This is a genomic window from Streptantibioticus rubrisoli, assembly GCF_024436055.1.
Classification (GTDB): Bacteria; Actinomycetota; Actinomycetes; order Streptomycetales; family Streptomycetaceae; genus Streptantibioticus_A; species Streptantibioticus_A rubrisoli.
In genome coordinates, this window is sequence record NZ_JANFNH010000026.1 from 1 (window position 1) to 86,317 (window position 86,317).

The window sequence follows — 86,317 nt, forward strand, 5'->3', positions numbered from 1 at the left end:
GAGGGCGAGCAGGCGCTGGCGTTCGTCCGTACCCGGCACTCGGTGGGCTTCGGCGGCGACCTCGACCGCATCAAACTCCAGCAGCAGTTCCTGAGTTCGCTGATCCGGAAGATGAAGTCCAGCGGCAATACCGAGCACCGCCGCAGGCGGCGCGAGATACCGTAGGTTGATGGACCCGGAGTGGTACCGCGCGACCACATGCCGCCAACGCCCGTAGTTCCGGTACTGCTTGGCCAGCTCCCGCACGTTGGGTCGAGGCCGGTAGGACACCTTCAGCTCCGGCGAGAACCAGATCAGCCCACCCGCCTCGCGGATGCGGAAGTTCAGCTCCCAGTCCTGCGCGCGGATGAACTCCTCGTTGTAACCGCCCTGCCGCTCCAGCACCTCACGCCGGAAGACGCCCAGGTAGACGGTCTCGGCCGGACCGGCCTGCCCACCGGTGTGGAACGCGGCGTTCCCGACGCCGATCTTGGAGGTCATCGCCGCGGCGACCGCCCGCTCCCAGGCGTTCTCGCCCTCCGCGTGCATGATCCCGCCGACGTTGTCGGCCCCGGTTTCCTCCAGCAGCCGCACGGCGGTGGCGATGTAGTTCGCCGAGAGCATTCCGTGCCCGTCCACCCGGACCACGATCGGATGCCGCGACGCCTTGATCGCCGCGTTGAGCGCGGCGGGCGTACGTCCGGTCGGGTTCGGCACCGTGTGCACCCGCGGGTCCTCCGCGACCAGCTCGGCCGCGATCTCGTCGGTGCGGTCGGTGGACGGCCCGAGCGCGATCACCACCTCAAGCTCGCCCGCGTAGTCCTGGGCCAGGATGTGCCGAACGGACTCGCGCAGATGGCGCTCCTCGTTGAGCACCGGCATGATCACGGAGACGGCGGGTGGAGTGGTGTTCACGGCGTTCATCGGCCGACACGTTACCGCGAACGGCCGAGCCCGGCGCGCGCCGCCCGGGTGGCCCCCGGCTGCGCGGCGGCGTGGACGCCACGGTCACGGCCGCACCACACCTAGCGTGAACGGTTCCGCAGGCCGTACCCGGGGAGGTCCCGCCGCCCATGCCCGCCTCAGTCCCCTGGCGCCCGCCGCGCCCGAACCCGTACCGCCCCTGGCTCCGCGACCGCCGCCTGCTGCGCATCGCCTCGGCGGTATCACTGGCGGTACTGGCCACCAGCGGCCTGGGCTACGGCGTCCACGCCTTCGGCGGCTTCGGCGATCAGAAGCCGAAGGCAGGCCCGGGCGTGAACACCCTGCTCGTCGGCACGGACCGGGCGTGCCAGTGCGCGGAAACGATCATGTTGGTGCACCTGTCCCAGGACCGCTCCCGGATCTCGGTGGTCAGCATCCCGCGCGACTCCTATGTCCCGTTCTCCGAACTCCCGCCGCGCAGGGACCGGTTCAGCGAAACGATTCGACCAGGAAGGATCACCGCGGCCTACACGCTCGGCGGACTCCCGCTGACCATCCGCACGGTGGAGCGGATGACCCGCGTCCACATCGATCACTACGCGGAACTGGACCATACCGCGCTGGTCAGGACCGTGGACGCGCTCGGCGGCGTCCCCGTCCACATCCGGCACCCACTGCACGACCCCGCATCCGGCCTCGACCTTCCTGCGGGGACGGCCCTGCTGAACGGCGAGCGTGCGCTGCGGTACGTGCGCTACGCCGATCCCAGCGCCGACATCGGCCGCATGCGCCGCCAACGCGACTTCGCCGCGGGCGTACTGGACCGCGTGCGCTCCAGCGATCCCAAGGTCCTCAAGCACACCGTGAACATCATCCGCCACACGATCCGCAGTGACACCGTCCTGGCGCCCGTCGACGCGGTGCGCGACCTTCACCCGGCCACGACCGAGTTCGCCCCCGTCCCAACGGCCGACGTCAACTACCAGGTCCCCGGCGTGGGTTCGACGGTGAAGTGGGACGACGCGAAGGCGTCCGTACTCTTCCGCGCGCTCCGCCGGGACCGCCCGATCCCAGCGGGCGCGCCTTAAAAGGACGCGGGGCTGTGTTCATGTGCGGCTCCGCCGCGTGGGCGCGACCAGCCACGACGTTGCCGCAGCCGATCGACGGCATCCCGCCGCACTCCCAGCGGACCGCTTAGTCGTCGATCCCGTCGGCCGCCCGGCGGGCGCGCAGTTCCTTGATCGCGCGGCGGCGGGCCAGGCGGTGGGTACGGCGGATCTGGGCCTCTTCGAAGCGGCGGCGGTCCTTGTCCGTCTCCGGCAGCACGGGCGGCACCGTGCGCGGCTTGCCGTCCGCGTCGACCGCGGCGAACACCAGGTACGCGCTGCCCACGTGTGTCCTGGGCGTGGACTCGTTCCACCGCTCCGCCAGCACCCGCACCCCGATCTCCATCGAGCTACGGCCGGTCCAGTTGCACTGGGCCTGTACGTGGACCAGGTCGCCCACGTGCACCGGCTCCAGGAACGCCATCTCGTCCATCGACGCCGTCACCGCCGGGCCGCCGGAGTGCCGACCGGCCACCGCCCCCGCCGCGTCGTCGACGAGTTTCATGATCACGCCGCCGTGCACGGTGCCCAACAGGTTGGTGTCGGCCGCCGTCATGATGTGCGACAGCGTGGTACGGGACGCGGAGGTCGGCTTACCCGGAAGGTCACCCTCCGGGCTGTTGGTGACGAGATTGACCATGCGGCCACCATACGGCGCCCCCGGTGGGGGCGCCGTGGTGGGTGGGCTACGGCTTCCCCACCTCGGCGGCCAGCCGAAGGAAGGCGGACCACTCCGCGGGGGCGAAGGTGAGGGCGGGACCCTCGGGGTCCTTGGAGTCCCGGACGTGGATGGCGGTGGGGCATGCGGCGACCTCGACGCACTGGCCGGCGTTGCTGCCGCTGTAACTCGACTTGCGCCAGTCGAGGGCGACCTCGATGCACGCGCCGCCTTGGCTGCCGCTGTAACTGCTCTTGAACCACACGAGGTTGGCGGTACTCATAGCTCTCCTGCCAGGCGTTCGATGAGGCTCGCGGACTCCCCCGTGCTGAGGGCTTGCGCCCGCAGCGTGCCATATCGCTGTTCGAGCACACTGAGTTCGTTCGACTTCGTGACGAAGGTACTCCCGGCCTGCCCTTCGACGTACCCAACGTTGCGCCCCTCCGGCGTTTCCAGGAGCGTCAGCGGCCCGTCAAACGCAGCGTGCGACTCGATTTCCAGTGGAAGAACCTGAATGGACACGTTGCGCATCTCACCGATTTCCAGCAACCGTTGAAGCTGCGCCTTCATCGCAACGCGGCCACCGACAGGGCGCCGCAGCAGCCACTCCTCGATCACGAACCCCAAAGTGGGCGCAGGCTTGCGGATGTAGAGGGCCTGGCGTTCAAGTCGCGCCTGTACACGCCGCTCCACCTCATCCTCGTCAAGCGTCGGGATGTGAGCGCTGAGGACAGCGCGTGCGTAAGCCTCCGTCTGATGCAAGCCGTTTAACACGACCGAGTCGTAGGCGTAGAGCTTGACGACCTCTGCCTCTGTCTCCACATACCGGAGGAACCAAGCCGGATGCTTCAGCTCCACAATCGGCTCAGCCGCAGCCTTCAACACCCCCTGCGCGCCCAGCGCTTCATCAACGCACCGCACGTACTCGGGCTTTGGGCGCCGCCGCCCGCTCTCAACCGACCGCACCTGCGATTCCGAGTAGTTGACCCTGCGGGCCAACTCCGCCTGCGTGAAACCCGCCCGCTCCCGCAGCGCCCGCTGCTGGCAGCCATAGATCAGCAACCCCACCGGCGTGCCGTCGTGTTCGTCCACCCCGCACCACCCCTGCTCCGTCCCGCGACGGCGGGTAACCGCACTAACTGGCCGTACCGTCTGTCGGACTGGTCACGCTAGCCCCAGGCGAGAATCGTTGAGGTCATGAAGCCGGAAGTTCCCCCGATCGCGGCACCCTCCCAAGTAAGCGGTGCCGAGTGCCAGTTGATGCTGTGTGCGGAGCCGCACGTGTTGGCCGCTGTGCGGCGCTTCGTCGGTGCGCGGCTGCGCGAGTGGGGCCTGGAGGAGTTGCGGCCCGCGGCGGCGATGTGTGTGACGGAGCTGCTGAGCAACGTGCACAAGCACGCGGCGACGCCGGAGTGCGTGCTGGAGCTGCGCCGTATTGCGCAGGGCATTCGGGTTTCGGTGCGGGACACCGAGCCGTCGCCGCCGGTGATGCGGGAACCGGATCACATGTCGGAGCGGGGGCGTGGACTGTTCCTTTTGAGCGAGACGGCGGATGCGTGGGGGTTTGAACCGAAGGCGACCGGTAAGGAGGTGTGGTTCGTGCTGAACGCGTTCAGCGAAGGCGTTCACGGTACGTAGCCGCACGATTCCATGATCACGGAAAGTCCGCGATCATGGCAGTCCTGTGACCAATCCATCAGTCCGGCTACAGAATGGTTCCGGCCACAGTTTCTCGAAGGTCCAGCAGGCACACTGCAAGGCATGAACGGATGGCCCGAGGGTTGGACCGAGGACGGCGAGCCGGAAGGCGCTCGCGTGATGCCGCACGTACAGCGGCGGCAGGGCGGCTACGGGCCGCCGTCGTACTCTGCCCCGCCCCCGCCGCAGGGGTCGGCCGCCGAGCCGCCGCTGCCGCCCGAGCTGTCGCCGCGCAGGGCCGCGGCGCGCGGTGGCGTGCCGCAGCAGGCGGGCGGTGACGGGAGCGGCACGTACCGTGCGGGGCGCCGGGCCCAGCCGGGCCGCCCGAAGAACTGGCGCAAGCGGATCACGTACGGCGTGCTGACGCTGGTGCTCGTGCTGCTCGCCACAACGGTGGGCACGTACTTCTGGGCGGACGGCAAGCTGAACCGGAAGATCGACCTCAGCGCGCTGCAGAACCGTCCGCCGCAGGACAAGGGCACGAACTACCTGATCGCGGGTTCCGACAACCGCAGCAACCTCTCCTCCGACCAGCAGCAGGCGCTGCACGTCGGCAGCGACAACGAGGGTCAGTTCGGCAACAGCGACACGATGATGATCCTGCACGTGGGCTCCAACGGGGACACGCTGATCAGCCTGCCGCGGGACAGCTATGTGACGATCCCGGCGTTCACCGGGACGTCGGGCAAGCAGTACCCGGCGTCCAAGCACAAGCTGAACGTGGCGTTCTCCTGGGGCGGCGGGCAGTTGCTGGCGCAGACGGTGGAGTACAACACGGGCCTGCACATCGACCACTACGCGGAGATCGGCTTCGGCGGCTTCGTGAACCTGGTCGACGCGCTGGGTGGCGTGAACATGTGCCTGGACAAGCCGCTCAAGGACAAGGACTCGGGCGCGGACTTCAAGGCGGGCTGCCAGACGTTCAATGGCCCGCAGGCGCTGTCGTTCGTCCGGGAGCGGCACCAGGAGGCCAACCAGGACCTGGGCCGTGAGAAGCACCAGCAGCAGTTCCTGCACGCGGTCGCCCAGCAGACGGCAACCCCGGGCACGTTGCTGAACCCGTTCAAGCTGTACCCGGTGCTGGGCGCGGGCCTTGAGACGCTGACCGTGGACAAGGGCATGAGCCTGTACGACCTGACGAAGATGGCACTGGCCATGAAGGACGTCTCCGGCGGCCAGGGCACGTCGACGGTGGTCCCCGTCGCCAACCCCAACTACCCGACGGCGGACGGCGACGCGCTGCTGTGGAACAAGTCCGAGGCCAAGATCCTCTTCGACAAGCTCCAGAACGACGAACGCGTGGGCGGCTGACGCCACTTGACGCGCCCGCCTAACGCGGCGGCCCCCGGCATGACGCCGGGGGCCGTCGCTCTTGGGTGCCGCCTTACGGCAGGTTGCGCGCCATCACTATGCGCTGGACCTGGTTGGTGCCCTCGTAGATCTGGGTGATCTTGGCGTCGCGCATCATGCGCTCGACCGGGTAGTCGCGGGTGTAGCCATAGCCGCCGAGGAGTTGGACGGCGTCGGTGGTGACCTCCATGGCCACGTCGGAGGCGTAGCACTTGGCGGCGGCGCCGAAGAACGTCAGGTCGGCCTCGACCCGCTCGGACTTGGCGGCGGCCGCGTAGGTGAGCTGGCGCGCGGCCTCCAGCTTCATCGCCATGTCGGCGAGCATGAACTGGATGCCCTGGAAGTCGGCGATCGCCTTGCCGAACTGCTTGCGCTCCTTGACGTAGCCCTTGGCGTAGTCCAGGGCGCCCTGGGCGATGCCGAGGGCCTGGGCGGCGATGGTGATGCGGGTGTGGTCGAGGGTCTTCATCGCGGTGGCGAAGCCGGTGCCCTCGGCGCCGATCATGCGGTCGGCGGGGATGCGCACGTTGTCGAGGTAGACCTCGCGGGTCGGCGAGCCCTTGATGCCGAGCTTCTTCTCGGGAGCGCCGAAGGAGACGCCCTCGTCGGACTTCTCCACCACGAAGGCGCTTATGCCCTTGGAGCGCTTCTCCGGGTCGGTGACGGCCATCACCGTGTAGTACTCGCTGACGCCCGCGTTGGTGATCCAGCGCTTGACGCCGTTGAGCACGTAGTGGTCGCCGTCGCGCACCGCCTTGGTCTTCATGCCCGCGGCGTCGGAACCGGCGTCCGGCTCGGACAGGCAGTACGAGAACATCGCGTCGCCCTTGGCGAGCGGGCCCAGGTACTTCTTCTTCAGGTCCTCGGAGCCGGAGAGGATGACCGGCAGCGAGCCGAGCTTGTTGACCGCGGGGATCAGCGAGGAGGAGGCGCAGACCCGGGCGACCTCCTCGATCACCAGGACGGTGGCCAGCGCGTCGGCGCCGGCGCCGCCGTACTCCTCGGGTACGTGGACCGCGTGCAGGTCGGCGCCGACCAGCGCGTCCAGCGCCTCCTGCGGGAAGCGCGCCTGCTCGTCCACCTCGGCCGCGAACGGGGCGATCTTCGCCTCGGCGAGCGAGCGCACCGTGTCCCGGAGCATCTGGTGCTCTTCGGACAGCTGGTAGAGATCGAAATCGGTCGAACCCGCCAAGGTGTCTCACTCCCAAGATCTGCTGTGCGCCTGCTAACTACCGTTAAGTAACCTAATTCTAGAGCGGCGGCCCGTACCACGGATACGTGAGGTTGCCGACAGCGGCGGATATTCCCAGCGCTATGCCCGACTATGCTCGGCTGACGCACCTAGCGGCGCCCCGGGCGCGGCACCCAGGCGAACCCCGAAAGGCAGACCCCGTGACGCTGAAGCTCACCGTGATCGGCACCGGCTACCTGGGCGCCACCCACGCCGCCGCCATGGCGGAACTGGGCTTCGAGGTGCTGGGTCTGGACGTCGATCCGGCGAAGATCGAGGCGCTGTCGGCAGGCCGGGTGCCGATGTACGAGCCGGGGCTCGACGAGCTGCTGGCCCGGCACGTCGCGGGAATCGAGGGCGCCACCGGGCGGCTGCGGTTCACCACCTCCTGGCAGGAGGCGGCCGAGTTCGGTGATGTGCACTTCGTGTGCGTCAACACCCCGCAGAAGCACGGCGAGTACGCCTGCGACATGTCCCATGTGGACGCCGCCGTCGAGTCCCTCGCCCCGCATCTGACCCGCCCCGCCCTGGTGGTCGGCAAGTCCACCGTGCCGGTGGGCAGCGCGGCCCGGCTGGCGGACCGGATCGCCGAGCTGGCCCCGGCCGGGGAAGCCGCGGAGCTGGCCTGGAACCCGGAGTTCCTGCGCGAGGGGTTCGCGGTGCAGGACACCCTGCACCCGGACCGGATCGTGGTCGGCGTACGGTCCGAGCGGGCGGAAAAGCTGCTGCGCGAGGTTTACGCGACGCCCGTCGCAGAAGGCACGCCCTTCGTCGTGGCCGACTACGCGACCGCCGAGCTGGTGAAGAACGCGGCGAACTCGTTCCTCTCCACCAAGATCTCGTTCATCAACGCGATGGCCGAGGTCTGCGAGGCGGCGGGCGGCGACGTGGTCAAGCTGGCCGAGGCGATCGGCCATGACGAGCGGATCGGCCACAAGTTCCTGCGCGCCGGGATCGGCTTCGGCGGCGGTTGCCTGCCCAAGGACATCCGCGCCTTCATGGCCCGGGCCGGAGAGCTCGGCGCCGACCAGGCGCTGACCTTCCTGCGCGAGGTCGACTCGATCAACATGCGGCGCCGCGGCCACATGGTGGAGCTGGCCCGCGAGGCGTGCGGCGGAGGCTTCCTGGGCAAGCGGATCGCGGTACTGGGCGCCTCGTTCAAGCCCGACTCCGACGACGTGCGCGACTCGCCCGCGCTCAACGTGGCGGGCCAGATACACCTTCAGGGCGGCCAGGTCACCGTCTACGACCCGAAGGGCATGGACAACGCCGCCAAGCTCTTCCCGACCCTCGGCTACGCCCCCACCGCCCTGGAGGCAGTCCGCGGCGCCCACGTCGTGCTGCACCTGACCGAGTGGCGCGAGTTCCGCGACCTGGACCCGACCGCCCTCGGCGAGGTCGCCGCGGAACGGCGGATCCTGGACGGCCGCAACGCCCTGGACCCGATGGCCTGGCGCTCCGCCGGGTGGACGTTCCGCGCGATGGGGCGGCCGACGGCGTAGCGGTTGCCTGACCGGACGCTACGCTGCGGATAGGCGAGGTCGCCGTACGTCTCAGTGCGGGGAGGTGAGGCGGGGCGCCGCAGCGTGCGTCGCACCGGCTCAGCGGCAGTCCTGGGCTCCCTACCCGATCCCCGGTACGAACCGCACCACCATGTCGATGGCCTTGATGCCGAGGAACGGCAGGACCAGGCCGCCCAGGCCGTAGAGGGCCAGGTTGCGGCGGAGCAGGTCGTGGGCCGAGGCAGGGGTGTAGCGCACGCCGCGCAGCGCGAGTGGGATCAGCGCGACGATGATCAGGGCGTTGAAGATGATCGCCGAGGTGATCGCGGACTGCGGGCTGTGCAGGCCCATGATGTTGAGCTTGTCCAGGCCCGGATAGACGCCCGCGAACATCGCGGGGATGATCGCGAAGTACTTCGCCACGTCGTTGGTGATCGAGAAGGTCGTCAACGCCCCCCGGGTGATGAGCAGTTGCTTGCCCACCTGGACGATGTCGATCAGCTTGGTGGGGTTGGAGTCCAGGTCCACCATGTTCCCGGCCTCCTTGGCGGCCGAGGTGCCGGTGTTCATCGCCACGCCCACGTCCGCCTGGGCGAGGGCGGGCGCGTCGTTGGTGCCGTCGCCGGTCATCGCGACCAGGTTGCCACCCGCCTGTTCCCGTTTGATCAGCGCCAGCTTCTGTTCAGGTGTGGCCTCGGCCAGGAACTCGTCCACCCCGGCCTCCTGTGCGATGGCACGGGCGGTCAGCGGGTTGTCGCCGGTGACCATGACGGTCTTGATGCCCATCCGGCGCAGTTGCACGAAGCGTTCCCTGATGCCGTCCTTGACCACGTCCTTGAGGTGGATGACGCCCAACGCCCTTGCGCCGTAGGCGTCTTCGACCGCTACCAGCAGCGGCGTGCCGCCGGAGGAGGAGACCGCCTGGACCATCTGGCCCAGGCCGTCCGGGACGGAACCGCCGCGCCGCACGACCCAGTCGGCGACGGCCGCCGCCGCGCCCTTGCGGATCATCCGGCCGTCGGCGAGGTCCACGCCGCTCATCCGCGTCTGCGCGGTGAACGGCACGAACCGCGCCCCCGGCAACTCCCCCTGATGCCGCTCCCGCAGCCCGTAGCGCTGCTTGGCGAGCACCACCACCGAGCGGCCCTCGGGCGTCTCGTCGGTCAGTGAGGACAGTTGGGCGATGTCGGCGAGCTGCCAGTCCGCCACGCCGTCCAGCGGCAGGAACTCGGCCGCCTGCCGGTTGCCGAGCGTGATGGTGCCGGTCTTGTCCAGCAGCAGCGTGGAGACGTCTCCCGCCGCCTCAACCGCCCTGCCGGACATGGCCAGTACGTTGCGCTGCACCAGGCGGTCCATGCCCGCGATGCCGATCGCCGACAGCAACGCGCCGATGGTCGTCGGGATCAACGTCACCAGCAGCGCCACCAGCACGATCGTGGACTGCTCGGAACCGGCGTACCGGCCCATCGGCTGCAGGGTGACCACGACCAGGATGAAGACGATGGTCAGCGAGGCCAGCAGGATGTTCAGCGCGATCTCGTTGGGCGTCTTCTGCCGCTGCGCTCCCTCGACCAGCGCGATCATCCGGTCGATGAAGGTACCGCCCGGCTTTGAGGTGATGCGCATGATGATGCGGTCGGAGAGCACCTTGGTGCCGCCGGTGACCGACGAACGGTCCCCGCCCGCCTCCCGGATGACCGGGGCGGACTCGCCGGTGATGGCGGACTCGTCGACCGAGGCGATGCCGTGGATCACCTCGCCGTCACCGGGGATGATCTCCCCGGCCTCCACCACCACGAAGTCCTGCGGCTTCAACTCCGTTGACGGGACGATCTCTTCGGGACAGTCCTCAAGACCCACCCGCCAGCGGTGCAGCCGCCGCGCCGTGGTCCGCGTCCGCGTTCTGCGCAGCGACTCGGCCTGCGCCTTGCCGCGGCCCTCCGCCACTGCCTCGGCAAGGTTGGCGAACACCACCGTCAGCCACAGCCAGACGGTGATCACGCAGGCGAACACGGTGGGCGCCAGCAGCGCGGACAGCGCGGTGAGCGTGGCCCCCACCTCGACCACGAACAGAACCGGCGTCCTGATCATGCGCCGTGGATGCAGCTTGCGCAGCGCCTCGGGCAGCGCCTCGACCAGTTGCCGGTAATCGATCAGCCCCGCGGAGACCCGCGGCGAGCCGGACGCGGAGTGCCGGGCGGGCTGATGTTCAGGGACAACGACTTTCTCGGGCGCCGACAAGGGCATGGCGGATCCATCGCTACGTGACGAGGGGAGACTCCGCCCCGCGGCTGACCGCCCCGGCGCGGCACCGGCGGGTACCGGTGCCGTCCAGCCAATCGGCTCCGGGCAGCGCGCCCGGACGCTCTTTATGCGGCCTTGGCGGTGCGGCCGCGCGGTTTGACACGCCCCTTACGCGGCCGCACCCGGCGACTCAGCGGGTCGTCGGAAGTCCGCTGCGGCTCGGTAGGGCCGTGAAGGAGCGCGGGGAACTACGCGACCAGCCACAACGGTGCCGCAGAGGATCGACGGCGCATCACCGCACTCCAGCCGGGAGCGCTCAGCGCGTTCCGTCCAGCTGTTCGATGGTCGCGTTGGACGGGCCGCGCCTGGCCCGCTCCTCGCGGGCGACCGCCTCCGCGTCGCGCAGCACCCGTACCGCGTTGTGCCAGGTCAGCTTGGCCAGGTCAGCGTCCGACCAGCCGCGGCGCAGCAGTTCGGCGATCAGGTTGGGGTAGCCCGCGACATCGTCCAGGCCCTCCGGCACGAACGCGGTGCCGTCGAAGTCACCGCCGATGCCGATGTGGTCGACGCCCGCGACCTCGCGCATGTGGTCGAGGTGGTCCGCGACGGTGGCCGCGGTGGCGAGCGGGCGCGGGTTGCGCTCCTCGTAGGCCTGCTGCACCGCCATGCCCTTGGGCGTGGTGTCCAGCGGGTGCAGACCGTGGGCGCGCATGTTCTCGTCCGCGGCCAGGGTCCACTCGATGGCCTCGGGGAGGATGAACTTCGGTACGAACGTCGCCATCGCCACACCGCCGTTGCCGGGCAGCGACTCCAGCACGTCATCGGGGACGTTGCGCGGGTGGTCGCAGACCGCGCGCGCCGAGGAGTGCGAGAAGACCACCGGTGCCGAGGTGACCCGCAGCGCGTCGCGCATGGTGTCGGCCGAGACGTGGCTGAGATCGACCAGCATGCCGCAGCGGTTCATCTCCCGCACCACCTCCTCGCCGAAGGAGGTGAGTCCGTTCGCCCGCGGCTCGTCGGTGGCGGAGTCAGCCCACGCCACGTTGCTGTTGTGGGTGAGCGTCATGTACCGCACGCCGAGCGCGTGGAACGCCCGTAGCGTGGCCAGGGAGTTGTTGACGGAGTGGCCGCCCTCGGCGCCCATCAGCGAGGCGATCCGCCCCTCGGCCCGCGCGGCCTCCATGTCGTCCGCGGTGGTGGCCAGCCGCAGGTCCGCGGAGTAGCGCTCGGTCAACTGCCGTACGGCATCGATCTGTTCCAGGGTCGCGCTGACCGCGTCGTCACCGGTGAGGTCGGCGCGTACGTACACCGACCAGAACTGGGCGCCGACGCCGCCCGCGCGCAGCCGGGGTATGTCGGTGTGCAGCGAGGCGCGTTGGTCGCCCGCGAGGTCGAGCCGGTCGAGGTCGTAGCGAACCTGTTCGCGCAACGCCCACGGCAGGTCGTTGTGGCCGTCGACCACCGGGTGGGCGGCGAGCAGTTCACGGGCGCGGGCGAGGTGGTCCGGCGCCGCACTCACTTCGCGAACCCGAACGAGGCTTGGCCCGCGACCTTGTTGCGCAGCCGCTTGCCCTTCTCGGTGGCCTGCTGGTTGAGGTCCTCCTGGAAGTGCCGCATCCGCTCGAAGAGTTCCTCGTCGTGCGCGGCCAGCATCCGCACCGCGAGCAGTCCCGCGTTGCGCGCCCCGCCGATGGAGACGGTGGCCACCGGCACCCCGGCGGGCATCTGCACGATGGACAGCAACGAGTCCATGCCGTCCAGGTACTTCAGCGGTACGGGCACACCGATCACCGGGAGCGGGGTGACCGAGGCGAGCATGCCGGGCAGATGGGCGGCGCCGCCCGCGCCCGCGATGATCGCCTTCAGGCCGCGCCCGGCCGCCCGCTCCCCGTACCCGACCATCTCGCGCGGCATGCGGTGCGCCGAGACGACGTCGACCTCGTAGGCGACCTCGAACTCTTCGAGCGCCTTGGCGGCGGCTTCCATTACCGGCCAGTCGGAGTCGGATCCCATGACGATGCCGACGAGGGGGGAGTTCATTCGGTGATCGTTCCTCGCAGGTAGTCGGCGGCGTGCCGGGCGCGCTCGCGCACGTCGGCCAGGTCGTCGCCGTAGGTGTTGACGTGGCCGACCTTACGGCCCGGCTTCACGTCCTTGCCATACATGTGGATCTTCAGGGCGGGGTCACGGGCCATGCAGTGCAGGTACGCGTGGTACATGTCGGGATAGTCGCCGCCGAGCACGTTGGTCATCACGGTCCACCGGGCGCGCGGGCGCGGGTCGCCCAGCGGCAGGTCCAGCACCGCTCGCAGGTGGTTGGCGAACTGCGAGGTGACGGCGCCGTCCTGGGTCCAGTGGCCGCTGTTGTGCGGACGCATCGCCAGCTCGTTGACCAGGATCCGGCCGTCGCGGGTCTCGAACAGCTCGACCGCGAGATGGCCGATGACGCCCAGTTCACTGGCGATGCTCAGCGCGAGCCGCTGGGCCTGGGCGGACAGTTCCTCGGAGAGGTTCGGCGCGGGCGCGATCACGGTGTCGCAGACGCCGTCGACCTGGATCGACTCGACCACCGGGTAGGCGACGGCCTGGCCGTGAGGGGAGCGCACCACGTTGGCGGCGAGCTCCCGTACGAAGTCGACCTTCTCCTCGGCCAGCACCGGGACACCGGCCTTGAAGGGTTCAGCCGCCTCTTCCGTGTCGTGGACGACCCAAACCCCCTTGCCGTCGTATCCGCCGCGCACGGTCTTCAACACAATGGGGAAGCCCTCGCCCTCCCGTCGCCCGCCACCACCCTCAACCGAGGCGCTGCGCGCCGCAGCATCGCCTTCGGCGGCGAAGGCCGCCACGTCCTCGGGGTCGGCGACGATCCGGTGCCGCGGGCACGGCACGTCGATCGAGGTCAGCGCGTCCCGCATCGCCCCCTTGTCCTGGGCGCGCAGCAGCGCGTCGGCGCCCGGTCGAATGACGACGCCCTCGGCCTCCAGCGCCCGCAGATGCTCGGTCGGAACGTGTTCGTGGTCGAAGGTGACCACATCGCATCCCTTGGCGAACGCCCGCAGCGTCTCCAGATCGCGGTAGTCACCGACCACCACATCCGAGACGACCTGTGCCGCGGAGTCCTGCGGTCCGTCACTGAGCAGCTTGAAACGAATGCCGAGCGGGATGCCCGCCTCGTGCGTCATACGGGCGAGTTGTCCGCCCCCCACCATGCCGACTACCGGGAATGTCACCAGGCCAGGGTATAGGCGAGGACGTTCGGGACGAATCTACGCGCGTTGCGCCGAGCCGTGCGGGGACACCGCTCAGGTCCGCTACATTGACTCCCGCAGTTTGACGTGCACCTGCCACGCATGCGGGCAGCCCGAGGGGGACATGACCGACTTCTCACGTCTGCACACCGGCTACACGCCGCCGGGCCAGCACGAACGGCCCACCTACTTGGCCGTCTACCACGTGACCGTCGACTAGACATCCCCGCGTCGCCGGGCTAGACGCGCCCGGGCATGCGATCATCCCAAGAATGTAAGACGAATTTAAGACGCCCGCACCGAACCCGGTGACCAGCGGTCCGTCCTACTGATAGGAGGCCCGCCTTTACCGACACATGGGCACAAGTTGGCGGCTACCTACCCTTGGGCACGGCCCGTTACACCTCGACGGGAGGCGGGCGTTCACCCTTGGTGGTTAGCATGAAGCCTCGGGGGAGCAGCCGAACAGCCCAATGAACCGGCACCGGCACAACAGCACCGGCAACCGACGATCACCGACAGACAGGGTCTAGCGACATCATGAGTCGACTGAGCGCGCTGAACACTCGATTGAGGCTCCTCTACCGCGAGATCGCCAAGTTCGGCGTCGTCGGCATCGCCGGCATCGTCGTGAACCTCGTGGTGTTCAACCTGCTACGCAGCGCGACCCACCTGCAGACCGTGCGGGCCAGTGTGGTGGCGACCATCGTCGCGATCGCCTTCAACTACGTCGGCTTCCGCTACTTCACCTACCGCGACGCGGACAAGAGCGGGCGCGGCAAGGAGATGGGCCTGTTCGTGTTCTTCAGCGCGATCGGCCTGGTGATCGAGAACGGCGTGCTGTACGGCGCCACCTACGGCATGGGCTGGGACGGCCCGCTGGCCAACAACTTCTGGAAGTTCACCGGCATCGGTGTCGCCACCTTGTTCCGTTTCTGGTCCTACCGCACCTGGGTGTTCCGCTCGCTGCCCGCGCAGGCGGTCGAGCAGGCCGAGGCCATCCTCAGCGACGCGGAGCGCTCCCGGGTCAACGCGGCGCGCAAGTAGTCACCCCGCGCACACTTCAGCGAACCGGAGGGTCGTCCTGTTCAGGGCGGCCCTTCGGCGTTTCCGCGCGGCCCGCGGCGGACTCGCCGCTCTCCCTGGCGAGGAACAGCGCGAACACCGGCGGACGCTGCTGCAGCAGCTCCAGACGGCCGCCGTCGGCCTCCGCCAGGTCGCGGGCGACGGCGAGGCCCAGGCCGGTGGAGTTGCGGCCGCTGACGGTGCGCTCGAAGACCCGGGAGCCGAGGTCGGGCGGTACGCCCTGGCCCTCGTCGGTGACCTCGGCGACGGCCTGGTTGCCGGTGACCCGGGTGTGGATGACCACCGAGCCCGAGCCGTGCATCAGCGCGTTCTCGATCAGCGTGGCGAGCACCTGGGCGACCGCGCCGGGCGTGCCGACCGCGCGCAGCCCTCGGGTGCCGGTGCTGGAGATGCTGCGGCCCTCACCGCGGTAGGCCGGTCGCCACTCCTCCAACTGCTGCTTGATCACCTCGTCCAGGTCGAAGGCGACCGCGGATCCGGTGCGCGGGTCACGGGAGTTGGTCAGCAGCCGCTGGACCACGTCGGTGAGCCGTTCGACCTGGCTGAGCGCGATGGTCGCCTCCTCCTTGACCGTGTCGTGGTCGTCGGTGGCGATGATCTCCTCAAGGCGCATCGACAGCGCGGTCAGCGGGGTGCGCAGTTGGTGCGAGGCGTCGGCGGCCAGCCGCCGCTCGGCGGTGAGCATCTTGGCGATCCGCTCCGCGCTGGCGTCCAGCACGTCGGCCACCCGGTCCAGCTCCGGCACTCCGTAGCGGCGGTGCCGGGGGCGCGGATCACCGGAGCCCAGCCGCTCGGCGGTCTCGGCCAGGTCGATCAGCGGGGAGGTCAGCCGTCTTGCCTGCTGCACGGCGAGCACCACGGCCGCGGCGATGGCCAGCAGCGCCACCGCCAGGATCACCAGCAGGGTCCGGCCGATCTCCTGGCTGATCACCGAGCGGGACTCCTGGACCAGCACCGACTCGCCGTGCACCCCGGTCTGCAGCGACTGGACGACATTGCCCTGCGGGGGCGTGCCCAGGGTGATCGGCGCCTGGCCGGGGATCCTGATCACGGCATACCGCTGCGAGGTGATCTGCCGGGTCAGGGCGGGCGGTGAGACCTTCTCCCCCGCGGCGATGCGGTTCTCCACGACGCCGATCAGCTGGACGGCGTCGGACTGCACGCTCTCCTTGGCGCTGCTCTCGATCGTCCGGCTCTCCACGATCACCAGCGAGATCCCGAAGACGGCGATCACGACGAGGACCACGGCGAGCGTGGAGTTGATCAGACGGCGGCGCATGGGAGCTCAGTCGTTCTGCTAGTTCTTCTCGAAACGGAAGCCGACGCCCCGGACGGTGGAGATGTAGCGGGGATTGGCGGCATCGTCGCCGAGCTTCTTGCGCAGCCAGGAGATGTGCATGTCGAGGGTCTTGGTCGAGGACCACCACGTGGTGTCCCACACCTCGCGCATCAGCTGGTCACGGGTGACGACCCGGCCCGCGTCCCGTACCAGTACGCGCAGCAGGTCGAACTCCTTGGCGGTGAGGGAGAGTTCCTCCTCACCGATCCAGGCGCGGTGCGACTCGACGTCGATCCGCACGCCCTGGGTGGTCGGCTGGGCCTCGGCGCTACCGCGCCGCAGCAGCGCCCGTACCCGGGCGAGCAGTTCGGCCAGCCGGAACGGCTTGGTCACGTAGTCGTCGGCACCGGCGTCCAGGCCGACCACCGTGTCGACCTCGTCGGCGCGGGCGGTGAGCACCAGCACCGGGAAACCATGGCCCTCGGTGCGCAGCCGTCGGCACACCTCGAGGCCGTCCATGCCGGGCAGGCCCAGGTCCAGAACGAGCAGGTCCACGGCACCCTGTAGTCCGGCGTCGAGTGCCGTGGGTCCGTCTTCGCGCACCTCGACCTCGTAGCCTTCGCGGCGAAGTGCGCGAGCGAGCGGTTCCGAGATTGAAGCATCGTCCTCGGCGAGCAGTACGCGGGTCATGGGCTGATGGTAGTCCGCGTAGCTGGCCAGGGGGGCGCGCGGGCGGACGCCACCGGATCATCGATGGGGCTCGGCGCGCCGCGTAGTGGATCAGGTGACCTTTCACGCCCCCCTGTGACGTATGTCTCAAGACGGTGCAATAGCCGACACTCTTGACCTACCTTGGGGCGAACGTCCGTTAGCACGACCAAGAGACTCTGGGCCGAACGACGCGCCAAGGGTCTCTTTCTGTGCGGGGGCGGCTGACCGCCACCCCCACCAGTGAACGACCTGTCGGCCGGGCCCATACCGCGAAGGATGGGCGTGGATCCCGGCGTGCGGCCGCTCTGCCGCTCTCGATCAACGGGAGCGAACCCCCTGGGCGTTGGGGGCGGGCGGTGCACACGGCGGTGCCGGCCAACCCCCACCGGGTGTGCGTTCCCCCCGACGCACTCTCTGAGCACCCAAGGAACGACCATGGCGTCCAGCCTGACGAAGGATGCCGCAGCGCAGGCGACCCCTGCGAACGGCGGCAAGACCTTCTTCGGCCACCCCCGCGGCCTGGCCACCCTCTTCATGACCGAGATGTGGGAGCGGTTCAGCTTCTACGGCATGCGCGCACTGCTCGTGCTGTATCTGGTCGCCCCGGCTTCCAAGGGCGGTCTCGCTTTCGCCGCCGCCACCGGCGCCGCCATCTACTCCGTCTACAACGCGACGGTGTACCTGCTCGCGATGCCGGGCGGTTGGATCGCGGACCGCTTGTGGGGCCCGCGCAAGACCGTCGCCGTCGCGGGCACCATCATCATGATCGGCCACTTCCTGCTGGCCGTGCCGTTCGAGGCCTCGTTCTTCGTGGGCCTGGTCTTCATCGCGGTCGGCTCCGGTCTGCTGAAGGCCAACATCTCCACGATGGTGGGCCACCTGTACCCGGACCGGAACGACCCGCGTCGCGACGGTGCGTTCACGATCTTCTACATGGGCATCAACCTCGGTGCCTTCGCCGCGCCGCTGGTCATCGGAACGGTGGGCCAGAGCGTCAACTGGCACCTGGGCTTCGCGCTCGCCGGTGTCGGCATGGCGCTGGGCCTCGGCCAGTTCCTGCTCGGCACCCGTCACCTCGCTGAGGAGAGCCACCGGGTCCCGGCTCCGCTGCGCGCCGAGGAGCGCTCGGCGCTGCTGAAGAAGTCCGGCATGTGGGCCGGTGCCGCGGTGGTCTTCTACGCCATCGTGGTCGCCACCGGTTCGTTCACCATCAACTGGGCCCTGTGGCCGCTGTCGCTGGCCGGTCTGGCGCTGCCCGCGCTGTACTTCGTGAAGATCCGCCGCGACAAGGAGATCACGACCGACGAGCGGTCCAAGGTCACTGGGTACATCTGGTTCTTCATCGCGGCCGCGGTGTTCTGGATGATCTACGACCAGTCCGGTTCCACCCTGACGGTCTTCGCCAGCGACAACACCGCGTCGAAGCTGTTCGGCTTCGACTTCCCGAGCAGCTGGTTCCAGTCGCTCAACCCGCTCTACATCATGGCGCTGGCGCCGTTCGTCGCGATGCTGTGGGTGAGGCTGAAGGACCGCAACCCCAGCACCACGGTGAAGTTCGCCTACGGTCTGATCGGCATCGGCCTCTCCTTCGGCGTGATGATGCTGGCGCAGGCCGCCGCCGCGGGCGGCGCCAAGGTCACCCCGCTGTGGCTGGCCATGGTCTACCTGGTGCAGACGGTCGCGGAGCTGTGCCTGTCGCCGGTCGGTCTGTCGGTCACCACCAAGCTGGCTCCGGCCAAGTACGCGGGCCAGATGATGGGTCTGTGGTTCCTGGCCGTGACGGCGGGTGACTGCACCGCCGCGATCATCCAGCTGGTGGCGGGCAACGCGTTCCTGTCGGAGGCGTCGTTCGCGATCCAGGGCGCGGTCGCCGCGCTCGCCGGTGTGGCGGTCATCGTCTACCGCAAGCGGATCATCGCGCTCATGGGCGACGTGCACTGACGCCGCGCTGAGCATCTGCGCCGAAGACCCCCGGGACCAAGTCCCGGGGGTCTTCGGGGTTTTCACCGGCGCAGCCAGCGCCGGGGGGTGAAGGCGAAGACCGCGCAACCCAGCAGGATGACGGTGCCCGCCACCAGCGCCAAGGCGTGCAGCGCGCCGATGTCACCGGCACCGGTCGCCGCCAGGCTTCCGGAGGAACCCGAACCGGAGGCGTTCCCGGCACCGCTGGTGTCACCGGTGCCGCCGGTACCGGCCGAGGTGCCGCCGGAACCGCTCGTGCCGCCGCCGCTGGTGCCGCCCGGCTGGCCGGAGGTGTCCAGTGTCAGCGAGGCGCCCGGGTCCTTGGCCGGGGTGCAGGTGGTCGTGGTGCCCAGCGCGTTGACGGTGAGCACGCCCGGGGTGAGCGTGGACTTCCCCGTGGCGCCGGGCTTGTAGGTGCCGGTCAGGTCGGGGATGGCGATGGGGTCACCGGCCTTGATGGGCTTGGGGTTGGTCGGCCCCGAGACCGGGACCGTGCCGTGGTCCGCGCCACCGACCGCCACCTTCATCGACGGCTTGACGGAGTTGGCCGGGATGTCGGCCGGGCTGTTCATCACGCTCTTGCCGAAGTGCACGGTCAGGCCGTAGTCGCCGCCGTTCTTGGTGGCGTTGATCTGCACCGGGGAGACCGCGCTCTTGTTGCCGATGGGGGTCACGCACTGGTAGTCGACGTCAACCGGCTTGCCGGTGAAGGAGGTTCCGCCGCCGGAGCCGCCGGTGGTGCCACCACCGCTGCTGGTGCCGCCGCTTGTGGTACCACCGCTTGTGGTGCCACTCGTGGTGCCACCGCTGCTGGTGCCGCTCGTGGTGCCTCCGGAACCGCTCGTTCCGCCACCGGTGGTGCCCCCGGAGCCGGTGGTGCCGCCGCTGCTGGTGCCGCCCGAAGTGCCGCCGCCCGTCGTCACCTTGATGGTGACGGCGGGCGGAACGGCGGCCGTCGCCTTGCACTTGGTGTCGGTCGAGATCGGCTGGCTGACGTTGATGTCGTAGTCGGCGGGGGCCAGCGTCACGTCCCCCGGCGCGGTGAGCTTGAGCTTGCCGCTCATGTCGGACAGCACCATGGGGCTGTTCTTGGGGATCGGCGGGTTGGAGCGCGGCCCCTGGACCGCCAGGGTGCCGGTCTGCGCGCCGCCGACCGTCAGGTCGCCGCTCGGCTGCACGGTGTCCTTGCCGAGGTCGATGATGCCGGGGTTGTTGGACGCCGCCTGGAGCGTCTTCCAGACAACCGTGACCTCGTCGCCGACCTTCGCGGTGGCCGGTGCGGTGATGTCGGCCTTGGTGGTGCCGTTCACCGGCGGCAGACCGGAGATCGGCGGCGGCACGCACTGGGTGGCGAAGTCCGACTCGGCGGCGTGCGCCGGTCCCGCGGCCCAGACCAGTGACGCCCCGCCGAGCAGCAGCGCGGCGCAGACCGCGCCGGCGGCCCGGCTCGCGGGTGGTCGTGTTCGGGTACGTATCACGTGCTTCCCTTCGCGGTGGGGTGGTCATCCGTCGACGGTGCGGAGGGTGCGCCGAGGTCCCCCGGACGGTTGTCGGGGGCGAACCACGGCAGGCTTGCCGGGCGGTGCGTCGTGGCGGGCGCCGGAGCGGCGGTGGTGCCACGTCGAGCGGGAGTGCCGCGTCGAGCGGGAGTGCCACGTCGAGCGGGAGTGCCGCGCCGAGCAGGAGTGCCGCGCCGAGCGGGGGTGGCCGTCGCGGGGCGCAGGTGGTCGACGATCGCCATGCCGATCCGGAACACCCCGGTCGGCACCACGGCGAACAGCAGGATCCAAAACAGCGTCACGCCCCACGGCCGCGAGACGCTCCACGGCTGCTCGACCAGCACCTTGCCGCCGTACTCCAGCGTCACCCGGTAGTCGCCGTGCGCCCCGGCGGCCAGCTCGACCGGCAGGCTGACCCGCGCCTTCGCGCCGGGGTTCACGGTGCCCCGCCAGCGCTGGTCCTGCCATTGCGGGGCGTAGACGCCGTGTGAGACGCCGATCTTGAAGACCGGGTCCTTGGCCGGGTCGGAGCCCACATTGCCCACGGTGACCACGAGTCGGCGCTGCGCGGGGGCACCGAACCAGGTGAGCAGTCCGCTGCTGCCGTCCAGCCGGGCGGCCAGCGCGGCCAGCCGCCCGCCACCGGTGTCCGGCGGCAGCGGCGCCACCGGATGCCCGGCCACGCTGAACCCGGCGTCCACGATGACCGGATCGCCCATCACCGTGGCGACGTGCACCACGCACGGGCACGGTTTGGGCGGGTCGGCGACCGGGAGGCGCTCACTGAACGCGCCGGAGCTGGTCGTCGTAACCGCCCTACCGGTGGCGTTCGCACAGGAGTTGGTGCCGCCGATCGCGTTCTGGCCGCAGATGAGCACCGTCAGCAGGGAGTTCGGCCGCCAGCCGGTCCCGGTCACCGTGATCGTGCCGCCCGCGCCCGCTTGTTGGGCGGAGAGCTTCACGGCCGGGCCGTCGGCGCTCGCCTGAACAGGTGCGGCCAGCACAAGCAGGGGCAGCAGCAGGGCGAGTACGGCCGCCGGGCACCGGCTCCGCCGCGTCATGTCGCCGCTCCGGCCAACTGCCCTGAACCGGCCCCCTGTTGTCCGTCCTCTGCGGCCCCGTCGGGCACCCGTCGGCGGCGTACCAGGAGCGCCGCGCCAGCGCAGCCGACGCCCGCGCACACCGCGCCGAGCGGTGCCCAGGGCACGGCCGCGTAACCCGCGGTGCCCACCGCCGTCACGCCGCCCGCGGTGGCGGTCACCCGGATCCTGGTGCGGTCCAGCGCGGGCGGACGCGGCCACGGCTCGGCGAGTCGGATCCGCTGGCCGGGCGGGAGTACGGTCGGCGGTCGCCCCTGGCGGTGCAGTGACGTGCCCAGCAGTCCGTCGGCGGTCACGGTGACGCTCGGCGTCAACGGGGTGTTGCCGCGGTTGGCCAGGACGTAGCGGATCTCGGTGCCGTGCGCGGTGCGGGCCACGGCCACGTCCTCCACGCCGAGCGCGGCCAGCGGGTGGCCGGTGACCCGTAGCCGGACCGGCACGATGGTGCGCCTGCCGGTGCCGTCCTCGACCACGATGGCGGCCGGATGGTCACCGGGCGGTGCGGTGCCGGGCACCGTGACGGTGAACGGGATGTCGGCGCGGGTCCTGGCCGGTACCCGGATCGAGGACGCGGCGAAGCGCGTCCAGGTGCCGGAGTCGGAGCTGTCGGCTGCGTCACGCACCGCGATGGCGCCGTGCGCGGTGAGGTGCGCGTCGACACCTTGGAGGGTGAACCGCTCCGGTTCCTCGGAGGAGTTGGCCACCGAGACGGTGTCCCGGGCGACCGTTCCCGGCCCGGTCTCCAGGTAGAAGTACGGCCGGTCACCCGCGGGCGCCGCGGTCCAGCCGCCGAGGGCGACGCACGCCGCGAGCACGGCGATGACGGCACCGACCATCCGCCGTGCCGTGGCCGGGGGCTCGGGGGCCGGGCTGGGGGACGCCATGAGCCGCACTCCTTCCGCCGTACCGGGCCTGGGGCGTGTCCTGAGCAGGTGCGGGCGAAGTCCGCTGCGGTTCGGCAGCGCCTGGAGGGGGTGGGGGAACCGGGCAACCAGCCGCGATCGACGGCATATCGCCGCACCCCCAGCGCAGCGCCTAGCGCGGCTGCTTCCTCCGGTTCAGCCACAGCACGCCGCCCGCGCCCAGCAGCAGCACCGTCCCGCCGAGCGTGCCCAGCGCGACCGTGGAGTCGTCGGGACCGGTCTGCGGCAACTGCCCGCCGGATCCCGAACCGGAGGCGGAACCGGAACCAGGGGCGGAACCCGAGCCGGAACCCGAGCTGGAGGAACCGCCTGATCCGCTGGCCGCGGTGACGTCGAGGGTGAGCGAGGGCCCGGGGTTGTTGCTGGCGTTGCACGTCGTGGTGGTGCCGAGCGCCTTGATGGTGAGGGTGCCCGCGGTGAAGGTGACCTTGCCGGTGGCGCGCGGGGTGTACGTACCCGTCAGGTCGTTGATCTTTATCGGGGTGTTGGCGGGGATCGGCGCGTCGTTGGGTGGTCCGGAGACGTTGACGGTGCCCGAGTCGGCGCCGCCGACCTTGATGACGGCGCTGGGGTTCATCGCGCCCTTGCCGAGTTCGATGGGGCTGGACGAGACGCCCTTCTCGAAGGACATGGTGAGCTTGTAGTCGGAGCCGCTGCGCGCGGCCTTGATGTCGATGGGCGAGACGGCGCCCTTGCTGCCGATCGGGGTCTGGCACTGGTAGTCGACGGGCACCGTGGTGGCGTAGGCGGCCGGGGCGGCGCCCAGCGCCACTCCCACCACCACCGCCGCGGCCAGGGCGAGCGCTCCGCCCCGGACCGTGGTCCCGCTCCCGGCGTACGACATCGCCAACTCCCTTCGGCCGAAAAGTTACTGACGGAACATCAGATTCGGGGATCCGACGGTACGCCGGGGCCCTTGCCAAGGGAAGAGGGTTCACTCACGCCACCGTGCCGGTTTTTCACCTGCCCCCGGACTCAGCCGCCCGCCACCGGCGCCGGGCGCCCCGGCTCGACGTCCTCGGTGGCGCCCAGCGCGTCCCCCAGCACGCACACCAACAGCGCGCGCGGTTCTCCCGGCGCGCTTCCTGGTGGTCCAGCCAGTCGAGGGTCACGTCCTCCGCCGCCGACATCCAGCCGATCAGCGCCACATCCAGCCGACATCCAGCCGATCAGCGCGAGCCAGGCCACCAACGGAATCTCGCCAACGCCCCCACGCCTCCGCACCCGTGCTCGATTACGGCGCACGGGCAATTCCTGATCAAAAGGCGGCGACCGGCGCGGGCACGGCCGTACCGGTCCTCGCTGGGCGTCAGCCCGGCCAGGCGACCTCTGCCCAAACGGTTTTCCCGGGACCAACCGGATCCCGCACCACGCCCCAGTCCAGGCAGAGCCGCTCCACGATGAACATCCCGTGCCCGCCGGGGCGGCCCGCCCGGTGCGGGGTACGGGGCGCGGGGTCGCCGGGGCTGCTGTCGGACACCTCCAGCCGCAGCAGTCTGTGGGCGCCGTGCAGCCGCAGTTCCTGGGGTCCGCCGCCGTGCAGGCAGGCGTTGGTGACCAGCTCGGAGACGACCAGCAGGATGTCCTCCGCGCTCGCCCGCCGGTCGGCGGTGGTGGCGGGCAGCCAGCCCCAGTCGTACAGCGCCTGGCGGGTGAAGTCGCGGGCGAGCGGAACGACGCCGCTGGCGTCGGCGAGGGTGAGGTTGCGCACCTGGTACCCCGACATACCCGTCATGGGCATGGCTGATTCGCCGACGTCGCCGTGATTACGATCACGGTCGTCCGGCGCAAAGGGCCGGGTGGTGCTCATCAGCGCTTCACCTCACCGATGTCCGACAGTTCGAGGACTCTCCTGCCCGACGGAACCCGGGCAACACCCCCGGATTCTCGCGAGCCGGTGTGGCGCTGGTCGCCCTCGCAGAAGGGCGCCCGCCACGGTTCACGTCACTCGTTCAACGCGTCGGCGAGAGTGTCATGGACGGTGAAGACGGCTTCCGCGCCGGTGATCTCAAACACCCGCGCCACCACCGGAAGCAGTCCGGCGAGGTGCACCCCGCCACCGACGGCCTCGGCCTTCAGCCGGGCGCCGAGCAACACGTTCAGGCCGGTGGAGTCGCAGAACTCAAGCTGCGAGCAGTCCACGACGAGCTTGCTGCACCCCTCGTCGACACTGCTCTCCATCGGTTCCCGCAGGAGTTCGGCTGTGTGGTGATCCAGCTCACCTGCGGGGGTGAAGATCGCACAGGGGCCGCGCCGCTGCACGGCGACACTGAGACGGTCCCGGCCGGCGGTCCCGACCAACCCGCGGTCCATGCCGTTCCTCCTGGTTACCTTGACTGCGCCCTCGAACCTTACGCCGTCCGAGAACCCGACGGTAGTCGGTACAACGGCCACGGAGGGTGATCGTCACCGCTCGTAAGAGCTGTGTGAGGACTTCCACGCAAACTTGCAACTCGGATACGAAAGCGGGTAGGGCTGGATAGGAGATGTCCGCACACGGCCGGTGGGAGGCGCCGCAACAGCAGTACGCCAAGCATTGGCAGCGGCAGCCTTCGGCCCGCCCGAGGGAGGAGATCATGGCATCCCAGCTCGACGCACAGACGCTTCAGGAGACGGACGACGGATCCGCTGTGGAGCCGGAGACCGGAACCTTGGAGACGCCAGACGCGTCGACGCCGCTCCCCGACCCGGAGGGACTGGCCGATCTACCGGTGATCCCGCCGTTCGACGAGGTGGCGCCGCTGGACGCGCGGGCCCTGTCGAAGACGCTCTTCCAGCGCCTGGAGACGTTGGAGGAGGGCACCCACGAGTACGCGTACGTCCGCAACACCCTGGTCGAGCTGAACCTCGCACTCGTGAAGTTCGCGGCCTCCCGCTTCCGCTCGCGCAGCGAGCCGATGGAGGACATCGTCCAGGTCGGCACGATCGGGTTGATCAAGGCGATCGACCGGTTCGAACTGAGCCGCGGTGTGGAGTTCCCCACCTTCGCCATGCCGACGATCATCGGCGAGATCAAGCGATTCTTCCGGGACACCAGCTGGTCGGTACGGGTGCCGCGACGGCTCCAGGAACTGCGGCTCGACCTGGCCAAGGCGGGCGACGAGCTCGCCCAGCGCCTGGACCGCTCCCCCACCGTGGCGGAGCTGGCCGAACGGCTCGGCCTCAGTGAGGACGAGGTCGTCGAGGGCATGGCGGCGAGCAACGCCTACACCGCCAGCTCGCTGGACGCCCAGCCGGAGGAGGACGACTCCGAGGCCGCGCTGTCCGACCGCATCGGCTACGAGGACCACGGCCTGGAGGGCATCGAGTACGTCGAGTCGCTCAAGCCGCTGATCGCGGAGCTCTCCGCGCGGGACCGCAAGATCCTCTCACTGCGGTTCGTCGGCAACCTCACCCAGTCGGAGATCGGCGAGGAGCTCGGCATCTCCCAGATGCACGTCTCGCGACTGCTGTCCCGCACCCTGTCCCGCCTGCGACGGGGGCTGCTGGTCGAGGAGTAACGGGGCCGCTGAGGAGTCACGGGCTGCGGGTCGAGGAACACGGCGCGGCGCGGCCGCGCGGAGCGTCTCCGCCGCGACAGCGGGCAGCCGCGACGGCGGAGACCGGAGGTCCCGAACTCACAGAAAGCGGGCGCACGTCACGGAACCGGCACGCACGTCACAGAGCCCGGACGCAACTGCGACTCACGGAACCCGCGCACAACTCACACAGCCCAGGCGCGACTCACAGGACCCGGGCGCCCGCGCGCCACACGGCCGCGGTCAGCGGCACACCCGGCCGGTAGGCCAGGTGCACGTGCGAGGGGGCGTCCAGCAGCACCAGGTCTGCCCGCGCGCCGACGGCGACGCGGCCGACGTCCGTGCGCCGCAACGCCCGCGCCCCGCCGAAGGTGGCGGCGCGGACCGCCTCATCCGGCGTCATGCCCATCTCCCGTACCGCCAGCGCGACGCAGAACGCCATGGAGCTGGTGAAGGACGAACCGGGGTTGCAGTCGGTGGACAGCGCGACCGTGGCTCCAGCGTCCAACAGCCGCCGCGCGTCGGGGTATTGGGAGCGGGTGGAGAACTCCGCGCCGGGCAACAGGGTTGCCACGGTTTCCCCGCTGGCCAGCGCGTCCACGTCCGCGTCGGTGAGGTGCGTGCAGTGGTCGGCGGACGCCGCACCGAGTTCCACGGCGAGTTGGACACCGGGGCCGTGTCCGAGCTGGTTGGCGTGGACGCGCGGCGTCAGCCCGCGCGCGGCCCCCGCGGTGAGGATCGCCCGGGCCTGGTCGCCGTCGAACGCGCCACGTTCGCAGAAGACGTCGATCCAGCGGGCGTGCGGGGCACACGCCTCCAGCATCGGCCCGGTCACCAACTCGACGTATCCGGCCGGGTCTTCGGCGTACTCGGGGGCGACGATGTGCGCACCCAGAAACGTCACTTCGTCGGTGTGCCGGGCCGCGACGCGTAGCGCCCGCTCCTCGTCCTCAACGGTGAGCCCGTAGCCGGACTTGGTCTCGAAGGTCGTCGTGCCCTGGCGCAGCGCCTCGGCCACGTAGCGGGCCACGTTGGCGTCGAGTTCGGCGTCGGAGGCGGCGCGGGTGGCGGCGACGGTGGTGCGGATGCCGCCCGCGGAGTAGGGGCGGCCCTCCATACGGGCGTTGAACTCGGCGGTGCGGTCACCCGCGAAGACCAGGTGGGAGTGGGAGTCGACGAAGCCCGGGAGCACCGCCCGGCCCTCGGCGTCGAGGTGACTGTCAGTGGCGGGTGCTTTGCTGTTGGTGCCGACCCAGGCGATGCGGTCGCCGTCGATGACGACGGCCGCGCTGTCGATGATGCCCAGTGGGCCATGACCGAGGGAGGGATCGTTGGTGACGAGGCTGCTGATGTTGGTGATCGCGGTCGCCATCGGTGTGGTGGTGTCCTTCGGCTGCGGGGTCATGGGGTGCGTACGGCGGCGATGGCGTCGGCGAGCGCTCCGGAGACGTTCTGGACCAGTTGGTGGTGCCCGTTGCGCACGATATGCCGCCCCGCGACCACGGTGTGCCGCACGTCCGCGTTGGAGGCGGCGAATACGGCCGTCTCGGCGCCCAGTCGCGCCGGGGTGCCCGCGGTACGGACCGAGTCCAGCGCGATCGTGGTGAGGTCGGCGAGGTAGCCGGGCTCGATGCGGCCCGCGTCGGACCAGCCGAGGCAGGCGTGTCCGTCCTCGGTGGCGGCGCTCAGCAGTTCGGCCGCCGTCCAGTGGCCGCGCGCGCCCGTGCGCAGCCGCTCGTCCAGTTCCATCGCGCGGGCCTCTTCCAGCAGGTCGATGACCGCGTGGCTGTCGCTGCCCAGGCTCAACGGGCTGCCCGCGCGCTGCAGTTGGACGGCCGGGCCGATGCCGTCCGCCAGGTCCCGCTCGGTGGTGGGGCACATGCACACGGTCGCCGAGGCGCCGCCGATCAGCCGGATGTCCTCGTCGGTCAGATGCGTCGCGTGGACGGCGGTGGTGCGCGGCCCCAACGCGCCGTGGTCGGCGACCAGTTGGGTGGGGGTGCGGCCGTGCGCGCGCAGGCACGCCTCGTTCTCCGCGGGCTGCTCGGACAGGTGGACGTGCAGCGGTGCGTGCCGCTCGTCGGCCCAGCGCACCACGGTGGCGAGCTGCTCGGCGGGCACCGCCCGCACCGAGTGGATGGCCGCGCCGATCCTGGCGTGCTCGCCGTCGGTCTTGATCGCGGCGGCGCGGGCCGCCCAGGCGTCCGCGTCGCCGTCGCTGAAGCGCAGTTGGCGCGGCTGGGGGGCGGCGCCGAAACCGGAGGAGAGGTAGCAGGTGTCGAGCAGGGTGATGCGGATACCGGCGTCCGCCGCGGCGGCGATCAGCGCGTCGCCCATCGCGTTGGGCTCGTCGTAGGGAGTGCCGTCGGGCTGGTGGTGCACATAGTGGAACTCGCCGACGCAGGTGATTCCGGCCAGCGCCATCTCCGCGTAGACGGCGCGGGCGAGGTCGAGGTACCGCTCGGGGGTGAGGTTCTGGGCGACGGCGTACATCACCTCGCGCCAGGTCCAGAACGAGTCCGGCGCCCGCTCGCCGTCCGCGGCGGCCGCCCCCTGGCCCGGCGGCTGCGGCACGGCGGCGCCGTACTGGGCCTGGACGGTGCCGCGCAGGGCGCGGTGGAAGGCGTGCGAGTGGGCGTTGGCCAGGCCGGGCAGGGTGAGCCCGGCCAGCCGTACCGCGCCCGCGGGCGGGGTGTGGACCGAGGAGCGCACGGCGGCGATCCGTCCGTCAGGCGCGGACTCGATCACCACCTCGTCCTCGACCCGCCCGTCGATCCAGGCGAACTCCGCCCAGTAGGTCTGCGGCGTCAGCGACACGCCAGGCCCTCCAGTACGTCGGCGAGCGCGAGCACTCCGGCGAGGCAGTCGTCCTCGGCGGCACGCTCGGCCGGGGAGTGCGAAACCCCGGTCGGGTTCCGTACGAACAGCATGGCGGTGGGAACGGAGGCGGACAAAATACCCGCGTCGTGTCCGGCGCCGGTCGGCAGCACCGGAACCGGACGGTCCGCGGCGGACAGCAGGCTGGCGACCTCGTCGCGCAGCGCGTGCTCGAACTCCACCACCGGGGTGAAGGACTCCCGGGTGACCCGGACCTGGACGCCGTCCCGCTCGCCGCGTTCGGTGGCCGCCCGCTCGATCTCCTCGACCACGGCGGCCAGCGTCGGCTCGTCGGCGGCGCGGGAGTCCAGCCAGCCACGGACCAGGGAGGGGATGGCGTTGACGCCGTTGGGTTCCACCGCGACCTTGCCGAAGGTGGCCAGGGCACCGGCCAGCCGCGCCTTCTTGCGGGCGGCCAGCACGGTGTTGGCGTACGTCAGCATCGGGTCGCGGCGGTCCTCCAGCCGGGTGGTCCCGGCGTGGTTGGCCTCGCCGTGGAAGTCGAACCGCCAGCGGCCGTGCGGCCAGATCGCGGACGCCACGCCGACCGGGTCACCGCTCAGGTCGAGCGCCCGGCCCTGTTCGACGTGGAGTTCGACGAACGCGCCGATCCGGGCGAGCCGTTCCGGGTCCGGGCCGATGGCCTCGGGATCGTGTCCGGCGCGCTCCATGGCCTGCGGCAGGCTGATGCCGTCCGCATCCCGCAGTTCGGCGGCCTGGGCGGGGGTGAGCTGGCCCGCGGTCAGCCGGGAGCCGACGCAGGCCAGGCCGAACCGGGCGCCCTCCTCGTCGCCGAAGTTGACGATCGCCAGCGGGCGGGTGGGGACGGCGCCGCGGGTCCGCAGTTCGTCGAGGGCGGCGAAGGACGAGACCACGCCGAGCGGGCCGTCGAACGCGCCGCCATCGGGCACGGAGTCCAGGTGCGAGCCGGTGACGACGGCGTCCCCGGCGGCCGGATCGCCGAGCCAGGCCCACTGGTTGCCGTTCCGGTCGACCTCGTACGTCAGGCCCCGTGACGCGGCCTGCGCGCGGAACCACTCCCGGCACTCGGCGTCAGCCCCGGTCCAGGCGAACCGGCGGTACCCGCCCGATCGTGCGTCCCGCCCGATCGGGAGCAGTTCCCGCCACATCTCGTGGAATCCGGCCCCCGACTGCGGGCAGTCCTCCTGCCCCGGCTGTGGGCAGTCGTCCCGCTGGGCGGAGGGGACACCTGACCGCGGTAGCTGGGGGACGGTGGGCGCAGCCGGACCCGCAGACGGCGAGGGTTCGTCTGTCCCTACCCGCCGTCTCCCGGGTGCGGGGCGCGTTGCGCCCGCCCTCTCCCAGCTACCGCTGGGAGGTGCCCCCTCCGCTCCGGCGGAACGACCGCCCGCAGCGTTGCTCACGCCTCCTCCCGCATGGGAACCCGGACCCCGCGCTCCGCCGCGACCGCGTCAGCGATGTCGTACCCGGCGTCCACGTGCCGGATGACGCCCATCCCAGGGTCGTTGGTCAGCACACGCCGGATCTTCTCGCCCGCGAGCGCGGTGCCGTCCGCGACGGTGACCTGGCCCGCGTGGATCGAGCGCCCCATGCCGACTCCACCGCCGTGGTGGATGGAGACCCACGAGGCGCCGGAGGCCACGTTGACCATGGCGTTGAGCAGCGGCCAGTCGGCGATCGCGTCGGAGCCGTCCAGCATCGCCTCGGTCTCCCGGTACGGGGAGGCCACCGAACCGCAGTCGAGGTGGTCGCGGCCGATGACGACGGGCGCGGTCAACTCACCGCTGGCCACCATGTCGTTGAAGCGCTCACCGGCCTTGTCCCGCTCACCGTAGCCGAGCCAGCAGATGCGGGCGGGCAGGCCCTGGAAGTGGACGCGTTCCCCGGCCATCCGGATCCAGCGGGCGAGGGACTCGTTCTCCGGGAACAGGTCGAGGATCGCCCGGTCGGTGGCCGCGATGTCCTTCGGGTCACCGGACAGCGCCGCCCACCGGAACGGCCCCTTGCCCTCGCAGAACAGCGGCCGGATGTACGCGGGCACGAAGCCGGGGAAGGCGAACGCCCGCTCGTAACCGGCGAGTTGGGCCTCACCGCGGATGGAGTTGCCGTAGTCGAAGACCTCGGCGCCCGCGTCCAGGAAGCCGACCATCGCCTCGACGTGCCTGGCCATGGACTCCCGGGCCCGCTGGGTGAAGTCGGCGGGCTTCTCCCGCGCGAACTCCGCCATGTCCTCGAAGGCCACGCCCAGCGGCAGATAGCTCAGCGGGTCGTGGGCGCTGGTCTGGTCGGTGACGATGTCGATGGGCGCGCCCATCTCCAGCATGCGCGGCAGGAGTTCGGCCGCGTTGCCGAGCAGGCCGATGGACAGGGCCTTGCGCTGGTCGCGGGCCTCGGTGGCCAACTGGAGCGCGTGGTCGAGGGAGTCGGCCTTCACGTCCAGGTAGCGGTGGCCGATGCGCCGTTCGATGGCGCGCGGGTCGCAGTCGATACAGATCGCCACGCCGCCGTTCATGGTGACGGCGAGCGGCTGGGCGCCGCCCATGCCGCCGAGTCCGGCGGTCAGCGTGATGGTTCCGGCCAGCGAGCCGCCGAACCGCTTGGCCGCCACCGCCGCGAAGGTCTCGTAGGTGCCCTGGAGGATGCCCTGGGTACCGATGTAGATCCACGACCCGGCGGTCATCTGCCCGTACATCGTCAGGCCGAGCGCCTCCAGGCGGCGGAACTCCTCCCAGTTCGCCCAGTCCCCGACCAGGTTGGAGTTGGCGATCAGCACCCGCGGCGCCCACTCGTGGGTGGTCATCACGCCTACCGGGCGGCCGGACTGGACGAGCATCGTCTCGTCCTGCTTCAGCCCCTTGAGGGTGCGCACCATGGCGTCGAACGAGCGCCAGTCGCGGGCCGCCTTGCCGGTGCCGCCGTAGACGACCAGCTTGTCGGGGTGCTCCGCGACCTCGGGGTCGAGGTTGTTCTGGAGCATCCGCAGCGCGGCCTCCTGCTGCCAGCCGAGGGCACTGAGCTGGGTGCCTCGCGGGGCGCGGACCGGTCGGGGGCCGGGTTCACCTACGGCCGTCGCGGACATGCGGGTCGCCTCCTCACGCATCGTCTCCCGACCAGGACTGGATCGGGTCATTCACATACTTGCCGCGTGAATAGTTCCAGTCAACAGGTGGCGCGGCCGGTGTTCGCGGCTACTGGCGGGCGGACGCCGCCGGTGGTGGAGTGGGGCCATGGCATCCGCGGAGTTCCAGCCTGACCCGGCGACCCGCCGGGCGCACGCCCTGCGCGCCGCGGTGGAGCAGGGGGTGTTGGGCGCGGAGCTGCCGGTCGTCGGACTGCTGGACGTCCAGGGCATCAGGCAGTCGGCCCGCGAACTGCGCGCCGCGTTCGCCACTCCTAGGGTGAGCGTCAGCCACGCCTTCGCGGTGAAGGCGGCGTCCCTGGTCCCGGTGCTGCGGCTGCTGTATGCCGAGGGCATCGGGTGTGAGGTGGCCAGCCCCGGCGAGCTGGCGCTGGCCCGGGCGGCCGGGGTGGCCGCGCACCACATCGTGCTGGACTCCCCCGCCAAGACCGGCACCGAACTGCGCGCGGCCCTGGCGCTCGGGGTCGCCGTCAACGCCGACAACCCGCAGGAGCTGGACCGCCTGGACGCGCTGCTCGCCGGCCGCGACACCGCGTCCCCGGTGGGCCTGCGGGTCAACCCGCAGATCGGCGGCGGCAGCATCGCCGCCACCAGCACCGCCACCGACCGGTCCAAGTTCGGCCTGCCGCTACGCGATCCGGGCGTGGTGGACTGGCTGGTGGACGCCTGCGCGCGGCGCCCCTGGCTCACCCGGTTGCACGCGCACACCGGCTCCCAGGGCTGCCCGCTGGAGCTGATGGCCGAAGGCGTGCGGGTCACATACGAACTCGCCGAGCGGATCAACGCGACCGTCGGACGGCGGCAGATCGACACCCTGGACATCGGCGGCGGCCTGCCGGTGAACTTCGCCTCCGACGACACGAAGCCGACGCACCACGAGTACGCCCGGCTGCTGAGGGCCACCGTGCCAGGCCTGTTCGACGGCCGCTACGGCATCGTCACCGAGTTCGGGCGCTCGCTGCTGGCCAAGCACGGCACGATCCTGGCCCGCGTGGAGTACGCCAAGACCGCGGGCGGCCGTCGGATCGCGGTCACCCACGCGGGCGCCCAGCTCGCCACCCGTACCGTCTACGCGCCCGGCGCCTGGCCGATCCGGGTCACCGCGCTGGACGCCAGGGGCCACCCCAAGGGCGGCGCGCCGGTCGCCCAGGACGTCGCCGGGCCGTGCTGCTTCGCGGGCGACATCGTGGCCGAGGCCCGCGAGCTGCCGCCGCTGCGGGAGGGCGACCTGGTGGCGCTGCTGGACACCGGCGCGTACTACTTCTCCAACCACTACCAGTACAACTCGCTGCCCAGGCCCGGGATTTACGGGTACGTGTGCGACGGCGACAGGGTGCGGTTCGCGACCGTACGGGCGCCGCAGACGCTCGACGAGATCGTCGCGGAGAGCGGCGGCGCCCAGCCGGAGGCGCTCAGCGCACTGAGCTGACCACCCGTCGGGCGCCGCCCGGCCGGGCGTCTCCGGCGGCCGGACCGGTGGTCAGGTACGCGCGTACGTCCCGGCCCGCGGGTCCGCGGCGCATCGCCTGCTCAGGGCGCACCCACAGCAACGCCTCGTGCGACCGCTCCCAGCGGCCCAGCCAGAGCGCCTTCGCCCACAGTCCGGCCCCCACCCCGGCCAGCAGCATGCCGCCCGCCGCGGAAGCCGCCGCCGAACTGCCGACCGCCAGCGCGAACGCCAGCAGCAGCCACCAGCCGCGCGGCCGCAGCCACTGGCGGGCGGTGACCGAACGGTCCTGCAGGAACGCCGACTTGGCGGCGTGCGTCGCGGCACCCGCCAGCGCGGTGTACCGCCCGCGCCGGGTGAGGAACGCGGCCACCGCGGCGACAAGGAACACCACGGCGCCGCCCAGCGCCCCGATCCGGCGCCCGGTGAAGCCCGGCACGAAGGCTCCGGCGACCGCCGCCAGCACCCCCAGCCACCAGCACCACCGAGCCGCCATCCGTACCATCACCGCCACCCGAGCCAGCGCATACGCCCCGCGCCCCACGACCGTCCTCCTCCGATCCGTAATCGACACTTTCCGGTCGGGAGATTACTCAGCGAACCTCAAAACAGCGTGAGGAACAGGGCGAGGAGCAGCGTGCGGACGTAAACCGGACACCATCAGTCGACGAACAGCCCACGGGTCGCGGCCCGCGCGTCGAACTCCTCAAGCCGGGCCTGTGCGTCCGGCAGGTTGTCGCACATCGCCTCGAGCAGCACCCGGCCCAGCATCATAGGCGCGCACGGCGTGTCGAAGACCAGCCCGGTGCCGACCGCGGCGGGCAGCAGCAGGTCGGAGTCCTTGGCGACCGGCGCGAACGAGCTGTCGGCGACGGTGACGACGGTCAGCCCGGCCTGCTTGGCGTACCCCAGGGCGTCCACCACCTCGCGCGGGTGGCGCGGCAGCGCGAAGCACAGCAGCGCGCTGGCGCCCGCCCGCCGGGCGGCGTCAATGCGGTCGGCCAGCGCGCTGCCGCCCTCGTCCAGCACTCGTACGTCAGGGTGCACCTTGGCCGCGAAGTACCCGAAGCCGCGCGCCTGTGCCCCGGCCGCCCGCAGTCCCAGGACCAGCAGCGGCCGGGAGGCGGCCAGCAGCCGTCCGGCCCGGGCCACCGGTTCCGGATCGGCCAGCAGCGCGCGCAGCTGCCGCAGGTTCTCCATCTCGTCGTCCACGGCCTGCTGGTACTCGTTGTGGCGCTCGCTCCGCTCGGCCTGCGGCGCGGGAGCGACCTCGCGCAGATGGCGGCGCAGCGCTGGATACCCGTCGAAGCCCAGCGCCACCGCGAACCGGGTCACCGACGGCTGGCTCACCCCGGCCAGTTCGGCGACCTCAACGGAGGACAGGAACGGTGCGTCGGCGGCCCTGCGCACCAGGCAGTGCGCGATCCGCCGCTGGGTGGGCGTCAGCCGATGCCCGTCGAACAGCCGCATCAGCCGCGCCGCTCCCCCGTCCTGCGTCGCCATCGCCCCTCCTGGCCTGGTCCCGTCCACCGCCCGAGCAGACTAGCGCCCGCGCATGGCCCCCCATTCAGCCTGCCATGACCTGCATGGATCCATGCAGGGCGCGGGTCCGCGGACGGGGCGGGGCTACTCGGCTTCGGGGGGCGCGGGGGCTTCCGCCGCCTCCTCGGCGGCCACCTCCTCCTCGGGGACCTCCTCCGCCTGGGCCGCGACCACCTGCAGCAGGGCCGTGTCGCCGTCGACGGCCAGCGCGGTGCCCTTGGGCAGTGGGACGTCCTTGGCGTAGATGGCGTGCCCGGCGTCCAGGCCCGCGATGGAGACGGTGAGCGTCTCCGGGATCGCGGTGGCCTCGGCCTCCACCGGCAGGGCGTCCAGCAGGTGCTCGATCAGGTTGCCGCCCGGGGCCAGGTCGCCCTCGGTCTGGATCGGCACCTCGACGGTGACCTTCTCACCGCGCTTCACCTCCAGCAGGTCCACGTGGACCAGGAAGCGCCGGACTGCCTCCCGCTGCACGGACTTGGGGATGACCAGCTGCTTCTTGCCCTCGATGTCCAGGTTGATCAGCACGTTGGGGGTCTTCAGCGCCATCATCAGCTCATGGCTGTCGATCAGCACATGTCTGGGCTCGGCACCGTGCCCGTAGACGACGGCCGGGACCTTGTTCTCCCGGCGGGCCCGGCGGGCCGCGCCCTTGCCGTACTCATTGCGCAGCTCAGCGCTCAGCCGCACCTCAGCCATGACTGCACTCCTCGTGTTCCGACGATCCGGTGGCCCGACGATCCGCTGGCGAGGGTATCCACCCAAACCACCCGAAAACCCGCCTTACCTACAGGTGTCGCCCGAACCACCCGGTTACGTCAGGAACGCCAGCACGCCATGAACGACGGTCGTGCCTCCGCAGTCGCCGTTCCCCGACGGGTCGGCGTCGCTCGGATCCCAGGCCAGGAACAACTCCAGCATGACGGGCAGAACGCCGAGCCCGGCCGCGACAAGACCGAGCGACCCCTGCCACACCGAACTGGCCGTCCACCCCCGGCGGCGCGATCCCAGCCACAGCGCCCAACCCAGCACAACGCCACCCAACCCGCAAGCCAGGCCCAGGTAATCGGTGACGTACATCGTCCATGGCGCGGCGTGCTCGCTACACCAGTTCCGGCGGTATGCGTTGTCTGCGGAGATGTATGCGGAAGCAAACAGCACACCCGCAACGACGAGGCTCGGCACCAGCATCGCCCAGCGGCGCCACGCCCGTGAGGGCGGTCGTACACCTACTACGTCAACAGCGACAGCACGCTGTGGATGATCCCCCATCCCTCGCAATTCACCCCACCAGAAGGATCCGGCCGATAAAGGAAATAGATGTTCAGCGCTTCCGTCGCCAACGGCACCCATCCCACAAGCGCCGTCAGAGAGCTGACTCTCCCCTGCCAGGCCGAAGCGAGCACCCATCCTCGCCGCCGGACACCGCGCGACAACACGAAATGCAGCCCGAACCCCGCCAGGCCACACATAAGTGCCGCGTAAGCACTGGCGTATACCGTCCACGGAGTGCCGATCACCACACAAGCCGCCGCCTGCTCAGCCGCATGCGCGTCGGAAGCGATCCAGTAGACGGCGAACAAGCCGATACTCAAGGCCACTAGCCCGGGCACCAGCAACAGCGCCCGCCGCCACACCACTGGCATGGGACCCGCCTCGCCGGGAGCGGCCGAATCCATGATGTCCGCGATCTTCAAGGTTCAGTACCAGTTCGGCATCGGACGCACTATCCGGATTCGCTGAGCACCCTTCGATTCGACGAAGGAAGGCAGGTGCCCGTCCAGACTGACGTTCTTGTAGTCGGCATTGTGTTGTGTGTATTTGATATCGCCATCGGGGGTCACCGAGGTGATGACCGCCGCATGGTGAGCCTCGCCGTGCTGGACACCGTCTCTCGGACCGTCCTGGTCGTAGAAGATGATGTCCCCGGGCTGCGCCTGCGATGGCGGGACTTCCTTACCGCCGTTGTTCAAGAGAAAGCCCTGAAGGCCGTCGGCGTAGGCCCATGTCCTGGAGTAGGACAACGACGCTGCCCACGAGTCGGGAAGAAGCGAGGGGTCGTCCGACCGGCCCCAGGCGTTGTCACCATGGATCCCCAGCAGCCAGTCGCTCTTGGGCCGCATACCGCTTCGCCAGAGCGCCTCGGACACGAAGTTGGTGCAGTTGTCCTCGAAGTGCGTGAGTCCGGTGAGTTCCAGTTGTCCAGTGCCCACTGCACCAGCTTGACGCGGTTGTACTTCCCGTCCCCGTACAGCTCCTGTTTCACGGAGTCGGGAATCCCGTCGAGGTTCGCCAGAGCCACCGGCTCGGCGCGCATGAGGTCATACCGCTGCTTGTCTGTTAGGCCGTTCCACCACTCCTTGACCAGCGCTGGATTCCTTCCATCGGGGATGTCGCTGGCCAGCAAGTCTGCCTCGGTCTGCGACGCATCGTTCTGCAACTGCAGAGCCTTGTACGGCTCGGTGATGTTCACCGCCGCGGTGAGCCGGTCCAACTCCGGCCACGCCTTGTTGTCCGCGTCCGTGGCCTGGCGGAGGGCCTCGGTGATCAGGCCGGATATTTCGGAGCGGAGGCGCTGCTCGTCCGGGGAGTAGATGTGGTCCGGGTTCGGCAGCAAGTTGCCGTTGTCGTCCAGTCCGATGCCGTTGTCGCGGGCGATGTCATAAGCGGTCTTCAGGGTTTGCTGGGCGAGTTGCATCGACTCGGTGAGGCCGTCCAGCACCATCGTCACGCCGCGCATGATGTCGGCACCGGCCTCCAACTCGTCGGCCAGCGCGGCGAGTTTCCTCCCGGCGTCCTGGCCGACCTTGTTGGTCCAGTTCTTGGCGAGCGGAGCCGTGCCCTGGTCCCGAATGTCGTGGGCGGCCTGCAGCGCCCACTTCGACAGGTTGAGCCATTCGTCGGCGGCGTCCTGCCAGGGCTTGATCCTGAGGTTGTTCAGGCTCGCGTAGTCGACCCACGTTCAGCCCTTCCCCAGGTCGCCCAGCGCCAGCCGCATGCGGCGCGCAGCCTCCGCGTCCGTGACGTCGTACGCCTTGGCGGCGTCGCTGAGGTCCTTCGCGGTCTGCCCGACCCGGTTGACGAGGTCGACCATGTGGTCCTCCCACGTCCGGGCGCAGACGTTCAGATACGTACCGGACTGCCAGCCCCACTGGCTGTCGCCCACGTCGTAGCTGGCGTCCACTGCATGGGACACGTGCTTGTTCGCGGCGTCCGCGAGGGCGCCGACATCGCCGCCCGCCTTGGCGACGCCCGCCGTGTTTATCCCGATGTCGGGCGTGTCAGTCAATCCCGTTCGCCCCAAAGGCAATTGACCACCGGTCGGCACAGCTTAAGCGAAAAGGCCGGGTGCGCGGTGTGCGCACCCGGCCTCCTGACGTACTGTCAGACCAGCTCGCGGGCCTCCTCGCGGCCCGGAGCGGGCTGCTTGGCCGCCGCTCGGTCGCCGTGGCCCGGCCACCAGGCCGCGTGGCCGATCAGTGCGGTGAGGCTCGGCGTGAAGAACATCGCCATGACGAACGCGGCGACGATGATGCCGAAGGAGACGGCGAAGCCCATCTCGGACAGCATCGCGTTGCCCGCGAGCATCATCGTGGCGAAGGTCGCCGCCAGGATGAAGCCCGCCGCGGCCACCGTCGGGCCCGCGTGCCGCAGGGCCTGGCCCGCCGCCTCGCGCGGCTCGCGGCCCTCGCGGGCCTCCTCGCGCAGCCGGGCGATCATCAGGATGTTGTAGTCGGTGCCGATGGCGACCACGAAGAGGTACATGATCACCGGCAGCATGAACATCAGGCCAGAGTGCCCCTCGCCCTTCTGGAAGATCAGCACCGTGGCGCCGAGGGTGGCGCCGAAGCCGAGGCCGACCGAGGCCATCAGGTACCAGGGGGCGACCACGCTGCGCAGCAGCAGGCCCAGGATCACCATGATCAGCACCGCGGCGACCGGGAAGACCGTCTTGTAGTCGTGGTCGACGGCGGTGTTGATGTCCTTGTAGATCGACGACATGCCGCCGACCAGGGCCTTCGTGCCCGAAGGCGCGTCCGCGTGCGCGGTGTCGCGGACGGTGCCGACGGTGCTGATCGCCTTGTCGCTGGCCGCGTCGTACTTGAGGGTGACGGTGATGTTGGCCGTCATCCCGTCCTTGCTGAGCGCGGTCAGCCGGGAGTCGGCGACACCGTCGACGCCCTGGAGCTGCTTGGCGAACCCGGGCAGCGCCGCCTTGTCCAGCGGCTTGCCGTCGGTGCTGGTCACGAAGACGCTGGTGGGCTCGGCGGCACCGGCGGAGTACGCGTTCTGCATCTCGGTCTGGACGACCATCGACTCCTTGGTCTTGGGCATCGAGCCCGAGGCCATGTCGAAGGTGGCCTTGAAGCCGAATGTGCCCAGCGCCAGCGCGACCATCAGCACACCGGACACGGCAGCGACCAGGCCGGGACGCTTGCGCACCATGCCGCCGAGCGCCGCGAACCGGGCGTTGTCCGGCTCCTTCTGCCACGACTTCGACGGCCAGAAGACCTTCGGGCCGATCAGCGAGACCACCGCCGGGATCAGCGTGAGGCCCGCCACCAGCGTGGCACCGACGGCGATGGCCAGCGCCGGACCCATCTGCCGCAGGAAGCCGAGGGTGGACAAGGTGAGCGCGAGGAACGCGATGATGACGGCGCCCGCGGCCGAGGCGATGGCCTCGCCGACCCGGCCGACCGCGTTGATCATCGCTTCCTTGGGCTCGTCACCCGCCCGCAGCCGTTCCCGGTAGCGGAACATCAGGAACAGGAAGTAGTCCGTACCGACGCCGAACAGCACCACGATCAGCATTTCCGAGATCGAGCTGTTGGCCTGGAGGTCGAACAGCTTGGTGGCATAAGAGATCAGCCCGTTGGCGACGGCCGAGACCAGACCGATCAGCACCAGTGGCAGCACCGCCAGGATCGGCGCCCGGAAGATGATCAGCAAGGTGACCAGGATGATCACGAAGGTGCCGATCCCGATCAGCGCGGAACCCTTCTGGGAGGCGTCCTGCTGGTCCAGGGCCTGTGCGGCGGAACCGCCGACCTTCACGTCCAGATGGGTACCGGCGGCCAGTTGCTTGGCGTCCGCGCGCAGCGTCTTGGCCGCGTCGGACTGCTTGGGCTGGCCCGCGTTCTTGGCGTCCATCTGAACCAGCGCCAGGTCGTACTTGCCGTCCTTCGACGGAGGTCCGGGGATGACCTTCTGTACCTGGTCGATGCCCTTGGCACCCAGCTCACCGGTGATGTGCTGAGCGTCCTTCAGGTCCGCGGGCGTCAGCTTCTGGCCGTCGGTACGGCTGTAGAGCACGATCGCGGACGGGGTGAAGGCGCTGGGGAACGCCTTCGACTGGAGGTCGGCGGCCTGAATGGACTCGTAGCTCTTGGGGAGGAAGCTACTTTCGTCGCTGTTGGAGGGAAGGCTCGGTGCGGTGGCGACGATCGCGACGGCGGCTATGATCCACGCCACGATCGTCCATATCGGATGCCGGACGACTGTGCGTCCTATGCGGTGAAACATGCGGTGTTGTCCCCCATTGCAGGAAAAATCACCGCCACCCTTTGGAGCGGAACCCGGGCAGGGGCGACCCGGCCGTCACTGACCGGCCGGTAGGTAGTTGGGCTAGTGCATCGTAAGAAGCATATTTGAGTCTGCCAAATCGGTTTTCTCCGCCCCCCGCCAACTCCCGTTAGAACGGGGGCAGTAGCTTCTTCTGCGGCTTGCCCATCGCATTACGCGGCAGCGCCTCCAGAAAGCGGATTATGCGCGGCCGTTTGTGAACGGACAGATGACCCGCGACGAAATCGATCAGCTCGCGCTCGGTCACTCCGTCCGCGACCACATAGGCCACGATCTGCTGCCCGAGGTCGTCGTGCGGCACGCCCACCACCGCCGCCTCCCGTACCGCGGGATGGTCCAGCAGCGCGTTCTCCACCTCGCCCGCGCCGATGCGGTAGCCGCCGGACTTGATCAGGTCGGTGGAGGCCCGGCCGACGATCCGGTGCATGCCGTCCGGCTCCACCACCGCCATGTCACCGGTGCGGAACCAGCCGTCCGCGGTCAGCGCGGCGGCGGTCGCCTCAGGGCGGCCAAGATAACCGTCGAACAGCGTCGGCCCGCTGACCTGGAGTTCGCCGACCGTGGCGCCGTCGTACGGGACCGGCGACCCGTCCTCGCCCACCAGCCGGGTGGTCACCCCGGCCACCGGCAGCCCCACCGAGCCCGGTCGCCGCTCGCCGTCCGCCCGGGTACTGACGGTGATCAGCGTCTCGGTCATCCCGTACCGCTCCACCGGGCGCTGCCCGGTCAGCGCCTCCAGGTCGCGGAAGACCGGCGCGGGCAGTGGCGCGCTGCCGGAGACCAGCAGCCGCGCCGCCGACAGTTCCTTCGCGGCGGACGGCTCCCGTACCACCCGCGACCAGACCGTCGGCACCCCGAAGTACAGCGTGCCGCCAGCCGCCGCGTAGGCGGCGGGGGCCGGGCGGCCGGTGTGCACCAGGCGGCTTCCGGTGCGCAGCGCGCCGAGCACGCCCAGCACCAGGCCGTGCACATGGAACAGCGGCAGCCCGTGCACCAGCGTGTCCTCGGCCGTCCAGGACCAGGCCGCGGCCAGCGCGTCCAGGTCGGCGGCGATCGCCCGGCGGGAGACCAGTACGCCCTTGGGCGCGCCCGTCGTTCCCGAGGTGTAGAGCACCAACGCGGTGGAGTCGGCGGCCGGTTCGGCGCCGGTGAAGTCCGCTCGCTCGGCGGCGGAGACCTCGATGGTCTCCAACTCCGCGGCCTCCCGCGGCTGGGCGGCGAGCAGTAGAGCGGCGCCGGAGTCGCGCAGGATGTGCTGGCGTTCCGCCGGTCCGGCGTCCGGCGGTACGGGCACCACCGGCACTCCGGCGAGCAGCCCGGCCACCACGGCGACCACCGTCTCCAGTACGGGCGCGGCGTGCACGGCGACCGCCGGTGCCCCCGCGATCCGGGCGGCGACCGCACCGGCCGCGCCGAGCAGCGCCTCGCGGTCCAACGCGCGGCCATCGATCGTGACGGCGTCCGGGCGGTCCCGGTCCGGCGCGTCCAGCGCGGTCAACAGTTCCATCAACGCCTCCCCTTCGCGGTCCATCCGTGACCGTACACACCTGCCCAAGGAGGAGAGCGCCCCTGACAAGATTCGGGGGCTAACCCCACTCACACAGCGGGCGGCCGGTTCTACCGTGAATGGCATGAGTGTGTCTGACCCCGAGCTCAAGAAAGAGCTCAACGCCACGCTGCAGACGCGTAAGGACCTCGGTCCCGAATACGAGGCGGAGTTGATCGACTCGTTCCTGGAAAAGGTGGACCAGCGGCTCGACAGCCAAGTGGAGCGCAGGGTCCGCCGTGAACTCGCCGAGCAGCGGATGGCGGGGGCACGGGTCGCCCCCGCGGGTTCCCGCGGGGGCCGACGTTCGCCTGCCGATCCGGAGAACCGGAATCGCCGCTTCGGCCTCGCGGGCATATCCATGGTCCTCGCGGTGCCGTTGTCCGCCATCGGCGTGGTGAACGCCCATCTTCCGGGCCTGCTGATCACTTGGGCGGGCATCGTGGGCGTGAACGTCGCCCATTCCCTCTCCGTCAGCAGGGGCAACTCCCGTAGCGGCAACGACGAGTGGGACGGCTAGCGGGATGGCCAGGCGCCGTCCAGCGGGGCTGGTTGCGGTGAGTTCGAGGCCGCCGGACTGAGTCGTCGCGGTAACTCGCGGTCGCGGGGCAGCAGTTGTCGCCGCCTCCCGCCGGGCAGCAGCCCAACCGTGATGGCACGCGGAGCGAACACAAAAAACGGGGGACCGCCGCACCCCGGCTTGGCCGCCAGGGGCGGGACGACGGCGGTCCCCCGTGGGACGCGGGACCGGGTCAGGGCCGGGCATCGCGTCCGGGGCAACCCAGGAGGTCCGGGAGCCGCTCCGTCGTTCCTGGCTGCCGCATCGGTGGGGTCGGTTTCCCGACGCCCACCAATGTGCCGGACGCGTGTTAAGCGCGTGCTGCGCACGCGTGTCACGCGCGTACCGTTTCCGCGAAATCCGGCCAATCGCCCAGCCATCCGGGCCAGTCGCCGTGCTTACCTGCCGACCTTGGCGAGGTAGGTGAGCAGGTCCTGACGGCTCACCACACCCGTCGGCTTCCCTTCCACCAGCACGATCGCCGCGTCGGCGCCCTGCAGCACCTCCATCAGGTCGCCGATCGGCTCGCCGGAGCCGACCAGCGGCAGCGGCGCGGACATGTGCTTCTCCAGCGGGTCGTCCAACTGCGCGCGCTTGGTGAACAGCGCGTCCAGCAACTCGCGTTCCACCACCGAGCCGACCACCTCGGCGGCCATCACGTCCGGGTGCCCGGCGCCCGGCTTGACGATCGGCATCTGCGAGACGCCGTACTCGCGCAGCACGTCGATCGCCTCACCGACGGTCTCCTCCGGGTGCATGTGGACCAGCTCCGGGATGCCGCCGCTGCGGTACGTCAGCACGTCGGCGACCCGGGACTGCTGGCCGCCCTCCTCCAGGAAGCCGTAGTCGGCCATCCACTCGTCGTTGAAGATCTTGCTGAGGTAGCCGCGGCCGCTGTCCGGCAGCAGCACCACCACGACGTCATCGGGACCGAGCCGCTCGGCGACCCGCAGCGCCGCGACCACGGCCATGCCGCAGGAGCCGCCGACCAGCAGGCCCTCCTCCTTGGCCAGGCGGCGGGTCATCTGGAACGAGTCCTTGTCGGAGACCGCGACGATCTCGTCCGTGATGTCCCGGTCGTACGCGGTCGGCCAGAAGTCCTCACCGACGCCCTCGACCAGGTACGGGCGGCCGGAGCCGCCGGAGTAGACCGAGCCCTCCGGGTCGGCGCCGACGACCTTGACCTTGCCGTCGGAGATCTCCTTCAGATACCGGCCGGTGCCGGAGATCGTGCCGCCGGTGCCGATGCCCGCCACGAAGTGGGTGATCTTGCCGTCGGTCTGCTGCCACAGCTCGGGACCGGTGGAGTGGTAGTGCGACAGCGGGTTGTTCGGGTTGCTGTACTGGTCGGGCTTCCAGGCACCCGGCGTCTCGCGCACCAGCCGGTCGGAGACGTTGTAGTACGAGTCCGGGTGCTCGGGGTCGACGGCGGTCGGGCAGACCACGACCTCGGCGCCGTAGGCCCGCAGCACGTTGATCTTGTCCGTCGACACCTTGTCCGGGCAGACGAAGATGCACTTGTAGCCCTTCTGCTGCGCCACGATGGCCAGGCCCACGCCGGTGTTGCCCGAGGTGGGCTCGACGATGGTGCCGCCCGGCTTCAGCTCGCCGGACTTCTCCGCCGCTTCGATCATGCGCAGGGCGATGCGGTCCTTGACCGAACCGCCGGGATTGAAGTACTCGACCTTGGCCAGCACCGTGGCCTGTATCCCGGCCGTGACGCTGTTGAGCCTCACCAGCGGGGTGTTGCCGACGAGACTGATCATCGAGTCGTGGAACTGCACGACGTCCTCCGGATGTTTCCCTGTGTGTGGTCAGAGCCTATGCGCAAGCGCCCCCGAACGGTCGCGTTGCGCAGGGCTCGGTAACGGGCAACAACCTGTTACGGGACCGAGTGAACGGGGATGCCGATGTCGAGGGCGAGGGTGGCACGGCGGATCGCGGCCGCCGCTGCGTACGGCGGCGGCGGGGTGGGTCTGCTCGGCGGGGCGGTGATCGGACTGCTGCTCACCGAGGTGCGGTTGGCCCGCAGGACCGTGGGCGGCTCGGAGGCCGCGCCACCGACCGCTGACGGGCGCTACGGGGCGGCTTTCGCCGCCTACGGTGACGGCGGTGCCCAGCCGGTGCGGCTGGCGTTCCTTGGTGACTCGACGGCGGCCGGGCAGGGCGTGCACCGGGTGGGCGAGACACCGGGGGCGATACTCGCCTCCGGGCTGGCGGCGGTGGCCGAGCGCCCGGTGGACCTGGTGAACGTGGCCCTGCCGGGCGCCTGCTCCGACGACCTGGCACGCCAGGTGGGCCTGCTGCTGGACGGCCCGGGCCCGGCGCCCGACGTCAGCGTGATCATGATCGGCGCCAACGACGTGACGCACCGCATGCCGCCCGCCGACTCGGTGCGGCACCTGGCGGCGGCGGTGCGCCGACTGCGCGACGCGGGCACCGAGGTGGTGGTCGGGACCTGTCCCGACCTGGGCACGATCGAGCCGGTCTACCAGCCGCTGCGCTGGGTGGCCCGGCGGCTGAGCCGCCAGCTCGCCGCCGCGCAGACCATCGCGGTGATCGAGCTGGGCGGCCGCACGGTGTCGCTCGGGCAGCTGCTCGGGCCGGAGTTCGCGGCCAACCCGCGGGAGATGTTCGGCCCGGACAACTACCACCCGTCGGCCACGGGGTACGCGACGGCGGCGATGGCGGTGCTGCCCACGCTGTGCGCCGCCTTGGGCGTCTGGCCGGACGCGGACGCGGACGAGAGCGTGCTTCCGGTCGCCGACGCGGCGGCGGCCGCCGCGGGCGCGTCCGGTACCGAGGTCGCCGCCGCGGAGGCGGCCGGTACCGGGGCCACCGCCGCGGACGGGCACCGGGGGCCGTGGGCGTTGCTGCGGCGGCGGGTCGCCTTCGGCGGTGGACGGCGCACCGAGGCGGGCGTCTCCGCGCTCACGTAGGCCTCCGTCCCGGGCACCCCTGACCGGTGGGCGGGCGGGAAAACTACTCTGGCCGCAGAGCGCGAGCGCAACGTCACAGCACCAGCCCCGTGACTCCCGCCCTACCTACCGGTAACTTCCAGCTGAGCCCGTCACGTCTCCGGAGGAGAGATCTCGCGATGCCAGAAGCCGTAATAGTCTCTGCCGCCCGCTCGCCCATCGGGCGCGCCTTCAAGGGATCGCTGAAGGAGCTGCGTCCGGACGACCTGACGGCCACGATCATCCAGGCCGCGCTGGCGAAGATCCCCGAGCTCGACCCGCGCGATATCGACGACCTGATGCTCGGCTGCGGTCTGCCCGGCGGCGAGCAGGGGCACAACCTGGGCCGGATCGTCGCCGTGCAGATGGGCATGGACCACCTGCCCGGCTGCACCATCACGCGTTACTGCTCCTCGTCGCTGCAGACGTCCCGGATGGCGCTGCACGCCATCAAGGCAGGCGAGGGCGACGTGTTCATCTCGGCCGGTGTCGAGATGGTCTCGCGCAGCGTCAAGGGCACCTCGGACGGCCTGCCGGACACCCACAACCCGCTGTTCTCGGACGCCGAGGCGCGTACCGCCACCCGCGCGGAGAGCGAGGGCGCCGACTGGCACGACCCGCGCGAGGACGGCCTGCTGCCCGACCCGTACATCGCGATGGGCCAGACCGCCGAGAACCTGGCCCGGCTCAAGGGCATCACCCGCCAGGAGATGGACGAGTTCGGCGTACGGTCCCAGAACCTCGCCGAGAAGGCGATCGCCGACGGCTTCTGGCAGCGCGAGATCACCCCGGTCACGCTGCCGGACGGCACCGTGGTCAGCACGGACGACGGTCCGCGCCCGGGCGTGACGATGGAGGGCGTCGCCGGTCTCAAGCCGGTCTTCCGCCCCGACGGCCTGGTCACGGCGGGCAACTGCTGCCCGCTCAACGACGGTGCCGCGGCGCTGGTGATCATGTCCGACACCAAGGCGCGTGAGCTGGGCCTGACCCCGCTGGCCCGGATCGTGTCCACCGGGGTGTCCGGGCTGTCCCCGGAGATCATGGGGTACGGCCCGGTGGAGGCGTCCAAGCAGGCGCTCAAGCGGGCGGGCCTGACGATCGACGACATCGACCTGGTGGAGATCAACGAGGCGTTCGCCGCGCAGGTCATCCCGTCCTACCGGGACCTGGGCATCGACCTGGACAAGCTGAACGTCAACGGCGGCGCGATCGCGGTCGGCCACCCGTTCGGCATGACCGGCGCCCGGATCACCACCACGCTGATCAACTCCCTGCAGTGGCACGACAAGCAGTTCGGCCTGGAGACGATGTGCGTCGGCGGCGGCCAGGGCATGGCGATGGTCATCGAGCGGCTGAGCTGAGCCGCAGCGGAGGGTGGGGGTCGCCTCCCGACGAAGGAGGGAGGCGGCACCCGCCCGCAGCGGAGGCGAAGCGCAGCGCGACCAAGAGCACGAGCGGCTGAGCTGAGCCGCAGCGGGCGCAGCGCGCGCCGGCCTCGTGGCTGAGCTGAACCTGGTGGCGCTGGGTTGACTGTTTTCGGCGTTCCCCCGGGATGTGTCCAACATCCCGGGGGATCCTCTTTTGCGCAGGTCACAGTCTGGTCAGCGGGCGAATTCAAGCGGCGACATGTCCCTTTCGTGACATTCCGCACTGCGCAGGCCAACGGTTTCAGTGCAGAGTGTCCGTGGGGGAGAAACAGTTCCGCTGCAAGCCGTCGCAAACCGCCGTAGGGCCCCCACCCGCCAGGAGTTACGTCAGTGAGCGCCATCAACCCCGTCGCCCTCGTCTCGCTGCTCGTCGCGGCCGCCGCCGTGGCCGCGGCGGCCGTCACCGCGTTCGCCGTGCGCACGCTACGCGGTGAGCTGGGGGCACTGCGCCGTGAACTCACCGTGCGCCAGGCCCAGGCCGTCGTACCGGGCGCCCGCACGGCACCGGCCGTGGAGGAGATACGCACCGCCGTGGCCGCGGCGCTGGCCGACGAGCGGGAGCGGGAGCTGGCCGACGCCCGGGCGTTCTGGGCCGCGCAGGAAGCACGGGAGGCCGCCGACGCGGCGCTCTTCGACGGTCACGGCATCGAGTTCCCGGAGATCGAGGCGCTGCCCTACGTGCCCCGCCAGGCGGACTGGTCGGGCTTCGAGCCGCAGCCGCAGCTGCCGCACCGGCGCCACCCCTCCGACCCCGACTTCGTACCGTCCCCGGTGGTCGCCGACCCCGAGGAGACGGTGGCCCGGCTGGCCGCGCTGGCCGACGCGCGCACCCCGCTGGCCGACGTCCGCCCCGGGCCGCTGGGCACCTTGGACCTGTACGTCTTCGCGGACGGTACGACGCTGTGCCTGACCCCCGGGCACCGGGAGACGGCGGAGCAACTGGCCGCCGCACTGGAGCGCGGCGAGGCTCCTGCGCTGCTCGGCGGGTCCGCGGTCTCCGGCGCGTTCGCGCTGACCTTCAGCTACGGCGAGGAGAGCGTGTTCGTGCTCGCCGACCGGGTCGTCGCCTCGCTGTGAGCGGCTAAGCGCTCCGCCGGGAGGGCGCCGATCGTGCCGTTGTTCGTCTGCGGCGCCACTGCGGCTGGTCGGGCGGTTCCCCGCGCCCCTTCAGGGCGCTACAGAACCGCGGCGGACTTCGCCTGACCTGTTCAGAGGAGCTCCTCCACCTTCGCCACGCCGCGTAGCGCCTCCTCCAGCACATCGTGGCGGCCGGGGTGTCCGGCGAGGGCCACCACGAGGTCATGGCCCGCCACGGCGATCTGGTCGCCGAGCGCGAAGATCCCGTTGTCCGGCATCAACAGCGGTTCGCGGCCGGGCAGTTCAAGCCGTTGCGCGGCGCAGGACAGTTCACGCGCGAGGGTCAGCCCGGCCTCAGCGACACCGTGCAGGCGGCTCTGCGGCAGGGCACGGAAGCGGTCGGCGAGCCGCTCCACGGCGGTCACCAGGGGCGCGCAGTCGAGCATGCGGTGACTTTATACGGCCGCCCGCGCCGTCTCGTAGGTCCGGGACGGTTGCCAACGCCCAACGGCTAAGGCACGGTGGGGTAACGGAACGCACACTGGAGGCGCCGATGTCCCAGATGATCTTCTCTGAAGAAACCCACCGGAACCTGCTGTCCCGCATCCCCGAGCGCACCGGCCGGAGCGTCTCCGACTGGCTCCGCGAATTCGACAACGGCCCCGCGCTCCTTCGTTTCGAAGAGAAGGTGGACTGGCTCCGCCGCGAGCACTCGGACCTGTCGCACGGCTACGCCAAGGCCCTCGTCCACGAGTACGACCTCAGGCGGGCCGCCCGCAAACTCGGGTAGTCCCGCAGCCCGTTGATCCACAGGCCCCACAAGGCTGCCGAAGGGCTTCCAGGAGCGACACCGCCGCCCCCGGAGGCCCGTCGGCGCGTCCGCGCGGACCGGTCGTGCGGGGCCGCGGATCAGTCCCGCAGGATGGAGATCAGCCGCAGCATCTCCAGGTAGATCCACACCAGCGAGACCGTCAGGCCGAACGCGGCCAGCCAGGACTCGCGCTGCGGGGCACCGTGCCGGATGCCGTCCTCGACGCACCTGAACTCCAGCGACAGGAAGAACGCGCCGAGCAGCACGCCGACGATGCCGACGACCACGCCGAGCCCGCCGCTGCGCAGGCCGAGCCCGTCGCCGCCGCCGAAGGCCGCGAACAGCAGGTTGGCGAAGGTCAGCAGCACGAACCCGATGGCGATCGCCATCCCGACCCGCTTGTACCGGTCGGTGACCTTCACCAGCCCCGTGCGGTACGCGATGAGCATGCCCGCGGAAACGGCCATCGTGCCCAGTACCGCCTGCACCGGGGCGCCCGCCCAGGCCGCGTTGAACATCTTGCTGACGACGCCGAGGAAGATGCCCTCGAAGGCCGCGTAGCCGAGGATGAGCGCCGGTTTGGGGGCCGCCTTGAACGTCTGCACCATGCCCAGCACGAAGGCGACCAGCGCCGCCACCATGGCCACCCCGTAGCTGGTGCGGCTCACCGGCAGCACGACCCATGCGAGCAGTGCGCCGACGAGGACCGTGCCCAGCGTCATCGCGGTGCGCATGACGACGTCGTCGATGGTCATCCGGCCGCTCTGCGCCGGGCTGGCGGCAGGCGCCTGGTACATCCGCCGCAGCTCCTCGGCCGTGAGGTCCTGCGGCGCGCCCTGGGCGTACGGGTGTCCGGCGGTGGGCGCGGGGCCGTACCCGAAGCCCGCGTAGCCGTTGTCCCGGCTGAAGCCCCGCCGCGAGAAGACCGGGTTGCTGCTGCTCCTCATCTCACTCCTCCATGGCCGCACGGTACGGCTCCGCCCCACCGTAATGGATTGGCAAAGTACCGCGACTGCTACCAGAGGAGGATCTTCCCGCGCCGATTCGTACGCCGATCTGATTAATTGAAGAATTAACCAGGGTTCCGCCGGACCTCTCCCGGGGAAGGCTCACCACGGGAGGAGAGTGCCCGGAGCCGGACTCGAACCGGCACGACCCGTAGGTCAGTGAGGTTTAAGCTCACCGTGTCTACATTCCACCACCCGGGCATGGGAACACGCCGCGGGCACAGCGGGCGACCCCCATGAACTAGCAAGAGCCTATCCGGAACTGACCCCCGAACAGGTGAAAATCCGCCTGGCGTTGTCCGATTTTATGGGCAGCTGAAAGACCGTCAAAACCGGGCGATTGCCCGGGTTTATGCCCCCACCGGCGCGCATTCCGCAAGAGGCCGCGCTAACCCGTGCATGCACCACTCGAAGTGATTGACGGGAATTCGCTGAGTCGTGTCATGCCACAGCACGCGCGCCCCCGTGCGCCCCCTCGCGGACCCAATGCGCCCCTCGTCTCATCTCCTACCTGAGGATGACGCGCCTGCCGTTCGTACCTCCCAAGGAGCCCCGCGGAACCACGACAGGGGCTGATCCGGCCGGAGCTGGGCACAGGAAGGATGGAGTGGACACCGCCGCACACGACAGGAGCCCCACCCGTGACCACCACCACCCAGACCGGCACCCGCGCCGACGACCGTGCCACCGCGGTGGCCGCCCGCGCGACAGATCTCACCAAGGTCTACGGCCAGGGCGAGACACGCGTGGTCGCACTCGACAATGTCTCCACGGAGTTCCGCAAGGGCGAGTTCACCGCGATCATGGGGCCGTCCGGCTCCGGCAAGTCGACGCTCATGCACTGCATGGCGGGGCTCGACTCGGTCTCCTCCGGATCCGCTCGAATAGGCGACACCGAGCTGTCGGCGCTGAAGGACAAACAGCTCACCCGCCTGCGCCGGGACAAGATCGGCTTCATCTTCCAGGCGTTCAACCTGCTGCCCACCCTGACCGCCGCCGAGAACATCACCCTGCCGATGGACATCGCGGGCCGCAGGCCGGACCAGCCGTGGCTGTCCAAGGTCATCGAGACCGTCGGCCTGTCCGGGCGGCTGGCGCACCGGCCCGCCCAGCTCTCCGGCGGCCAGCAGCAGCGCGTCGCGGTGGCCCGGGCGCTCGCCGCCAAGCCCGAGATCATCTTCGCCGACGAGCCCACCGGAAACCTCGACTCGCGCTCCGGCGCCGAGGTGCTGGGCTTCCTGCGCAACTCGGTACGGGAGTTGGGGCAGACCGTGGTGATGGTCACCCACGACCCGGTGGCCGCCTCGTACGCGGACCGCGTCATCTTCCTCGCCGACGGCCGGATCGTGGACGAACTGCGCGACCCGACCGCCGACGACGTACTGGAGCGGATGCGGCGCCTTCCCGGGGGAAACCCCCGGACCCCCGGCTTCGACGCCACGGCCCGCACCAGCTGAGCGCACGCCCAGCCGCCGCCCGTCCACGCCGATCCGCACCCGTATCCCCCAGGACTGAACCATGTTCCGTACCGCCCTGCGCAATGTGCTCGCGCACAAGGCCAGACTGCTGATGACCGTGCTCGCCGTACTGCTCGGCGTGGCCTTCGTCTCCGGCACCCTGGTGTTCACCGACACCCTCGGCAACGCCTACAAGAACCAGTCGGCCAAGTCGTACGACAACGTCGCCGTCGCCATCACCAGTTACGGCAGCCCCTCCGGCCAGCACGGCAAGCAGCAGGACGAGGGCATCAGCCAGCAGACCCTCGACCGGATCGGCAAGCTGCCCGGCGTCGCCTCCACCACCGGGCGGGTCTCCGGATTCGCCGGAGTCGCCGACGCCAAGGGCAAGTTGATCGGCAACGGCTGGACCAACTCCGGTGCCAACTTCGCGCCCGGCAAGAACGGCAAGGACCCGCGCTACACGTTCACCTCCGGCCACGGCCCGGCGCAGACCGGTGAGGTCGCACTCGACAAGGACACCGCGGACAAGGGCGGCTTCCACGTCGGCGACCCGGCGCGGATCGCGACCAACGGGCCGGTCAAGACGTACACCGTCACCGGCATCTTCACCACCGACGACGGCGCGGTCAGCGCCGGTGGGTCGCTGGTGCTGTTCGACACCGCCAGCGCCCAGGCGCTCTACCTGACCCCCGGTCACTTCTCGGACGTGACCGTCACCGCCGACAAGGGCACCGCGCAGCAGAAGATCCTCGACGAGATCACCCCGCTGCTGCCCAAGGGCGGCAACGTCGACGCCCAGACCGGCAAGCAACTCGCCGACGAGCAGGCCAGGCAGATCGAGCAGCAGTTCAACTCGATGAGCACCATGCTGCTGGTGTTCGCCGCCATCGCGCTGTTCGTCGGGATCTTCCTGATCGCCAACACCTTCACCATGCTGGTCGCGCAGCGCACCAAGGAGCTGGCGCTGCTGCGGGCGCTGGGCGCCAGCCGCCGCCAGGTGACCCGGTCGGTGCTGACCGAGGCGCTGATCGTGGGCGCCACCGCCTCGCTGGCCGGTTTCGTGGCCGGTATCGGCATCGCGGTGGGGCTGCGCTCCGCCATGGCCTCCTTCGGCGCCAAGGTGCCCTCCGGCCCGCTGGTGGTCGCGCCGACGACGGTGATCGCGGCGTTCGCGGTGGGTGTGCTGATCACCATGTTCGCCGCCTGGCTGCCCGCTCGCCGGGCCGCGAAGATCCCGCCGGTCGCCGCGATGAGCAGTGCGGAACTGCCGGCGCCCACCAAGTCCCTGGTGCTGCGCAACACCTTCGGCGTGCTGCTGGCCGCGCTGGGTGCGGCGCTGGTCGTACTGGGCGGGGCGACGGGCGGCGACACCGGGCGCTGGGAGGTCGGCGTCGGGGCGTTCCTGCTGGTGATCGGCGTGATCGTGCTGACGCCGCTGCTGTCGCAGCCGGTCATCGCGGCGGTACGGCCGCTGCTGGCGCGGGCGTTCGGGGTGTCCGGCAACCTGGCGGCGCGCAACGCGCGGCGCAACCCGCGGCGTACCGCGGCCACCGCCTCGGCGCTTGCCATCGGGCTGACGCTGATCACCGGGCTTTCGGTGCTGGGGGTCTCCATCGGGCGGACGATCGACAAGGCCACCGTGGACAACCTGTCGGCGGACTACATGGTCCGGATGGCGAACGGCATGCCGCTGGACGACTCCGTCGCGGGCGAGATCTCCAAGGTGCCGGGGGTCACCGCGGCCACCGCGTTGCAGAGCTCGTACTTCGACGTGGACGGCAGGTTCTCGTCGGTCACCGCGGCCGATCCGGCCGGGCTGGCCAGGACCGTCAAGATCACGATGGTGCACGGTTCGCGGTCCGCGCTGGCCGACGGCAAGGTCCTGGTCTCCGACAAGACCGCCAAGAGCCACGGCTGGCGGGTCGGTGACTCGGTCCAGGCCAGCTACCCGGACGGTACGAAGGCTGAGGTGACGGTGGGTGGGACGTTCGCCGACAACCTGGTGCTGTCGGACGTCGTCATGCCCGACCGGATGCTGACGCCGCACGTCGACAAGCCCGAGGTACGGCAGGTGCTGGTCTCCGTCTCCGGCGGCGCCACGCCCACCGCGACGCAGGCCATCACCGACGGGCTGGGAGACAACCCCGCGATCTCGGTGATGGATCGTCAGGGGATCCGGGACACGTTCGGCGGCCTGATCAACAACATGCTCTACATCATGTACGGGCTGCTGGGGATGTCCCTGATCATCGCGGTGCTCGGGGTGGTCAACACGCTGGCGATGTCGGTCTTCGAGCGGCGCCGTGAGATCGGCATGCTGCGCGCGGTCGGGCTGGACCGCGGGCGGGTGAAGCGGATGATCCGCCTGGAGGCGGTGGTCATCTCCCTGTTCGGCGCGGTCACCGGCGTCGTCCTCGGCCTGTTCATCGCCTGGGCCACGGGTGACTCCATCAGCGCCGACCTCCAGGGTTACGTGATGGTTCTGCCCTGGACCCGCATCGCCGTCTTCCTGGCCCTGGCCGCCCTGGTGGGCATCCTGGCCGCGGTATGGCCCGCGAGGCGGGCGGCGAAGCTGGACGTTCTGGACGCGATCAAGACGGAGTAATCCTGTCCGCCCACCCGCCTTTTTTCCGGGGGCTCCGCCCCGGGGCGGAGCCCCCGGAAAAAAGGCGGGTGGGCGGACAGGGTCAGCGAGGTGTCAGCCAGCCCTCCCTGGTACGGGGGAAGGACGCGTCCCCGGTCGTGGTGGTCTTGACCGCCACGACCTGGTTGACGCCGATGCGGTTGTGTTCGAAGGCCAGAGCGGACGCGGCCATGTAAAGGCGCCAGACCCGGGCGCGGCCGGGGCTGGTGAGGCGGACGGCCTCCGGCCAGTGGGTCTCCAGGTTGGCGACCCAGGCGCGCAGGGTGCGCGCGTAGTGCTCGCGGAGCGCCTCCACGTCCCGCACCTCGAATCCCGCCTCCTCCAGCAGCGCGACTGTGGTGCCGACCGGCGCCAACTCCCCGTCGGGGAAGACGTAGCGGTCGATGAACTCGTCCACCCGGTAGGCGTCCTCGCGCTCCACCGGCCGCCGCGCGATCTGGTGGTTGAGCAGTCGGCCGCCGGGCCGCAACAACCCGTACAGCACCGAGGCGTACGCCCGGTACTGCGCGGCGCCCACGTGCTCGGCCATGCCGATGGACGAGATAGCGTCGTACGGCCCGTCCGCCACCTCGCGGTAGTCCTGCACCCGGATCTCCACCCGGTCGGTCAGCCCGGCGTCCGCCACCCGCTTACGGGCGTACGCCGCCTGCTCGGTGGAGAGGGTGACGCCCACCGCCCGCACCCCGTACCGCTGGGCCGCGTGCAGCACCATCGAGCCCCAACCGCAGCCGACATCCAGCAGCCGCTGGCCCTCGGTCAGCGACAGCTTGCGGCAGATCAGGTCGAGCTTGGCCTCCTGCGCGTCCTCCAGGGTGCCGCCCGGCTGCCGCCAGTACGCGCACGAGTAGACCATCGAGGGCCCCAGCACCCGCTCGTAGAAGGTGTTGCCGACGTCGTAGTGGTGGTGGATCGCCTCGCGGTCCCGGCTGAGCGTGTGCCGTACCCCGCCCCGCCTCGGCGTCTCCTCGGCGGGCGGCGCGGGCGGCAGCCCCGGCCCGGCCAGCAGGAGCGCCTCCCGGGCCAGTCGGCGCAGCTCGGGGTCGCGCAGCGACCGTACAGCGTCCAGCGCACGCATCCCGCCGCCCGGCTCCGCCCGCTCCCAGATCAGCCCGGAGAGGCGGTCCAGCGCCTCGTACAGGTCGCCCTCGACCTCGATCTCCCCGGCCACCCAGGCCCGGGCGAGCCCCAACTCCCCCGGTTTCCACAGCAGTCGGCGCAGCGCGCGCCGGTGCCGCAGCACCAGTACCGGTGCGTCCGGCGGGCCCGCCTCGGTGCCGTCCCAGGCGCGGATCCGGAGCGGAAGCGGGGCGCCCAGAGCGCCCTCGGCGAGCGCGAGGAGCCGTACGGCTGCGTCGGCCATGGTGCAAAACCTCCGTGATGGTGCGTCAACCGACAGACCTGGACAAGGTCCTTGCATCACGAAAACAGATTTGCGACCCAATCGTAGTCCCGAATCGGGAACCAAGCGCGGGAAAATCCCGTAGGCGAAAGCGCCGAGGGCGTCCGCCCCACGGATGGCGGACGCCCTCGGCGTCGATCAGAACCGGCTGGAGGTCAGGAGGCCTTGGCCTTCTCAGCCTCCGGCGCACTGGTCTTGGCGGCGGCCGCCGCCGTCACCGGAGCCGCGGCCTCGTAGAACTCGTCGCGCGGGTTCTCCAGCGCGCCGAGCGCCACCACGTCGCGCTTGAGGAACATCGCCAGCGTCCAGTCGGCGAGCACCCGGAACTTGCGGTTGAAGGTCGGCACCGCCATGCCGTGGTAGCCACGGTGGCAGTACCAGGCCAGCCGCCCACGCAGCTTGACCTTGCCGAACAGCAGGGCGACGCCCTTGTGCAGGCCGAGACCGGCGACCGCGCCCATGTTCTTGTGCTTGTACTCGTGCTGCGGGAAGCCGCGCATCCCGGCCACCACGTTGTCGCCGAGCACCTTGGCCTGGCGCAGCGCGTGCTGGGCGTTCGGCGGGCACCAGGCGCCCTCGCCCGAGGCGAGGTCCGGCACCTGGGCGTTGTCACCGGCCGCCCACACGTAGTCCATGCCCTGGACCTGCAGGGTGGGGGCGGTGTCGACGTGGCCGCGCGGGCCGAGCGGCAGGCCGAAGTTGGCCAGCGCCGGGTTCGGCTTGACGCCCGCGGTCCACACGATGGTGGAGGCGTCGACCTCCAGCCCGTTGGCGAGCACCACGTGCTTGTCGACGCAGGACTTCATCGAGGTCTCCAGGTAGACCTCGATGCCGCGCTCGCGCAGGTGCTCAAGGCCCCACGTGCCGAGCTCCGGGCCGACCTCGGGGAGGATCCGGTTGGCAGCCTCGACGAGGATGAACCGCATGTCCTCGCGCTTGACGTTGGTGTAGTACTTGCACGCGTCGCGGGCCATGTCCTCGACCTCGCCGATGGTCTCCGCGCCCGCGAAGCCACCGCCGACGAAGACGAAGGTCAGCGCCTTGCGGCGGACCTCCTCGTCGGTCGTGGAGTCGGCCAGGTCGAGCTGCTCCAGCACGTGGTTGCGCAGGTCGACGGCCTCCTCGACGCCCTTCATGCCGATGCCGTTCTCGGCCAGGCCGGGGATCGGGAAGGTGCGGGAGACGGCGCCGAGGGCGACGACGAGGTAGTCGAAGGGCAGCTCGTAGGACTCGCCGACGAGCGGCTCGATGACGGCCACCTTGCGGTCCTGGTCGACCGAGGTGACGCGGCCGGTGAGGACCTCCGCCTTGGGCAGCACGCGTCGCAGCGGGACCACGACGTGGCGCGGGGAGATGCTGCCGGCGGCAGTCTCAGGGAGGAAGGGCTGGTACGTCATGTACGACCGGGGGTCGACGACCGTGACGGTCGCCTCGCCGTACCGCATCTTCTTCAGGATGCGGCGCGCCGCGTACAGGCCGACGTAACCGCCGCCTACTACGAGGATCCGTGGACGCTCCGTGGTGCTCATGAAGATGAGTATCCAGCACCCGGATGGCCGCCCTTCGTGAGCCCCTTCACAAGGTTCTTGCAGGCCTCTGCTACACTGCGCGGTTTCGTGATCGACGCCACAGCGGCGGCTGGAACCGGACGCGCCCTGGACACGTTGAGCCACCGCGCTGAGCAGCCACGATCCGCTTTCGCTCCGGGTGTGCGGCTAGCTGTCCACCGGCCGTGGAACACCGTCGAGGCAGCAGTCCGGCGCGCGGGGGGCGCGGAACCTCAACTCCACCCCAACAAAAGCCCGGTTCTTCATGTGAAGAAATTCACGAAGCAGTTTCCCGGTCCCCCGCGCGAGGCCGCCATACCCCCGCTCAACTGATGTTCGCCCTGCTCAGACGACGCTCAGAGCACGCTCCACGCGATCCCGTCGAGGATGTCGTGCTCGCTCACCACGACCTGCTCGGCCCCCACCCGCTCCATGATCATCAGCAGTACGAGGGCGCCCGCGCCGATCACGTCGACCCGGCCCGGGTGCAGCACCGGGATCGCGGCGCGCTCGGCGTGCGTCGAGGCGAGCAGACGGCCGGTGATCTCCCGGACCTGGTCGATGCCGATCCGCGAGTGGTGGATCGCCGACGAGTCGTACTCCCGCAGCCCCAGCGCGATGGCGGCCACCGTGGTGACCGAACCGGCCAGGCCGACCAGGGTACGGGCCCGCTCCAACGGCACCGTCTCGGCGGCGAGGTCCAGCGCGGCGGCGATGTCCGCCCTCATCGCCGCGATCTGATCGGGCGTCGGCGGATCGCTGACCCGGCCGTCGCGGACCAGGTGCCGCTCGGTCATCCGGACACAGCCGATGTCCACCGAGCGGGCCGCGAAAACGTGGCCGCGGCCCGAAGGGCCTCCGTTGAGGGTGGTGGGCGACGGTACTTGGCCGCGGCCCGAAGGGCCTCCGTTGAGGGTGGTGGTGGGCGACGATACTTGGCCGCGGCCCGAAGGGCCTCCGTTGAGGGTGGTGGTGGGCGACGGGTGGGCGTGCTGCGAGCCGACCACGAACTCGGTCGAGCCCCCACCGATGTCCACCACGAGGTACGGCTGGTCAAGGTCGTCCCGGCCAGCCAACTCCTTCGTCGCCCCGGTGAACGAGAACTCCGCCTCGTCGTCCCCGGAGATCACCTCGGGCTCGACGCCCAGAACGTCCCGCACACCGCGCACGAACTCGGCGCGGTTCTCCGCGTCGCGGGAGGCCGACGTGGCCACGAACCGCACCTTCTCGGCGCCGAGTTCACGGATCACCTCGGCGTACTCGCGGCACGCGGCGAAGGTGCGCTCCAGCGCCTCGGGCGCCAGCCGACCGGTGCGGTCCACGTCCTGGCCGAGCCGCACGATCTTCATCCGCCGGTCGAGGTCCTTGATCTCACCGGTCTCCCGGTTGGCCTCCGCGACCAGCAGCCGGATGGAGTTCGTACCGCAGTCGATGGCGGCGACCCTCGTCACTTGGCCTCCTCCTCCGCGCACACGCACGGTCCCTTGCGCCACCACTCCGGCAGCATCGCGATCGCCTCGTCGCCCAGCGGGTTCACCCCGGCACCGGCCGCCAGCGAGTGGCCGACCAGCACGTGCAGGCACTTGACCCGATCCGGCATACCGCCCGCGCTCGGGAAGTTCTCCAGCACCTCGATGGCGTCCCGGCGCGCGATGTAGTCCTCGTGCGCCGCCCGGTACGCGGCGGCCAGCTCCTCGTCCTCGGCGAGCCGCGCCGTCATCTCCTTCATCACGCCCTCCGCCTCCAGCGTGCCGATGGCCGAGGCGGCACGCGGGCAGGTCAGGTAGTACAGCGTGGGGAACGGTGTGCCGTCCTCCAGCCGGGGCGCGGTCTCCACCACGTCCGGCAGCCCGCACGGGCAGCGGTGCGCGACGGCCCGCAGCCCGCGCGGCACGCGGCCGAGCTGCTCGCCGATGGCGGCGACGTCGGCGTCGGTGGGCGGGGCGGGTTCGGTGCGGGGCGGCGGGTTCTTCACGGGCGGCTTTCTGGTTCGGCGGTGGCTCGATGGTGGTGCGGGGCTCGATGGTGGTGGTGCGGGAGCTCGCCGGTGGTGCGGGCTCGTTGGTGGTGCGGGTGCCGGGCGGGCCCGGTCAGTGGCTGGCGTCGGAGGAGTTCACTCCGTTCCACAGATTGTCGTACCAGGCGCGGTTGGCCACCGTCCCCGAGGCGCTGTCGCCCTGGTCGGCGTCCCTTTCGCGCTGGCCGGACATGGTGTAGCCGGTCTCGCCCGGCATGACGTAGTGCAAGTGCTCGCGGGCCTGCGCCTTGACGTACTCCGGATCGGCCCAGCGGGCCTTCTCCTCCTGTAGCCGCTCCACCCGCTGTCGCGCCTGGCGGGCCTGTTCGCGCTGGTCGGCGATCTGCGAGCGCTGGGCCACGTACTGCCGCATGGGGTAGGCGAGCGCGACGACCAGCGCGCAGACGGTCAGCGCGAGCAGCGCGGCGCGGCCGGTGAGCCTGCCGCGCCGCGGGGTACGGCCGGTGGCCCGGTAGACGCGCGCCTGCGCCTGCGCGCCCAGGGCCTTGAGCCTCGTTGCGGTCGAGAAGCGGTCCGCTGGCACGTCGCTCACCCCTCAGCACGTACGTAGTTGTGTTTCGGGGGCCTCGCCCTCGAACCCCCCGGGGCCCGGGGGCGCTGCCCCCGGGCCGTCACAGGACCTTTAGGCGCGGAAGCGCGGGAACGCGCTGCGGCCCGCGTACACCGCGGCGTCGTCGAGGATCTCCTCGATGCGCAGCAGCTGGTTGTACTTGGCGACGCGGTCCGAGCGGGCCGGTGCGCCGGTCTTGATCTGACCGCAGTTGGTGGCGACGGCCAGGTCGGCGATGGTGACGTCCTCGGTCTCGCCGGAGCGGTGCGACATCATGCACTTGTAGCCGCTGCGCTGGGCAAGCTCGACGGCGTCCAGCGTCTCGGTCAGCGAACCGATCTGGTTCACCTTGACCAGCAGGGCGTTGGCGGTGTCGTTGTCGATGCCGCGCTGCAGCCGCTCGGGGTTGGTGACGAACAGGTCGTCACCGACCAGCTGGACCTTGTCGCCGAGCTGGTCCGTGAGGGTCTTCCAGCCCTCCCAGTCCTCCTCGCTCAGCGGGTCCTCGATGGAGACCAGCGGGTACGCGGCGACCAGCTCGCCGTAGTAGGCGCTCATCTCGGCGGCGGTACGGGACTTGCCCTCGAAGACGTAGGAGCCGTCCTTGTAGAACTCGGTGGCGGCCACGTCCAGGGCGAGGGCGATGTCCTGGCCGGGCTGGAAACCGGCCTTCTTGATGGCCTCGACGATCAGGTCGAGGGCGGCCCGGTTGGACTCCAGGTTCGGCGCGAAGCCGCCCTCGTCACCGAGGCCGGTGGACAGGCCGCGCTCCTTGAGCACCGACTTCAGCGCGTGGTACGTCTCCGCGCCCCAGCGCAGGGCCTCGGAGAAGGACTCGGCGCCGATCGGCGCGATCATGAACTCCTGGATGTCGACATTGGAGTCCGCGTGCGCGCCGCCGTTGAGGATGTTCATCATCGGGACCGGCAGCACATGGGCGTTCGGGCCGCCGATGTAGCGGAACAGCGGCAGGTCGGAGGCCTCGGAGGCGGCGTGCGCCACGGCCAGCGAGACGCCGAGGATGGCGTTGGCGCCGAGCGAGGACTTGTCCGGGGTGGCGTCCAGGTCGAGCATCGCCTGGTCGATCAGCCGCTGCTCGGTGGCGTCGTACCCCACCAGCTCCGGGCCGATCTGCTCGATGACGGCGAGAACGGCCTTCTCCACACCCTTTCCGCCGTAGCGGGACTTGTCCCCGTCGCGCAGTTCGAGGGCCTCGAACGCACCGGTGGAGGCACCGGAGGGTACGGCCGCGCGGCCGGTGCTCCCGTCGTCGAGGCCGACCTCGACCTCGACGGTGGGGTTGCCTCGTGAGTCGAGGATTTCCCGGGCTACGACGACGTCGATGGACGGCACGAGCATCTCCTTTGGGATGTGTTGCTTTCGTTGGTGCGCTGGTGCTCTGCGGGATGAGCCTAACCGGCGCGCACGGTCCGGCCAGTCGACGGGACTGCGACCGAACCCAAAATGCCCCGGCCGGACACGCTCGGGGGGAGTGCGTGTCCGGCCGGGGAGCCTGCTGGGGCCGCCGCGCAAGTTGCCAACGCGGCAGGCTGTCAAGGCCGTTGTGCTGTTGTCGGGCTTCAGCCGAGCTTCAGGTGCTGACCGGGGAAGATCAGGTTGGCGTCCTTGACGATGTCCTCGTTGAGCTGGAACAGCTTCTGCCAGCCACCGGTGACACCGAGGTCGGCGGCGATGTCCGAGAGGGTGTCACCGGACTTGACGGTGTAGCTGCCGGTGCCCTGCTCGACCGGGGCGGCCGGCCGGGCGTGCTTGCGGGCCTTCTTCGGCGCCGGGGCCTGGGCGGGGGTCTCCTTGACGGTCTGGGTGCTGGCCGCGTGGTCCGAGCCGGAGGTGTTGATCTCCGGGGCCGGGCCACCGGAGGTCAGCGGGCCGGCGTAGGCGCACTGCCAGGCACCCGGGCCCTGCATCTTCAGCAGCACCTCGGCGACGGCGATCTGCTGGTCCTTGGTGGCGTAGTCGGCGCGCGAGGCGTACTTCAGACCACCGGCGGCGGCCCAGCTGGACTGGGAGAACTGCAGGCCGCCGTAGTGGCCGTTGCCACCGGTGTCGTGGTTGGACCAGTTACCGCTGGACTCGCACTGGGCAACGCGGTCCCACACGGCCACGGAGGCGGCGGATGCCGAGGTGGCGCTCAGGATCGGGGCTGCGACGGCCGCACCGGCGACACCGGCGACAGTGGCGATGCGGACAGCCTTCGAGGCACGACGGTGCTTACCCATGGAGATTTCCTCACCGACGCCTACGAGGTCAGCTGTCGGGTTCGGGCCGAGTGAGTTGCCCGGTCGCGGCGGCGCGACTTAACCCCTAGCCGGTCCGGCCAGTTGGCCGGCCCGGCGGAGAACCTTGGGTCCCCCGCTCCTGCCTACGGCGCTTTCGCGTCGACTGATCCCGTCGGTCGGCGGCAGGACTCGGCGTACCTGACCGACAGGGCTCGCGGTGGCGAGCGGTCACGACCATAAACACACCTCCCGGGCGGCTGACAAACACCGCCCGGGAACCCCGAATTGCTGACGCGCCGTCAGTGGAACGTCAGATCCGCAGGTCGGAACCGGGATAAGCGGACGCCTGACGGCGCGTCGCCCCAACGGACCGGGAGAGGTATGTCACAGGTTTAACCGAGAGTGAGGTGCTGTCCGGGCAGGATCAGGTCGGGGTTGGAGCCCACCACGGACTTGTTGGCCTCGTAGAGCGACGGCCAGCCACCAGGCACCGAGTGGTCTGTCGCGATTTGCGAGAGGTTGTCGCCCGGCTGAACGGTGTAGGACCCACTCCCCTGCCCGTCCGTCCCCAGGCCCTGCTGGCGTGCGTCGTCGCCGCCGCGTGAGGCACGGTCACCACCGCGGTCACCGGGCGTAGTCGGCGCCGGGTCGCTGGGCGAGGCCGACGGCGCGCCGGAAGGCGCCCCGGGCGCCGTGGGGTCGGCGCTGGCCGAACCGGAAGCGGAAGGACCGGACGCGGAAGGAGACGGCTTGGCGTGCCGCCCGCCGCCGGAGCCGCCCGAGGGCGACGGCGCGCTGCTGGCCGAGGCGGAGGGAGCCGACGAAGCGGAGGAAGAGGGCGACGGGCTGGCGGACGGCGTGCCCGACGCGTCCACCGAACCGGGCGAGGACGCGTCCACCGAGCCGGACGAATCAGAGGATCCACTCGGCACGGGCGAAGCCGACGAACCGGAGGTTCCAGAAGGACCGGAAGAACCGGAGGAGTCCGTCACACCGGACCCGTTCCCGAGCACCGGCACGTTGGACAGGCCGGATCCACCGGAGGCGCCGGAGTCGTTCCACGAACCGTCCGTCGACGGGTTGAGCGTTCCCGGGTCCACGTCCGCCGAGGCGCCGCCCTTGGCCAGGCCCGCGTCCACCGCGCAACCGCCCCAGGTGTCCGCCCCCTGGGCGGCCAGCACCTTCTCGGCGATGACTATCTGCTGCTGGCGGCTGGCCAGGTCGGGCCGCTCGGCGTAGGCCGTGCCGCCGAACCGCTCCCAGGTGTCCTGGGTCATCTGCAGCCCGCCGTACGCGCCGTTGCCGCTGTCCGCGCTCCACATGCCGCCGCTCTCGCACTGCGCCACCTTGTCCCAGGTGCTGGCGGTCGCGGCGTGCGCACCTGTCGCCCCGAGCAGCGGTAGCGCGATCCCGGCGCCGGTGACTCCGGCGGTGACGACGAACGCGGGCGCCTGACGCGGCTTGCGATGCTGACCGTTGCCCGACCTGAGCATGTGAGGCCTTTCTCCGACGGCTGGGACGAGCGCAGAGCGTAGCCGGTAACGGCGTCGGTCACGGGTGGATGTAGTGGAGATCACGTGGAGGTCACGCTCGGCCGACATCCCGTCAGGTGTCTGTATTCACCATGCGTTATCACCCGTTGGAGACATCTTGGACAGCGGTGAAGGAGACCGGAAGGGTGCGCAGCCCGCGCATGATCAGCCCTCCGCGCCAGCGCAACTCCCCCGGCTCTACCGCGAGTTGGAGGTCGGGCAGCCGGGTGAGCAACGCGCCCAGCGCGGTCTGGCCTTCGAGCCGGGCGAGCGGGGCGCCCAGGCAGTAGTGGATGCCGTGCCCGAAGCCAAGGTGCGGATTGTCCCGGCGGGCCAGGTCGAGGATGTCGGGACCATCGAAGCGTTCCGGGTCGCGGTCGGCGGCGGCCAGTACCACCAGCACCGGGTCGCCGGTGCCGATCAACTGGCCGCCGATGCTGAGCGGTTCGGTGGCGAACCGCCACGTCGCCAACTCAACCGGCCCGTCATAGCGCAGCAGTTCCTCGACCGCTGTGGCCAGCAGCCCCGCCTCGCCGCGGCCCACCGACTCCTGCAGCAGCCGCCGCTGCTCCGGGTTGCGCAGCAGCGCGTAGGTGCCGTTGCCGATCAGGTTGACCGTGGTCTCGAAACCGGCGAACAGCAGGATGAACGCCATCGCCGCGGCCTCGTTCTCGGTGAGGTGCTCGCCGTGGTCGCTGGCACGGATCAGGCCGGAGATGAGGTCGTCACCGAGGTCGGAACGCTTGCGGTGGATGAGGTCCAGCAGGTAGGCGCGCATCTTCTTCACCGACCGGGCGACACCGCCGCGTGGACCGCCGCCATGCCGGATCATCATGCCCGCCCAGTCGCGGAAGTCGTCCTGGTCCTCGGCCGGTACGCCGAGCATGTCGCAGATGGCGTAGATGGGCAGCGGGAAGGCGAACTCATGGATCAGGTCCGCCTCGCCGCGGGGCGCGAAGGAGTCGATAAGGCGATTGGTCAACTCCGCTACCCGCGGCGCGAATTCGGCGACCCGGCGCGGCGTGAACGCCTTGGAGACCAGTCGGCGCAGCCGGGTGTGGTCCGGCGGGTCGATGTTCAGCAGGTGCGTCATCAAATCGGCGCTGCGCTCGCCGGGGATGCCGACCTTGCCCTTGGCGTGGGCGGACTCGCTGTGGTGTACGGGGTTCTTGCTCAGCCGGGCGTCCGCGAGTGCCTGGCGGGCGTCGGGGTAGCGGGTGACCAGCCAGGCCTCCACCCCGCTGGGCAGTGTGGTGCGGTGCACCGGCGCGTGCTCCCGCAGCCAGGCGTACGCCGGGTAGGGATCGGCGGCGAACTCCCAGGTGAACAGGGTGGGGGCGGGTACGTCACTCACCCCCTGACGTTAACCGGTGGCGTGAGCGCGCAGCACGTCCCGGCTGAGCCGGTCGGCGAGCCGGGTGGTCTGCGGCAGCCGGTACTTCGGGGCGAGCGCCAGCACATGGCGGCAGGCGGTGTCCAGGTCGATGCCGTGCCCGGTGGAGACGTACACCGGCTTGACCCCGTCCCGGGTGCGCAGCGCCCGGCCGACGGTCTCCCCGGCGTCGACCAGCGGCGCGCCCGCACCGCGCCGCGGGTCCAGCGCGGCGGCGTCGTAGCCGCCGACGAACGTGGTCTTGGCGACCCCGGCCGCCGGTATACCGGTGAGCACCCCCAGATGGCAGGCGAGCCCGAAGCGGCGCGGATGCGCCAGCCCCTGACCGTCGCACAGCAGCAGTTCCGGCACCGTCTGAAGCCTGCTCAACGCCTCCACCAGCACCGGCAGTTCACGGAACGCGAACAGTCCGGGGACGTACGGGAAGGTGGCCTCGCCGACCGCGGTGGCGCGCTCGACGACCTCCAGCGTCCGGGCGTCCAGCACCACCACGGCGGCGGCCACCCGGTCCGAGCCCTCGGCGTACGCCACGTCGAGCCCGGCCACCAGCCGCGGGTCCTGCGGCCCGGGCCCCGCGCGGTCGACCAGTGCGCGCAGCCGGTCCTGGATGGCGATGGCGTCGGCCTCGGTGCGCGGCCAGGGGTGCGGGATGTCGATGCGCATACGGCCATGATCGCCCAGCGCCGGGCGGGCGCGGTACCGGGTTCAGGTCCGCGGCCCCGGGTAGCCGCGCAGCTCGTACGGCATCCGCCGCCTGCCGTCCCGAGGCACCTCATCCGGCTCCCGGCTGACCTCCTCCGGCTCGGAGGGCTGGGAGTCCTGGTGCCCGGGGCCGTGGTTCGGCGGGGCCTCGCCCTCGGCGACCTCGGTCGGCGTGGCCCATGCCCGGGCGCGTGGCGGGGGCTGCTCCGGTGGGGGCTGTGGGGTGCGCTCGGGTCCGAGGCCGCGCCGCAGCAGCCCGTAGAACACTCCGACCAGGGCCAGGGCGACCACGACGCCGATGCCGATCAGCAGGGGGCCGACGTTGAGGCCAGCCGCTATGTTCTCCACGCCGAATGTCCACATCATGTGGATTTCTTACCCATACGCCGGTCGGATCACTCCGTTCGCTCGGCCGTTCGGATCGCGTCCCGGTACCGGCGGGCGGCGGAACGCAGCGCGGCCTCCGGGTCCACCCCCCGCCGCTCAGCGAGGGCGGCCAGGGCGAGCAGCCGGTCCCCGAGGTCGTCCGCGTCGTGCGGGGGCGGGGGCGCGGCCACCCCGCCGGTACGCGCCCGGCCCGCCAGCTTGGCGGCGAGCGCGAGGGCGGGCTGGTCCAGCGGGATGCCGTCGGTCACCGAGTCGCGGCGCTTCTCGGCGGCCTTGGTGCGCAACCAGTGCTCCTTGACCTCCTCCGGGGTCTCGGCGCGCTCGCTGCCGAAGACGTGCGGATGGCGGCGGACCAGCTTCTCCACGATCGAGCCCGCGACATCGTCGATGGAGAACGGCTCCTGCGGATCCTCCTGCGCGATCCGGGCGTGGAAGACCACCTGGAGCAGCACGTCTCCCAGCTCCTCCCGATACGCGGCCCGGTCACCGTCCTCGATCGCCTCGACGAGTTCGTACGCCTCCTCGATCAGGTACTTCACCAGGCCCTCGCCGGTCTGCTGACCGCTCCACGGGCACTCGGCGCGGATCCGGTCCATCACCGCGACCAGGTCCAGCAGCCGCCCGCCCGGCAGGTCGTACGAGGCGGGCAGCAGTTCGAGCTCCGGCATCCGCACCCGGCCCGAACCGGCCAGCCGGGCCAGCTCGTCGGTGAGCGCCGGGTCGCCGTCGCCGGGCGGTATGACCACGACCGTACGGCCACCGGCCGCCAGGTCGACCAGCTCACGGCCGGTCGGCGCGCGGTGCTCGACCTCGACGCCCGCCTCGCGCAGATACGGCAGCTGCGGGTGCCCGGCGTCCGGGCACACCACCAGATCGGCCTCCCGCAGCACCCGCCAGGCGGGCCAGGACAGCAGACCGGGGGCGACACGGTGCGAGGTGGTGAGCAGGACCAGGCGACCAGGGGCGGTGTCGGCGTTGTCGTTCACACGTAGACGCTACCGCTGCGGCGTCGGCCGCGATCCGCCGTCCCCGGCAGTGGTTGTCTCGGGGCGAGCCCCAGCCGCCAGTGGCACCGCCGGGCCACGGAGCCGTACGTCGCGCGGCATGTGGCCGCAGCCGGGAACGGCTCAAGCGGCCGGGGTCGGCGCGACGGCGCGGCGCAGCCAGGGTGTGCTGGCGGAGCCGATCGTCAACGTCTGGGCGTTCCACGTGCCGAAGCGCGGATTGACGTCCACCCGCATCGCCTGGGCGGCCTTGACCAAGGACTTCGTCACCGCCGCCTGCCCGTCGGGAGTGGCCAGGTCCACACCCAGCTTGTGGGCGAGCGCCTGCGCCTCGGCCTGCACCCGGTAGAAGTCGTCGATGCCGCCCGGCGCGACCGCGTACTGCCGCAGGAGCTGGTCGCGCAGCGCGTCCGCGCCCCCCGCCTGCGCCTCGGCGGCCGCGCGCGCCTGCTGCGCCTCGGCCCGGGTGACCGTCACCCCGTTCTGCCGGGCGGCGGCGTCCAGCACCCGGTCGAAGACCAGTGCCCCCAGCGTCGTACGGTCCAGATCACCGGTCGACTCGATCAGCTGCGCGGACTGCGCGGAGCCGCCCTGTGCCTGCCGTACCGCCTTGACCTGCGACTGCAACGTGGACATCGAGATCGTCTGCCCCCCGACCACGGCCGCCGTCCCCGGATGCTCCGCACCGCAGGAGGTGAGCAGCGGCGCGGCGGCGAGCACGGCGACGGCGGTCAAGGAGAGCGTGGCGGTACGACGGCGGACCATGGTGCCTCCCGGCGGTTGATCGAGCGGCGGTGCACGACCTGGCGCTGATCGAGAATAGGGACCGCCGGGGGCGATATCCACTACGCGGCCACCATTGGCCGCGCTACCCGCCCACCACCGTCGTCAGGAACTCGGCCGTCCACTGCAGGAGTTCACGGCCCACCACCGGCTTGCCGCCGATCGTGCCGGTCGACGGGCGCGGCACCAGCACCTGCTTGACCGCGGGCTTGATGACGCTGCGCGGGTGCAGCCGCTTCAGCCGCAGCTCCTGCGACTCGCGCAACTCCACCGGCGCGAAGCGGATGTTGTTGCCCTGCAGGGTGATGTCGGTGACCCCGGCCCGCCGGGCCAGCAGCCGCAGCCCCGCGACCAGCAGCAGGTTCTCCACCGGCTCGGGCAACTTGCCGTACCGGTCGGTGAGTTCCTCGCGCACCGCGGTGATGTCGTCCTCGGAGTTGACCGCGGCGATCGAACGGTAGGCCTGCAGCCGCAGCCGCTCCCCGGGCGCGTAGTCATGCGGAACGTGCGCGTCCACGGGCAGTTCGATCTTGACCTCCAGTGGCGCCTCCTCCTGCACCTCACCGGACTCCAGCGCCGCCCGGTAGTCCGCGACCGCCTCGCCCACCATCCGTACGTACAGGTCGAAGCCGACGCCCGCGATGTGGCCGGACTGCTCGCCGCCGAGCAGGTTGCCCGCGCCGCGGATCTCCAGGTCCTTCATCGCCACGTACATGCCCGCGCCCATCTCGGTGTGCTGGGCGATGGTGGCCAGCCGCTCGTGCGCGGTCTCGGTCAGCGGCTTCTCCGGCGGGTACAGGAAGTACGCGTAGCCGCGCTCGCGGCCCCGGCCCACCCGGCCACGCAGCTGGTGCAGCTGCGACAGGCCGAAGTTGTCGCCGCGCTCGACGATCAGGGTGTTGGCGTTGGAGATGTCGATACCGGACTCCACGATCGTGGTGGACACCAGCACGTCGAACTTCTTCTCCCAGAAGTCGACCACCACCTGCTCCAGCGTGTGCTCGCTCATCTGCCCGTGGGCGGTGGCGATGCGTGCCTCCGGAACCATCTCGCGCAGCCTCGCCGCGGCCCGGTCGATCGACTCCACCCGGTTGTGGATGTAGAAGACCTGCCCCTCACGCAGCAGTTCACGGCGGACCGCCGCCGCGATCTGCTTCTCCTCGTACGGGCCGACGAAGGTCAGCACCGGGTGCCGCTCCTCCGGCGGGGTGGTGATGGTGGACATCTCCCGGATGCCGGTGACCGCCATCTCCAGGGTGCGCGGAATCGGCGTCGCGGACATGGTCAGCACGTCCACGTTGGCCCGCAGCTTCTTCAACTGCTCCTTGTGCTCGACGCCGAAGCGCTGCTCCTCGTCCACGATCACCAGGCCCAGGTCCTTGAACCGGGTCTCGGAGGAGAACAGCCGGTGGGTGCCGATGACCACGTCCACCGACCCCTCCTTCAGCCCCTCCAGCACCGCCTTGGCCTCGGTGTCGGTCTGGAACCGGGACAACGCCCGCACATTGACCGGGAACTGGCCGTAGCGCTCGGAGAACGTGCCGAAGTGCTGCTGTACCAGCAAGGTGGTGGGGACGAGCACCGCCACCTGCTTGCCGTCCTGCACCGCCTTGAACGCCGCCCGCACGGCGATCTCGGTCTTGCCGTAGCCCACGTCGCCGCAGATCAGCCGGTCCATCGGGACCGACTTCTCCATGTCCTCCTTGACCTCGGCGATCGTGGTGAGCTGGTCGGGGGTCTCGGCGTACGGGAACGCGTCCTCCAGCTCGCGCTGCCAGGGGGTGTCCGCGCCGAAGGCGTGGCCGGGGGCCGCCATCCGCGCCGAGTACAGCTTGATCAGGTCGGCGGCGATCTCCTTGACCGCCTTCTTCGCCCGCGCCTTGGTCTTCGTCCAGTCGGCGCCGCCGAGCCGGTGCAGGGTCGGGGCCTCGCCGCCGACGTACTTGGTGATCTGCTCCAACTGGTCGGTGGGCACGAAGAGTCGGTCGCCCGGCTGGCCGCGCTTGGCCGGGGCGTACTCCACCAGCAGGTACTCGCGGGTGGCGCCCTGCACGGTGCGCTGCACCATCTCCACATACCGGCCCACGCCGTGCTGCTCGTGCACGATGTAGTCGCCGGACTGCAGGGTGAGCGGGTCGATGGTCTTGCGGCGCCGGGACGGCATCCGGCCCATGTCCTTGCTGGCGGACTTCTGGCCGGACAGGTCGGTCTCGGTCAGCACCGCCAGCCTCAGTTCCGGGTGCACGAAGCCGTGCTCGATGGAACCGCAGGCGACGTGCACGACGGACGGCTCGGGGGCGCTGGGCAGGTCCGCGTCCAGCCGGGCCGCGATGCCCTCGTTGCCGAGCACCTCGACGGTACGGGCGGCCGGACCGTGGCCCTCGGTGACGTAGACGGCGCGCCAGCCGTCGGCCAGCCAGCCCTTGGTGTCGGCGAGCGCACGGGCGCTGTCACCGCGGTACGTCTCGGGGGCGTGCATGCCCAACTTCAGCGTGTCGTCGTCCAGTTCGGCGTCGGCGGCGAACTGGCTCACCGACCACCACGCCATGCCGATCTCCCGGGCGCGGTCGCGCACGTCGGCCAGCGACCACAGCGATGCGGCGCCCAGGTCGATCGGCGCCTCGCCTCCACCGGCCGTCGCGGCCCAGGACGCCTCCAGGAACTCCCGGCTGGTGGCCACCAGATCCGCCGCCCGGGTGCGGATCCGCTCCGGGTCGCAGGCGACGGTCACACTGCCCGCGGGCATCACGTCCAGCAGCAGCTCCATGTCGTCCACCAGCACCGGGGCCAGCGACTCCATGCCCTCCACCGCGATGCCCTCGGCGATCTTGCCGAGCAGCTCGGCCAGACCCGGATGCGACTCGGCCAGCTCGGCGGCCTTGCGCCGCACCTCGTCGGTCAGCAGCAGCTCACGGCACGGCGGCGCCCACAGGCCGTGCTCGGCGACTTCCAGCGAGCGCTGGTCGGCGACCTTGAAGTAACGGATCTCCTCGACGTCGTCGCCCCAGAACTCGATCCGCAGCGGATGTTCCTCGGTGGGCGGAAAGACGTCCAGGATGCCGCCGCGGACCGCGAACTCGCCGCGCTTCTCGACGAGTTCGACACGGGCGTACGCCGCGGCGGCCAGGCCGTCCACGACCTCGCCGAGGTCGGCGGTCTCGCCGCTGCGCAGGCTCACGGGCTTCAGGTCGCCCAGGCCCTTGACCTGCGGTTGCAGTACGGAGCGTACGGGGGCGACCACGACGCTGACCGGGCCGGTGGACGGGTCGTCCTTGCTGGGGTGCGCCAGCCTGCGCAGCACCGCCAAGCGGCGGCCCACGGTGTCGGAGCGAGGGGAGAGGCGCTCGTGCGGGAGCGTCTCCCACGCGGGGTACTCCACGACCGCGTCGGGCGGCAGCAGTGAGCGCAGTGCGGCGGTCAGGTCCTCGGCCTCCCGGCCGGTGGCGGTCACGGCGAGTACGGGGCGGCCGGAGCGGGCCGCGAGTGCGGCGATCACGAACGGTCGGGCGCCGGGCGGGCCCACCAGGTCCAGGTGCGGGCGGGTGCCGTCGCCTGCGGCTTTCAGCGCCTCGGCGAGGTGGGGATCCTGGGTGACGACGTCGAGCAGACCGGACAGGCTCATGGGGGTCAGCGTACGTGAGCGCTCGCGCTGGCGTTTCGGGGTTCGGCCCTGGTCCCGTCCACCTTCGCGGTGCCGCCGCGCACGACGGGCGTCCGGTTCCGGTTCGCGGCGGGTGGGTGGGAAAAAGCCCCCGCAGCGCGGCCGCCAGCCCAAGCCCCGCGCCCGCCGTGCGCAACGGCGAGCGAAGGCCGACGGCAATCGGGTGGGCGGGTGGGTGGGCGAGCCCCCGAATGTCGGCGCGCCCCCTCAGGAGTCGGACTGAACGGCCGTCAGGGCCTGCGCGACCACGCCCGCGACGAGTTCGACCTGCCAGGGCCGCGCCCCCCGCTCCGCGAGCCGTGCGGCAACCGCCTCCGCGCTCGGCTCCGCCGGTGGCTCCCAGCACACCCGCCGCACCGCGTCCGGCGCCACCAGATTCTCCTGCGGCACATTGAGCCGCTCCGCCAGCGCACTGACCGCCGCCCGCGCGGCGCTGAGCCGGGCCGCCGCGGCCGGATCCTTGTCGGTCCACGAGCGGGGCGGCGGCGGACCCCCCTGGACAGGGCCGAGTTGCGGCTGGTCCCGCTCGGGCAGCGCCCGCGCCCGGTCCACCGCGGCCTGCCAGACGTCCAGTTGACGGCGGCCCATCCGGTTGCCGAACCCGGGCAGCGCGGCGAGCGCGTGCACGTTCGGCGGCATCGCAAGCGCCGCCGCGACGATCGCGGCATCGCTCAGCACCCGCCCGGGCGAGACATCGCGCTGTCGCGCGATCTCGTCCCGTACCGTCCACAACTCCCGTACCACGCCAAGCTGTCGGCGCCGTCGCACCTTGTGCATACCCGAGGTGCGCCGCCAGGGGTCGGTGCGCGGCGCGGGCGGCGGTGCGGCGGCGATCGCCGCGAACTCCTGCAGCGCCCACTCCAGTTTGCCCTGCTCGCGCAGCTCGGCCTCCAGCGCGTCGCGCAGGTCGACCAGCAGTTCCACATCGAGCGCGGCGTAGCGCAACCACGGCTCGGGCAGCGGGCGGGTGGACCAGTCGACGGCCGAGTGGCCCTTCTCCAGGGCGTAACCGAGCACGTTCTCCACCATGGCGCCCAGGCCCACCCGGGCGAAGCCCGCCAGCCGTCCGGCGAGTTCGGTGTCGAAGATCCGGCCCGGCCGCATCCCTATCTCGGCCAGGCACGGCAGGTCCTGGGTGGCCGCGTGCAGCACCCACTCGGTGTCGGCGAGCACCTCGCCGAGCGCGGACAGGTCAGAACAGGCGACGGGGTCGATCAGCGCGGTCCCTGCTCCGGCGCGGCGCAGCTGGACCAGATAGGCCCGCTGTCCGTAGCGGTAGCCGGAAGCGCGCTCGGCGTCGACGGCGACGGGACCGGTGCCCGCGGCGAATGCCGACACGACTGCGGCGAGCGCCTCCGGGCTTGCGGTCACCGGCGGGATGCCCTCGCGCGGGTCCAGCAGCGGGACCGGCGCCGGGATTGCTTCGCTTGCTGCGGTCTCTCGGGCGTCGGTCACCCGTCAAGGGTAGCCGGGACCACTCATGCGTCGCGCCCGTCGATGGAACGTTCCATGAACGGGCGCGGTCGGCCGTGGTGGGGCGGCGGGCTTAGTGGATGATGCCGGTACGCAGCGCCACGGCCACCATCCCGGCCCGGTCGCCGGTGCCGAGCTTGCGGGCGATACGGGCCAGATGGCTCTTGACGGTGAGGGCGGACAGGCCCATCGACACGCCGATCGCCTTGTTGGACTGCCCCTCGGCCACCAGCCGGAGCACCTCCACCTCGCGCCCCGACAGCTCCCGGTAGCCGCCGGGGTGGCCGGGCGCGCCCGGCGGGCGGCGCTGCAGTCGGGCGCCGGGTGCCCCGATCGGGGCGGCACCGGGGCGCTGGGCGAGACCTACATTCGTACGGGTGCCGGTGACGACGTAGCCCTTGACGCCGCCGGCCAGCGCGTTGCGCACCGCGCCGATGTCGTCGGCGGCGGAGAGCGCGAGTCCGTTGGGCCAGCCCGCCGCCCTGGTCTCGGCGAGCAGGGTGAGCCCGGAACCGTCGGGCAGATGTACGTCGGCGACGCAGATATCGCGCGGAGTGCCGACCCGGGGACGGGCCTCCGCGATCGACGACGCCTCGATCACGTCGCGTACGCCGAGTGCCCACAGATGCCGGGTGACAGTGCTGCGGACACGCGGGTCGGCGACGACGACCATGGCAGTCGGCTTGATCGGGCGGTAGGCGACCAGGCTTGTGGGGTGGTCGAGAAGAACCGACACCGGGCCTCCTGTGACGTGGCGGAACCGGACCGGCCGGTGGGGGAGGGGGCCGGTGCTCCGAGGGGGATTAAGGTCACAGTCCTCTTCGGCAGTATCGGAACGGTCCTTTAGGCAAAGATCACGATTTATTCCGTAACATTCCGGGCAAGTCGGTTACCAGGGTGATCGATTCCGAACAAAAGAGCCAACGGATCGATCAATGAAGGGCATGCGGCCCGCCGTCCGGCAACCGACCGTGACCGTGGATCGTTATCGCGGCCCACGCCGGTTCGGTAGCGACACCACCCCGTCGCCGCCCCCGTCACCCAACGCCGGAGGCAGCCCGGCACCGGTGCACAGCAGCTCGCACCAGGCCGCCAGATGCGCCGCCGTGTCGGGGAACCCGGCCGCCGTGTCCGCGGGCGTCCATGACGCCCGGACCTCGATCTCCGTACTGGCCGCACGGTCCGCCAGCGTCCCGAAGTGGTGCGAGGAGCTGCACGAGACGGTGCCGCTCGGCTCGCTGTACCCCGCGCCGCGTGCCTCCAGCGCACCGGTCAGCCAGGACCAGCACACGTCCGGCAGCAGTGGATCGGCCGCCATCTCCGGCTCAAGCTCGGCGCGGGCCAAGGTGACCACCCGGAACGTGCCGTGCCAGGCGTCCTGCCCGGCCGGGTCGTGCAGCAGCACCAGCCTGCCGTCCGCCAGTTCCTCCCCCTCGACGACCACCGACGCTTCCACCGCGTACGCGTACCGGGCCAGCCGTTTGGGGGCCGGGATCTGCGCCAGTTCCACCTCGGCCCGCGTCCGGGCGGTTTCCAGTGCCTCCACCGCCCGTTGGAATACGAGCGGTACCCCATCCTCGTCCGCGAGGTGCCCCTGAGCCGCGACCATGCCCGGAAGACTAGGCCGCTGGCCCCCTTCGGCATCGGAGGAACACCGGTATGGGCGGGTCGTCCCTTCGGCTGACACCCGGTCGGCATTCGGCGGACATTCGGCCCGTGCGAAGATTCATCCGTGAATGCTGAGCAGCGGACAGACCAAGCACGCCACCGGACCGCCGATTCGGCGTTCATCCGGGCCTGTCGACGCGAGCCGGTGCCGCACACCCCGGTGTGGTTCATGCGGCAGGCCGGGCGTTCGCTGCCCGAGTACCGCAAGGTCCGCGAGGGCACCGGGATGCTCGAATCGTGCACGCGCCCCGACCTCGTCACCGAGATCACGCTGCAACCGGTTCGGCGCCACAAGGTGGACGCCGCCATCTACTACAGCGACATCGTCGTCCCGCTCAAGGCTATCGGCCTCGACCTCGACATCAAGCCGGGCGTCGGCCCGGTGGTCGCCGAGCCGATCACCACTCGCGCCGACCTCGACCGGCTGCGCCCGCTGGACCCGGACGACGTCGGCTACGTCACCGAAGCGGTCGGCATGCTGACCGGTGAACTCGGCGCCACCCCGCTGATCGGCTTCGCGGGCGCGCCGTTCACCCTGGCGAGCTACCTCGTCGAGGGCGGCCCGTCCCGCAACCACGAGCGCACCAAGGCGCTGATGTACGGCGACCCGCAGCTGTGGGCGGACCTGCTCGACAGGCTCGCCGACATCACCGCCGCCTTCCTGAAGGTGCAGATCGAGGCGGGCGTCTCGGCCGTGCAGCTGTTCGACTCCTGGGCCGGCGCGCTCGCCCCCGACGACTACCGTCGCTCCGTCATGCCCGCCTCGGCCAAGGTCTTCGACGCGGTCGCGCCGTACGGCGTGCCGCGCATCCACTTCGGCGTCGGCACCGGCGAGTTGCTCGGCCTGATGGGCGAAGCGGGCGCGGACGTGGTGGGCGTCGACTGGCGGGTTCCGCTCGCCGAGGCCGCCCGCCGGGTGGGCCCGCACAAGGCGCTCCAGGGCAACCTCGACCCCGCCGTGCTGTTCGCCCCCGAGCAGGCCGTACGGGCCAAGGCGCACGAGGTGCTGGAGTCGGCCAAGGCCGCGCCCGGGCACGTCTTCAACCTCGGGCACGGCGTGCTGCCCAACACCGACCCGGACGCGCTCACCCGCCTCGTGGAGTACGTCCACACCACGACCGAGGCACGCTGACGGCGGGTGGCACAGTGGAGGGCATGAACGCGCACACCGGGCACGTCCTCGTGGTCGGCGGCGGCATCTCGGGACTGGCCGCCGCGTTCCACCTGGTCACCGGCGGGGCCCGGGTGACGGTGCTGGAGGCCTCGGACCGGCTCGGCGGCAAGCTGTACGCCGACGAGATCGCCGGAGTGCCGGTCGACCTCGGCGCCGAGGCGATGCTCGCGCGGCGCCCGGAGGCGGTGCGGCTGGCCCGGGACGTCGGTATCGGCGACCAGCTGGAGCCGCCCGCCACCGCACGGGCCGCGCTGTGGACCCGGGGTCGGCTGCGGCCGATGCCGCGCGGCCACATCATGGGCGTGCCCGGCGACCTCGGGCCGCTGTCCGCCTCCGGAGTGCTCTCGCCCGCCGGGCTGGCCCGGCTGCCGCTGGACCATGTGCTGCCGCGCACCGAGATCGGCGAGGACGTCGCCATCGGCGAGTACGTTGCCGCACGGCTCGGCCGGGAGGTCGTCGACCGGCTGGTCGAGCCGCTGCTCGGTGGGGTCTACGCGGGCAACGCCTACCAGATCTCGCTGCGCGCCGCCGTCCCACAGCTCTACCAGGCGGCGCGCGGCCGCCGCTCGCTGATCGAGGCGGTACGCGCCATGCAGCGCCGCACCGACGCGGCCGCGCAGGACACACCTGTGTTCATGGGCGTGCGCGGCGGCGTGGGACGGCTGCCGCTGGCCGTCGCCGACGCCTGCCGGGAGGCGTGCGCGGACATCAGGACCGGTACCGAGGTGCGCGAGCTGCGCCGCACCTCCTCGGGCTGGCAGGTGGTCACCCGGGGGACCGGCGGCCAGACGGTGCTGGAGGCCGACGCGGTGGTGCTCGCGGTGCCCGCACCGGCCGCCGCCCGGTTGCTCGGCGCCGAATCGCCCGTCGCCGCGGCCGAGTTGGGCACCGTGGAGTACGCCAGCGTGGCGCTGGTCACCATGGCGTTCCGCCGTCGCGACCTGCTGAACATGCCCGACGGCAGTGGTTTCCTGGTGCCCCCGGTGGACCGCCAGACCATCAAGGCGTCCACCTTCTCCAGCCGCAAGTGGGGCTGGCTCGACGAGGCCGGAGGGGACACCTTCGTGCTGCGCACCTCGGTCGGCCGGTACGGCGAGGAGACCGACCTGGCGTGGGACGACACCGACCTGGTGCGGCTGTCCCGGGAGGACCTCGCGGAGGCGGCCGGGATCACCGCGGCGCCCGTCGCGGCCCGGGTGACCCGGTGGGACGGCGGGCTGCCGCAGTACCCGGTAGGACATCTGGACCGGGTGGCCAGGATCCGCGAGCAGGTCGCCAAGCTGCCGGGCATGTCGGTGTGCGGGGCGGTCTACGAGGGTGTGGGCATCCCGGCGTGCGTCGCCAGCGCCCGCAGGGCCGCCGACGAGGTGCTGCGGACCCTCGCCGGACGGTCGGCGGGCACCCTGCGGCCGGGCATCCAGGACGGCGCGGGAGAATAGCCGCATGACCGAGAATGCTGCCCCCGCCAAGGCCCCCAACGCGGGCAAGAAGGCCCGTGACCTCAACGAAGTGATCCGCTACACCCTCTGGTCGGTGTTCCGGCTGCGCACCCCGCTGCCCGAGGACCGCTCCGGCTACGCGGACGAGGTCGAGGAGCTGTTCGAGCAGCTCGCCGCGAAGGACGTCACGATCCGTGGCACCTACGACCTGTCGGGTCTGCGGGCCGACGCCGACATCATGATCTGGTGGCACTCCGAGACCTCGGACGCGCTCCAGGAGGCGTACAACCTCTTCCGCCGCACCCGGCTCGGCCGCGCCCTGGAGCCGGTCTGGTCGAACATGGCGCTGCACCGCCCGGCCGAGTTCAACAAGGCGCACATCCCGGCGTTCCTCGCCGATGAGAAGCCGCGCGACTATGTGAGCGTCTACCCGTTCGTGCGGTCCTACGACTGGTACCTGCTGCCCGACGAGGACCGGCGCCGGATGCTCGCCGAGCACGGCAAGATGGCCCGCGGCTACCCGGACGTGCGCGCCAACACCGTCGCCTCCTTCTCGCTCGGTGACTACGAGTGGATCCTCGCCTTCGAGGCCGACGAGCTGTACCGCATCGTCGACCTGATGCGGCACCTGCGCGCCTCCGAGGCCCGCCGCCACGTCCGCGAGGAGATCCCGTTCTTCACCGGCCGCCGCAAGGCCGTCGCCGACCTGGTCGCGGGCCTGGCGTAAGGCCCTTCCGGCGGGTCGCCCGCCCGGGGGCCGAGGCGGGTCCGGCTCACACCGTCGTGGCTGCTCGCCGTCGCGGCGCGGACTCCATGCCGCCACGACGCCGAGCGACCACGACCGGGGAGCCCGGCGGTGCGCAACTCGCCGCCGTCGGCCGACTTCCCGAGTGGACGGCCGACCTCCCCGCCCGACCCGCGGTTCCCTCCGCCCGTCGCGGCGGGCAGCGGCGCCCTTTCTCCCCCCACGATGGCGAAAAGCCACGCACCGCAGCCCGGCGGTGCCCAACCGACCGCAACGGGCTGGCGACCCCGGCCGACAACCGGGCCGCAGGCCGCGCCTCACGCCGCCCGGCGTGACCCCAGCGCGGCGCGCAGCGCCGGATCGCCGAGCGCCATGGGACCGCGCAGCGCCAACGCCATCAGCAGGGTGCGGTCGTCCGCGCGACCGGCAAGCGCCGCCGTACCACTGGCCAGGGGGTGCCGCAGCCGGGGCACGGGTATCGCCCGCAGCAGCTCCTGCCCAGCGGGCGAAGCCCAGCGGGTGTAGGGATGCACCTCGATTCGGGCGATGACCAGGCAGCTGACGGTCAGCACCAGCGGCAGCACGAACCACAGCGCGTCCGAGCCGTCCCCACCAGGCCGGTCGAGACCGGTGGAGGCGGCCAGCAGGCCGCACACCAGCACGGTGGCGGCCCACGTCTGCCGGATCCCCGCCGCCATCGCGTCCCGGGCCGTCGCGGGCACCGCCAGACCGGCCGAGGCCAGCCGGTCACCGAGCGCGCGTACACAGTCGGCGGCGGCGTGCACCGTACGCACCGCCGGTATCAGGCACTGGCCGCCCGGTCCTATCGAGGCGATCAGTGAACGCTCCACCTCATCGCGGCCGACCGGATCCACCACCGTCGCCCAACCGGTGTGCGCGAGCAGCAGCCGTCGCTGCCGGGACATCGCGACCATCGCCAGATCGGTGACCCGGCCGGGCCCACCGGCGAGGAACGCCGCCTCATACAAGCCGAGTTCGCCCTCTCCGGCCGCCACGCGGCCGGAACCGTCGGCGGGCACCGGCGACTCACGGGCGGCGACCACCGCCGCCCGGCACAGCCGTGCGCAGGACACGAGCGCCGCCCCCCAGGCGACGACGACCAGGAAAACCCACATACGCGTGTTGTACTGGATGCCACTGACAAACCGCCCCGGAATTTCGGCCGTGGGGGTCCGGGCGACCATTGGCATCCGCCGAAAAGTCCCCAACCAGACGGTTCAGAGCTGGATTTGAGGTTGCGCTCTGGCGGTGCACCGCGGTCCGGACCAGACTGGCGCGCCATGGGGTCCGAAACGGACGGGCGAAGCCGCGGAAACATCCCGGACACGGTGGACGTGCTCGTCATCTGCGGAGCGGCGGGCGTGGGGAAGAGGTCCACCGCCCACGAGGTGTCGCGTTGGCTGGCCGCGGACTCGATGGCGCACGCGGTCCTCGACTGCGACGAACTGGACCGTATCCACCCCTGGCCTATGCCGGGCCTGCCGCCGTGGGAGATGGCCCGCCGCAATCTCGCCGCGGTGTGGGCCAACTACGCCGATCTGGGCCACCATCGGCTGATGCTGACCGGCGTCTTCGCCGACCTGCGACAGGAGTTGCCGTGGATAGCCGAGGCGGTGCCCGCCGCGGCGTTCACGGTGGTACGGCTCACCGCCGGACTCGATGTGCTCAGGGAACGGGTGCTGCGCCAGCGGATTCGCGGCCGGGCCGAGGAACAACTGCAAGCGGCGGCACGCCAGTTGGAGGAGATCGCGCTTTCCGACCCCCCGGGCACGCTGGTCGTGGACACTGGCGGCGTGGGCGTACGCGAGGTGGCCGACCGGGTCATCGCGCTGTGGCCCGCGGTGGCGCCCACGGGCGACGTCTCGTGAGAGACGGCCCGGGGGCGGTCAGCGCAGCGCCGGGTGGTCCGCGATGACCGTGCAGGAACCGGGCGCGATCTCGGTGAAGCCCGCGTCGCGCACCAACGGCAGCCCGCTTTCGGCCAGTTCCGCCCAGTACGACGGCTTCGGGGTGCGCACGGCGAGTGCGAAGCCGGAGTCCCGCCAGGCGGTACGGGCGGCGTCGGGCAGCGCCCACCAGGCCAGTTGGGCGGCGTGCCCGGTCTGGGCCATCGCCTTGCCCGCCGACATCTCCAGGTCGGGATTGAGCCACAGCACGGGCAGTTGCGGGTCCGGCGCGCCCACTGGCTCCGGGTCGGCCAGTTCGGTGCCGGAGACCTGCAGCTTGGCCAGTTCCTTCGGCCAGCCGTCCAGCGGTACCGGCGGATACACCCGCACGCGCGCCGACCGGCCCTCCACCGTGATGCCCGGCAGCGACTCGGCCCGCCGCCACTCCGCGCCGCGCGCCCGGCGCACCACCTTGCGTATCCGGCCGTCCTCCCAGCCGCGCAGCAGTTCCGCCCACTCGCCGCCGTCCGCCGTGCGCGGGTCGGAGAGGAAGGCCAGCACCGCCCGCGCCGATGTCTCCAGGGCGTCGGTACGCGCCGGGGGAGCGTCGCGCTCGATGCGGACCACGAGCGGCAGGACGAACTGCGGTGCGGCGTCACGGTCCGCGGCCGCCGGGGCGGCGGGATCGGCGAAGGGGTCAGCGCTGGTCACCGGCCCAGCATGCCATGCCCCCTACCTCGAACGGGTGAACGATCGGTGATGGGGGAACGCGCCCGCGGCAGGGCCCGTTGATCCGTACGACAGTCCTCCGCGCGACGGCGGAGGCATCGGGCACGGGGGGTGATCGGCATGAAGCTGGAAGCGGTGGGACGGCGCTACCGGATGCGCGGGCCATGGGTGCTGCGGGACATAGATCTCGATGTGCCCGCCGGTGCGCTGCTGCGGGTGGCGGGAGGAAACGGCAGCGGTAAGTCCACGCTGCTTCGGCTGCTCGCCGGGATCGACGCGCCGACCACCGGCCGGATCACCGGCCGTCCCCGAACCGCCTATGTACCGGAGCGCTTCGCGGCCACCCTGCCGTTCGACGCCGTCGGATACCTGGTCCATATGGGCCGGGTGCACGGGCTCTCCGGTCGGCAGGCGGCCGCCCGCACCGAGCGGTGGCTTGAGCGCTTCGGCATCACCGGCTTCGCGGACACCTCGCTGGACCGGCTGTCCAAGGGGACCGCGCAGAAGGTCGCCGTGGCCCAAGCCCTGCTGGCCGAGCCGGAGTTGCTGGTGCTCGACGAGGCGTGGACGGGGCTGGACACAGCGGCCCGCGCCCTGCTGGACGACGCGGTGACCGAGCGGGTGGCGGCGGGCGGCACCGCCGTGTACGTCGACCACGATCCACGGCGGCTCGCCGACGCCGCCCCCCAGGTCCACCGGGTGGCGGGCGGACGGCTCACCGGCGGGCGGGCCCCTGCCGACGCGGTGGCCCGGGTGGTGATCGAGGCGGAGGGCACTGGCGAACCGCCCGCCGCCCTTGTGCCGCACAACCGGGAGGCCGGGCCGCGGGCGGGTGGCCTTGGGCGGCTGCGGATCACCGTGCCCGCCGACCAGTCCGACGCCGCGCTGCGCGCACTGCTGGGCGCGGACCCGCCCTGGCACATCCGCGCGGTGCGCACCACCGGCGGCGCGAGTTCTTCGGGAGCGGTGCGATGAAAGCCCTACTGCGCTACCAGGCGGCGCTGCTGCTGCGCTCGCAACGCTGGCTTCCGCCGCTGCTGCTCTACGGCGTGATCACGGGCATCGGCATCCAGTCGGGCCAGCCGCTGCTGGACTCCCTCGGCTTCTCGGCCGGGGCGATCCTGCCGGTGGCCGCCTGGCTGGTTCGGGTCTGCGCGACCGGCGAGCCGCCCGCCGCCCGTGCCATCACCCAGGCCGCGGCCGGTCCCGTGAAGGTGCAACTCGCCTGTGTGGCAACGGCGTTCAGCGCCTCCCTGGCGCTCGGCACCGCGGGGACGCTGGCGGTCGCCGCCATCACCAGCCCCTACACCGACGACCACACCCTGCCGGTGCCGATAGGCCCGGCCCTGGCCGCCGGGCTGCTGGCCACGCTCGCCTGCGCCCTGCTCGGTACGGCGGTCGGCGCGCTGTGCAATCCGCCGGTGCTGCGGCGTCCCGGCTGGCCGATACCGGTCACCGCGCTGGCGGCGCTGCTGGTCCTGGTCGCCTCGGGTTCCCCGGCGAACGCCGCGGTCAGCGGCCTGGTCAGCGGGTCGCACACCGGCACGGTGCACTCCCCGGTACTCCCGCTGGCTCTCACGGCGGCCATCTGCGCCGCGGCCACGGCGCTCAGCTGCCGCCTGGCAGCGAGACGTTGAAGACCGCGCGGGCCGGGGGATGGCGGCAAAGCATTGGCGGCCCTGGCGGCGGCCGGAGCATGCTGAACCCATGCTGATCAGGGACGCGATGCTTGCCGACTGGCCCGCGATCTGGCAGTTCAGTGCGGGAGATCGTGGCGGCGGGGGAGACCTACACCTACCCCCGCGACCTGTCCGAGGAGCAGGCCCGCGCGATGTGGCTGCTGGAGCCACCGGGCCGGACGGTGGTGGCCGTGGACGACGACGGAGCCGTCCTCGGCACGGCCAAGATGAACCCCAACCACCTGGGCGGCGCCGCGCAATTCAGTCCTCGTCGGGGGTGAGCCGCAGCGAGATCGAGTTGATGCAGTACCGCTGGTCGGTCGGGGTCGGGTAGCCCTCGCCCTCGAAGACATGGCCCAGGTGGGAGCCGCAGCGGGCACAGCGCACCTCGGTGCGGACCATTCCGTGGGAGCGGTCCTCCAGCAGTTCGACGGCGTCGCTGTCCTTCGGGTCGTAGAAGGACGGCCAGCCGCAGTGCGAGGCGAACTTGGTGTCGGAACGGAACAGTTCGGCCCCGCAGGCGCGGCAGGAGTAGACGCCCTTCGTCGTGGTGTCGGTGTACTCGCCGGTGAAGGCGGGCTCGGTGCCCGCCTGGCGCAGTACCGCGTACTCGGCGGGGGACAGCTCCGCACGCCACTGCTCGTCCGGCTTGTCGACCTCGTACGGCATCGCTCGCTCCTCAGCTCTCCACGGCGGCAAGGCGGGCCAGGATCTTCGGACCGAGTTCGGTCACATCGCCCGCCCCCATGGTGAGAACGAGATCACCGGGCTTGGCCATTCCGGCGATCCGGTCCGGGACGGCCCCCTTGTCGTGCTCCGCGTCGACGTCGGCGGACTTGGCGGCGGCCGCCTCGATGATCAGCGCGCTGGTGACGCCCGGGATCGGGTCCTCACGGGCCGGGTAGATGTCCAGCACCAGGCAGGCGTCGGCCAGCGCGAGGGCCTCGCCCATCTCGGTCGCCAACTGCTGGGTGCGGCTGAACAGATGGGGCTGGAAGACCACCAGCACCCGGCCGTCGCCCGCGCTGCCGCGGATGGCTTCGAGGTCGGCCGCGATCTCGGTGGGGTGGTGCGCGTAGGAGTCGATGACCTGTACCCCGGCGGCGCTGCCCTTGAGCTGGAGGCGGCGCTTGACCCCCGTGTAGGAGGCGAGCGCGGGGGCGAGGTCGGCGGCCGGGACACCCAGCGCGGTGCCCGCGGTGAGTGCGGCGACGGCGTTGTGCGCGTAGTGGCGGCCGGGCACGGAGACCGTGAAGGTCAGCTCCTCGTTGTCGAGCAGCACGGTGACCTCGCTGGTCAGGCCGTGCGGGGTGATGCCCACGACGCGTACGTCCGCGTCGGCCGCCTCGCCGTAGGTGACGATCCGCAGCCCGTCCCGGCCGCGCAGCCGCGCGGTCAGCTCGCGGGCGCCCGGGTGGTCGGCGGCGATCACCAGGGTGCCGCCGGGCACGATGCGGTCGGCGAAGGTCTCGAAGGACTCGTAGATCTCGTCCATCGAGGCGTAGTTGGCGTGGTGGTCGAGTTCCACGTTGAGCACGATCGCCACCTCGGGCGCGTACTTGTGGAAGCTGCGGTCGCTCTCGTCGGCCTCGGCCACGAAGATCTCACCGGCGCCGTGCCGCGCGTTGGAGCCGGGGGCGTCCAGGTCGCCGCCGATGGCGTAGGACGGGTCCAGGCCCAAGGTGGTGAGGCTGACCGCCAGCATCGAGGTGGTGGTGGTCTTCCCGTGTGTTCCGGCCACGGCGATCGCCCGGCGGTCCGTCATCAGCCCGGCCAGCGCGTCGGAGCGGTGCACGATCGGAACGCCGCGTTCGCGGGCCGCCGCCAGCTCCGGGTTGTCGTCACGGATGGCGCTGGAGACCACCACACAGGTGGCGTCCTCGGCCAGGTGCTCCGCCGCGTGCCCGATGTGCACGGTGGCGCCGAGCGCCCGCAGGGCGGCCGCGGTCTCGGAGTCCTTCGCGTCACTTCCCGCGACCCGCGCGCCGCGCGCCGCGAGGATCTTGGCGATGCCCGACATCCCGGCGCCGCCGATACCGATGAAGTGCGGTCGGGCCATGGCAGTGGGGACGGCGGGTGCCATACGCGGGCTCCTTCGATGGTGGCTGACAACTGCTCGGCCGTGATTGTCGCATCCTGCCCGCGGCCGAGCGGTCAGTGATCACTCGTTGTGCGCGTACAGCTTCAGTACGGGCACGCCCACGCTGTGGCGGGCACGGGAGGCCCAGTCACGGTGGAAGAACTCCTCCACCAGGTGGGGGGCGGTGAGCACGATCACCTCATCGGCGTTGGTCTTCTCCACGACCGAGCGCAGCAGGACGAGCGGATGGTCCTCGACGATCTCGCCGACCGCCTGCGCTCCCGCCCTGCGGAGTTCGCGCAGGCTGTGCTCCAGTGCCTGGGCCGCGGGGGCCAGGGCCTGGTTGCCCTCGGGCACCTCGTCCTCGTGCGCGGCGCTGCGCAGTTCGCCCAGGGCGACGTCGTCCAGTGCGCGCAGCAGCCGCTCCTGGTCGCCGCGCGGCTGCATCAGGACCACGAAGGAGACGGGCTCATCCGCGTGCAAGGTGGTGACAAGCTGCACGTCGACGGGGGCGAGCGGCTTCTCGATCATGAGTACGGTCGTGATCACGGACTCGTCCTTCTTTCTCGCGGGCCACTGAACCCCACAGAAACCATCCTGCCCCGAGTGCCTGTGGGGCGCGCCGAATATCCCCTTCTCTGACGACAAAAGCGGACCAAGCCCTTCCGTAGTGGGGGTCGTGCGGATGTCTGGATGCCCTGGGGGGCTTCCCCAGAGACAACGGAGGTCAGGCCCGGACGTAGCGGGTGAACAAGAATCCGTCCTCTTCGAGGATGGCCGCCGGAGCGAAGCGGGTGGGTACGGCCAGACCGGCACCGTCCATGATCCGTGGCTGGGTACCGGCGGCGATCAGCGGGGCGATGGACAGGCACAGCTCGTCGAGCACCTCGGCGGCGGCGAACTGCGCGAGCAGCCGCGGGCCGCCCTCGGTCAGCAACCTGGTCAGCCCACGGGCGGCCAGTACGCGCGCCACCTCGGCGGGGTCGACGCCCGGGCCCCGGCCCGCCACGACCACCTCGGCGCCGCAGTCCCGGGCGGCGCGCACCCGGTCCTGGTCGGCCTGGGCGCCGGTGAGCACCAGGGTCGGTACCAGCGGTTCGGTGAACAACGGAAGGGAGAAGTCCAGCTCCAGGCTGGCGCTGACCACGGCGATCACCGGCGCGACCGGCTGGCCGAGCGCCGCGCGGCGCTCGGCGAACGCGTCCCTGGCCTTCGCCGGGCGGTACTGCTCCTGCCGCACCGTCTCCGCGCCGACCACGATGGCGTCCGCCAGGCCGCGCAGGACGCCGAAGATCCGCATGTCGCCGGGCGAGGACAACGGCTGCGACCGCCCGTCGTGCCGGGCCGCCCCGTCCAGCGAGGCGACCATGTTCCCCCGCAGCCAGGCCGATGCGGCGGCGCGCGGCGCCGGATAGGCGTACGCGTCGGCCAGCGCGTCCAGACTGTCCAAGGAGGCCTCGCCGGGCGGGCACACAGGAAACAAGCGGCGCATGCGCCACAGTCTGGCACGCACCGCCCATGCCCCCGGCCCTCGGTTCCTCCGGCACTGCCGGTCCGCACGCACCCCGCGGTCCGCGCGGTTGCGGTTGTCCGCGGTGGTGTCGGGTTGTCGTTGTGGCGTCGGGTTGTCGTTGTGGTGTGTGTGGCGGGTTGCCGCGGTCCGGGGGGCGGCGCTCGTCGCGGTTGGAACAGCAACGCGGGCGTACAGGTTTGTGGTTGTTTGCGGTGTTCTGCGCGATGGGTTGGCGCGGGCAGAGGCGGCGCCTGTCGCTGTTGGTTCGACGCCGCCGGGTCTGCGCCGTCATGCTGGATCACCGTCGCGGCGGCAGAGGGTTACCGCGTCGGCGCCGAGACCACGGCGGACGCGGCAGGAATTCTCTCCGCCGCAATGGCGAGCGACCACGACGCCGGAGCCCGGCGGTCCCAACCTGGCCCCAACCCACCGGCGGCCCCAACTCGCCGCCGCCGCGAGGGGCGGCCCCCGGCACCCACCGTCCCCGGCGACCCGCCGCCGCGAACGCACCCCCGTCCCCGCGACCCCCGCCGTGCGCACCCGCAAATCCACCCCCGCCGCGCACCCCCCAAACCCACCCCGCCGCACGCACCCCCAAACC

The 86,317-nt window shown here is 71.1% G+C and carries 77 protein-coding genes, 1 tRNA gene, 2 pseudogenes and 1 riboswitch; of the genes and pseudogenes, 23 read left to right on the forward strand and 57 right to left on the reverse strand.

What is annotated here, in order from left to right:
• Positions 1–42 precede the first annotated feature (42 nt).
• Positions 43–165: an LCP family protein gene (locus NON19_RS20505; protein ID WP_255930231.1), complete on the forward strand. Its 123-nt coding sequence runs from the start codon at positions 43–45 to the stop codon at positions 163–165.
• Here NON19_RS20505 and NON19_RS20510 read toward each other — a convergent pair.
• Positions 115–903: pseudogene (locus NON19_RS20510) on the reverse strand (glycosyltransferase family 2 protein); the annotation flags it as partial. The gene NON19_RS20505 and the pseudogene NON19_RS20510 overlap by 51 nt on opposite strands.
• A 149-nt stretch (positions 904–1,052) precedes the next feature.
• On the opposite strand from NON19_RS20510, the gene NON19_RS20515 reads away from it, so the two are divergent.
• Positions 1,053–1,991: an LCP family protein gene (locus tag NON19_RS20515; protein ID WP_255930116.1), complete on the forward strand. Its 939-nt coding sequence runs from the start codon at positions 1,053–1,055 to the stop codon at positions 1,989–1,991.
• 106 nt (positions 1,992–2,097) lie between these two features.
• Here NON19_RS20515 and NON19_RS20520 read toward each other — a convergent pair whose 3' ends face one another.
• Genes NON19_RS20520 through NON19_RS20530 form a run of 3 tightly spaced genes read right to left on the reverse strand, consistent with a single transcriptional unit; the run spans position 2,098 to position 3,759 of the window.
• A complete protein-coding gene (locus NON19_RS20520; protein WP_255930118.1) occupies positions 2,098–2,649 on the reverse strand; it encodes an acyl-CoA thioesterase in 552 nt (183 codons plus the stop codon).
• A 46-nt stretch (positions 2,650–2,695) separates the two neighbouring features.
• Positions 2,696–2,950 carry a DUF397 domain-containing protein gene (locus NON19_RS20525; protein ID WP_255930120.1) on the reverse strand — a complete coding sequence of 85 codons (255 nt, stop codon included), beginning with the start codon at positions 2,948–2,950 and terminating at the stop codon, positions 2,696–2,698.
• Positions 2,947–3,759, reverse strand: coding sequence for a helix-turn-helix domain-containing protein (locus NON19_RS20530; RefSeq protein WP_255930122.1), 813 nt, complete (start codon positions 3,757–3,759; stop codon positions 2,947–2,949). The genes NON19_RS20525 and NON19_RS20530 overlap by 4 nt, the downstream gene beginning before the upstream one ends.
• 105 nt (positions 3,760–3,864) lie before the next feature.
• Here NON19_RS20530 and NON19_RS20535 point away from each other — a divergent pair, with 105 nt between their 5' ends.
• The gene (locus tag NON19_RS20535; RefSeq protein ID WP_255930124.1) at positions 3,865–4,305 is read left to right on the forward strand and encodes an ATP-binding protein; all 441 of its coding nucleotides are present in this window, start codon (positions 3,865–3,867) and stop codon (positions 4,303–4,305) included.
• Positions 4,306–4,428: 123 nt separating this feature from the next.
• Positions 4,429–5,676, forward strand: a complete 1,248-nt coding sequence (locus NON19_RS20540) for an LCP family protein (protein ID WP_255930126.1) — start codon at positions 4,429–4,431, stop codon at positions 5,674–5,676.
• A gap of 73 nt (positions 5,677–5,749) precedes the next feature.
• Here NON19_RS20540 and NON19_RS20545 read toward each other — a convergent pair whose 3' ends face one another.
• Positions 5,750–6,907, reverse strand: coding sequence for an acyl-CoA dehydrogenase (locus NON19_RS20545; RefSeq protein ID WP_255930128.1), 1,158 nt, complete (start codon positions 6,905–6,907; stop codon positions 5,750–5,752).
• Between the two features lie 200 nt (positions 6,908–7,107).
• Here NON19_RS20545 and NON19_RS20550 point away from each other — a divergent pair, with 200 nt between their 5' ends.
• Positions 7,108–8,448: a UDP-glucose dehydrogenase family protein gene (locus NON19_RS20550; protein ID WP_255930130.1), complete on the forward strand. Its 1,341-nt coding sequence runs from the start codon at positions 7,108–7,110 to the stop codon at positions 8,446–8,448.
• 120 nt (positions 8,449–8,568) lie between these two features.
• On the opposite strand, the gene kdpB is transcribed toward NON19_RS20550, so the two are convergent.
• The 4 genes from kdpB to NON19_RS20570 all read right to left on the reverse strand — a co-directional run bounded on the left by kdpB (position 8,569) and on the right by NON19_RS20570 (position 13,901).
• Positions 8,569–10,695 (reverse strand): potassium-transporting ATPase subunit KdpB, encoded by a 2,127-nt coding sequence (kdpB, locus tag NON19_RS20555; protein ID WP_255930132.1) that lies wholly within the window; start codon positions 10,693–10,695, stop codon positions 8,569–8,571.
• A 313-nt stretch (positions 10,696–11,008) separates the two neighbouring features.
• On the reverse strand, positions 11,009–12,211 hold the full coding sequence (locus tag NON19_RS20560) for a dipeptidase (protein WP_255930134.1): 1,203 nt from the start codon (positions 12,209–12,211) through the stop codon (positions 11,009–11,011).
• On the reverse strand, positions 12,208–12,732 hold the full coding sequence (gene purE / locus NON19_RS20565) for a 5-(carboxyamino)imidazole ribonucleotide mutase (RefSeq protein WP_255930136.1): 525 nt from the start codon (positions 12,730–12,732) through the stop codon (positions 12,208–12,210). The genes NON19_RS20560 and purE overlap by 4 nt, the downstream gene beginning before the upstream one ends.
• On the reverse strand, positions 12,729–13,901 hold the full coding sequence (locus NON19_RS20570; protein ID WP_255930232.1) for a 5-(carboxyamino)imidazole ribonucleotide synthase: 1,173 nt from the start codon (positions 13,899–13,901) through the stop codon (positions 12,729–12,731). Before NON19_RS20570 ends, purE begins: the two co-directional genes overlap by 4 nt.
• A gap of 579 nt (positions 13,902–14,480) precedes the next feature.
• Between NON19_RS20570 and NON19_RS20575 the strand changes: the two genes are divergently transcribed.
• A complete protein-coding gene (locus NON19_RS20575) occupies positions 14,481–14,987 on the forward strand; it encodes a GtrA family protein (protein ID WP_255930138.1) in 507 nt (168 codons plus the stop codon).
• Positions 14,988–15,003: 16 nt separating this feature from the next.
• On the opposite strand, the gene NON19_RS20580 is transcribed toward NON19_RS20575, so the two are convergent.
• Both NON19_RS20580 and NON19_RS20585 read right to left on the reverse strand, forming a co-directional pair.
• The gene (locus NON19_RS20580; RefSeq protein WP_255930139.1) at positions 15,004–16,305 is read right to left on the reverse strand and encodes a sensor histidine kinase; all 1,302 of its coding nucleotides are present in this window, start codon (positions 16,303–16,305) and stop codon (positions 15,004–15,006) included.
• 18 nt (positions 16,306–16,323) lie between these two features.
• Positions 16,324–16,995 carry a response regulator transcription factor gene (locus NON19_RS20585; RefSeq protein ID WP_255930141.1) on the reverse strand — a complete coding sequence of 224 codons (672 nt, stop codon included), beginning with the start codon at positions 16,993–16,995 and terminating at the stop codon, positions 16,324–16,326.
• Between the two features lie 456 nt (positions 16,996–17,451).
• On the opposite strand from NON19_RS20585, the gene NON19_RS20590 reads away from it, so the two are divergent.
• On the forward strand, positions 17,452–18,957 hold the full coding sequence (locus tag NON19_RS20590; RefSeq protein WP_255930143.1) for a peptide MFS transporter: 1,506 nt from the start codon (positions 17,452–17,454) through the stop codon (positions 18,955–18,957).
• A 62-nt stretch (positions 18,958–19,019) separates the two neighbouring features.
• On the opposite strand, the gene NON19_RS20595 is transcribed toward NON19_RS20590, so the two are convergent.
• The 6 genes from NON19_RS20595 to NON19_RS20620 form a co-directional block, all read right to left on the reverse strand.
• Positions 19,020–20,456: a hypothetical protein gene (locus NON19_RS20595; RefSeq protein ID WP_255930145.1), complete on the reverse strand. Its 1,437-nt coding sequence runs from the start codon at positions 20,454–20,456 to the stop codon at positions 19,020–19,022.
• Positions 20,453–21,538, reverse strand: coding sequence for a neocarzinostatin apoprotein domain-containing protein (locus tag NON19_RS20600; protein WP_255930147.1), 1,086 nt, complete (start codon positions 21,536–21,538; stop codon positions 20,453–20,455). Before NON19_RS20600 ends, NON19_RS20595 begins: the two co-directional genes overlap by 4 nt.
• Positions 21,535–22,461 (reverse strand): WxL protein peptidoglycan domain-containing protein, encoded by a 927-nt coding sequence (locus tag NON19_RS20605; protein WP_255930149.1) that lies wholly within the window; start codon positions 22,459–22,461, stop codon positions 21,535–21,537. Before NON19_RS20605 ends, NON19_RS20600 begins: the two co-directional genes overlap by 4 nt.
• A gap of 151 nt (positions 22,462–22,612) precedes the next feature.
• A complete protein-coding gene (locus tag NON19_RS20610; protein ID WP_255930151.1) occupies positions 22,613–23,344 on the reverse strand; it encodes an LPXTG cell wall anchor domain-containing protein in 732 nt (243 codons plus the stop codon).
• A 465-nt stretch (positions 23,345–23,809) separates the two neighbouring features.
• A complete protein-coding gene (locus NON19_RS20615) occupies positions 23,810–24,310 on the reverse strand; it encodes an ATP-binding protein (RefSeq protein WP_255930153.1) in 501 nt (166 codons plus the stop codon).
• Positions 24,311–24,444: 134 nt separating this feature from the next.
• Positions 24,445–24,813, reverse strand: a complete 369-nt coding sequence (locus NON19_RS20620) for an STAS domain-containing protein (protein WP_255930155.1) — start codon at positions 24,811–24,813, stop codon at positions 24,445–24,447.
• A gap of 263 nt (positions 24,814–25,076) precedes the next feature.
• On the opposite strand from NON19_RS20620, the gene NON19_RS20625 reads away from it, so the two are divergent.
• On the forward strand, positions 25,077–26,000 hold the full coding sequence (locus tag NON19_RS20625) for an RNA polymerase sigma factor SigF (RefSeq protein WP_255930157.1): 924 nt from the start codon (positions 25,077–25,079) through the stop codon (positions 25,998–26,000).
• Positions 26,001–26,223: 223 nt separating this feature from the next.
• On the opposite strand, the gene hutI is transcribed toward NON19_RS20625, so the two are convergent.
• The 4 genes from hutI to hutU form a co-directional block, all read right to left on the reverse strand.
• On the reverse strand, positions 26,224–27,390 hold the full coding sequence (hutI, locus tag NON19_RS20630) for an imidazolonepropionase (protein ID WP_255930233.1): 1,167 nt from the start codon (positions 27,388–27,390) through the stop codon (positions 26,224–26,226).
• 29 nt (positions 27,391–27,419) lie between these two features.
• Positions 27,420–28,835, reverse strand: coding sequence for a formimidoylglutamate deiminase (locus NON19_RS20635; RefSeq protein ID WP_372514210.1), 1,416 nt, complete (start codon positions 28,833–28,835; stop codon positions 27,420–27,422).
• Entirely contained in the window at positions 28,826–30,025 is a 1,200-nt protein-coding gene (locus NON19_RS20640) for an allantoate amidohydrolase (protein WP_255930159.1), read from the reverse strand. The genes NON19_RS20635 and NON19_RS20640 overlap by 10 nt, the downstream gene beginning before the upstream one ends.
• 251 nt (positions 30,026–30,276) lie before the next feature.
• A complete protein-coding gene (gene hutU / locus NON19_RS20645; protein ID WP_255930161.1) occupies positions 30,277–31,956 on the reverse strand; it encodes a urocanate hydratase in 1,680 nt (559 codons plus the stop codon).
• A gap of 148 nt (positions 31,957–32,104) precedes the next feature.
• On the opposite strand from hutU, the gene NON19_RS20650 reads away from it, so the two are divergent.
• Positions 32,105–33,445, forward strand: a complete 1,341-nt coding sequence (locus NON19_RS20650) for a type III PLP-dependent enzyme domain-containing protein (RefSeq protein ID WP_255930163.1) — start codon at positions 32,105–32,107, stop codon at positions 33,443–33,445.
• On the opposite strand, the gene NON19_RS20655 is transcribed toward NON19_RS20650, so the two are convergent.
• From NON19_RS20655 to NON19_RS20695, 9 genes are all read right to left on the reverse strand, one after another.
• Positions 33,429–34,007, reverse strand: a complete 579-nt coding sequence (locus tag NON19_RS20655) for a hypothetical protein (protein WP_255930165.1) — start codon at positions 34,005–34,007, stop codon at positions 33,429–33,431. The genes NON19_RS20650 and NON19_RS20655 overlap by 17 nt on opposite strands.
• A gap of 116 nt (positions 34,008–34,123) precedes the next feature.
• On the reverse strand, positions 34,124–34,966 hold the full coding sequence (locus NON19_RS20660) for a MurR/RpiR family transcriptional regulator (protein ID WP_255930167.1): 843 nt from the start codon (positions 34,964–34,966) through the stop codon (positions 34,124–34,126).
• Positions 34,967–35,089: 123 nt separating this feature from the next.
• Entirely contained in the window at positions 35,090–35,701 is a 612-nt protein-coding gene (locus NON19_RS20665; RefSeq protein WP_255930169.1) for a 50S ribosomal protein L25/general stress protein Ctc, read from the reverse strand.
• 114 nt (positions 35,702–35,815) lie between these two features.
• Positions 35,816–36,193, reverse strand: coding sequence for a hypothetical protein (locus tag NON19_RS20670; RefSeq protein ID WP_255930171.1), 378 nt, complete (start codon positions 36,191–36,193; stop codon positions 35,816–35,818).
• Positions 36,194–36,234: 41 nt separating this feature from the next.
• Positions 36,235–36,699: a hypothetical protein gene (locus NON19_RS20675; RefSeq protein ID WP_255930173.1), complete on the reverse strand. Its 465-nt coding sequence runs from the start codon at positions 36,697–36,699 to the stop codon at positions 36,235–36,237.
• Positions 36,700–36,702: 3 nt separating this feature from the next.
• On the reverse strand, positions 36,703–37,125 hold the full coding sequence (locus NON19_RS20680; protein ID WP_255930236.1) for an amidase domain-containing protein: 423 nt from the start codon (positions 37,123–37,125) through the stop codon (positions 36,703–36,705).
• Between the two features lie 839 nt (positions 37,126–37,964).
• The gene (locus NON19_RS20685; RefSeq protein ID WP_255930175.1) at positions 37,965–38,291 is read right to left on the reverse strand and encodes a type VII secretion target; all 327 of its coding nucleotides are present in this window, start codon (positions 38,289–38,291) and stop codon (positions 37,965–37,967) included.
• A 95-nt stretch (positions 38,292–38,386) separates the two neighbouring features.
• Positions 38,387–40,525: an MMPL family transporter gene (locus tag NON19_RS20690; RefSeq protein ID WP_255930177.1), complete on the reverse strand. Its 2,139-nt coding sequence runs from the start codon at positions 40,523–40,525 to the stop codon at positions 38,387–38,389.
• Between the two features lie 169 nt (positions 40,526–40,694).
• The gene (locus tag NON19_RS20695) at positions 40,695–42,092 is read right to left on the reverse strand and encodes an acyl-CoA synthetase (RefSeq protein ID WP_255930179.1); all 1,398 of its coding nucleotides are present in this window, start codon (positions 42,090–42,092) and stop codon (positions 40,695–40,697) included.
• 124 nt (positions 42,093–42,216) lie between these two features.
• Between NON19_RS20695 and NON19_RS20700 the strand changes: the two genes are divergently transcribed.
• Positions 42,217–42,651: a hypothetical protein gene (locus NON19_RS20700; RefSeq protein ID WP_255930180.1), complete on the forward strand. Its 435-nt coding sequence runs from the start codon at positions 42,217–42,219 to the stop codon at positions 42,649–42,651.
• Positions 42,652–43,088: 437 nt separating this feature from the next.
• On the opposite strand, the gene NON19_RS20705 is transcribed toward NON19_RS20700, so the two are convergent.
• The gene (locus tag NON19_RS20705; protein WP_255930181.1) at positions 43,089–44,474 is read right to left on the reverse strand and encodes a cystathionine beta-synthase; all 1,386 of its coding nucleotides are present in this window, start codon (positions 44,472–44,474) and stop codon (positions 43,089–43,091) included.
• A gap of 120 nt (positions 44,475–44,594) precedes the next feature.
• Between NON19_RS20705 and NON19_RS20710 the strand changes: the two genes are divergently transcribed.
• From NON19_RS20710 to NON19_RS20720, 3 genes are all read left to right on the forward strand, one after another.
• The gene (locus tag NON19_RS20710; protein WP_255930182.1) at positions 44,595–45,629 is read left to right on the forward strand and encodes an SGNH/GDSL hydrolase family protein; all 1,035 of its coding nucleotides are present in this window, start codon (positions 44,595–44,597) and stop codon (positions 45,627–45,629) included.
• 158 nt (positions 45,630–45,787) lie between these two features.
• A complete protein-coding gene (locus NON19_RS20715) occupies positions 45,788–47,008 on the forward strand; it encodes an acetyl-CoA C-acetyltransferase (RefSeq protein ID WP_255930183.1) in 1,221 nt (406 codons plus the stop codon).
• A gap of 396 nt (positions 47,009–47,404) precedes the next feature.
• Positions 47,405–48,151 carry a hypothetical protein gene (locus NON19_RS20720; RefSeq protein ID WP_372514211.1) on the forward strand — a complete coding sequence of 249 codons (747 nt, stop codon included), beginning with the start codon at positions 47,405–47,407 and terminating at the stop codon, positions 48,149–48,151.
• Between the two features lie 131 nt (positions 48,152–48,282).
• On the opposite strand, the gene NON19_RS20725 is transcribed toward NON19_RS20720, so the two are convergent.
• Positions 48,283–48,597 carry a hypothetical protein gene (locus NON19_RS20725; RefSeq protein ID WP_255930184.1) on the reverse strand — a complete coding sequence of 105 codons (315 nt, stop codon included), beginning with the start codon at positions 48,595–48,597 and terminating at the stop codon, positions 48,283–48,285.
• Positions 48,598–48,704: 107 nt separating this feature from the next.
• Between NON19_RS20725 and NON19_RS20730 the strand changes: the two genes are divergently transcribed.
• On the forward strand, positions 48,705–48,941 hold the full coding sequence (locus tag NON19_RS20730; RefSeq protein ID WP_255930185.1) for a DUF4287 domain-containing protein: 237 nt from the start codon (positions 48,705–48,707) through the stop codon (positions 48,939–48,941).
• Positions 48,942–49,060: 119 nt separating this feature from the next.
• Here the strand turns inward: NON19_RS20730 and NON19_RS20735 are convergent, their stop codons facing one another.
• Together NON19_RS20735 and NON19_RS20740 are read right to left on the reverse strand one after the other, a co-directional pair.
• Positions 49,061–49,909, reverse strand: a complete 849-nt coding sequence (locus NON19_RS20735; RefSeq protein WP_255930186.1) for a Bax inhibitor-1/YccA family protein — start codon at positions 49,907–49,909, stop codon at positions 49,061–49,063.
• Between the two features lie 179 nt (positions 49,910–50,088).
• Positions 50,089–50,170: transfer RNA gene (locus NON19_RS20740), tRNA-Leu, on the reverse strand.
• 440 nt (positions 50,171–50,610) lie between these two features.
• Between NON19_RS20740 and NON19_RS20745 the strand changes: the two genes are divergently transcribed.
• Positions 50,611–51,426, forward strand: coding sequence for an ABC transporter ATP-binding protein (locus tag NON19_RS20745; protein WP_255930187.1), 816 nt, complete (start codon positions 50,611–50,613; stop codon positions 51,424–51,426).
• A 61-nt stretch (positions 51,427–51,487) separates the two neighbouring features.
• The gene (locus NON19_RS20750) at positions 51,488–54,034 is read left to right on the forward strand and encodes an ABC transporter permease (protein ID WP_255930188.1); all 2,547 of its coding nucleotides are present in this window, start codon (positions 51,488–51,490) and stop codon (positions 54,032–54,034) included.
• A gap of 82 nt (positions 54,035–54,116) precedes the next feature.
• Here NON19_RS20750 and NON19_RS20755 read toward each other — a convergent pair whose 3' ends face one another.
• The 17 genes from NON19_RS20755 to NON19_RS20835 all read right to left on the reverse strand — a co-directional run bounded on the left by NON19_RS20755 (position 54,117) and on the right by NON19_RS20835 (position 74,391).
• The gene (locus tag NON19_RS20755; protein WP_255930189.1) at positions 54,117–55,433 is read right to left on the reverse strand and encodes an SAM-dependent methyltransferase; all 1,317 of its coding nucleotides are present in this window, start codon (positions 55,431–55,433) and stop codon (positions 54,117–54,119) included.
• 194 nt (positions 55,434–55,627) lie between these two features.
• Positions 55,628–57,001, reverse strand: coding sequence for an NAD(P)/FAD-dependent oxidoreductase (locus NON19_RS20760; protein ID WP_255930191.1), 1,374 nt, complete (start codon positions 56,999–57,001; stop codon positions 55,628–55,630).
• A gap of 374 nt (positions 57,002–57,375) precedes the next feature.
• The gene (locus NON19_RS20765; RefSeq protein WP_255930193.1) at positions 57,376–58,470 is read right to left on the reverse strand and encodes a Ppx/GppA phosphatase family protein; all 1,095 of its coding nucleotides are present in this window, start codon (positions 58,468–58,470) and stop codon (positions 57,376–57,378) included.
• Positions 58,467–58,994: a DUF501 domain-containing protein gene (locus tag NON19_RS20770; protein ID WP_255930195.1), complete on the reverse strand. Its 528-nt coding sequence runs from the start codon at positions 58,992–58,994 to the stop codon at positions 58,467–58,469. Before NON19_RS20770 ends, NON19_RS20765 begins: the two co-directional genes overlap by 4 nt.
• Positions 58,995–59,109: 115 nt before the next feature.
• Positions 59,110–59,580 carry an FtsB family cell division protein gene (locus NON19_RS20775; RefSeq protein WP_255930240.1) on the reverse strand — a complete coding sequence of 157 codons (471 nt, stop codon included), beginning with the start codon at positions 59,578–59,580 and terminating at the stop codon, positions 59,110–59,112.
• A gap of 99 nt (positions 59,581–59,679) precedes the next feature.
• Positions 59,680–60,960 carry a phosphopyruvate hydratase gene (gene eno / locus NON19_RS20780; protein ID WP_255930197.1) on the reverse strand — a complete coding sequence of 427 codons (1,281 nt, stop codon included), beginning with the start codon at positions 60,958–60,960 and terminating at the stop codon, positions 59,680–59,682.
• A gap of 227 nt (positions 60,961–61,187) precedes the next feature.
• The gene (locus NON19_RS20785) at positions 61,188–61,847 is read right to left on the reverse strand and encodes a transglycosylase family protein (protein WP_255930199.1); all 660 of its coding nucleotides are present in this window, start codon (positions 61,845–61,847) and stop codon (positions 61,188–61,190) included.
• Between the two features lie 2 nt (positions 61,848–61,849).
• Positions 61,850–62,008: riboswitch (cyclic di-AMP (ydaO/yuaA leader) on the reverse strand.
• Between the two features lie 231 nt (positions 62,009–62,239).
• On the reverse strand, positions 62,240–63,340 hold the full coding sequence (locus tag NON19_RS20790) for a transglycosylase family protein (RefSeq protein WP_255930201.1): 1,101 nt from the start codon (positions 63,338–63,340) through the stop codon (positions 62,240–62,242).
• 139 nt (positions 63,341–63,479) lie between these two features.
• The gene (locus tag NON19_RS20795; RefSeq protein WP_255930203.1) at positions 63,480–64,733 is read right to left on the reverse strand and encodes a cytochrome P450 family protein; all 1,254 of its coding nucleotides are present in this window, start codon (positions 64,731–64,733) and stop codon (positions 63,480–63,482) included.
• 9 nt (positions 64,734–64,742) lie between these two features.
• The gene (locus NON19_RS20800) at positions 64,743–65,435 is read right to left on the reverse strand and encodes an endonuclease V (protein ID WP_255930205.1); all 693 of its coding nucleotides are present in this window, start codon (positions 65,433–65,435) and stop codon (positions 64,743–64,745) included.
• A gap of 42 nt (positions 65,436–65,477) precedes the next feature.
• Entirely contained in the window at positions 65,478–65,840 is a 363-nt protein-coding gene (locus NON19_RS20805) for a DUF6479 family protein (protein WP_255930207.1), read from the reverse strand.
• Between the two features lie 29 nt (positions 65,841–65,869).
• On the reverse strand, positions 65,870–66,847 hold the full coding sequence (locus NON19_RS20810; RefSeq protein ID WP_255930209.1) for a nucleoside triphosphate pyrophosphohydrolase: 978 nt from the start codon (positions 66,845–66,847) through the stop codon (positions 65,870–65,872).
• Positions 66,848–66,988: 141 nt separating this feature from the next.
• Positions 66,989–67,630 carry a SurA N-terminal domain-containing protein gene (locus NON19_RS20815; protein WP_255930211.1) on the reverse strand — a complete coding sequence of 214 codons (642 nt, stop codon included), beginning with the start codon at positions 67,628–67,630 and terminating at the stop codon, positions 66,989–66,991.
• A 103-nt stretch (positions 67,631–67,733) separates the two neighbouring features.
• Entirely contained in the window at positions 67,734–71,270 is a 3,537-nt protein-coding gene (gene mfd, locus NON19_RS20820; RefSeq protein WP_255930213.1) for a transcription-repair coupling factor, read from the reverse strand.
• 246 nt (positions 71,271–71,516) lie between these two features.
• Positions 71,517–72,764 (reverse strand): HRDC domain-containing protein, encoded by a 1,248-nt coding sequence (locus tag NON19_RS20825; RefSeq protein WP_255930215.1) that lies wholly within the window; start codon positions 72,762–72,764, stop codon positions 71,517–71,519.
• Positions 72,765–72,855: 91 nt separating this feature from the next.
• Positions 72,856–73,518 carry a response regulator transcription factor gene (locus NON19_RS20830; protein ID WP_255930217.1) on the reverse strand — a complete coding sequence of 221 codons (663 nt, stop codon included), beginning with the start codon at positions 73,516–73,518 and terminating at the stop codon, positions 72,856–72,858.
• 249 nt (positions 73,519–73,767) lie between these two features.
• On the reverse strand, positions 73,768–74,391 hold the full coding sequence (locus tag NON19_RS20835) for a DUF3000 domain-containing protein (RefSeq protein ID WP_255930218.1): 624 nt from the start codon (positions 74,389–74,391) through the stop codon (positions 73,768–73,770).
• Positions 74,392–74,514: 123 nt separating this feature from the next.
• Between NON19_RS20835 and hemE the strand changes: the two genes are divergently transcribed.
• The 3 genes from hemE to hemQ are packed head-to-tail and all read left to right on the forward strand — an operon-like array spanning position 74,515 to position 77,790.
• Positions 74,515–75,582 carry a uroporphyrinogen decarboxylase gene (gene hemE, locus NON19_RS20840; RefSeq protein ID WP_255930219.1) on the forward strand — a complete coding sequence of 356 codons (1,068 nt, stop codon included), beginning with the start codon at positions 74,515–74,517 and terminating at the stop codon, positions 75,580–75,582.
• Between the two features lie 23 nt (positions 75,583–75,605).
• Positions 75,606–77,063, forward strand: coding sequence for a protoporphyrinogen oxidase (gene hemG / locus NON19_RS20845; RefSeq protein WP_255930220.1), 1,458 nt, complete (start codon positions 75,606–75,608; stop codon positions 77,061–77,063).
• 4 nt (positions 77,064–77,067) lie between these two features.
• A complete protein-coding gene (gene hemQ / locus NON19_RS20850; RefSeq protein WP_255930221.1) occupies positions 77,068–77,790 on the forward strand; it encodes a hydrogen peroxide-dependent heme synthase in 723 nt (240 codons plus the stop codon).
• A 335-nt stretch (positions 77,791–78,125) separates the two neighbouring features.
• On the opposite strand, the gene NON19_RS20855 is transcribed toward hemQ, so the two are convergent.
• Positions 78,126–78,944 carry a TIGR04222 domain-containing membrane protein gene (locus NON19_RS20855; protein ID WP_255930222.1) on the reverse strand — a complete coding sequence of 273 codons (819 nt, stop codon included), beginning with the start codon at positions 78,942–78,944 and terminating at the stop codon, positions 78,126–78,128.
• 165 nt (positions 78,945–79,109) lie between these two features.
• Between NON19_RS20855 and NON19_RS20860 the strand changes: the two genes are divergently transcribed.
• Positions 79,110–79,697 carry an ATP-binding protein gene (locus tag NON19_RS20860; protein WP_255930223.1) on the forward strand — a complete coding sequence of 196 codons (588 nt, stop codon included), beginning with the start codon at positions 79,110–79,112 and terminating at the stop codon, positions 79,695–79,697.
• An 18-nt stretch (positions 79,698–79,715) separates the two neighbouring features.
• Here the strand turns inward: NON19_RS20860 and NON19_RS20865 are convergent, their stop codons facing one another.
• A complete protein-coding gene (locus NON19_RS20865) occupies positions 79,716–80,426 on the reverse strand; it encodes a peptidyl-tRNA hydrolase (RefSeq protein ID WP_255930224.1) in 711 nt (236 codons plus the stop codon).
• Positions 80,427–80,564: 138 nt separating this feature from the next.
• Here NON19_RS20865 and NON19_RS20870 point away from each other — a divergent pair, with 138 nt between their 5' ends.
• The 3 genes and pseudogenes from NON19_RS20870 to NON19_RS20880 all read left to right on the forward strand — a co-directional run.
• Positions 80,565–81,419 carry an ATP-binding cassette domain-containing protein gene (locus NON19_RS20870; RefSeq protein WP_255930225.1) on the forward strand — a complete coding sequence of 285 codons (855 nt, stop codon included), beginning with the start codon at positions 80,565–80,567 and terminating at the stop codon, positions 81,417–81,419.
• Positions 81,416–82,081, forward strand: coding sequence for an ABC transporter (locus NON19_RS20875; RefSeq protein ID WP_255930226.1), 666 nt, complete (start codon positions 81,416–81,418; stop codon positions 82,079–82,081). The genes NON19_RS20870 and NON19_RS20875 overlap by 4 nt, the downstream gene beginning before the upstream one ends.
• 70 nt (positions 82,082–82,151) lie before the next feature.
• A pseudogene (locus tag NON19_RS20880) lies at positions 82,152–82,389 on the forward strand (GNAT family N-acetyltransferase); the annotation flags it as partial.
• Here the strand turns inward: NON19_RS20880 and msrB are convergent.
• From msrB to NON19_RS20900, 4 genes are all read right to left on the reverse strand, one after another.
• The gene (msrB, locus tag NON19_RS20885) at positions 82,385–82,792 is read right to left on the reverse strand and encodes a peptide-methionine (R)-S-oxide reductase MsrB (RefSeq protein ID WP_255930227.1); all 408 of its coding nucleotides are present in this window, start codon (positions 82,790–82,792) and stop codon (positions 82,385–82,387) included. The pseudogene NON19_RS20880 and the gene msrB overlap by 5 nt on opposite strands.
• Before the next feature lie 10 nt (positions 82,793–82,802).
• The gene (gene murC / locus NON19_RS20890) at positions 82,803–84,206 is read right to left on the reverse strand and encodes a UDP-N-acetylmuramate--L-alanine ligase (protein ID WP_255930228.1); all 1,404 of its coding nucleotides are present in this window, start codon (positions 84,204–84,206) and stop codon (positions 82,803–82,805) included.
• 78 nt (positions 84,207–84,284) lie between these two features.
• On the reverse strand, positions 84,285–84,752 hold the full coding sequence (locus NON19_RS20895; protein ID WP_255930229.1) for an indole-3-glycerol phosphate synthase: 468 nt from the start codon (positions 84,750–84,752) through the stop codon (positions 84,285–84,287).
• Between the two features lie 178 nt (positions 84,753–84,930).
• A complete protein-coding gene (locus tag NON19_RS20900) occupies positions 84,931–85,695 on the reverse strand; it encodes a pyrimidine reductase family protein (protein WP_255930230.1) in 765 nt (254 codons plus the stop codon).
• Positions 85,696–86,317 lie beyond the last annotated feature (622 nt).

Bases quoted from the DNA above. Each gene is read 5' to 3' on its own strand.
- NON19_RS20515 (WP_255930116.1), top strand. From the start codon at position 1,053: ATGCCCGCCTCAGTCCCCTGGCGCCCGCCGCGCCCGAACCCGTACCGC.
- NON19_RS20520 (WP_255930118.1), bottom strand. From the start codon at position 2,649: ATGGTCAATCTCGTCACCAACAGCCCGGAGGGTGACCTTCCGGGTAAG.
- NON19_RS20525 (WP_255930120.1), bottom strand. From the start codon at position 2,950: ATGAGTACCGCCAACCTCGTGTGGTTCAAGAGCAGTTACAGCGGCAGC.
- NON19_RS20535 (WP_255930124.1), top strand. From the start codon at position 3,865: ATGAAGCCGGAAGTTCCCCCGATCGCGGCACCCTCCCAAGTAAGCGGT.
- NON19_RS20540 (WP_255930126.1), top strand. From the start codon at position 4,429: ATGAACGGATGGCCCGAGGGTTGGACCGAGGACGGCGAGCCGGAAGGC.
- kdpB (WP_255930132.1), bottom strand. From the start codon at position 10,695: ATGCCCTTGTCGGCGCCCGAGAAAGTCGTTGTCCCTGAACATCAGCCC.
- purE (WP_255930136.1), bottom strand. From the start codon at position 12,732: ATGAACTCCCCCCTCGTCGGCATCGTCATGGGATCCGACTCCGACTGG.
- NON19_RS20570 (WP_255930232.1), bottom strand. From the start codon at position 13,901: ATGGTGGGGGGCGGACAACTCGCCCGTATGACGCACGAGGCGGGCATC.
- NON19_RS20575 (WP_255930138.1), top strand. From the start codon at position 14,481: ATGAGTCGACTGAGCGCGCTGAACACTCGATTGAGGCTCCTCTACCGC.
- NON19_RS20580 (WP_255930139.1), bottom strand. From the start codon at position 16,305: ATGCGCCGCCGTCTGATCAACTCCACGCTCGCCGTGGTCCTCGTCGTG.
- NON19_RS20585 (WP_255930141.1), bottom strand. From the start codon at position 16,995: ATGACCCGCGTACTGCTCGCCGAGGACGATGCTTCAATCTCGGAACCG.
- NON19_RS20590 (WP_255930143.1), top strand. From the start codon at position 17,452: ATGGCGTCCAGCCTGACGAAGGATGCCGCAGCGCAGGCGACCCCTGCG.
- NON19_RS20600 (WP_255930147.1), bottom strand. From the start codon at position 21,538: ATGACGCGGCGGAGCCGGTGCCCGGCGGCCGTACTCGCCCTGCTGCTG.
- NON19_RS20605 (WP_255930149.1), bottom strand. From the start codon at position 22,461: ATGGCGTCCCCCAGCCCGGCCCCCGAGCCCCCGGCCACGGCACGGCGG.
- NON19_RS20610 (WP_255930151.1), bottom strand. From the start codon at position 23,344: ATGTCGTACGCCGGGAGCGGGACCACGGTCCGGGGCGGAGCGCTCGCC.
- NON19_RS20615 (WP_255930153.1), bottom strand. From the start codon at position 24,310: ATGAGCACCACCCGGCCCTTTGCGCCGGACGACCGTGATCGTAATCAC.
- NON19_RS20620 (WP_255930155.1), bottom strand. From the start codon at position 24,813: ATGGACCGCGGGTTGGTCGGGACCGCCGGCCGGGACCGTCTCAGTGTC.
- NON19_RS20625 (WP_255930157.1), top strand. From the start codon at position 25,077: ATGGCATCCCAGCTCGACGCACAGACGCTTCAGGAGACGGACGACGGA.
- hutI (WP_255930233.1), bottom strand. From the start codon at position 27,390: ATGGCGACCGCGATCACCAACATCAGCAGCCTCGTCACCAACGATCCC.
- NON19_RS20640 (WP_255930159.1), bottom strand. From the start codon at position 30,025: ATGTGGCGGGAACTGCTCCCGATCGGGCGGGACGCACGATCGGGCGGG.
- hutU (WP_255930161.1), bottom strand. From the start codon at position 31,956: ATGTCCGCGACGGCCGTAGGTGAACCCGGCCCCCGACCGGTCCGCGCC.
- NON19_RS20650 (WP_255930163.1), top strand. From the start codon at position 32,105: ATGGCATCCGCGGAGTTCCAGCCTGACCCGGCGACCCGCCGGGCGCAC.
- NON19_RS20660 (WP_255930167.1), bottom strand. From the start codon at position 34,966: ATGGCGACGCAGGACGGGGGAGCGGCGCGGCTGATGCGGCTGTTCGAC.
- NON19_RS20665 (WP_255930169.1), bottom strand. From the start codon at position 35,701: ATGGCTGAGGTGCGGCTGAGCGCTGAGCTGCGCAATGAGTACGGCAAG.
- NON19_RS20670 (WP_255930171.1), bottom strand. From the start codon at position 36,193: ATGCTGGTGCCGAGCCTCGTCGTTGCGGGTGTGCTGTTTGCTTCCGCA.
- NON19_RS20680 (WP_255930236.1), bottom strand. From the start codon at position 37,125: ATGCGGCCCAAGAGCGACTGGCTGCTGGGGATCCATGGTGACAACGCC.
- NON19_RS20690 (WP_255930177.1), bottom strand. From the start codon at position 40,525: ATGTTTCACCGCATAGGACGCACAGTCGTCCGGCATCCGATATGGACG.
- NON19_RS20695 (WP_255930179.1), bottom strand. From the start codon at position 42,092: ATGGAACTGTTGACCGCGCTGGACGCGCCGGACCGGGACCGCCCGGAC.
- NON19_RS20700 (WP_255930180.1), top strand. From the start codon at position 42,217: ATGAGTGTGTCTGACCCCGAGCTCAAGAAAGAGCTCAACGCCACGCTG.
- NON19_RS20710 (WP_255930182.1), top strand. From the start codon at position 44,595: ATGCCGATGTCGAGGGCGAGGGTGGCACGGCGGATCGCGGCCGCCGCT.
- NON19_RS20715 (WP_255930183.1), top strand. From the start codon at position 45,788: ATGCCAGAAGCCGTAATAGTCTCTGCCGCCCGCTCGCCCATCGGGCGC.
- NON19_RS20725 (WP_255930184.1), bottom strand. From the start codon at position 48,597: ATGCTCGACTGCGCGCCCCTGGTGACCGCCGTGGAGCGGCTCGCCGAC.
- NON19_RS20730 (WP_255930185.1), top strand. From the start codon at position 48,705: ATGTCCCAGATGATCTTCTCTGAAGAAACCCACCGGAACCTGCTGTCC.
- NON19_RS20735 (WP_255930186.1), bottom strand. From the start codon at position 49,909: ATGAGGAGCAGCAGCAACCCGGTCTTCTCGCGGCGGGGCTTCAGCCGG.
- NON19_RS20750 (WP_255930188.1), top strand. From the start codon at position 51,488: ATGTTCCGTACCGCCCTGCGCAATGTGCTCGCGCACAAGGCCAGACTG.
- NON19_RS20755 (WP_255930189.1), bottom strand. From the start codon at position 55,433: ATGGCCGACGCAGCCGTACGGCTCCTCGCGCTCGCCGAGGGCGCTCTG.
- NON19_RS20760 (WP_255930191.1), bottom strand. From the start codon at position 57,001: ATGAGCACCACGGAGCGTCCACGGATCCTCGTAGTAGGCGGCGGTTAC.
- NON19_RS20785 (WP_255930199.1), bottom strand. From the start codon at position 61,847: ATGGGTAAGCACCGTCGTGCCTCGAAGGCTGTCCGCATCGCCACTGTC.
- NON19_RS20790 (WP_255930201.1), bottom strand. From the start codon at position 63,340: ATGCTCAGGTCGGGCAACGGTCAGCATCGCAAGCCGCGTCAGGCGCCC.
- NON19_RS20800 (WP_255930205.1), bottom strand. From the start codon at position 65,435: ATGCGCATCGACATCCCGCACCCCTGGCCGCGCACCGAGGCCGACGCC.
- NON19_RS20805 (WP_255930207.1), bottom strand. From the start codon at position 65,840: ATGATGTGGACATTCGGCGTGGAGAACATAGCGGCTGGCCTCAACGTC.
- NON19_RS20815 (WP_255930211.1), bottom strand. From the start codon at position 67,630: ATGGTCCGCCGTCGTACCGCCACGCTCTCCTTGACCGCCGTCGCCGTG.
- mfd (WP_255930213.1), bottom strand. From the start codon at position 71,270: ATGAGCCTGTCCGGTCTGCTCGACGTCGTCACCCAGGATCCCCACCTC.
- NON19_RS20835 (WP_255930218.1), bottom strand. From the start codon at position 74,391: ATGGTCGCGGCTCAGGGGCACCTCGCGGACGAGGATGGGGTACCGCTC.
- hemG (WP_255930220.1), top strand. From the start codon at position 75,606: ATGAACGCGCACACCGGGCACGTCCTCGTGGTCGGCGGCGGCATCTCG.
- hemQ (WP_255930221.1), top strand. From the start codon at position 77,068: ATGACCGAGAATGCTGCCCCCGCCAAGGCCCCCAACGCGGGCAAGAAG.
- NON19_RS20855 (WP_255930222.1), bottom strand. From the start codon at position 78,944: ATGTGGGTTTTCCTGGTCGTCGTCGCCTGGGGGGCGGCGCTCGTGTCC.
- NON19_RS20860 (WP_255930223.1), top strand. From the start codon at position 79,110: ATGGGGTCCGAAACGGACGGGCGAAGCCGCGGAAACATCCCGGACACG.
- NON19_RS20870 (WP_255930225.1), top strand. From the start codon at position 80,565: ATGAAGCTGGAAGCGGTGGGACGGCGCTACCGGATGCGCGGGCCATGG.
- NON19_RS20875 (WP_255930226.1), top strand. From the start codon at position 81,416: ATGAAAGCCCTACTGCGCTACCAGGCGGCGCTGCTGCTGCGCTCGCAA.
- msrB (WP_255930227.1), bottom strand. From the start codon at position 82,792: ATGCCGTACGAGGTCGACAAGCCGGACGAGCAGTGGCGTGCGGAGCTG.
- murC (WP_255930228.1), bottom strand. From the start codon at position 84,206: ATGGCACCCGCCGTCCCCACTGCCATGGCCCGACCGCACTTCATCGGT.
- NON19_RS20900 (WP_255930230.1), bottom strand. From the start codon at position 85,695: ATGCGCCGCTTGTTTCCTGTGTGCCCGCCCGGCGAGGCCTCCTTGGAC.